Here is a 115,343-nt window from a genome sequence, read left to right as displayed (position 1 = left end):
GACCTGGTATGTTTTGAACATGAGTTTGGATTGTATGGCGGCGACTATGGCTATAACCTGCTCGCCATGTTGTCGTTACTGGATAAACCGTTTGTAGTGCGCTTTCATACCGTATTACCTTATCCGGATCTGAAATGTACCAAAGTAGTAAGTCTGATTAGCGCCCTGGCGGCAAAAGTGTTAGTGATGACCCGMTCATCCGCAGAAATACTGGAGCGCGTATACCATGTACCTACAGACAAAATTGTACACATCCCTCATGGTACCCACGCCCACATTGTAGATGACCTACCAACGCTGAAAAAGCAATACAACCTGGAAGGAAAACATGTACTCAGCACCTTTGGCCTGCTCAGTGAAAATAAAGGCATAGAAACCGCTATCAGGGCCATGAAGGAAATTGTAAAGCAATATCCGGATGTTGTATACCTGGTGCTGGGAAAAACCCATCCGGTAGTATGTGCAAGAGAAGGAGAAAAATACCGGAACTCACTGGAAGAACTGGTGGCCACACTGCAACTGCAAGATCATGTCAAATTTGTAAATAGCTATCTTTCACTCAATACGTTACTCGATTATCTGTCATTGACAGATATCTATCTCTTTACTTCCAAAGACCCGCATCAGGCGGTAAGCGGAACATTTGTTTACGCCATGAGTGCAGGTTGCGCGGTCATCTCTACCTCATTTGTACAGGCCCGCGAAATGCTGGAAGATGGTGCCGGCTGCCTCATCGACTTCAATAACGCGGAACAACTGGCGGCTAACGCGCTGACGTTATTGGCTGATCCGCTATTGCGCCAGCAAATGAGCAGTGCCGCCATCGAAAAAACGCGTAGCTCTATCTGGGAAAATGTGGCTATCGCCCATATGGGCACGATCAGCGATGTGCTGGCCGCCGATAAGATACTGCCCAATTTACCCCCTCCATACCTCGATCATATTGACCGTATGACCGACGAATTCGGCATGCTGCAATTCTCCAAACATGATGTACCCGATCCGGAATTCGGTTACACATTGGACGATAACGTCCGCGCCCTCATTGCCATGTGTATGTATAGCAATGAGCTCAAGCCGAGTAGCTTTGTTCACAACTTATGTCGCAAATACATCAGTTTTATTGGGTATTGCCAAAAGCCTTCCGGCAAATTTCTTAACTACGTGGATATCGACGGCGAGTTTTCTGCCATGAACGAGGAGGTCAACCTGGAAGATGCCAATGGTCGCACCATTTGGGCGCTGGGCTACGCGCTCTATTCCCATAGGAGTTTGCCTTTTGATGCCGTACAGGATTGCCTGTCGCTGTTCAGACAAAGCTTCCACTGGATGGAATCACTTTCCTCGCCCAGAGCCATCGCCTTTACCATAAAAGGGCTGTATTATTTCCTGCAATACAAGCAGGGAGAAAGAGCTGCAGAAATTTTACAAATTCTGGCGGCAAAATTGTATAGCCATTACAAAGACGAGGCAGACGAAAACTGGCATTGGTACGAGGCCTATCTCACCTACGGAAATGCCGTGTTACCAGAATCAATGATGATCGCATACCAGGTAACCGGAGAAGAAGTGTACCGGAAAGTAGCAGAAGAGAGCCTGGCATTCCTTTGTAGCAAAACGTTTACCGACAGCCATATGAAGGTGATTAGTAATAAAACCTGGTATCACCGGGATGCCACGGCGCCACTGGAAGATGGAGGAGAGCAATCTATCGAAGTGGCCTATACCATGCTGGCAATGAATATGTTTTATAATATCACAAAAAATAAATCATACCTGGAAAAGATGCGTTTGGCATTTAGCTGGTACCTGGGTAATAATCACCTGAAACAGTTGGTATATAATCCGCTAACCTTTGGTTGCTACGACGGCCTGGAGAAAAATAATATTAACCAGAACCAGGGTGCCGAATCTACTGTGTGTTATCTGATAGCCAGACTTTTGATGGAACAATGGAACAAACATAAGTATGTTACAACGAAACAAAATAGTCTGGAGCCAATCCGGCTCGGCATCAACTGATAGTAAAATGAAATATCCCAGCATTCTAATCATCGATGATGAGCCGGATATTTGCAGACTGCTGCAATTAACGCTCGTTCGTCATGGATATACTGTGAAGTATGTACATGAACTGGGAGAAGGTATGCAGGCGATCTTCAAACATCAACCCGACCTCCTTTTCCTGGATATCCATCTGCCAGACGGTTCTGGATTGGATGCCTTACCAGTAATAAAGGAAAAATGCCCAACTTTACCCGTCGTCACAATCAGTGCATACGACACCGCAATGGAAAAACAAACCGCTTTGAAAGCAGGTGCCGCGTTTTTCCTCGCTAAACCTTTTAGTGTCAAACATGTTGATGAACTGATCGGGGCGATTAAAAGCTAGGCCGCTCTTATTTATAATTAGTAATTTTAACTAGCATTGTTGTTGCCAATTACCACATATTAAAGAAGTATGAAAAATATTCTGATAATAGACGATGAAATTAATATCTGTACGCTACTGAGTAAATTTCTCGGGAAACATGGTTTCGAGGTAGATTCCACCATGACAGGTGGTGCTGCGCTGAAAATGATGAAAGAGAAAACCTATGACCTGGTGCTTTGTGATTACCGGTTGAAAGATACAGATGGCGCAAAGTTGCTGCAGGATATCCATCAAATTAATCCCGGTACTATCGTGATCATCATCACCGGTTATACAGACGTGAGAGTAGCCGTGGAAATGGTGAAAAATGGTGCATATGACTATCTCTCCAAACCACTGTATCCCGACGAAATACTTAGCCTGGTACATAAAGCTTTCGCACATAAGGAATCCGAACAGGAAAGAAAAGCAGTAAGACCCATAGAATCCGGTACTGAACCGGAAGTCAGGGAAACTTTGCTATCGCGCAGCCAGAACGATAAAAGCGATAAATATGTATACGGTGAAAGTGAAGGCGCCCGGGAATTGATCCGCCAGATTAAACTGGTAGCCCCCACCGATTACAGTGTAATCATTTTTGGCGAAACCGGTACCGGTAAGGAATCGGTGGCACATTTAATACACCATCACAGCAAAAGAAACCACCAACCCTTTGTGGCACTCGATTGCGGTAGCCTCTCAAAAGAACTGGCTGCCAGCGAATTATTTGGTCATGAAAAAGGTTCCTTTACAGGCGCTATTAACACTAAAATAGGTGCCTTTGAACAAGCGCAGGGTGGTACCCTGTTCCTGGATGAAATTTCTAATTTATCGTACGATATACAGGTAGCCTTGTTAAGGGTGCTACAGGAAAAAGTAATCCGTAAAGTAGGTGGCTTAAAAGAAGTACCCATTGATGTACGTATCATAGTAGCTTCCAATGAAAAGCTCTCTGAGTCCGTACAACGGGGCAAATTTAGAGAAGATCTCTTTCATCGTCTGAATGAATTTACGATCTACATTCCGCCATTGAGAGAACGCCGCGATGATTTGCCTTTGTTTACTACCGCCTTCGTGAACCAGGTAGAAAAGGAACTGGATAAATCCTGTGGAAAAATCTCCATTGAAGTATGGGATTGTTTTAAACAGTACAATTGGCCCGGCAATATCCGTGAACTGAAAAATGTAATCCGGAGGGCATGCCTACTCACACCGGAAAAGGAAGATATTACTATGATCGCCCTGCCACTCGAAATGAAAGAGTCATTTACACAGGCGTCGGAAGAAGTATTTGTATCCGGAGAATTGGCCATGTTGTCGAACGACAATGATCTGAAAACAGTAGCTTTACAGGCAGAGTATAATAAAATTATTAATGTGCTGAAAGAAGTGAAATATAATAAAACAAAAGCAGCACAGGTCTTGAACATTGACCGTAAAACATTGTATAATAAGCTGCGGCTGCTGAATATTAATTACTAAGCAGCTAGCCATTAGCTTTTAGCTATTAGCAAAATGCAGCGGAGATCATATGGTCTTCGCTGCATTTTGTTTATAGCTAATGGCTAACTGTTAGTTCCGGTAGTGCAATAGTGAAGATGCTGCCCTTGCCAGGCTCACTGTCCACGTGTATACTTCCTTTATGATTCAATAGAATGTTTTGCGTGCTGGTTAACCCAAGCCCTGTACCTTTTGATTTGCTGGTAAAAAAAGGATCAAATAGCCTTGACAGCTTATCTTCAGGAATACCTATGCCGTTATCTGCAATCATTAGCTTCGCTTTATCATGACTACGCGTAGTGGTAATTGTTAGTATGCCCTTGCCTGGTGCCATGGCTTCAATTGCATTGATAATAATATTAAGAAATGCAATCACTACTTTTTCTTCATCGGCGCTTATCAGAATATCCGGCGATACCAGGTGACGTTCTACTTGTATTTCATGGAGCTGTATCCTGTCCTGGGCCAGCACTAATGCTTTTTCAATTAGGGTATTGATGCCGCAGTTGTCCACATGTAACTCTATCATACGCGTGCTATGCAACAGTTCCGTGATCAACTGGTTGATACGGGTACAGTTACGCTCTATGATATCTGTGTAAAGCTGTGAATCTTCACCTATAATTACTTCGTCTGTGTCTTTAAACTGACTTACCGCCAGTAAAATATTGGTCAGCGGATTTCTTACTTCATGGGCAATCACCCTGGCAATACGACCGGTGATAACAAATTTCTCCTGGTGTTGCTTCTCCTGTTCTTCTCTTTTTTTATCGGTAATATCCTGTATCACATACAGAAATATTTGGGCGGCTTCGTCCAGTGTAACCGTATTGATAAGTACAATAAGTTTTTTATTGCCTGCTGTCTTAAATTCATATTCCTGGCTTCCCGATAGGGTACTGTTTAAAAATTTGTCGTGTTGTTCATCCGAAAAGAAAAGGTCACGGAGGTATAATTGCAGTATTTGTTCCCGGTTGTAATTCAGGGTACGAAGAGCGGCGGGATTGGCATCTACAATGTGATGTTCTTTATCGGCCAGTATAATGAGGTCGTGTGCTTTTTCGAAGATGCCGTAGTATTTTTTTTCACTTTCTTCAATAGACCGGCGGTGGCTATATTCGTCTACTGCATACCGGATGGATCTTTCTAACAGATCAGCGGCCATTTCTCCCTTTACCAGGTAATCGTAGGCCCCTGCGAGCATGGCTTCCCTGTCAATATTATAATCGCCTTTCCCGGTGAGCATTATTACCGGAGGCTGATGGGGCATCAGCTGAATGCGATGCAGAATATCTATACCGGTATTTGGCCCCAGGCGATAATCTACCAGGAATACATCGTATGTATTGTTTTCAATGGCAGCAATGCCTTTCTGGTAAGTAGATGCCCATTCCAGTACATATTGCCCGGGTGATATATCTTCCAGTAGTGACGTTACAAGGAAAAAATCATCTTCATCATCATCGATCATCAAAATGTGAATAGCACGCTCGCTCATTGCTTCAATTGGTTTGGCCATAAAAAATAGGACTCATCTACCACAATAACGATGCTAGCTTAACCAGCCTCATGATCCTCTTCTCTATGCGATTGTTTCAAGGGTAGTATAATTACGAAGGAGGCGCCTTTGCCGGGCTCTCCATATGCCTGTATATAGCCGTTATGGCTATCCACAATTTTTTTGCAGATCGCCAGCCCTATACCCGTACCGGTATATTCGCTGATGCCATGTAGTCGTTGGAAAATCAGGAAGATGCGTTCCGCATAAGCTTGTTCAAATCCAATTCCATTGTCATCGACACTAATGCGGCAGAAAATTTCCCTGGCGCGGCTTTCCTTCGGTACCCCTAATTCAATTCCAGACAGGATTTGATGATGGATATCTATTTGCAGCGGCCTGTCGGGGCTGGCAAATTTGATAGAGTTGGCCAGCAGGTTTTGAAAGAGTTGGTGGAAAGAGGTATCGCTTCCTTCAATCACGGGTAGCTGGTCGTATTTAATTTGTACATTCTTCTCTTCCAGTGTTACTTCCAGGTCGCTGAGTACTTCCTGTAAGAGTTTATTCATGTCTACCGGCGTAATAATTTCCGGCGTAATGCGGCCCGCTCTGGAGAAAATCAACAGGTCGTTGATAAGCACCCGCATGCGGGAAACGGCAGATACCATGCGATCTATCAGTTGCGAGGCATCGGGCGGTAATTGCTCTTTATACTTGATTTGTAGCCGGTCGCTGAACGTAGAAATTTTCCGCAAAGGCTCCTGCAAATCATGCGAGGCCACGTAAGCAAATTGCTCCAGCTCCTGATTGGTTTTATTTAACAGCGAAATATTTTGTTGGAGATCACGTTGGTACGACTTCATCCGGCTTTCAATATGTAGTTGTAATTTAAATTCCCGGGTAAGCGTTACATAGGAATAGATACCTATCAAAATAGCCACCAGAGAAGATATGAAGATCATAGGCACCCACATTACAGCAAAGAAATGGAACAGTTCTGATTTTTCCTGCACCAGGTTTTCTTCAATCCGGATCATATCACGCACCTTATTATCGATGAGATCCATCGCTTTTTCGCCTTCTTTTACAGACGATTGCTGCTTTAGTTGGGTGGAATTTTCACTCCCTACTTTCAGCTGTTGATATTTGATGGCAAGTAATTGTCGTAATGTATCCAGATGTTTTTGTTGTACGGGATTGTCTGCTGTGATTTTGCGCAGCAACAAATATTCTTCTTCAATCCGGTTGGTCCGTTCCTGCATACTGGGGTCCAGAAAGGAGCTGTCCTGGGTAAGCGTATAGCCTCTGATAGCGGCCTCTGCTTCCTTCAGCTGACGGGTAATTACCTCTAGCCGTTTGGATACCTCTATGGCATGATTAAGCCTGCCGGCATTGTCTAACAGGTTTTTAGCTACGAGAAAGGAAAGCACGGACGCAGCCACAATTACCGTAAAGGCAATGAAGAATCCGAGTCGTATTTTCTTGTGTATTGAAAAATGCATCTGATTGTATGGGATGTAAGTAAGCATTTCAATTTACTATTTCTGTATGAGATATGTGGTTAAAAAGTATTGTTTTCTTACTACTGCCTCACTGAGCAACATATTCTACAGAATGCTAATTAATTCTACGTGGATGACGGCCTGTATGGGATGAATCCGTATAAACCGTTGCGGCAGAGCTAAATATCTGCTGTGACCTTTGTCTGTATTGGTTTTTAGGGAGATGCGCTATGCGTTGAAGTGATCAGATCACCGTGCTTGGAATGAACTTTGGATCACTAACGATAGTCTTCACCCATAAAAAAATGAGTCATGAATAACCCGGATAAAAATAAAGAACCCACTCCTGATCCTTCTACTCCTGATAAACAACAGCCCGGAAAAGAGAGTCCTACACCGGTGCAGCCGCCGCCAACACAACCGCCGGTGATGCCGGAAAATGAGCCTATTCCGGAAGAATTGCCAGAAAGGGAAACGCCCAGAAAGCCCGCAGACCCGCAAGCAGAAGAGGAGAGAGAGGAAGCATTCAAAAGGAAATCACCGGATCATCGTTGAAAATGAATTGTTGGTTATGCAAGATTCTATAATTGTTAAATGGAAAAACTACAAGGGTCTCCTGCGAAACGCAGGGGGCCTTTTTAAATCCTTTTCATCTGCAAAAATAAGATCCTGAATGGTTAACATAGATCAGATCACCGACCCCATTGCCGTAGCGAAGTCCGTGAAGTTACGTTATGTGAAAGCTAATACGCCAGGCTTTACCCGTCAGCGTAAAGGAAAATCGTTTGTTTATCTGGATGCCGGTGGCGTTGTCATCAAAGATGAAGTGGTGCTGGCCCGTATCCGTGGCCTTGTATTACCGCCTGCATGGGAAAAGGTATGGATCTGCACCTGGCCCAATGGCCATCTGCAGGCCACCGGTATGGATGCAATGGGCCGCAGGCAATACCGCTATCACAGTACCTGGGCCAAAGCCAGAAACGAAACAAAATACTATCGCCTCCTGCAATTTGCCGCAAATTTGCCGCATATACGTAAACGTATAAACGAAGATCTGAAAAGATCAACCCTCGATAAAGAAAAAGTAATTGCTATTGCCTTATCGGTAATGGAGGAAACATTGATAAGGGTAGGGAATGCGTCTTATGAAAAATTATACGGCTCCCACGGCCTCACTACCTTGCAGGACAAACACGTGAAAATAAACGGCAGCGAGGCATTCTTTCAATTTAAAGGCAAAAAAGGTGTACAACATAAAATAATGCTCCGCAATGCAACACTGGCTAAATTGTTGAAAAATGTTAGGGATATCCCCGGACAGGTATTGTTCCAGTACTATGATGCAAACGGCGACCATAAAGGACTTGACTCCGGAGAAGTAAATGATTATATCAAAACCTGCTGCAAGGAAAATGAGTTTACCTGCAAAGACTTTCGTACCTGGGCCGGAACGGTAAACGCCCTGAATTTACTGTCAGATCTTACCCCGTTTACCACAGTAACAGAATGCCGCAGTAACATTGTAGCAATAATCGACGGTGTGGCGGGCAAGTTGGGGAATACCCGCGCCGTATGCAGGAAATATTATATCCATCCACAACTATTGGAAAGCTACGAAAAAGGAACATTGGAACCCTGGCTGCAGCAACTACGCACTAAACGCAACAACCCGTCCGGCAATGGGCGGGACGGGTTGCGTGCAGACGAAAAAGTGCTCTTACAATTTCTTCAAAATGCCTGACTATGCTGCTGCTATTGAAATAATAGCTGTTCTTCTCTGTCTTCTACCTTAATTTTCTGGATGAATTCATCAAATCCTGCCCCCTCATGGGAGCTGTATGCGCCGTAAGCGTCCAGTACATAGCCTTTTTGACCGTCCTGGTCTTCCAGCACATACAAAACAGCCGAGTCCGAAGGGTCGGACTCACCTTCAAAACGATAGGTTTTAATGATAGTCAGGTCTTCCGGATGATAAATTTTTTGTGCATCCTTATTCTGCAATCTGCCATGATCACTCATCGTTAATTCATGATCGAAGCCTCTCTCATGCAGTCTTTCCAGTACTCTTGATAATGTGGTCATTTCACCTGGCTTTTCCATAAAAAATGGTTTTTGTGTAAAGATGAAAAACCAAAAGTTATGCCGCGATGTTTTATCATAATGGTACTATTTATGTTAACTTTTTACTAAACCAAAACCCATTTCATCATGCGTGCAATATGGTCAGGGTCTATTGGATTTGGACTCGTAAATATTCCAGTGAAATTATTTAGCGCCACTCAGGACAGCCGGCTGGACCTGGATATGCTCGATAGCAAGGATCTGGCGCATATTAAATTCAAAAGGGTCAATGAAAACTCCGGAAAGGAAGTGCCCTGGGAGCAGATCGTGAAAGGATACCTGTATAAAGATGAATATATAGTATTGGAGGACGAAGATTTTGAAGCTGCCAGTCCGAAAAAAAGTAAGATCATTGAAATAGAATCCTTTGTAGAAGAAACTGATATAGATGATATCTATTTTGAATCTGCTTACTTCGTGGAACCGGCAAAAGGTGGCGAAAAAGCCTATGCACTATTGTTACAAGCCCTTCAGAAAAGCGGAAAAGCAGGATTAAGCCGTTTTGTACTGCGCTCTCAGGAGCACCTGTCGGTTATACGCCCCCGCGAAAATTACCTGTTATTACAACAACTCCGTTTTGAAGAAGAAGTGAGGTCATCCGCAGAACTGACCATACCCAGTGATATAAAATTTGCGAAAAGAGAGCTGGATATGGCCATGGAGCTGGTAAAGCAGTATACCACCGAATTTGATATTACACAGTATAAAGATGAATACAAAGCTGAGCTACTTAAAATCATCAAAGCAAAAGCCAGTGGCAAGAAAACCGTGGTGAAGAAAATGCGCGTGGTACATACCAAAAGTGATGAACTTTTTGATCAGCTGAAAGCCAGTCTTGGTAATAGTAAGCCTGCTTCTAAAAAGCGTGCGTCATGAGCCTGTCGTTGTACAAACAAAAAAGAAACTTCACTAAAACTACCGAACCCGCTGCTGGTAAGGCAGTGGCAGGGAAGCATATTTTTGTGATTCAACGCCACCATGCTACCCGCTTGCACTACGACTTTCGCCTGGAAATAGCCGGTGTATTGAAAAGCTGGGCAGTACCTAAAGGTCCTTCCATGAATCCGGCGGATAAGCGGCTGGCTATGCAGGTAGAAGATCACCCTTATAATTACAAAGACTTTGAAGGCACTATCCCCGCCGGAAACTACGGTGCTGGTACCGTTTACATCTGGGATAAAGGCACCTTTGAGCTGATGAATCCCAATGGTAGCAGCTTTGATAAAGAAGCCCTCAAGGAACTGAAATCCGGCGATCTGAAAATAGTGATGAAAGGGAAGAAGCTGAAGGGAGAATTTGCACTGGTGAAAATGAAAGCAGCCGAAGGCAATGCCTGGTTGCTCATTAAGCATAAAGACAAGTACGCCGTCAACGAATATAACAGTGAAGACTATACGCCAAAAAGTATAAAAGAAAAAGGAATAAAGGAGAAAGCCGACGCAAAGAAAGACACAAAGAAAAAATCAGTAGCCTCCCGGGAAACAGCTCCGTCTCCCCCAAAAAAAACAAAAAAGGACACCATTAAAAAAGTCTACAAACCCATGCTGGCAACACTTGTAGATAATGCCTTTGATGGGGACGAGTGGCTCTTCGAAACCAAATGGGATGGCTATCGTGCTATTGCTACGGTAAAGAATCATGACGTAGCTCTCTATTCCCGGAACGAACTATCCTTCCTGGACGCTTATCCTCCCGTAGTAGCGGCCCTGGAGAAAATAGATCACGATGTTGTATTGGACGGAGAAATTGTAGTACTCGATACAAAAGGTATATCGAACTTTCAGGCGTTGCAACAATATCGAAACACGGGCAAGGGACGACTGATATATGCCTTATTTGACCTGCTCTATCTGGATGGCCATGATATTCAACACCTGACACTATTGGAGCGAAAAATCCTGCTAAAGACGCTGCTGGCAGGTGTGAAAGATAAGACACTTCGCTTTTCCACACACGTATTAAAAAACGGGAAGCGCTTTTTTGAAAACGCGGAGGAAAAGCAATGGGAGGGTATCATTGCTAAGAAAACTGACAGCGTGTACCAGGAAGGAAAGAGGGGAATGGACTGGCTTAAAATCAAAAACATCAACGAGCAGGAAGCGGTTATCTGCGGCTATACTGCCCCTCGCGGCAGCAGGAAAAAAATAGGCGCACTGGTATTGGGGATCTATGAAGGGAAACAGCTGCACTACATCGGGCATTGTGGCGGCGGCCTCAATGAGACCACCATCGGTGAACTGTATAACAAGTTGCAGCCTTTGATCACGGATGTAAATCCCTTTGGGGTAAAGATAGCCACCAATATGCCGGTAACCTGGGTCAGGCCTCAGCTGGTATGCCAGGTGAAATTCCAGGAATGGACCGGCGATGGACATCTCAGGCAGCCCATTTTCCTGGGATTACGGGAAGATAAACAAGCGAAAAAGGTATTCCGCGAAACCGCAAAATAAGCTACTATGGCAACCGCAGACACCACACGTATACTCACGTTAAACAGCAAAAAAGTAACCCTGACTAACCAGTCAAAGCTGTACTGGCCAAAGGAAACGATTACCAAAGGGCAGTTGATCGATTATTACCTGTCTGTATCCGCGTTTATTTTGCCACACCTGAAAGACCGGCCATTGTCTTTACATCGTTTTCCCAATGGCATTGACGGCCCCTCCTTTTATCAKAAAGATCTGGACCTCACGCAAACGCCGGGCTGGATTAAAAGTGTGCCACTGGTGGCGGATTCCACCGGGAAAAATGTGGACTACCTGGTATGTAACAACGAAGCCACCCTGGCCTATATGGTGAACCTGGGCTGTATTGAAATAAACCCCTGGCTGTCGAGGCTAAAAACGCTGGATACGCCAGACTTTATAGTGTTGGACCTGGACCCGGAGAACATCGATTTTAAATATGTGGTGGAAACGGCGCAGCATATCAAAGCACAGTTGGATCATTTCAATATTACCTCCTTTTGTAAAACCTCCGGGTCTACAGGGCTGCATATTTACATTCCAACGGGTACGGCTAAAATCAGTTACGACAGCAGCCGTTTGTTTGCCGGGTACATTGCACAGCAGGTAAATGAAGCACTTCCCGGCACTACCAGTGTGATCAGGGCTAAAGCGGCCAGGAATAAGAAAGTATATATCGATTTCCTGCAAAACAGTCGCGGGCAAACGGTGGCTGCTCCTTATTCCGTTCGGCCTAAACCCGGCGCCACCGTGTCTATGCCGTTATTGTGGAAAGAAGTAACTCCCAAATTGCGCATCAGCGACTTTGACATCTCTAATTCACTGAAACGCCTAAACGAAAGAGGTGATTTATGGGAGGATATTAAAAGTGTGAAAAATGACCTGCGGAAAGCGGTGCGTGAAATAGAGCAACTTGTAAAAGCATAGTCTTTTTATTTCCCTTAACGAGCCATTGGAACTACTATCTTTGCAGGGCTATGTCTAAAGGCCATATTTTAATTATCGATGATGAAGACCAGCTCCGCAAGCTTCTAAGCCGCCTGCTGGCCCTGGAAGGATATACCCTTTATGAAGCTGCCAATTTCAGGGCAGCCATGAGGATACTGGAAAAGGAAGAAATACATATTGTACTATCGGATGTAAAACTTCCGGATGGTAACGGGGTGGAATTGGTGCGCGATATACGCGTCAAATACCCCGAAATTGAAACCATTGTGCTCACGGCATATGGTAACATCGCCGATGGTGTACAAGCCATTAAAAACGGCGCGTTCGACTATATTACCAAAGGGGATGACAACAATCGCATTCTGCCGCTGGTAAGCAAGGCCATGGACAAAGCCCACCTGCAATTCCGTATCCGCGAACTGGAACAGAAAATAGGGGGTAAGTATAACTTTGGTAATATTTTGGGAGAATCCCCTGAAATACGTGCTGCTATCGCTTTGGCCGAAAAAGTGGCGCCTTCAGATATGACCGTATTGCTATTGGGTGAAACCGGCGCAGGCAAAGAAGTATTTGCACAAGCCATTCACCAGGGCAGTCAGCGCAGGCAACAGCCCTTTGTAGCGGTGAACTGTAGTGCTTTTGGCAAGGAGATTCTGGAAAGTGAACTATTCGGGCATGTGGCCGGCGCCTTTACCGGTGCGGTAAAAGATAAAAAAGGCTTCTTCGAAGAAGCCCGTGGAGGCACCATTTTCCTGGATGAAATAGGGGAGATGGCGATCGAATTACAGGCTAAAATGCTGCGGGTACTGGAAACACAGGAGTTCTACAAAGTAGGAGAGTCCAAACCCACTAAAACGGACGTACGAATTATTGCCGCTACCAACCGGCTCCTGGAGCAGGAAATCGCCGCAGGACATTTCCGGGCCGACCTATACTACCGCCTCTCTGCCTTCCAGATATCATTGCCTTCCCTGAATGAACGCCGCAAAGACATTCCTTTACTGGCGGCCTGGTTCCTGCAACAGATAGCGCCTAAAATGAATAAACGCATCAGCGGCATGACACCCGCTTTCCTTCAGGCTTTACAACAGCATAGTTGGAAAGGAAATATCCGTGAGCTGCGCAATGTAATTGAAAGAGCCGTCATTTTAACGGACACGGATATATTGGATACGCCTGTGTTACCGTTGGATTTTCAACAGGGAAACAGCGAGGAAGACAATTCATTGCGCCTGGCCGACATGGAAAAGAAGCATATCATACGGGTACTGGCTCATGCCAAAGGCAATAAAACAAAGGCGGCAGAACTAATGGGAATAGGTCTTACCACCCTTTATAATAAAATCAAGGAATATAATATCGTTACGTTATAACAGCCAGCCTAATAACAGGCACGCCAGTACGATAAAGGGAGAAGGCACCCTCGTAAGGGATAGCAATGCCAGGGTACCAGCCATGATCAGCAGGTTATACCAGGTAGGCGAGATCACAAAAAAGAGGATCAGGGTAGCTGCCCACATAATCCCTACCACCACGGCATTGATGCCTTCCAATGCCCGGTAGATCACCACATACTTCTTCAGATTGCTCCAGATGGGAAAGAAAAACAGCACCAGTAATAAGCTGGGCAGGAAAATGGCGATCGGTGCCAGCATACAGCCCAGGAACTGATAACCCATACCCAGGTTGCGCATGGCCATGCCACCTACGTACGCAGATATGGAGAAAGTGGGCCCCGGTAGCGCCCGCATGATACCTGCACCGGTCAGCAGCTCTTCTGCTGTCATATACTGCGATTTGCTGCGGGTAACATACTGTTCCAGCATCATGGCTATCAGGATATCTCCTCCACCAAATACGAGGCTTCCGAAACGGTAAAAGTTCTCAAATAAGTTAAAGGGACGTCTGGTAATCCACTCGTGGGTACGAGCCAGCTCGGAGAGGATACCCGCCAGGATAAACAGCGAAGCAAACAACCAGATGTTCCCCCACTGTATCTTCCGTGGCTTTTCCGCCACATCAGGGATGCGCTTGTTACTAAAATTGGACACTATGCCCCCGAGAATAATCAACGCCGGAAAAGTCCAGGGTGATTTCAGGTAGAAGGCGGTAAACATAGACACCACCATGATGGCAAACGTGGCTATGTTATTAATGCTGATACGGAATGCCCGGATACCACCATAGGCTAAAAAGCCCACTGCCATTGGTTGTACGTATTTGAAAATATCTGTATTCAGTGCATTCCTGCCAAAATATTGTAGCAAAAAACTCAACGACCCCATAATCAGGCAGGCCGGTGTTATCCATATTAACAGGGTGATAATGGCCAGTACAACGCCTCCACGCTTATAGCCAATCAGGGTAAGGGTTTGGGAAGAAGACGCTCCCGGTAGCAACTGACAAAACGCATTGTATTCCATCAGTTCCTGCTCGGTAACATCCTTACGTTGCTGTACAAACGTTTTCATCATCATTGCCAGATGACCTTGCGGTCCTCCGTAGGCGGTGATGCTATGTAATAGCACAGCTTTTAAGAAAGGAATATGACGTAGAAGCACAGTGAATTTTAGTGAATGCCGATTGGACGAATTTATAAGGTACTCAAATATCCGGACAAAATACAACCATGTTGCTAATATTGGTAATCCTTCCAGTCAATAAAGGCACAATACTTGTAATATCGGATCGCATTATAACGAATATGGCCTTTTGTCCGTTGTGATCAGTTAGTTTTACTTGATAGGTTAATTACCCACCAACATCGAAGAATGTTCGGATCTAAAGAATAACCATATTGAGGGAACCATTAAAGATGACTTGCTTATACGCAGGATATTTACAAAGTCCCGGTAACGAAAGTTGCCGGGACTTTGCTATGTCTAACCTTATTTCTTTAACCCTATTTCACGTAAACGCTCATCCAGGTATTCACCAGCTGTAATAGGCTCGTAGGCCAGTGGGTTAGCAGCGGTAATGCAGCTTTCCAGGCTGTCCAATTTCATATTGGATTTTGGATGCAGGAAGAAAGGAATGGAATAACGGGAGGTATTCCACTTTTCGCGGGGAGGATTTACCACGCGGTGGGTGGTTGACTTCAGGCGATTATTAGTTAGGCGTTGCAACATATCCCCAACATTCACCACAATTTGTTCCGGCAAAGAAGTCACCGGTACCCAGTTGTCTTGCTTGTCCAGAATCTGTAAACCGTCTGCAGAAGCGCCTACCAGTAAGGTAATTAAGTTAATATCTTCATGCTGTTCCGCCCTGATAGCTGATTTGGGCTCCTGTGTAATGGGAGGGTAGTGGATGGCTCTCAGGATGGAATTGCCGTTATGTATTTTGTCGTCGAAATAATGTTCGTCCATACCCAGGAACAGGGCGATGGCCTGCAACAAGTATCTTCCGGACTGTTCAAATCCACGATAGGCTTTGAAAAAAGTAGGCGTAAAGGCCGGTACTTCGGCTACCTGTACATTGTCCGGATACTCAACACTAATCGGATCATTGTCTTCCACGGTTTGTCCAAACTGGAAAAACTCTTTCAGATCCGGTGCTTCATAACCTTTCGCATGTTCTTTACCAAAAGAGGTATACCCACGCTGGCCGGCTAGTTCCGGGATTTCATATAAATGTTTGGTATCAAAAGGTAGCTGGAAGAATTGTTGTACATAATTGTAGAGGTCCGCAATCAGCTCATCAGGAATCCCATGATTCTTTACCGCTACAAAACCAACTTCTTCGTAAGCCTTACCTAACTGCTGCACAAAGGCAGCTTTTCGTCCTGCATCTCCCGATGTGAAGTCTGCGAGATCCACAGAGGGGATAGAGTGGGTGGTTGCCATATCTTGAATTATTGTTTTGGAGCGATAAAGGTAGGGAAAAAACAGCGTTTAGCGGTTTAGCTATTAGCCGTTAGCAAATATGTTCCTGGCTACATTTGCTAACTGCTAATAGCTAAAAGCTAACTGCTTACCGGAAGTACTGCTCCTCTGCTGGCGTGATGTCTACCACAGCATATCGGTCTACCTGGTTAATCAGCATTTCATCCATAATGTCCACCACATTTTTATAGTTCGAACGACTGTCTGCTTTGATGAGCACCATCAACTCATTTTTTTGAAAAGCTTGCTGTACCGTATTCTTTTTATCAATAATCACGTCACGTATACCTGCATGGTTGGCGTAGCTGGTATAATGTATCTGTGGCGGGGTAGCCGGATCATTACCGATACCTTCATACCAGGCAATTTTGTTATCAGGTCCCAATACTACGGTGAGCGATTTTTTTTCAGGCAACGGCATAGGAGGGCCGTCTTTAGGCATCACCAGGTCCATGGTTTTAGGCTGTGCCATGGTAGTGGTGAGCATAAAAAATGTGATCAATAAAAAGCCCAGATCCACCATAGGTGTCATATCTACACGGGTCGATTTCTTACTGCTGCGGGTGCCGCGGCCACCGCCACCGCCTTTTTCAGAGGTATTTATTTCAGCCATCATTAACGGTTTTGGATAAACGAAAAATGGTTGAAAGCGCTTTCATGTATTAGATGCAGCGACGAATAGATTCCATACGCGATTTTTTGTCTGCTGCAGGATTATACTGATTATACTGATTTTTATTTTTTGATTTTGTGAGATAGATACCTACGGGAGGTAGCCATTGATAAGCTCCTGTCAGACAGGGTTTCACAAAAAAAGGAAGATCAAAAACATCCGTTTTCGATCTTCCTTTTATCTTATTAAATCAAAAAATAAAAATCAGTATAACCCTGATCAAGACAAACTCCGCTTAGAACTCTGCACTCTTCGGTGTTCTTGGGAAAGCAATCACATCGCGGATGTTGGTCATGCCTGTAACAAACAGCATCAGGCGCTCAAAGCCAAGACCGAAGCCGGCGTGCGGTGCAGTACCAAAGCGGCGGGTATCGAGGTACCAGCTCAGTTCTTCTACTGGCACGTGCATTTCGTTCATACGGTTTACCAGCTTGTCGTAGTTCTCTTCACGTTGTGAGCCACCTACCATTTCGCCAATACCGGGGAACAGGATATCCATTGCCCGTACGGTTTTGCCGTCGTCATTAAGCTTCATGTAGAACGACTTGATTTCTTTAGGATAATCGGTCAGGATCACCGGTTTCTTAAAGTGTTTTTCTACGAGGTAGCGTTCGTGCTCACTCTGCAGATCAGCGCCCCAGTCTTCAATCAGGTATTGGAACTTTTTGTTTTTGTTATGCTTGCTGTTCTTCAGAATGTCGATGGCTTCGGTATAAGTGATGCGTACAAACTCGTTGTGCAGCACAAATTCCAGCTTTTCGATCAGGCCCATTTCAGCGCGTTCCTGTTGCGGCTTTTGCTTGTCTTCTTCTACCAGGCGGCTGGCCAGGAAGTCGAGGTCATCACGGTTGTTATCGAGTATGTATTGGATAACAGATTTGATAAATGCTTCTGCCAGATCCATATTGTCTTCCAGCTCATAGAACGCCATTTCTGGTTCAATCATCCAGAACTCAGCAAGGTGGCGGGCGGTGTTGGAATTTTCTGCACGGAAAGTTGGTCCAAACGTGTAGATATCTCCAAATGCCATTGCACCCAGTTCTCCTTCCAGTTGCCCGGAAACCGTGAGGTTAGTGGATTTGCCGAAGAAGTCTTCTTTGTAATCAATCTCACCGTTTTCAGTACGTGGCGGATTCTTCATGTCCAGTGTGGTAACACGGAACATTTCGCCGGCGCCTTCTGCGTCAGAAGCGGTGATAATAGGCGTATGCAGGTATACAAATCCACGTTCGTTAAAGAAGCGGTGTACGGCAAATGCGAGGGCATGACGCACGCGGAAAATAGCACCAAACGTGTTGGTACGGAACCGCAGATGCGCTATTTCACGCAGATATTCCAGACTAGGCTTGTTTTTCAGCTGCAGCGGATACTTCTCCGGATCGCAGTCGCCCAGTATTTCCAGGGTAGCAGCCTTCAGTTCAACCTTCTGACCTTTACCCAGGGATGGAATAATTTCACCGGTGGCACTGATAGCAGCGCCGGTGGTAATGCGTTTTACCAGCGCCGGATCTATATTTTCGCTATTGATTACTACTTGTAAATTATTATTGGTAGAGCCATCGTTCAAAGCTATAAACTGATTGTTGCGGAATGAACGCACCCAACCCTTAACTGTTACTTCGTAATGCGCCTTGTCGTCGGACAAGATTTGCTTGACTTTTACCCTTTGGCTCATAATATATTGTATTTTAGGAGTGCAAAAATAAGTGGAAAACTTCATAGTATATAGTCCGGATCTTCGCCTTTTCCTGCCGGCCAGTGCCAATAAAATGTTAAAAATGGCCGGAAATTTGTGGTAGAAGCCTGTAGAAATGGGGTTTTGAGGGTCCCACTACCACTCCCTTACAGCCCGGGAAAGGATTGTTTTACAGGCCACTTAGGGGCAATTCAGGGGTAAATATTTTTGGATAATAGTAAAACTTGTTTTAATCTTGCGGTATATTCTGCCTGATTAAGTTCAAATTTCCATCTTCATCGGCAGTTCCTGAACTCAATCATTCCCTATCAAATTTAATAAGCTAATTAAATTTATTGACTCAAAAACAATTATTTGTAATTGGTGTATGTTGGTATGCAGTGGTACCCGCCTCACAACACTTCTAAAATTTGACAACACAGATGATGTACGACATCTTACAATTGAACGACATGCTCGTTCCTGAGCTGCTTGATATTGCAGAGAAACTGGACGTTCCCAACGCGAAAAAACTGAACAAACAGGACCTTATCTACAAAATTCTTGATAAACAAGCAGTATTAGCCTCAGAAGATAACCAAGCCAACGGAGACGAAAAGAAAGCACGTAAACGCAAACCTGTAAAGAAAGAAGACGGTAACCACGGTGCTGAAGAACCTGCTCACGCTGAAGAAAAACCAGCTGCTAAAAAAGCAGTTGCTAAAAAAACAACCGGTACAAAGACGAAAGAAAATGAAGCAGACAGCACACCGGTAAATTCCGCCAAACCTAAGATTAAAGACTTTGAAATAGATCTCGATAGCATTCCTTCTCTTACCTTCGATGATGATGATGATATCATTATCCCTTCCTTCACAGAAGATGAAGAAGCAGAAGAAGAGGAAGAAGAAGTAGTGGCTATTCCTGCTGCAGAAGAAGAGGAAGAAGAAGAGGATGATGATGACTTTGTGGTACCTGGAGAAATTCCAGTTGCACCCGCTGCACAGAAGAACCGCTTCCCTAATAAGAAAGAACCAGTTTTCAATATAGAATTCGATGGCGTAATAGTAAGTGAAGGTGTACTGGAAATGATGCCCGATGGCTACGGTTTCCTCCGCTCCTCCGACTATAACTACCTCAGCTCACCGGATGATATTTATGTATCTCCTTCGCAGATAAAACTCTTTGGTCTTAAAACCGGTGATACCGTGAAAGGCTCTGTACGCCCACCAAAAGAAGGGGAGAAGTACTTTGCTTTACTGAAGGTAGAAACCATCAATAACAAGTCGCCGGAAGAAGTACGCGACCGTGTACCTTTCGACTACCTGACACCGCTGTTTCCTTTCGAGAAACTGAGATTAACTACTACTTCCAATAACTACTCTACGCGTATCATGGATATGTTTACGCCTATCGGTAAAGGCCAGCGCGGACTGATTGTTGCGCAACCTAAGGTAGGTAAAACCATGTTGCTGAAAGAAGTAGCCAACGCTATTGCGACTAACCATCCGGAAATTTATCTGATGGTAGTACTGATCGATGAGCGTCCGGAAGAGGTAACAGATATGGAACGTAGCGTAAAAGCAGAAGTCATTGCTTCTACTTTCGACGAACCTGCTGAAAAACACGTAAAAGTATCTGCTATTGCATTGCAGAAAGCAAAACGCCTGGTAGAGTGCGGCCACGATGTAGTAATCCTGCTGGATTCCATCACCCGTTTGGCAAGAGCACACAATACCGTAGCTCCGGCTTCTGGTAAAGTATTGAGCGGTGGTGTGGAAGCAAACGCAATGCAGAAACCTAAACAATTCTTTGGTGCGGCACGTAAAATAGAACATGGTGGTTCCTTAACTATCCTGGCTACTGCACTGATTGATACCGGTTCTAAAATGGATGAGGTAATCTTTGAAGAGTTCAAAGGTACCGGTAACATGGAACTGTTGCTGGATCGTAAACTGGCTAACAAACGTATCTTCCCGGCTATCGATGTTTCTGCATCGTCTACCCGTCGTGATGATCTGTTGCTGGATAAAGATTCACTGAAACGTATCCACATCCTGCGCAATCACCTCGCTGATATGAACACGGATGAGTCTATGCACTTCATGCTGCAACATATGCGCGGAACTAAAAACAACGAAGAGTTCCTGATCTCTATGAACAGCTAGGATCAGTTTACCTTATAAAACAAAAACCCGTTACGATATCGTAACGGGTTTTTTTATGTTAATAGTTATTGTTCTTTTTCTGCTGGCCAGGGGCAAATGGTTTGGCCGATTTGGTACCATATATTTTTTTCTGCTGACCGGGTGGTAAATCGTTTGGATTGCCAACTGGCTGTGTGGTAACACAGCTGGTATAAATGATCATCAGAGAAAGCGATAACAGTAACAGTGCTGGTTTTTTCATGACAGGTATTTTTTAGTGCTGATAGATAATAAAAGCAAAAATCCCGCCACAGTACCTACTGAGGCGGGATTATCCAATCTATCTAACCTTATAACTATCTTACATAAAACATCATCAGATGCTTAGAATATCCAGTTAACTCCCAGAGAGAATTCTTTAGGGAAGTTAAAATCAAATTTGCTGCTGTTCAATTTAGCACCACCCGCTTCCAGTTTGGTTTGGTCGTAGCCATAGCTTACACCACCGAATGCACCTTCTAACATGAAGTGTTTGGTTACGAAGTAAGTGATACCAGGCAGTACGTTCACTTTGAAACCATTTACGGTAGCGAATTTGTCGTCATCGTGCTTAACGTTAGCTAAGTGGTAGCCGGCATTAGCTTCTGCGAAGAATGCGAATTTGCTCTGACCAATCATGTGGTAGTTACGAACAAATACACCTGGAGTGATTTCGAAGGTTTTTACTTTAGCAGCCTTGTCTTCTTTTGCAGAACCAAATTTTGTATCTGCGAAAACACCAATTACCCAGTTAGGATTCAGTGCCACACCTACTTTAGGGTTGATACCGAATTTGTTGTCTGTTGTTTTTGCATCAGAACCTTTAACTTTATCGGTAGAGGTAGATACTGTCAGATTACCGCCTAAAATTACATCGCCTTTCGAAAACTGTGCCTTTGCTACTTGTGTGCCGAACAGTGCTACTGCGGCCAATACAATCAACTTTTTCATCTGTCGTTAAATTTAAATATTCATTAAAACTATTCCTGTGTTCTTGATTCTTCTACATACTTGCTAGCAATCCTTGTTGATGTCTGGTCGATATCTTAATCCATTAAAGAAAATGGTCAATACGTGTTTTTCACGTGCCATAAAGCATTTCAGCGCTTCACGGTCGTGAGGATCAAAACCTGCTGCCTGCCATTTGCACCATATTACCCATAAGCCGAATAATACATTTACTAATAACTGGGCGGTGAGTTCCGTATCCGTGTCTTTGTTAAGTTCTCCACTCGCTATCCCTTTATGGATAGTAGTAGAAAGGAATGAAATTTCTACCTGCTGCAATAACTCAATCGTTTGCCGCATCAGGCTGGAGGGAACATCTTTTATCCATTCGTTTACACCAAACAGAAAATGGTATTCCAACAACATTTTTTCTTTCAATTCCAGGTAACGATCCATGATAGCCGTGGTAGATGGCGCCGTTTCCACATATGCCGACATGTCTATAAAACATTCCGCAATCATACCCTCCACTACTGCTACATAGATGGATTCTTTATCCGAAAAATAATAATACAAAGAGCCTTTTGAAATCTCCAGATCCCTGGCTATTTCCTCCATGGTAGTTTTAGACAAGCCAAACCGCTTGAAGCGCTTCAAAGCCGCTTCCAGAATGATAGTTCGTTTCTGGTCCTGTTCTGCCATAGCGTATAAGTGAAAACAAAACCTGACTGTTTGACTATTTTGTTTTGCGAGTCAAATGTACGACCAAAAGTTATTCCGCCAAATTTTTTTGTTAAGAAATTGTTACGTACTCTCCGCGCAGAAGATCAAAAAGCAGGAAATGATACCGAAGTAGACATCTTACTAAAAAACAAAGGGCAAACATTAAATAAATCAGCAACAGTATCCCGGAAAAATTTGAAAACGTATAATTACCGAAAAGGATATACGAAGTTCAGGGTTTTATTTATGCGTCATTTTAAGCACTAAATCGCGTTGCCTTCTTTCGGTAATATCCAGTACCACACCGCTTTTCAGCACTACTTTTCCACCTGCATTATCCAGGTGGCCGATATTAGACAGCTGGATCATCTGGCTATTATTGATCTGGTAGAAGCGAAGGGTACTGAAAAGATCTACATAGTAACGGAACGATTGTACGCCCGTGATCAATGCACCAGTACTCAGGCGGAACAAGCAATTTTCTCCCAATGCCTCTATATATTCAATGGAAGGGATGTTAATAGTATATTCTTCCCCGTTAGTAGCAGGTATGAGTAATTTCCAGGAAGCAGGCTTACTATGATTGAAATTCTCCAACAACACGCGGTAGCGCTCCTTGTTATTACCGGCATCAATACGCGAAGTTATTAAGGCTACAGCCTGTAGCAGGCTTTCTTTATCGATCGGTTTCAGTATTAACTCTACATCGCTGAAACGAATCACATGCAGGAATTTCTTTTCAAAAGCAGTCACAAATACCGCTTCAAAAGGAAGGTCTGGCATCGTACCGGCTAGTACGTCAAACCCAGTTCCATCGGGCATTTCCAAGTCCAGGAATACCAGTTGTGGCTGATGCGTTTTTATCTTTTCAATGCCATCGGAACAATCAGAAGCAGTAGCCGCAATGGTGATTTGCGGGCAGTATTTTTCCAGCATCAACGCAATAATATCCCGGCTGTTTCGCTCATCATCTATAATAATAGCCTTTATCATAAAGTAACATTAACGGATATACTAATTATAACTGGGGGATCAGTATTTTCACCACGGTTCCGCTATCCGACTCATCTTCTGACGACCTGTCTATAATTTCTATATGAATTTCTGTGTTGTACATTTTGTTCAGCAACTCTGCACGGTTCTGGCTAATTTCCATACCGGACGACTGGTGATGCTTGGGCAACATCCGCAAAGATTTGGAGCGCGCAATGCCGATGCCATTATCMGCAATCACACATTCCAGCATGTCGGCCGCCACCTGATTAAAGTAGATGGAAAGCAGTCCTGTTGGCTGTTTGGGGTTCGTCATGCCATGTTTTACTGCATTCTCCACATAGGGCTGTAATAACATGGCCGGAATTTCCAGTTCCGCAGTAGCAATCACCGGATCTACCACTATTTCATACTCCATCCTGTTCTCAAAACGCATTTTTTCCAATCCCAGGTAGGTATTCAGGTAAGTGATTTCATCTGCCAGCGATATAAAATTACGTCGGGAAAAATCCAGGGTTTTACGGATCAGGTAGGAGAAGTCAGATAAATACTTCTGTGCATACTCGTAATCCCGCTGCATTACAAATAACTGAATAGAATTAAGACAGTTGAAAATGAAGTGGGGATTGATTTGCGCACGTATAGCCTTCAATTCAATTTCCGTTAATTTCTTATCGTATTCTGTTTCCAGCTGTATTTTTCGCTGTTCTTCCAATTMCTGTTTTTTACGCAGGATTTCGGTAGTCTGCTCTTTTACAAGTTCTTCCAGTTGCTCGTTCAGCTTGCGTTGCAGCTCTTTATTTTTGTTCAGTTGTTTGATCAGCAACTCCTGCGTACGGGTTCTTTCCAGGTGCACCAGTTTGTTACGGTAGCTTAATCCGGCCAGGAAAAACATGGCCTGCAGTAATACGCCGCCAATCAGCAACATAGTAGGGGCAGCCAGTTCGCCTAATGCACTGAGTAAGCCCAGCGGTCGTACATGCATTAAAAAGGAGCCGAAACAGGCCAGGTATAAACATACAGACCCGTACAGGAAAAACCTGACCAGCGGATGATGCCTGGAACGCCTTGCCAGCGCCACAAATACCGCTAGTAAAGGTATCAGTGTAATAAAATATACATAGCTGTATATAATGGTAGGCAAATGATATTGTTCTTCTGCAATACAATACATGCACAGGATGATCAGTCCGCCCACTACAGCAGATACCCAGGTAAACACCCTTTCCATAAAGGGATAGCGCTCCGTGAGATTGAGGAAGGTATTCCCAAATAACAGGTACATCAGGTAGAAGCAAAACAGCAGCCCCGGAATATCCCAATAGTATTTCAACATGGGCCACCGGTGAAAAAACGATAACTGATAGGGTTTGCTTTCCAGTCTTAATGCAAAGAAGAGGATGAGCCCCAGTACATAGGCCGCAAAGTAGATATAAGACCTGTCGGGTAATTGAATATAGTTGATGATGGAGATACTGAAAAACACCATGAGCATACCCAGTAATACCTGTATAATCACGGCTTCCTTGCGATAGGTATCCAGTTGGCCATCGCGGAAGGCGGCGTAGGTGGCAGTATTGAACAGCGCTGGCATCAGCGCATTTTCGTTGTATGATTTATTGATGATATGAAGGTAAAAGGTACGGAGTTCACCGGCGGGCACGTTTACGTTGAAGGTGTAATGATTCCATCGTTCCACACCGCCGGTGTCCAGCATCAGCCCTGTTTGCATAAGGAGTTGAGGCGTATCACCGGGGGCTTGTGCGTACCAGTACATATAGTCGTGCCAGCCGGAAAAGAGCTGGCATACCAGTGGTTTATTGAACTGATTTTTAATGGTCAAACGTAGCCAGCAATCGTTTACCTGTCCATTATTTTTAGGGTTGCTATGAAATATATTGGCCTGGTGTACAAAGGGTTGTTCGCTCACCTGGGCTGCCGTGAAATATTGATGGTGGCTGGTTAACGTGCTGATATAGGGGCGTAGGTCCATATTCGCTGGTGCGAATGAACTATCTGTTATCAGTGTATCTACTGGGGGACGATCCGTATTGGCAAAGGATTCTGCAGTGTAACAGTACAACAGCAGCATTAAAATAATGCGCTTCACAAAGTGCTTTATAAGTTTGGTTATAACAATTTGTCAATAGCTTTGGCCATTGCCTCATCCTTCGCGGTCACAATATTTCCGGCATCGTGTGTACTGAGAAATATTTCTACTTTGTTGTACACATTGGTCCAGTAAGGGTGATGATCCATTTTTTCCGCAACAAGGGCTACCTTGGTCATAAAGGCGAAGGCATCCCGAAAGTCCTTAAACTCAAAAGCCCGGTAAAGCTGTTTGTTTTTTTCTTCCCACATAAAACAGGGATTTTAAAAATGTGAAATAGGGGTCTTGTCACGGAATACGGTCAAAAATATTAAGTGTTGGAGCGTTGTGCCTGCCTTAGAAAATAAGGTTCATCTTATTTTTAATTTCTCTGATGTCCAGTAAAGATACTAATTGTACCAGCGGAACGACGCGTAACTCCTCTAATAATTTTTTTACATCATTAGGTTGGTAGTAATCACCTTTGATCATCCACAGGAAATCGATCTGTTTCAGCTCTGGCAGCAGGAATTCGGCCTGGCAGTGATTGTTGTATATATAATGTGCTACTGAATTGGTAGGTTCATGGAACTCAAATATGGGGAAATGAAAAGACCTGGTTCTTTTCGCGATCGTGATTTCGAGGTAATTATTCACCCGGAAATTGGTGTGGAGCTGACGGTTAATATGCCAGCACAACTGGTAATCACGCGAAGTGGAAGCGATGCCAATCAGGTGGGTGTTCTCAAAGAAATCCTCTACTAATTGGTCCTGGTCCAGCTTTAACTTGAGTATTGTCATATAGAAAGTAACGCTACACCGCTGAAAAAATAATTATCCTTTCTTTTTACTGCCCTTTTTGGGAGAAGGTTGTCCCGGGTCCCAAAATACGGCTTTAAAATTTGCTATTTTATCTTCTTTTACTACCACGCCTTCCTGTTCCAGTAATTCCTGCATCAGGGTGGGAGTAGCAAAATGATGGCGGCCACTTAGTTCGCCTTTGCTATTTACCACACGATGAGCGGGTACAGCGGGTTTGGCGTTTCCGGCAGCATTCATGGCCCAGCCTACCATACGACCCGTTAGTTTCAGGCCGGAGGCATCTGCAATGGCGCCATAGGAGGTAACCCGGCCGCGAGGTACGGTACGTGCTATTTTAAAAACCGTTTCGAAAAAGGAAACCTTTTCACTGGTTTCCTTTTTCGTTGTCCCTGCGCTGGGCAAGGAGGGTAGTTCTTTTGGGTTCAGGTACTTTTTCATAATCAAAAGGACAGTGTCTGCAGCCATTTCCGCAACAGAAGCCCCGGTCGAGGTGAAATTTTTCGGTAAATACCATATAGCCCTGGGCGTTATAGTAGAAATCAATCTTCTCCACCAACGGTTGCTTCATCTGAAGGCAGTTTTATGCTTTGCCAGTTCAGGGGAGCGGCAGGCAATTGAAATTTGAGATAACGAATGGTTCTGCCATCGGCCAGGTGCATACCTTCATAGTAGGTCTGGATTTTTAATAATGGCGGAACTTCCGGTAACGCATATACGTCTGGAATATCTTCTATCAGGGTACATCCTGCAGCGCTGATCACTTCCTGTGTGAAAGCGTAGAGCTGTGGGGAGTCTGTTTTCAGGTTGATGGTGGCACCCGGTGCTAGCAATGGTTGAAATAATTGGAGGAATTTCGGGTGGGTCAGCCTTTTCTTTGACTTGGAGGCACGCAGGAAGGGGTCTGGAAAGGTAATCCAGATGTCCTTTATTTCTCCGGGAGCAAAGTAGTTGTTGAGTTTGTCTATCTGAGTGCGTAAAAAACCGGCATTGGGCAGTGGCTCTTCCAGGGCGGTTTTAGCACCTCTCCAGATGCGGTTGCCTTTCAGATCTACACCTAAGAAGTTTTGGTCGGGGAATAGCCTGGCCATGCCCAGGGTATAATCTCCTTTACCACAAGCCAGCTCTAATGTAACAGGGTGGCTGTTTTTAAAGAATTCATTCCATTTTCCCTGCATACCTTCCGGGTATATTAATACGTTGGGGAAGGTTTCGATTTCAGCAAATCGTTCTAATTTTTTTTGTCCCATTTGGGGCAAAAATACTGGGAATTTTTGAATGAGCGAGGGGTATAGGGAGATGGGGTAGGCGATGAGGAAGCGAGTTCGCCGGTTGCCGGCTCGTTGGGCGGAGCTAAAAAGCAAGTGCCGCCGGGATAGCGGCGGCACTTGCTTTTGTATTGTCAGAGAATTAATAAGCGCCTTGCAGCATCACATATCCATCCGGATTAGGATCAATGATTCTTTTAGCGTTTTTGCCATCTGTGTCGCAGGTATATATACCACCATCTCCCCAGTTGTTAGGTGCAGCTACCGTGTTTTGTACCGCGCTAAATACAATTTTTTTACCGTCTGGTGTCAGGGAGGCTTCATCACTAACCCGGATATTATCCGGTAATGTTACTTTTATTTCATGATTGTCTGTGCCATCCAGTTTGGACATCCAGATTTCATTTTTTTTGGTGCTGCCATGGAAGGATTTGGTGTAGATAACCAGATCCAGCTGTTTCAAAGCAGTAGTGCCAGGAGCAGGTGTATCTGCTTTCGCGTCTTTGTTACAGCTCATCTGGGTCATGATAACGGCAGCATTAAATGCCAGCAAAACAAGGGTTCCTAGTAATAATTTCTTCATGATAATAATATAGGTTTAATAATTCAAATGTATAACATATTGAATTAAAATAAAGAAGCATTAGGAGCAAGATAATTTATAGGATGGCGATGGGCTGAAAGATGCGCTAAAACAGCAGGGAAGCGGGCATAAAAAAAGCCCGTAAGCATGATAACTTACGAGCTCTTTAAACCAATTAAGCTGTAGGAGGAGGAGTCGAACCTCCACGGGGCAGTTAGCCATAGCACAGTAAGATTAGTGGTCAACCCAATTATACTACGTTTATCCTGTGATCCCCACCCTCGAGACAAGAGGGCATGTCTGCCAATTTCATCATCCCACAATATGTGAAAACCGTTACCTGTTATTGCTTTTCGTTAACCTGTTTGGTAATGATTATAATGCAAATCTAAAGAGATGGGTGGTTTCTTGCAAATTTTTTAAGGAAAATTTTGGAATTTTCGATATTTTTTAAATATTTGCATGTAACTTTAAAACATTCAAAAACAAATTGTAAAAATGAGCCACAATTTGAATATTGACAAACTCGATTTACAGATTATCAGTGAAATGATGTCTAATGCGGAGATCTCTTACGCCGACCTGGGGAAGAAATTGTTCGTTTCCGGGGGGACTATCCACGTGAGAATGAAGAAATTGCAAGAACTGGGTGTAGTTAAAGGTACTAAATTACATGTAGATTTAAAAATGATTGGCTATGATGTAATTGCTTTTATTGGTATTTATCTGGAAAAAAGCTCCATGTATGATACGGTAGCTAAAGAATTAAGAAAGATACCGGAAATGGTACGCCTTAATTATACAACAGGTAGCTACAGCATGTTCGCGGAAATTATCTGTAAAGATATTACCCAGCTTCGCCGTATCCTGCATGATGAGCTACAGAAAATTAAAGGTATTGAAAGGACCGAAACCCTGATCTCTCTCGAAGAAAGTTTCTACAGAACCATCAATGTAGTGGAATAACTGATTTTTAAGGAGGAGCAAGCAGCCCCGGTTGCTTTATCGTTCTTAATGATTAAATTCCACTATGGTTACACCAGAAATTGCCGAAAAAATTCAGCGGCTGGAAGAAAAGTACGCCGCCATGGGCCAGAACTTGTCGTCCTACCTGGATGGCCTTCTGTACGCAGACTATCTTACATACTGGGACTATATTCAGTTGGATGTGTTGCTGAACCTGCAACACCCGCGCACGCCGATTCCCGATGAAAGAATTTTCATCGTTTATCATCAGATCACGGAACTGTACCTTAAATTATCGTTGCAGGCTATTGAGCAAATCAGCTTTGCACCCGTACTGTCAGCTGAAGTTTTTATTACCCAGCTAAAGAGAATTAACAACTATTTCCACAGTCTCATTAATTCATTTGAAATAATGGTAGATGGGATGGATAAGGAGCAGTTCCTGCAATTCCGCATGGCGCTACTCCCTGCCAGCGGCTTCCAGAGCGGGCAGTTCCGTATGGTGGAAATTTGCTCTACCCGGTTAAATAACCTGGTATATGAACCCATGCGTCCGGATGTAGCTCATCTGGACTTAAAAGGTGTGCTCAATAATATCTACTGGAGAAGTGGTGCCACCGAATTGGCTACTGGTAAGAAAACACTGACCCTGCGCCAGTTTGAGCTCAAATACATGGACACCTTCCTGGCATTGGCTACCCGTTATGAACATTGTAACATACAGGCCTGCTACCAGCGCCTGTTGCCGGAAGATAAGGCCATAGTGGCGCCGTTATTAAAGGAATACGACTTAAACATCAATGTGCGTTGGCCATTGATGCATTATAAATCTGCTGTAAGATACCTGCATAAAAGGCCGGAAGACATTGCCGCAACCGGAGGAACCAATTGGCAGCAGTTTCTGCCTCCAAAGAATAAACGGATCGTCTTTTTCCCGGAACTGTGGACAGATGAAGAGCTGGCAAACTGGGGCAAACTGGCTATGGGCGAGTAATACGTTAAATCTGTTGTGTAGTAAATCTTTTAATGTAATAAGCCAGTAATGGTACATCTGCTTTTTCCAGCGGATGTGCGGTATCCGGCATCACTGTCAGTTGCGCCAGGGGCAACGCTTTGTACACCTCAATGGTTTCCTGGAAAGATACCATGTTGTCGTGGTCGCCCATCATTAGCATACAGGGACTGGCCACCTGAGCATAGTCCGGATGTTTCAGCAGCGACTGATGCCCCAGTTCTTCAATGAGCTGGGCGGTGCGGGTCACCACTATTTTCCAGTCGTTGGCCGTATGCCGGGCTTCCAGCACCCGTGCAAATGCCGGTACCTTTTCTTCTATCAGGATTGGATTTAATTGTCGTACTTCCTTGCCGGCCGTAGCCTCATTCCAGTTGTATTTGGTGGCGAGGGTAATCACCCGGCCGATTTTTTCCGGGTAGTGCCGGGCCAGGTACATAGCTACATAGCCACCCATGCTGTACCCGAAAATATGTACAAAGTCCAGCTGCCGGCTTTCTAAATAGGATAACACTTCGGCTGCAAATACCTGTACGCTGAATCCCTGCTCTGAAAAAGGAACATCGCCATGGCCGCTGAAATTAAGTATATGCACGTCATAATGTTCGGCTAATGCGGCCGCCAGTGGCTGAAATTGAGAGGCTGCGCCTAAAGCGCCATGTAATAAAAGTATGGGGAGTTTATTCGTTTGCATTGACTAAAACTAGCACAAAAAAAAGCAGAAAGCAAAAAGGAGAAAGCAAAAAGCCATTGACGCGAATGGCTAAAGCGGATCTTTCAGAAAGATAAAATCCTGGTTAATCATCCGCGTCGATGGCTTTTTGCTTTCTGGCTTCTGCTTTCGGCTCCATATCAAATTGTGTTCACATTTTTTTATTATGTTTGCATAGATGTTGCCGATTAATTCTCTTCACTAAGATGTCCCATCATCAAATAATGTTTTTTTAAATACTAATAATGGAATACAATACCACGCGTAATTACCTGATAATGAAGGAATATGGCAGGAATATCCAGAAAATGGTGGAGTTCCTGGTAACCATAGAAGACGACGAGGAGCGTCAGCGTAATGCCATGGCTGTAATAGAGCTGATGGGTACGCTGAACCCGCATTTACGTAATGTGGAAGACTTCAGGCATAAATTATGGGACCATATTTTTAACATCTCCGGCTTTGCCCTGAAAGTGGAATCACCTTATCCGATTCCAACCATCGAAAAACTGAGAGCAAAACCCGACAGACTTTCTTACCCTAAGAAATATCCCAGGAACCGTCACTTCGGTAAAAACCTGGAAATGATCATAGATAAAGCGGTACATGAAGAAAATCCGGAGAAAAAAGAAGGATTTACCCAGTGTATCGGTAACTATATGAAACTGGCTTATACCAACTGGCATAAGGAAAGTGTACATGATGACGCTATCAAAGCGGAATTACTGGCTATTTCCAACAACCAGCTGGAATTCCATCCTGGCCACACTTCTCACGTTGCGCCCAGCAATCCAACCAACTTTAATACGGGTGGAGGTAATGTAGCTGGTGGAGGAGAACAATTCCGTTCTACCAACAAACGTAAAAGCTTCCAGCAAAATAAATTCAAAAGCGGTAACAACAGCGGCGGCGGCGGCAAAAACAATAACAATAACAACAAGCACAATAACAAATACAACAAAAACAGGAACAAGTGAGTAGTGCTTTTGAAGTAAGAGGCGGCAACCGCTTAAAAGGGGAAATTATACCCCAGGGTGCCAAAAACGAAGCTTTACAGATCATCAGTGCAGTGATGCTGACCCCTGAAAAGGTAACCATCACCAATATTCCGGATATCGTAGATGTGAATCTGCTGATAGAGTTGTTAGGAGATGCAGGTGTAAAAATAAATCGTATAAGTCGCGATACATGCGAATTTCAGGCAGATGCAGTAGATCTGAAATACCTGGAAAGTCCCGAGTTCAAAAAGAAATCAGGCCGTCTTCGTGGATCAGTGATGATTGCAGGTCCGCTGTTAGCCAGATTTGGCCGGGCATTCATTCCAAAACCAGGTGGCGATAAAATAGGCAGACGCAGACTGGATACCCATATCATCGGTTTCGAGAAACTGGGTGCCCGCTTTGTTTATGATGCGGATGATAACTATTTCCGTCTGGAAACAGTTGGGGGCCTCAAAGGTACTTACATGCTGCTGGATGAACCCAGCGTAACCGGTACCGCTAACATTGTAATGGCGGCAGTACTGGCAGAAGGTACCACTACTATTTACAACGCGGCCTGCGAACCTTATCTGCAGCAGCTTTGTAAAATGCTGAACCGCATGGGCGCCCGTATCAATGGGGTAGGGTCCAATTTACTCACCATTGAAGGCGTAAAAGAATTGGGTGGCTGCGAACACGCCATGTTGCCGGATATGATTGAAATCGGCTCTTTCATTGGCCTCGCGGCAATGACCCAAAGCGAAATCACTATTAAAAATGCAGGCGTTGAAAACCTCGGTATTATCCCCGAGAAGTTCCGCCAGTTAGGTATACAGATGGAAATTCAAGGGAATGATATTTATATTCCTTCCCAGGATTCCTACGAAATACAAACATTCCTCGATGGTTCTATCCTGACTATTTCAGACCATCCATGGCCTGGCTTTACACCTGACCTGTTGAGCATTGTGCTGGTAGTAGCCACACAGGCGAAGGGTAGTGTGATGATTCACCAGAAAATGTTTGAAAGTCGTCTGTTCTTCGTGGACAAACTGATAGATATGGGCGCTCAGATCGTTTTATGCGATCCACACCGTGCAGTGGTGATCGGTTTAGGCCGTCAACATGCATTACGTGGCATCACCATGTCATCGCCGGATATCCGTGCCGGTGTATCCCTCCTGATTGCCGCCCTCAGCGCAGAAGGAAAGAGCACTATTCAGAATATAGACCAGATAGACCGGGGCTACCAGTACATCGACGAGAGGTTGAGAAAACTGGGTGCAGATATCAAGAGAGTATAAGAGCACCACAAAAAATAAGCGCATCGTATTCCCTGAAATATGGTGAGTGTAAGGCTAAAAGCCACTACAACCCAAAAACCGGTAAAACATTTTGCCCGTTTTTGGGTTGTGCATTTGAAGTCACCCGCAACATTGATTGTATTATTATAATGGAAAAAAAGATCATCATTGTTACCGCACCTTCCGGAGCTGGTAAAACCACTATCGTAAAAAAACTGCTGGCAAATATGCCGGTACTGGCTTTTTCTATCTCTGCCAGCACCCGTACACCGCGGCCTACAGAGGTACACGGAAAAGATTACTACTTCCTGTCTGCCGACGAATTTCATCAGCAAATAGAAGAGAATGYCTTTGCGGAATATGAAATGGTATATGCCGGTAAATATTATGGTACGCTGAAGAGTGAACTGGAACGTATCTGGAATAACGAACAGATCCCTATGGTGGACATTGATGTAAAAGGAGCTTTATCTATCAAAGAAAAATATCACCAGAACGCGCTCACTATTTTCATACAGCCTCCATCGTTAGATGCTTTACGGGTACGACTCAGCGAGAGAGGAACAGAAACCCAGGCTTCGCTGGACGAACGTCTGGCAAAAGCCCGCTACGAGCTGTCTTTCGCCCATGAATTTGATCAGATTGTAGTGAATGACCAACTGGAAAAAGCGTATGAAGAAGTAAAAAAGCTGGTAACAGATTTTTTAAATATAAAGTAGCGGCGTGATCGTTGGTTTTCCTAATTCGTTATTTTTGTTAGGATGGACGGATACACAATCATTATTCTGATTTTCCTGGTATTGCTGGCTGGCTTCTTCGCTGGTATTGAAGCCGCTTTTGCCAATGTTAATAAACTCAGCATTGAGCTCAAAAAGAAGCAAGGCCGGGCTACTGGCAAAATTTTAGCCGGTTTAAATGAAAACCCCAGTCGTTTCCTGGCCACCAGTCTGGTAGGATTCACTATTACGGTTGTTATTTACGGTATCATGGTGGCTGGTGTATTCCAGCCTGCATGGGACGCTTTCATGGGGCAATCGGCCGCTGCTGGTATGCAGCCCTTTGTTATTTTCGTGGAAGTAATACTGGCTTCTTTCATAATGCTCTTCCTGGGCTTTTTTGTACCGAGAGCTATTTTCAGATCCAGGCCTGAAGCATTGCTGGGCTTTTTTGCATTACCTATCTCATTACTCGCCAAACCGCTGTATGTGATCGGTAATGTACTCGTATCAATATCCGAGTGGATGTTGAAATATCTCTTCAATGTACGGTTGGTGGAAAACGGTGAATCCTTTACCCGCGTGGATGTAGAGCACTTTGTTCGCCAGTCGCAACAGCACCTCGGAGAAAATAATCAGGAACTGAATACCGAATTATTCGAAAACGCATTATCGCTGGCGCATGTAAAAATCCGTGGCTGCCTTATTCCGCGTAAAGAGATAGAGTCGCTGGAAATGCAACGCCCTATTGAAGATGCGAGGAGAAAATTTATGGATACCAAGCTCTCAAAAATTGTGATCTACGAAGGTACCATCGATAATATTCTGGGTTATATCCATCAGTTGGATATGTTCAAGAACCCGAAGGACATTAACAGCATTATTCATCCTATTCTGGCGGTTCCTGAAACCATGAGTGCTATTGATCTGCTCAGCAAGTTCAATAAAGAACGTAAAAGCATTGCCTGGGTAGTGGATGAATTTGGTGGAACGGCCGGTATTGTTACGATTGAAGATGTTTTGGAAGAAATTTTCGGAGAAATAAAAGATGAACACGACGAGGAAGAGTTTGTAGAAAAGCAAATCGCCGAAAAAGAATATATTTTTTCAGGAAGATTAGAACTTGATTACTTGAATGAAAGGTATGGATTAGATTTCCCGGAAGATGAAAGTGAAACATTATCAGGATACATAATCAATCATCATGAGACCATTCCGAAGATCAAGGAACGTATTATAATTGATGATTATGAGTTTGATATTCTGAATGTTACGGATACCAGGATCGAAATGGTGAAGATGAAGATGTTGGTATAGACGTATCCGTTAAAATGGTTGACTTATCGGATATTAATATGATATGAATTTTTTTATAATGTTCCGATTAACGAGACAATAACAAATTTGCTAAAACGTTTTTAAAAAAAGTAGTAGGAATTTAACACGGATTGTATACATTTGCTTCAGATGATGTAACACAATGATTTGATTTTTGTTAAAAGGTTGTAAAAAAAGTGTTCCAACATTGATAATAAAATAATTCTTGTTATTTTTGTATTACAATATAAAACGCAACCAGGGATTCTTACTTATTCTGAACGCTTGCCATCAATTAGGTAAGTAGTTTAACTGGAAGCTAAAGACATTCTCGAATTCAACTTTTTTGGGGTTAACAAACAATGGATGAAAGGCCGGCTCTTGATTCTTCTCGGGCTGGCTCTTTTTTTTACCCTACTTGATCCATCTTCTCCTCTTTTACGTACACTTCACCATAGTATCTTTCAACAACTACTTAAAGCAACATTAAAATAGGCTACTTTATAAGTATGCTACTGTAATTTGTAGTATGCAACAGCTATATTTGTGATCCTTAAGCAGAAACTGTATTCAACATCGTTCGATCGTATAAAGTATGTTAAAGAAATTTTTTTCGAATAATGACGACAAGGCAGAAATGTCTTTCTTCGACCATCTGGAAGACCTCCGGTGGCACCTCGTCAGATCAGCATTGGCAATAGTTGCATTTAGTATTTTTGGATTCGTATACACACAGGAAATTCTTGACTACGTCATCTTCGGACCCACTAACGCCACCTTTCCTTCTTATATAGCCCTTTGTAAAATTGGTCACTGGGTGGGATTGGGCGATCAGCTCTGTATTACGCCTGTAAAGGTTCAATTTTTGAATTATAAGATGGTGGGGCAGATCATGCTGCAATTTAAGCTGGCCTTCATGATTGGCTTCGTTTGTGCCTTTCCTTACATTTTCTGGGAGTTCTGGCGCTTCGTTAAGCCAGCCTTGAAAGAAAAGGAGCTCAAAGGTGCCAGAGGCGTTATTTTCTGGGTATCCTTTCAATTCTTCCTCGGAATCGGTTTCGCTTACTTCCTGATGGCCCCTTTTACCATCAATTTCCTCGCATCCTATACGGTTACTACCAAAGCGGTAAACCAGTTTTTTATAGATGATTATTTTGACCTGATGACCCAGATTGTACTGGGTATGGGTTTGTTGTTTGAATTGCCTATCCTGGTATTTTTCCTCACCAAACTGGGGATTCTTACACCGGATTTCCTGCGCGCATACAGACGTCACGCTATTGTGGTGATCCTGATCCTGGCTGCCGTTATTACGCCGCCAGATATCATCGATCAGCTGATCGTATTCGTACCTTTATACTGTCTGTATGAAATCAGTATCTTTATATCGAAGAAAGCGCTGAAAGACCGCGAAGACAAGATGACCAAAACAGAAGTAGAAGAGTGGTCTTAATTATCTCTAACTGAAAACAAGTAACTGAAATGGAAAATACAATATTCAATCTTACGCTGCCTGTAGCAATTGGTTCAGATCACGCAGGGTTTGAGTATAAAGAAGAAGTGATCTCTTTCCTGGAATCAAAAGGCTTGCAGGTAAAGGATTACGGCACACATTCAAAAGATTCTGTAGACTATCCGGATTACGCACATCCGGTGTCTACCGCGGTGGAAAGAGAACAGGCGGCCTTTGGTATCCTGATTTGCGGCAGCGCTAATGGGGTGGCTATTACCGCCAACAAACACCAGGGCATCCGCGCCGCTATTTGCTGGGGCGCCGAGCTGTCGAGACTGGCACGTTCTCATAATAACGCCAATGTGCTGTGTATCCCGGCCCGCTTTGTTGATATTCCGGTGGCTACTGAAATGGTGGAAACATTTATCAGCACTCCTTTTGAAGGAGGCCGTCACCAGGACAGAGTACGTAAAATGGTCTGCCTGTAAAGGTTTACAGCCACATATCACTTTTTACGCTAACGAATACACGAAAATGTAGTAATATTAAAGAGCCGGCTTTCAACCGGCTCTTTTTATTTATATCACCTGTCATTAAAAAACACTCCATGAGAGTCGCGCTGGTTGTCATCTGTATGTTCTTTATTTCTGCTGCACAAGCACAGCTCAATACCGCTGTGGATAACAGCGCAGCAGCTGCCAGGTATGGCGAAACCATTACAGCCGACGGCCTGAGCAAGCAATTGCATGTGATTGCAGGACCTGCCATGGAGGGAAGAGAAACCGCTACACCCGGCCAGGCAAAAGCCGCCGCATACATCATCAGCCAGTTCGAAGCTGCCGGCCTGAAACCAGGCGCCAATGGCAAATGGGAACAATTCTATCCGTTATATTCTGATAGCCTCCGCCAAAGCACCATTACCGTGCAAAACAAAACCTTTTTGTATGGCCACGATTTTCTGGCCGACCTGCGCTCCGGACAATCGCAGCACATCAACGTTTCACAGGTCATCTATGCCGACCGCGGCATCGTTAGCGGCGAATACGACGACTACGGTACACAGGATGTAAAGGGCCAGGTAGTGATGATCAGAGATGTGATAAAGAAAGGACTATCCCACGATAAAGGCACCTTGCAAGACAAAATAAAAATAGCCGGGGAAAAAGGAGCGGTGGCCATCCTGATTATTTCGCCGTCGGCCGGGCGCTTCAGCGCATTGAATCAACAAAAACTACGTACTACCGGACTTTACTGGGAAAAAGATACAATCCAGAAACCCAATACCTACTTCATTACACCCGCGCTGGCGGCTGCTATTATGGGCATTAACAACAGCGAATCCCTGGTGGAAGACCTGGAAAAGGGAAAGAAAATACCAGCCATCATTAAAACGCCTGTTCACATTGTGTTTGATAAAATGGCCACCGTATTACATCCGTCCAATGTTTTGGCCTACCTGGAAGGCACCGATAAAAAGGACGAAGTGGTGTTTATTACCGCACATTATGACCATCTGGGAAAAGAAGGAGATAAAATCTTTTATGGCGCTGATGATGATGGCTCCGGTACCAGTGCGGTACTGGAAATTGCTGCCGCCTTTGCCCGCGCAAAAAAAGAAGGACATGGCCCCCGCAGGAGCATGGTATTTATGACCGTATCCGGAGAAGAAAAAGGATTGCTGGGATCAACTTATTATACMGATCACCCCATTTATCCATTGGCCAATACCGTGACCGACCTGAACATTGATATGATTGGCCGGATTGATCCTGCGCACGAAAAAGATACAAATTATCTATACATTATTGGCGATAATAAACTCAGCTCAGAGTTGCGTCCCATCAATGAAAAGGCAAATAATACGTATACCAAACTTAAACTGGATTATAAATACAACGACCCTAACGATCCGGAAGCCTTCTATTACCGCTCAGATCACTACATGTTTGCTCAGCACAACATTCCCATTATCTTTTATTTCAACGGCACGCATGCCGACTATCACCAACCCACAGACACGGTAGATAAAATCAGTTACACACTGCTGGCTAAGCGGGCCCGTCTCGTTTTTTACACGGCCTGGGATATTGCTAACCGTGAACACAAATTGATCGTAGATCGACACGAAAAGTAACAATTAAGCGTACTCTGTAGTAAAGCGAGCACTTAAAATGCAGTACTATCTAACGTTTTAGATAGTAAGGAAACCTATTTGTTTATTTTAACAAAATTTTTTAAATTGTGTGTATCGTCTTTGCGCTAAGAGTCAAAACAAAATTTCTTTCAGATTTATAGTAACGGTGAATGTAGGAATCATGAGAACTCCCGCCACCTTTTAAACTGAGAGTGAAGGCTATCCCACAAGGTGAGCACCCTTGTGTCCCATTAATCGATGTTGTGACGGAAGTACCTGGTATTCATACTTTTTTTAAACACCTAGTTGTAGTAGTCCTGATTGTTCAGAATGACGGAAACGCTTATTGCACGCAATGGTATACCCTGCCATGATATTGTTACGTTTTGTGAAACCTTAAATTGAGAATGCATGCTTAATTTTTATAGCGCTTATTGGTGGATCTTTTTGTTGAGAGGAATCTTTGCCCTGGCGTTGGGTGTGCTGGCCGTTGGATGGCCGGGTATTACCTTTGCCACTTTCATTGTTTTTATTGGTGCGTATCTTTTTATTGCCGGTTTTTTTGCCATCATTGGCGCCATTGCAGCACGTAAAACAACGGAAAATTGGGGCCTCTTTCTTATCTCCGGACTACTGGGCGTTATATTCGGCATCCTCACGTTTTATAATCCGTTTGCTACAGGCGCAGCGCTGATATATGTAATCGCTTTCTGGGCCATGTTAGCCGGATTGTTTGAGCTGATCATTGCTATCAGGTTAAGGAAGGTCATCACCGGAGAAGGATGGTATATAGTGGGTGGATTACTGACCATCATTTTCGGTTTGCTCCTGGTCACTAACCCGGTAGCCGCAGCCGTTACGCTTACCTGGATGTTTGGAATTTATGCAATTGTTACTGGTATTATGCTGATATCATTGTCTTTCCGACTTCGCAACAGGCATTAAAACGATAGCTGGAGTTAAGATACAATACCCTGTTTACTATTTTAAAAGCGCCCCACATGCTTGCTTATCCTTTAACTAAAACTATTCCTGATGATGACAACACCTGAATAAGGCACCTGTATTTGCTGCTTCAGGGTGTTGATAGTCCCTGTTCATTTAAAGCATTACAGGTGCCAATACAACCTCACCAGATGGAGCGCCGGCGGCTCACCATTACTATCTACGCTGTTCTCCCCGGGCCAATGAAAGGCTACCATTGAAAATTGTGAATAATTTAAAGTTAACCGTTATGTCATCCACCGAATTTAACAACTTATTGCTGGGCAATGCTGATTTCCTGCGCCCATACGCAGTTACCCTAACTAAAGATTCAGAATCAGCGAAGGATCTTTACCAGGAAACATTGTTCAGAGCATTGTCTAACCGTGATAAGTACCTGGCAGGCACCAATATACGGGCCTGGCTGTACACGATCATGCGTAACATTTTCATCAATAATTATCGCCGGGGTAACCGCCAATATCGGCTGCTCGACCATGCAGTAGGGGATTATCTGCTGAGCCACMAGCCCAGCGCTATCGGGAATTTTGCAGAATCGGACCTGCGCGTAAAAGATGTACAAATGGCGGTATATAATCTGCCGGTCATCTTCAAACAGCCGTTCCTGTTATATTTCGAAGGCTATAAGTATTATGAAATTGCTGCCATTTTAAACGAACCTTTGGGTACTGTGAAAAGCCGTATTCACTTTGCCCGTAAAATGTTGAAAACCCGTATCACCAGACACTAATGTATTGTTTGAATTATATCTTATAACCCACTCAGGCTTTTGGATACAGAAGTCTGCAAACGCTCAGCAAAATCCAAAATTAACTGCTGCTACAATACTATGAATACCCGGTAGTCAGCTTCAAATTGTTGTTAGTGAAACCTGCTGCATTATCTGTTGACCTCTGGCGGATAAACGGCGAGTCCGCTGTATGTCCGTTTGCAGACGACTGTTTATCCTGAAAAGTCCTACCAGCCTTCACCAGATGCCTCCGTTTAGCACAATTCTTTGTTAAATAACCAGTTATTATTAAAGAAATGACGTAATTACCGGTTTAAAACCGTTACTTAGCGCTGCACACTATTCAAATTTTCCGGATATTCTGCAACTGTCTGTATGCCGGATTTAACAATGCTATATGCCAAAAGTAACTTTCAACAACAAGAATGCGTTGTTTTTTCCTGCGCTGAAATCGGCCGTGGAAGAGTATTTCAAGTCAAATAATATCCGGAAAACGGGTAACTGGAAGCTGTACCTTAAAACAGCCATTCTCCTTCCCGTGGCAGTAGCCTTATACGTCTCATTACTATTTATAACGATGCCAGCGGCGCTCGCCATCACTTTATGCGCTTTGTTGGGCTTCATTCTGGCGAGTATCGGCTTCAATGTCATGCACGATGCCTGTCATGGCAGCTATTCTACCAACAGCCGGGTGAATGATACCCTTGGCCTCACGCTGAATGCGCTGGGCGGTAATGCTTTCATCTGGAAACAGAAGCACAATATCATTCACCACACCTACACCAATGTGGATGGACTGGATGATGATATCGCAAAAAGCCCGCTGATGCGTCAATGTAGTTCTCAGAAATGGGTGCCTATGCACCGTATTCAGCATATCTACGTAGTGTTGATATATGCGATCTCTTCTTTTGCCTGGGTGTTCATCATGGATTTTGTAAAATACCTCGGTCGTAAAGTGTATACTACGCCACTGCAACCCATGAAACTAACCGATCATATGGTGTTCTGGGGTAGCAAGGTGTTGTATGTAGTATTTTACATAGCGCTCCCAATTGCCCTGCTGGGCTGGAAAGCGTGGGGCATCGGTTTTGCCGTGATGCACGTGGTAATGGGCTTTACGCTGGCAATTGTATTCCAGCTGGCACACGTGGTAGAAGAAACTACCTTTGAAGCTGCCGGAGAAGATGCTAAAGTAATTGAAAACGAATGGGCTATCCATCAAATAAAAACCACCGCTAATTTTGCGCCTGGACATAAACTGATTTCCTGGTTTGTAGGCGGATTGAACTACCAGGTAGAACATCACCTGTTTCCCCGTATCAGCCATGTGCATTATCCTGCACTCAGCAAAATTGTAGCCGCTAAATGTGCCGAGCATAACCTGCCATACAACTGTATCCCTACTATGCAGGGAGCCGTGGTATCACATTTCCGGTTCATGAAAGCACTGGGCGCTAAGCCATAAGAAATTACGAAATAAGAATTACGAATTACGGGATTTGTGAGAAGATAATAGCGGATGTTCTCCGCGTTTACTATCTTCTCACAAATCCCGTAATTCGTAATTCTTAATTCGTAATTCTATTCGTACTTTTACACCCTTCTGAAATACACATCTTACTATAAATAAAATATAAACAGCAGTCGTGATGAAGGCAAATTATTTAGACGAGCTTAACGAACAACAGCGGAAAGCAGTAACACATATTAACGGCCCTTTGATGATTGTAGCAGGCGCCGGTTCGGGTAAAACCAAGGTGCTGACCACCCGTATCGCACATCTGATGCGGAATGGCGTGGATGCGTTTAATATTTTGTCACTTACGTTTACGAATAAAGCCGCCCGCGAAATGAAAGAAAGGGTGGAAAAAATACTCGGTGGCAGCGAAGCCCGTAATCTTTACATCGGTACCTTCCACTCCGTATTTGCCCGTTTGCTCCGCGCGGAAGCACATAAGCTCGGTTATCCGAACGACTTCACCATCTACGACTCTGATGACGCCAAAAGCGTGATCAAAACCATTATCAACGAGCTTAACCTCGATGATAAACACTATAAACCCACCTTTGTATACAACCGCATCTCAGCTGCCAAAAACAGCCTGATGGGCCCAGACGAATATCAGCTGGATCACCTGGTACAACAGGAAGATATGCGCGCCAACAGGCCGCTTATCGGCAAAATCTACGACATGTACGCCAAACGAACCTTTAAGAATGGCGCCATGGACTTCGATGACCTCCTGTTCAAAATGTATATTCTCCTGAAATCAATCCCGGACGTATTGCATAAATACCAGCATAAGTTCAAATATATCATGATCGATGAGTACCAGGATACCAACCCTGCACAGTACGAAATCATCAAATTACTGGGTGCTGTCAATGAAAATATTTGTGTAGTGGGAGATGATGCACAAAGTATCTACTCTTTCCGCGGCGCTACTATCGAAAATATCCTCCAGTTTGAAAAGGATTATGATGATGTGAAAGTGGTAAAACTGGAACAAAACTATCGCAGTACCAAAACGATCCTTGGCGTGGCTAACGAAGTAATTGCCCACAACAAAGGACAGATCGAAAAAAATCTCTGGACAGATAATACAGAAGGTGATACCATTAAACTGGTACGCACCATGACAGATAACGAAGAAGGAAAATTTGTAGCAGATACCATTGCAGAACAAAAGCTGCGGAATCACTACGACAACCGCGACTTCGTGATCCTGTACCGTACCAACGCGCAAAGCCGTTCCTTTGAGGAAAGCCTGCGTCGTAAAGCAATACCATACCGCATTTTCGGTGGCTTATCGTTCTATCAACGTAAAGAGATCAAGGACTTTGTGGCCTATCTCCGTATTACTATGAATACCCGCGATGAAGAAGCGCTGAAGCGTATTATCAACTACCCGGTGCGGGGTATCGGAAAAACGACCATCGAAAAAACCATTGTACTGAGCAACGAACACAACATCACCATGTGGGAAGTGCTGGAAAGAGGCCGTGAATTTGGTTTCAAAGGCGGTACCGTGGAAGCGATGGAAGCTTTTGTGATCATGATTAAGAGCTTTCAGGCACTGCTGACTACGCACAATGCATATGATGTAGCGGTATCAGTAGGTAAATCCACTAACCTGGTAAAAGAATTATTCAACGATAAAACTACGGAGGGGCTTGCCCGTTATGAGAACGTGCAGGAGTTACTGAACTCCATCAAGGAGTTTACAGAAACCCCCGATGAAGAAGGCGAGTTGCTGGATAAGAGCATGGGCTCTTACCTGCAGCAGATTACCTTGCTCACGGATGCTGATCAGGGCACTGACGAAAACAGTGATGTAGTGAAGCTGATGACCATCCACGCTGCAAAAGGACTGGAATTCCCAGTAGTATTCACCGTAGGGCTGGAGGAAACTTTATTCCCCAGCGGCATGTCTATCAATACCCGCGAGGAACTGGAAGAAGAAAGACGCTTGTTTTATGTAGCTATTACCCGTGCAAAAGCGCGCCTCTGGCTTACATATGCCAATAGCCGTTATCGCTTTGGTAACTTGGTACAAAATGAGCCGAGCCGCTTCCTGGAAGAGATGCCGGAAAAGTTCATCGACCGCAGCTATGCAGGTGGAGGTAGTGTACGCAATGCCTTTGGCAGTGGTAACACATCCGGTTGGAGCAACAGCAATAATATGTTTGACCGGATGCAAAAGAAATCTCCGGCGCAATCATCTTCGCAGCCAGCTGCTCAGAAGCCGGCTCCCAAGCCTGTTTTCACCGGTTCAACTACGCACGTGCCTTCTGAAAACTTTACCCCCGATGATCCGGCAGGTATGGAACCCGGCATGCAGGTAGAACACCAGAAATTTGGTTTTGGAACTATTGCAGGCCTGGAAGGAGCACCCAACAACAGAATTGCTACGATTATATTCCCTAAAGGCGGCGGCGAAAAGAAAATTATGCTGAACTACGCCAAGTTGAGAATTGTGAGATAGGGATTAACAACTAGCTGTTAGCATTTAGCAATTAGCTATTAGACTTTTACGCAGGTTGATAACTAAAGGGCAAACAGCAGATCTTTCACAACAGTACAAATACTAATCACTAAAAGCTAACAGCTAAATGCTAACAGCTATATTAAAGCTCCGGCAATTTTGTGCGTATCAGGAACGGAGTCACCAGGAAACCCGGTATAAGTGCCTGGAACTGGGATTGAGAGGAGAGGAAGTGGAAGAAGCCATTACAGAATTGATAGCTGAAAACTTCCTCAACGAAGAACGATTTGCCAAAGCCTATGCTGGCGGCAAATTCCGTATCAAGCAGTGGGGCCGGAAAAAGATAAAGATGGAGCTGAAGCAGAAGCAGGTGTCTGATTACTGCATCAGAAAAGGGTTGGAAGAGATTGATGAAGAAGACTATGCTGCGGTGCTGCTCAAACTCACTGAAAAGAAGTATGAATCGCTGAAGGGAGAAACCGGTATAAAGCGCAAGTATAAAACCATGCAATACCTGTTGCAAAGAGGTTTTGAATCGGAGTTGATTAGTGTTGCGCTTGAACAAATCGCAAATAAAGCCGTATAAGCAGGCAATAATTTGAAAAGTTTCTAATCCGTCAGGTTGTAATTTTGTGATCACAATAACCGACAATGTCAGATCTGAAAGTAACACTTATACAGTCGCAATTGCACTGGGAAGATAAGGAGGCTAACCTCCGCATGTTTGATGAGAAAATCAACAGCATCAAGGAAAGGACAGAAGTAGTGATTTTACCGGAAATGTTCAGCACCGGCTTCAGCATGCAGTCTTCCAAACTGGCTGAAACGATGGATGGCAGTGCGGTACAATGGATGAAGAAAAAAGCTGCGGAGAAAAACATTATTATCACCGGTAGCCTGATCATTGAAGAGAACGGCCAATACCTGAACCGCCTTATCTGGATGCTGCCTAATGGCACCTACGGTACATATGATAAACGCCACCTGTTTGGTTATGCAGGCGAGCAGGATCATTATAAACCCGGCGATAAACGCCTGATTGCACAGGTGAAGGGCTGGAAAATCAATCTCAGCATCTGTTACGACCTGCGCTTCCCGGTATGGGCACGCAATAACATACAAGCAGATACCAACGAACCGGCGTATGATGTGCTGATCAATGTAGCTAACTGGCCGCAAAGACGCAAAACCGCCTGGATGACGTTGTTGCAAGCCAGAGCTATTGAAAACCAATGTTTTGTAATTGGCGTAAACAGAGTCGGCAACGATGGCAATAACATTTATCATAGTGGAGAATCCAGCCTGATTGATGCGATGGGAGAAATCATCTACCGCAAATCTGATGACGAGGATATCTTTACGTATACCCTTCAACGTGATCCGCTCAATGAAATCAGAAAGAATATTCCTTTCCTGAAAGATGCGGACCCATTCACTATTTTACCGAAAGCATAACAGTTAAAGGCTGACTGCTATAAAATATCATCATGTTCCTGCAAGCCGTCCACCACATCGCTATTATTTGTTCTGACTACCCACGTAGTAAAGCATTTTATACCGATGTGCTGGGCTTACAGGTAATCCGTGAAGTATACCGGGAAGAAAGGGACTCCTGGAAGCTGGACCTGGCTTTAGGGGACCTGTACATCATTGAATTATTTTCTTTCCCGGACCCTCCCGCAAGAGTAAGCCGTCCAGAGGCTGCCGGATTGCGTCACCTGGCTTTTTCTGTTACTGATATTGAAAGTGCAGTAGCGCAGCTACAGCAAAAAGGCGTTTCCACCGAGCCTATACGCACAGATCCTCATACTAATCAACGATTTACATTTTTTGCAGATCCCGATGGGCTGCCTTTAGAGTTATACGAAGTTCACTAACGTCTATAAAATTTTATGGTATGTCTGTAACCTACATCAACGCCAACATATTTACCGGTGAGGAAATATTGGAAGACCACGTTGTGAGTACTCATCAGGGTAAAATTACCAGTGTGATGCCCACTTCCAAAGTAACGCTGACGGGTAATGAAACCGATCTGAAAGGTGCTTTGCTGGCCCCGGCGTTTATTGATTTACAGATTTACGGCGGAAATGGACAGGTATTCTCGTTATACCCATCGGTAACGTCGTTGGCGGCTACGGTGGCCTATAGTAAAGCTGGTGGCGCTGCCTGGATCATGCCTACCCTCGCTACTATTGGCCCTGAAGTTATGCTGGAAGCCATGAAGGCGGTCAGGGATTATTGGGAGCAAGGCGGACAGGGAGTGCTGGGGTTGCACCTGGAAGGGCCGTTTATGAATCCGGCAAAGAAAGGCGCGCACCTCGACAAGTATATTCGTATTCCAACACAGGAAGATATTAACTGGATACTGGAAAATGGCCGGGATGTGGTAAAAATTATGACGCTTGCGCCGGAACGCTGTGATCCGGAGCTGGTACGACAATTAGCCGCTGCCGGTATTACCATCTTTGCCGGTCATAGTAACGCTACTTACGCCCAGGCCTATACGTCGTTTGACAATGGTATCCATCATGCCACGCATCTGTTTAATGCCATGTCGCCGCTGGAAAGCCGTGCCCCGGGCATTGTAGGCGCTATTTACGATCATCCCCGGGTAAGCGCCAGCATTGTTGCGGATGGCATACATGTGGATTTCGCCACTATCCGTATCAGCAAAAAAATGATGAAGGAGCGGTTGTTCTTAATCACAGATGCCGTAGAAGAGAATAAAGAAGGAGATTATATCTACCTGCGGGAAAAGGACCGTTATGTAAGCGCCAGCGGTGTATTATCCGGATCTTCTTTAACGATGACCAAAGCCGTTCGTAATTGTGTGGAAGAAGCGGGTATTCCGCTGGAAGAGGCATTGCGCATGGCTTCCCTATATCCGGCGCGCGCTATGGGCCGTGAGCAGGCACTGGGCCGTATTGCCGTAGGCTATGATGCCGCATTGGTGGCAATCGACTCCAACTGGAATTCTACAGTATACTGTTAATAGCGCTATCTTCGCAGGATTAATCATACTGTATATCCACATGAGTGCATTAACTCGCTTCTTAAAAAAAGACCGATATAGAAATTTGTTCCTCCTAAGCTGGCTGGTGCTGGGCCTGTTGCAGGCCTGCTTCTCCGAGCTGTGGGATGACGAGGCCTATTATTGGGTGTATTCACGTCACCTCGATTGGGGGTACTTTGATCATCCACCAATGATAGCCCTGTTCATCAAAATAGGATATGGTATTTTTCATAACGAGTTGGGAGTGAGGTTGCTGATTGTATTGGTCAATACGCTTACGTTATGGGTAACAGCCCGCCTTATTGCTTCCAAAGATAATATGCTGTTCTATCTGATAGTAGGCGCCATGGGTGCTATGCAGATAGGTGGAATGCTGGCCGTGCCGGATGTACCACTGATATTTTTTGCGGCTATCTATTTTTGGGTATATCGCAATTTCCTCAACGAACAAACCTGGAAAAACACCATTTTACTCGGTATTTCCATGGTGTTGATGTTCTATAGTAAGTATCATGGTGTGCTATTGGTTTTCTTCACTTTATTATCCAACGTCAACCTGCTGAAGGTATTCAAGTTTTATGTGGCTTGTATCATTACCACGTTGTTGTTTTTACCACATATCTACTGGCAGTATACCCATGGTTTCCCTTCTCTGCAATATCACCTGGTAGATAGAAATGCTTCTTCCTATGATATCAGTTACTCGCTGGATTACCTGGGAGGACAGCTGTTGTTATTCGGGCCTTTATTAGGCTGGTTGATATTGTACTATGCCTTCCGTTCTCCTATTCAGAACTCCTTTGAGCGGGCACTTAAATTTTGTGTAATCGGGGTGTTGGCATTTTTCCTGTTGAGTACCTTCAAAGGCAGGGTAGAGGCTAACTGGACAGTAATGCTGTTTACTCCGGTGGTAATCCTGGCGCATCAGACGATTGTCCGGAAAGGCTGGTCGAGGAAATGGCTGTTGTATACTTTGCCGGTAACGCTTTTGCTGGTGCTGGTGGTGAGAGTGTACATGGTTTGGGACTTTATGCCCGGCGTGGAAATAAGACCGGAAATACATAACAACCGGGTGTGGACATCGCAGGTGGCTGCACGTGCACAGGGTAAGCCGGTCGTATTTTTGAATAGTTATCAGCGTCCCTCAAAGTATATGTTTTATACCGGGCAGTTGTCTTATAGCCTTAATAGCCGCTATGCCCGCAGAAGTCAGTATAATTTCTGGAATACAGAAACGGAGTTATGGGGGAAAGAAGTGATGGTAGTATTTGATCCAGGTGCAGGGATTCCTGTTACCGACAGCCTGAAAACAGTGCTGGGTACCTGGGACTATAACATCCAACATGATTATTATTCTTACTCACTCATACAGTTAAAGCCTGCGCTAAAATCCATTAAGGCCAAACGCGGAGAGCATGTAAATGTAATTCTGCAGCCAGATAATGATTATCACCAGCCGATCCGCCTGGATAGAACCAATGAACCGGTATTGGGATATGCGTTTACCCTGACAGGCGAATGGCTGCCACCGGTGAAATCTACCATGACATTGGAACGAGCCATGCTGCGACGCTTAATAAACCTGGAAGTGGTAATGCCAGAGAAGCCAGGTAAGTATCAATTGAAGTTTTCAGTATTTGCCGGAGATATGCCACCGACGCATAATAGTCCGGTGATACCAGTAGAGGTAGTGAAGTAGCTTTTAGCAGTTAGCCATTAGCTTTTAGCAAAAATGCAGCGGAGATAAACACATTATGATGTTCTCCGCTGCATTTTTGCTAAAAGCTAATGGCTAACTGCTAAAAGCTATTGCTGGAACGCATTCCATCCCTGGGCAACCAATTTAAACTTGTTGCCTCCTTTGGTATGAATATGTGCGCCTTCGCTGATATCGGCCATGTAACCGATAACGCTGATTTGTTCGTTGAGCACTATTTTATCGTAGTCCTGTTGCTTCATGGTAAACAGCAGTTCGTAGTCTTCTCCGCCGCTTAAAGCGCAGGCAGTAGGGTCCAGGCCGAACTTCATCGCTATTTCTTTGCTTTCCTGTGCAATAGGAATTTTGTCTTCATACAGCACTACGCCGAGGTTGCTTTGTTTGGCGATGTGGAGTATTTCGGAGCTGAGTCCGTCGCTTACGTCCATCATGGCAGTAGGCAGAATCTCTTCCTGTTGAAGGAACTCGATAATATCTTTACGGGCTTCTGGTTTCAGCTGGCGGCCAATGATATAGGTCTGGTCTTCCAGGTCAGGCTTTACCGTCGGGCTTTCGAGATAGATTTTTTTCTCTCTTTCCAGCAGGGTAAGGCCGAGGTAAGCAGCGCCTAAGTCGCCGGTAACGCAGAGCAGATCGCCTTTTTGGGCGGTAGATCTTTTAACAAAAGTATCTGGTGTTACTTCACCGATGGCGGTAACACTGATAACGAGTCCTTTTTGTGAGTTGCTGGTATCGCCGCCCACCAGGTCTACGCCGTATTTTTCGCAGGCGGCATATACGCCTTCGTAAAATTCGTTGAGTGCTTCCAGGGAGAAACGGTTGGAGAAGGCAATGCTCATGGTGATCTGGGTAGGGATGGCATTCATCGCGTAGATGTCTGACAGATTTACCACTACCGACTTATACCCCAGGTGTTTCAGTGGGGTATACATGAGGTCAAAGTGGATGCCTTCCACCAGCATATCGGTGCTGATCACGGTTTGTTTGCCGAAGTGATCGATCACGGCGGCATCATCGCCTACGCCTAAAACGGTGCTGGCATTTTGTATTTCAATGTTCCTGGTCAGGTATTCGATTAATCCGAATTCGCCCAGGTCCTGTATTTCTGTTCTTTCCTCTTCCATCTTTATTTACCGTTAACAAGGTCTTGTAATGCACTATGGATATGGCCATTGGTAGCCAATATTTCTTTTTGATAAGGAGAATACCGGTTTCCGGAGAAGTCGGTCACTTTGCCCCCAGCTTCTTCTACGATGAGATAACCGGCGGCAGAATCCCATGCCTGGAGGGAATGTTCATAAAACCCATCGAATCGTCCGCAGGCCACCCAGCAAAGGTCTATGGCAGCAGATCCCAGCCGGCGTACGGGAATACCTTGTTTAATGAGATGTTCCAGCACTTGTAGCGGATTGTTGGGCATATCCTGCMATTTATAGGCAAATCCTGTAACAAGGCAGGAGGTGGCTACATCGGCTTTAGTGGATACGTGGATAGGTTTACCGTTCAAGGTAGCTCCCTGGCCTTTTTCGGCCACAAAAAGCTCATTMATGAAAGGATTGTATACCGCGCCCAATATCATTTCTCCATCTTTTTCCACACCTATAGATACGCAACAGATAGGGATTCCGTTTGCATAATTGACGGTGCCGTCGATAGGATCAATGATCCATTTTACGGAGGAGTTAGTTTTTATCTCCCCCACCTCCTCACTCAAGATAAAATGGTCTGGATAAGTTTCTCTGATAATGTCGATGATAGCGGTTTCAGATCTTTTATCTACTTCTGTTACCAGGTCGTTAATGGAACTTTTACTGCTCACCTCGAAAGGGCCATTGAAATATTGTTGCAGTATTTTTCCGCTGGCTTCAGTAGCTTTGAGTAAAGTAGTTTTTAACATGCCGCAAAGGTAATTATGAATTACGAATTATGAATTGCGAATTATAGCCTACATCTTTGAATATTTTGTATGTATAGAAGACTTATAGATAACTCATAACCTGTAATTCCGAATTATCAGTCAACTTATATTCAATATTCCACTTATTTTTGTAGTTCAATTAAAGAGAGGGAAAGTTAATGGCCATTATAGGTAATCTTATTTCCAGGTCACTACGCATCAGGAAGAAGTTCACGTTTAAATTAGGAACGCCTCGCCAATACCAGCTGCAGGTGCTGCATCGTTTGCTGGAGAAGGCCAAGGAGACAGAGTTTGGTCGGCACTATCAATTCCAGGACATTTTGGATAGTCCCAACTTCATTGGGCAATACCGTGAGAAAATACCCGTGCATAACTATACAAAAATGCACAAGGAATGGTGGTATCGCTGCCTGGAAGGGGAAGCGAACGTGAGCTGGCCGGAAAAGATAAAATATTTTGCACTGAGCTCAGGTACATCGGAATCTGCCAGTAAGCACATCCCGGTTACCAAAGCAATGCTCAAAACAGTGAAGAAAGTAGGGGTGAAGCAGCTGTATTCTATGGCTAACTTCAACATACCTCCCCGTTCCTTTGAAAAAGGAATTCTGATGCTGGGGGGTACTACTTCGTTATATGAGAAAGGGGATTACTATGAGGGAGATATGAGCGGCATTCAGGCCAAAAATATCCCGAAATGGTTTCGCCGTTTCTATAAGCCCGGTGGTAAAATATCGCGGAAACCCAATTGGGAACAGCGTATCAAGCTGATCGTACGCAAAGCCAGGGAATGGGACGTAGGTACCGTTTGTGGCGTACCAGCCTGGGTACAGATTGTGTTCGAAGAAATTATCAAGTATCATGGCGTGAAGAATATTCACGAAATATGGCCTAACCTGGCCGTATATATTCACGGGGGGGTATCCTTCGAGCCGTACCGCGATAGCTTCCAGAAGCTGCTCGGAAAGCCGATTGCGTTCATTGAAACGTATATGGCTTCTGAAGGTTCTTTTGGATTCCAGGCGCGTCCGGGTACCAAGGGTATTAAGCTGGTACTGAATGCAGGCATCTTCTTCGAATTTATTCCATTCAATGAAGAGAACTTTGACGCAGAAGGAGAGGTAAAGCCGAATCCTAAATCTTACATGATCAATGAGGTGGTGGAAGATGTGGAATATGCCGTGATGCTGTCTACCTGCGCGGGCGCATGGCGTTACCTGATTGGTGATGTGGTGAAGTTTACGTCTGTAAAGGAACATGAAATAGTGATTGTAGGTCGTACCAAACAGTTCCTCAGCCTTTGCGGAGAGCATATGAGTATCGACAACATGAACAAGGCGATAGATAATGTGCAGAAGAAACTGGGTATCACCGTAAGGGAGTTTACCGTAGCTGGTTTCCCTTATCAGAACCTGTTTGCACACCGTTGGTATGTGGGTACAGATACACCTGGAGTAGATGCAGAGAAAGTCCGTGAAATCATTGACCAAACGCTCAGCGATGTAAACGATGATTACGCCGTAGAACGCTCTGCAGCATTGAAAGAAGTATTTGTAGAAATATTGCCGAACGATGCGTTTATTGACTATCTCCGTTGCAAAGGCAAGGAAGGCGCCATGAACAAGTTTCCACGTGTAATGAAAGGTGAGAAACTGAAGGACTGGGAGAAATTTCTTGTTGGAAAAACAGTTAAGAACTAACTAGCACCTGTGACACGGAAATTATAAGCATGATAGCAGCAATTGTAGCGGGATTAGGACTGGGGTTAGTTCTATCATTATCGGTAGGCCCGGTTATATTCGCAATTATAAAGTACAGTGTTAATAATGGCTTTAAGGCAGGCATTAGTTTCGCATTAGGCGTGTCTTTCAGCGATATCATGTTTGTATTGATTGGAAATATCTCCACCGCTTTTATCAGTGGCCTGGAAGGATATAACCACACCATCGGAATAGTAGGCGGTATATTACTCATTTGTATGGGTATTTACGGGCTGCTTTTTAAGAAGGTAAAAATCAGTACAGGTGAGGAAAAGCCTGAAATGTTCGGGACGCATGATTACCTCAAAATATGGCTGGCCGGTTTTTTAATGAATACCCTGAATCCGGGTGTTGTGATCTTCTGGCTGCCGGTTTGTATAGGATATAGTGCTACTCCGATCAGCCACCGCGTGGTAACATATGGGGTGTGTTTAAGTATGGTATTATCTGCCGATATCCTTAAAGTATTTGTGGCTGATAAAATCCGTCATAAGCTCACGCTGACCAATGTAGAATGGCTGAACCGTATTTCGGGCGTGAGTTTGATCATTTTTGGGGTAGTGTTACTGTACAAAGTATTGTTCGACGTAGGAACATTAGGACATTAATAAATAGAGCTGAAAGCATAAAGCCGAAAGCAAAAAGCTATAAAAGCGAATGACCAGAGCGTATGAGTAACTTAAATACTCGCTCTGGTCATTCGCTTTTATAGCTTTTTGCTTTCGGCTTTGTGCCTTACGCTATCACCCATGTTTCATTGCCAGCCAGCAATTTATCCAGGTCGCCGGGGCCTTTCTTCTCAAGGGCTTCGGTCAGCTGGTATTGCATGATGTCTTCATAAGTAGGGCGGTTAGCCTGATAGAAAACACCAAAAGGACGAGGCAGATGGCCTTCAATACGCACATCATCAAACATGCGGGTCAATATCTGTGCTTTATAGAAATCGCTTTCATCGTGTATCCAGAGGTCACTTTCTGAGTATTCGCCACCCAGTTCTACTGCTACTGGCTTTAAGCCATCAAGACGGATACCTTTGTTTTTAGTAGGACCAAACACCAGCGGTTTACCCTGTTCTACGAAAACTGTTTCGTCGGCTTTGCTGCCTTTTTCTGTAAACGCTTCAAAAGCGCCATCATTGAAGATGTTACAGTTCTGGTATATTTCCAGGAAAGACGCGCCTTTGTGGGCGTGGCTGCGTTTCAGCATTTCCTGCAGGTGCTTCGGATCACGGTCCATACTGCGGGCAATAAAAGTGGCATCTGCTCCCAGGGCCAGGGCCATTGGGTTAAACGGATGGTCAATACTACCCATTGGAGTAGACTTGGTCACTTTATTTTCTTCTGAAGTAGGAGAGTACTGGCCTTTTGTTAAACCATAAATCTGGTTGTTGAACAGCATGATGTTCACATCAAAGTTACGGCGCAGCAGGTGAATGGTATGGTTACCACCAATGGAAAGACCATCACCGTCGCCGGTAACGATCCATACGCTCAGCTCAGGCCGGGTAGCTTTCAGGCCGGAAGCGATGGCGGTAGCACGACCGTGAATCGAGTGCATACCATAAGTGTTCATGTAGTATGGAAAACGCGAAGAACAACCGATACCGGAAACAATCACAATATTTTCGCGGGGAATCCCCAGGCCAGGCATAATTGTTTGTACCTGTTTTAGTATAGAGTAGTCGCCGCAGCCAGGGCACCAGCGTACTTCCTGGTCCGTTGCAAAGTCTTTTGCCGTGAGGGCTGCCTGCGGAGCTATAGTTGCTGTTGACATTAGTATGAGTTAAAATATAATTTTAGAGTCTGTAAAGTTACGATAGATACCTGTAAATTAAGATCACTGCGCCTGTAATTCTTCCCAATATTCTGCGGCCCGGCGGGTATGCGGAATCACAATAGTGCCACCCACAATATTAGCCACTGCGAAAATTTCATACATCTCATCGGTGGTGACACCTTCGTCAAATGCCTTCCCCAGGTGATATTTGATACAATCGTCGCAACGCAGTACCATAGAAGCTACCAATCCCAGCATTTCCTTGGTTTTGGTACTCAATGCCCCTTCTGCATAGGTGTTGGTATCCAGGTTAAAAAGACGGTTGATGACTTTGTTCTGTTTGCCCAGTATAACTTCGTTCATTTTAGCACGGTAGTCGTTAAACTCCTGTATCGCATTCGCCATATAACTGCTGTTTATGATGTTAACCTAATCGTTTCACACATTAAAGCTATGAAAGGATTTACAAATATAGAATAATCTACTGGTTAAGTAGACTGTTTCCCCTATAACCTGTATTTATGGATCATAACCAAAAGTTATTACGCGAAACCGTTCGAATAAATTAGTCTATTGGTATAGTGGACTATTTGTATATTAGATTACTAAACCCTCTTTAACAACAAGATCAGCTTATGACATCAACCAACTGTTTCCGCCTGCTGGCCCTCTTGCTATGCGCAGGCAGCACCACCCAGGCGCAGGAAAAGAAACTCCTCGGATATACCGATAGCGCCGCCAGCCAACAACTACAACTGGAACGTGAATTTGATAAACAACTGAGCAGTAGTCACATAGGAGAAACCATCCAGGCATTATCATCTCACCCCCATCCCCTCGGTTCTGCCAGAGGCAAAGCAGTAGCGGAAGACATCCGGCAGCGCTTTAAAAGCTATGGCTGGGATGCTGAAATAGTTACCTACCAGGTATTGTTTCCCACGCCCAAAGAGCGGGTACTGGAATTAACCGCCCCCTCCAGCTATAAAGCTGTGCTGAAGGAACCCGCCCTGAAAGAAGATGCCACCTCCGGCCAGGAAGACCAATTACCTACCTACAACGCCTGGAGCGCAGACGGCGACGTATCTGGGTCGCTGGTATTCGTTAACTACGGCCTGCCGGAAGATTATGAATACCTGGACCGCCTCGGCATCAACGTAAAGGGAAAAATTGTGATTGCCAAATACGGCCACTCCTGGCGGGGCAGCAAGCCCAAAGTAGCACAGGAACATGGTGCCGCCGGCTGCATTATCTACTCCGACCCTAAAGATGATGGCTACTATAACGGTGACGTATATCCCAAAGGAGCTTTCAAAAATGAATTCGGCGTACAACGCGGCTCCGTCATGGACATCGTGATACATCCTGGTGACCCACTCACACCTAACATAGGCGCCACTGCCAATGCACAGCGGCTGGAACGCTCACAAGCGGCCAACCTGCTTAAAATACCAGTATTGCCTATCAGCTACCACGACGCTACTCCATTGCTGAAAGCCCTGGAAGGCCCGGTAGCGCCGGAAGAGTGGCGCGGCGCGCTACCATTCACCTATCATATTGGTGGTGGCGCCGCCAAAGTACATCTGAAACTGGCGTTCGACTGGCAAGTGCGTCCCTGCCATGATGTAGTGGCCAAACTGAAAGGTAGTGAACAGCCCGACCAATGGGTGATTCGCGGCAACCACCACGACGCCTGGGTAAACGGCGCCGCCGATCCGATCAGCGGATTAGCCGCCCTGCTGGAAGAAGCCAAGGCCATCGGAGCACTGCACAAACAAGGCTACCAGCCACGCCGCACCCTGGTGTATTGCGCCTGGGATGGGGAAGAACCCGGCCTGCTGGGATCTACAGAATGGGTGGAAGACCATGCTGCCGAACTGAAAGAGAAAGCAGTGGTTTACATCAACTCTGATGGCAACGGTCGTGGTTTCCTTGGCGCCAGCGGCTCCCATGCCCTGGAAACGCTTGTCAACGAGGTAGCCCGCGATATCACAGACCCTCAAACACAAGTAAGCATCCTGGCGCGCAAACAGGCTGCCGATGTACTAAAAGCCGGCACCGCCAAAGCCAAGAAGGAGAAGCTGGCTAAACAAGGCATCGCTATTGGCGCTATGGGATCAGGTTCCGATTATTCGTCTTTCCTGCAGCACCTGGGCATTCCTTCATTGGATCTTGGTTTTGGGGGAGAAGATGCAGGTGGAGAATACCACTCCATCTACGATTCTTACGATGACTACCGACGCTTTAAAGATCCCGGCTTTCACTATGGCGTAGTACTTTCTCAAACAGCCGGCCATACCGCTTTGCGTTTAGCCGATGCCGTTAACCTGCCTTTTGACTTCCGTAAACTCTATGAAACCGTCAACTGCTATGTCAACGAGTTAACAGAGCTGACCAGCAATATGAGAGAAGCTACCGCCATCAATAATCAACTGATCCTGGAACATAAATATGAGCTGGCCACAGATTCAGCCGCGCATTTATCGCCACCAGCAACAAAATCCGATGTGCCTTATCTGGATTTCTCTCCACTGCAAAACGCCTTGATTGGGCTGGATTCCACTACTACCATACTGGCTAAAAATCATCCTGCCGGAGCGGCGGTGAATAAAGCTTTGTATCAGGCAGAACAGCAGCTACTTAATGATAAGGGATTGCCTGCACGCACCTGGTACAAGCATACATTGTATGCGCCTGGTTTCTATACCGGATACGGTGTTAAAACTATTCCTGGTGTAAGGGAGGCTATAGAACAACGCAGATGGACAGAGGCACAGGAACAAATTGGCGTAGCGGCAGATGCGATTAAAAGGCTGTCGGCTTATCTGGGTAAGGTATCCCGCGATTTTTAGTCTTGTTTAGGATTATACTGATTTTTATTTTTTGATTAAAAGAGATGAGGGAAGATAGATGCAGTTATCCGCATTTATCTTCCCTCATTTTTTATCTTATAAAATCAAAAAATAAAAATCAGTATAATCCTAAACAGACAATAGTCGCGTTATCGCGTTGCTGCTGCCTGTTGGAGGTAATCTTTCACCCCAGCCACGATCTTCTCCACCATGARCTGCTGAAAAGCTGGCTGTAATACCTTTTCCTCATCTCCGGGATTGCTGAGAAACAGGGTTTCTATCAGTGCATCCGGAAACTCCGTAGGGTTATTCAGGATAAAGTTGAAGTCTGGATTATTTCCGAAATCACGCAGGCCGGTTTGTAGCAGTCGTTCGTGAATAGCAGCGTTAAGCGGCTCACAGAAAGGATGTTTGTAGTAGGTGGCGGTACCATTTACATCTACCGGATTTACCGATGAATTCAGGTGAATGCTGAGCAATAAATCGGGGTTGGCACGGCGGAAGAAAGACAGGCGATCTTCGTTAGGAACAAACTTCTCCGTAGTACGCGACATAATCACCGTGCCGCCTTCTCTTTCCAGCAAGGTTTTCAGCTGTAATGCCAGCGTCAGCGTCAGGTTTTTTTCCACGGCGCCGGTTAGGCCGGTAGCACCCGGATTACTGCCACCATGGCCCGGATCAATGCCGATCACTATGTTTTTGAGCGATAGGTTAGCCGGTACACGTTTAACCTTCACCGTTATACGGTTGTTTTCATAGTATACCTGGTAACCCCAGGGTGCATGTTGCAAGGAAATCACCATTCGACAAACGTCTGGTGTAGGTTGGCCCCACGCGATAGATGTAATTTCTCTGGTGTTTTGCAGCACGGTGTTGAGCCCTTTTTCTGCATAGGCGCCGTGTATATCTACAATGATTTTTTTAGAAGAAACGAGCTGGGTGGAAGTATAGGGCAGCTTATCCGACAAGGCTACGGAAACATAGTCGTAGCGGTCATCTCCCCATATTTTAGCATCGTCTGCAATGCTTATGGGTAGCTGCTCCTGTGGTATTTCTGTGTCTACCAGCGGTTCTGGAATAAAGGCGGTGGTTTTGGAAGATAATCTTACTTTATAGTAGTCATTCTGTCTCCCTATAATATGTAACAACACCTCTTTATCCAGATATCCAATCTTTTCCGGACCCAGGCGATCGCCGCTGGGGCTGGAGGTAAGATAGGTCATGTTATCAATAGTGCGACCAGTGAAAGGTATCTCATTGTGCATCACGCTATAGCGATAAGGACTACCCAGTACGGCCGTTTCTCCATCGCGATTACGCAGGCGCACCATGATTTTTCCATTCAGTAGCGAGTCGGACGGTTGAATGATATAGCTACCACTGTAATAACCCCGTACCCCTCCGGTTTGGGAGGTAGGCAGTTCCCGTAATGGTACGTTATTGAACCAGCTGGCTTCCTGACCGGGATAACCTTTCATTTTGATGCGAAGGGTATCTCCTTCGGAGAGTTGCACATTACCGCTGGGTGATATCTCTATATAGTCTATACGAAAAATGCTGGTAGCAGTGGGCGCTGGCGGCGGGTTATAGTAAAAAGTAAGATTTCTCGTGTAGGTTTCTCCGTTAGGCGCATCTACCCGAACGGCAAAACTGCTTCTGCCGGTGGGCAGTTCATATTTTGCAGCAAATGTACCGGTGGAATACACATGTACCGTGTCGTCATTAATACGAACCAAACAACCCACACACGTGCGGCCTGCAATAAATTGTTTGGAATTACTCACATTGATCTGATCCCGGGAAGGCTGGCTAAGGCGGAGAGTTGCCTGGCTATGCGCTATAAAGGGGATACAAAGTACAACAACAACAATCTGTAGGAAATGCTTCACTGATACCATAATAACCTGTCATCAATATCTTGAAAGGGTGTAAAGATAAGCAGGTGAGGGGAATAGGAGAAGAAAGCTTTTATCCATTAGCTTGGCTTTTAGAAAAATGCAGCGAAGATTAATAACATTATCTCCGCTGCATTTACTAATAGCTAACAGCTAAATGCTAGAAGCTGTATTTATTATCTGCAATCAGTTTATCTGCAATTCTTCTGCGGGCTTCTTTTGCATTAAAGGAAGCTGCTTTGGTAAAGCGTTTGAGGCCTAACAGCATCATACGTTGTTCATCGCCTTCGGCAAAAGCGTTGATAGCATCTTTACCGGATTTATTGATACGGTCGGCCGCATCGTAGATAAAGGTGCGTACAATATCAGCCTGGAAGGAAGCGGCGCTTTCTCCTTTGGCTTTGGTCAGCTTGATCAAACGCAGGAGGGCACTTTCTGCCACAAAAGTTTCAATGGCCATATCGGCAATGTCCATCAGGATTTCCTGTTCACTTTCCAGCTTCATCATCAGCTTCTGTGCAGCAGCACCGGCAGCCATGAGGATAGCTTTTTTGAAGTTGACGATCAGCTTTTTCTCTTCAGCGAACGGTGTTTCATCATCGTTGCCAAAGTCTGGAATACTCATCAGTTCCTTCATCACGTTCATGGCCGGTGTCATCAGGTCCAGCTTACCCTTCATGGCACGTTTCAATGTCATGTCGAGTGTCAGCAAACGGTTAATTTCGTTGGTACCTTCAAAGATGCGGTTGATACGGGAATCGCGATAAGCTTTAGAGATGATGTATTCATCACTGAAACCGTTACCACCATGAATTTGTACGCCTTCATCCACTACAAAGTCCAGCACTTCAGAGCCGTTTACTTTCAGGATGGCGCATTCTACGGCATATTCTTCCGCAGCACCCAACAGGGCTTCGTTGAAAGGTTTGCCGGCGGCGAGTAATTCTCTTTCTTTATCGTCTATCAGCTGAGCGGTGCGGAACAGCGCTGATTCGGCGGTCCAGGTACGGATCGCCATTTCCGCCAGTTTATGTTTGATGGCGCCGAAGTTGGCGATCGGTTGTTTAAACTGCGTACGGGTGTTAGCGTATTGTACGGAAGTGTTGATACATTTCTTGGAAGCGCCCAGTGCAGCGGCACAAAGTTTCAAGCGGCCGATGTTCAGGATGTTGAAGGCTATCAGGTGGCCTTTACCAATTACGCCCAATACATTTTCCGCTGGAATTTTAGCATCCTGGAAATAGATCTGGCGGGTGGAGGAGCCTTTGATACCCATTTTATGTTCTTCGGCGCCCAGGGTAAATCCGGGAGTACCTTTCTCTACAATGAATGCAGTGAATTTATCGCCGTCAATTTTGGCAAACACGGTGAATACATCCGCGAAGCCGGAGTTGGTAATCCAGCTTTTCTGACCATTCAGGACGTAGTATTTACCGTCGTCCGTGAGTTTGGCGGTGGTTTTGGCACCTAGTGCGTCAGAGCCGGAATCGGGCTCTGTGAGGGCATATGCCCCTTTCATTTCACCGGTAGCCAGTTTAGGAATGTATTTTTGTTTTTGTTCGTCTGTACCAAAGTAGAGAATGGGCAGGGAGCCAATACCGGTATGTGCGGCCATGGCTACAGAGAAAGAGTGGCCAGCACCCAGTCCTTCGTTGATAATAGTAGCTGTTACAAAGTCTTTGCCCAGCCCTCCGTACTCTTCCGGAAACGATGCACCCAACAGTCCCTGTTCACCCGCTTTCTCCAAAAGCGCCTGCATCAGTCCCTCTTCTTGTTTGTCAAGTCTTTCTACAATCGGTGTTACTTCTTTACTGATGAATTGATCTGCCATGTCTTTGATCATCAGCTGCTCTTCCGAAAAGTCTTCGGGGGTAAACACTTCCTCAGGAGCACTTTCCTTTACCAGGAATTCTGCGCCTTTCAGCGCAGTCTTATTTTCAACTGTTGCGTCCATGTTACTGAATTTTTGGTAGTTCTGTAATTTACTGAAAAAAGCAGATACGCGAATTTTGTCTTTCCCCGGATTATACTGATTTTGATGATTTTGGCATTTTTTTAAGATTTAGGGAAATGATTTAAAAGAGGTTAAAAAAACATTGCGGATATATCGCAGGTATCTTCCGGCATCTTTTAAATTATCTCCCAAAAATTCATCAAAAACTATCCTCATCAAAATCAGTATAATCCGGGGAAAGACAAAAACTCGGACCTTTGCGCATTATTTATTATCATTGTCCCCCTTTATGCCCGATTTCTATCTGTCATATTTGAAAAGCCGTTTTCACGGCACCTGTGAAGGTGCAGGGAGTAAACTATTGATATGTTTGCACGGCTTTGGGGAAAGCGCAGCGCATTTCCATCCGCTGGCCGCTACCCTGGGAGATATGTTTACCATTGTAGCATTGGATATGCCCCTGCACGGCAGTACCCAATGGGAAGAAAACCGGGTGTTTGAAAAAGAAGACCTGGTAGCCCTGATACAGCAGATATTGCAGCAGCAGGGTAAAGAGCGGTTTTCTTTAATGGGTTATAGCATGGGCGGCCGTTTGTCGCTATGCGTGGTAGAGAAGATGGGAGATCGCATAGATCACCTCATCCTGGCGGCAGCCGATGGCCTGAAGAATAACCCCTGGCATATGTTTGTAACACAAACCACCGTAGGGAACAAAATCTTTAAATACAATACCCATCATCCGCAGCTGTTTTTTGCCCTGTTACATACCTGGCGCAAAGTAGGGTTGCTGAATCAGAGCATTTACAAATTTGCCCTGCATAGAATGGATGAACCGGAGAAGCGGGCCATGGTCTATAACATATGGACCAACCTGCGGCATATGATGCCGGATAAAAAACGTTGCAAACAATTATTAGCCCGTTATAACGTTTTAACCCTCCTGATCTTCGGGAAATATGATCGGGTGATTCCCCCGGTGTTGGGGACCCGTTTTGTGGATGGATCTTTTCCCTGCAAAACAGTGATACTGGAAAAAGGGCATCAGCTGATATCGCCGCAGCTGGGGCTTATCATCAAAACAAACCTTTAAATCTGGATGTACATTTTTGTAATCATAGTAATTGGATTAGCCCTTGGGTATGGAATACTGATGCTTTGGTATAGCCTGGGCTGGAAACGATTGAGAAAATTCAGCCCGGACGTGCATGCTACAGGGCGCACTAAGGTAACGGTGATTATCCCGGCCAGAAATGAAGCCACTAATCTTCCTCCGTTGCTGGAAGCATTGCACCGGCAAACCTACGATCCCCGTTTACTGGAGGTAATTATCATCGATGATTTTTCTACAGATGATACCGCCGCCGTGATCCGGGATTATCCGGCAGAAAATATTCACTTGCTGGAATTAAGCCAGCATCTTGATAAAACCGAACGACTCAATTCCTACAAGAAAAAAGCGATTGAGATAGCCATCTCAAAAGCCAGCGGAGACCTGATTGTAACCACAGATGCGGATTGCGTGATGGGACCGCGCTGGATCGAAATCATGGTGCAATACTATGAGCAACATCAACCGAAATTTATAGCCGCTCCGGTCAGCTTCTACAAAGAGCATAACTTCTTTAAAAGATTGCAGTCGCTCGACTTTATGACCATGCAGGGCATTACCGGCGCCGCGGCAGCACTGGCTTCCGGCACCATGTGTAATGGCGCTAATCTCGCCTATGAAAAAAAGGCCTTTTATGAGGTGGGTGGCTTTAATGGTATCGATAATATCGCGTCGGGAGATGACATGCTGCTGATGTATAAAATTTACAATGCTTACCCGGAAGGGGTGATGTACTTAAAATGTGAGGAAGTCATTGTACGCACCCTGGCGGTAGATACGCTGAAAGACTTCATGAACCAGCGTATCCGCTGGTCTTCCAAGGCGGATAAGTACGAAGATAAGCGGCTTACCTGGGTATTGCTGCTGGTGTATCTTTTCAATGCCGGCTTGTTGGGCATGGCGGTGATGGCACTTTTCCTGCCAGTATGGTGGCCCTGGTTCCTGATCATTATGTTGTTTAAGGTCACACTGGAACTCTACTTCCTGTTGCCGGTGGCGCGTTTTTTTAATAAAACAGAACTGTTGCTGTGGTTTATTCCGGGGCAGATATTTCATATTCCTTATATTGTAATTGCAGGCTGGCTGGGTAAGTTTGGTAGTTATCAGTGGAAGGGCCGCCAGGTAAATTAAATACGCTTCCTTTGTCAGATATGCAATCTTCCTGGAAACGATTACGCCGTAACAAGGGCGCAGTGGCTGGTTTGCTGGTCATTGTGCTGTCGGTATTTATCAGTGCCACGGCTTATTTGATTGCGCCGGACAATACCCCGGATGCCAACAGAATGGTATTGGAAATAGAAGGACAACATCCCGGGTTTAATATCACGATGCTGGCTATACGAAAGGAGCTGACCGTAAATCGGGCGCCTGTTTATGAACGGATGTTATCCGGGCAAAAGCCGGTTCAAACGTGGATACCTATACGTTCCTGGCAGTTCAGGGATAGTGTGCTGGTGGTACAACGTTATGTAGACGAATCTACCAGCCGGGAAGAAACTTATCTGCTTACAGACATCTGGTATGGGAAAGGGTTGACGCCATCGGCGCATATGTCCGATCAGCAATTACAGGCGCTTATTCAGCAGGAACGGTTGTTACATCGAACTTACTGGTTGGGTACTGATAAGTTTGGCCGGGATATTTTAAGTCGTTTGATCATTGGAACGCGGGTGAGTTTAGGGGTGGGCTGTATTGCGGTAGTTATTTCCCTGAGTATTGGCGTATTGCTGGGCGCGGTGGCTGGCTATTTCAAGGGCCGCACGGATGATGTGGTGATGTGGCTGGTGAATGTAGTATGGTCTATGCCTACATTGTTGCTGGTGTTTGCGCTGACATTGGCGCTGGGCAAGGGATTCTGGCAGGTATTCATTGCGGTGGGGTTAACGATGTGGGTAGGTGTGGCGCGTATTATCCGGGGGCAGGTATTGGCTATCCGGGAGCTGGAATTTGTAGAAGCGGCGCGGGCATTGGGATACACGCATCTGCGGATTATCACGAAACATATTTTACCCAACATTATGGGACCGGTGATGGTGGTGGCTGCCGGTAATTTCGCCACCGCAATTGTTGTAGAGGCGGGACTGAGCTTCCTGGGGGTAGGGGTACAACCGCCGCAACCTTCGTGGGGACTGATGATTAAAGAAAACTATAATTTCATTATCACGCATAATCCGTTGCTGGCGCTGGCGCCGGGAATCGCTATCATGTTGTTGGTGTTGGCTTTCAATTTATTAGGTAATGGTCTCCGGGATGCGCTGGATGTAAGAAGTAAAATTTGATTTGTATATAATAAAAAGCTAATTTCATATCCCATATATACTTGAAAAATGTTATTGAAAACCGTTCTCCCTGTATTTTTTGCTATTGCATTGATTAGTTTTTCATCTTGTAAGAAGAAGGATAAAGGCGGCGATCCTGCACCCAATACGCAGGAAGAAGCGTTGACATTTGAACTGCCTGAGATCCTGGTAGGTAAGTATAACATGGCGCAGGACAGCACTTATGCGTTGAAGGTGAATATTACCTCTAAAATGCCGGAAAAGGGTCTGAAGGTGACTTTGAATGTGGTCACAGAAACGGGCAATATTCCGCTGAATCAGGATGCGGTGGCGGATGTAACCACCTCGCCATTTACCATTACCCTGAAGCACCTGAAACCGCTGAAAACATATGCAGTAACAGTTACACTGGGCTCCCTGGGTAATACGGCCAATGTGGCTACCCCCAAAGTGTTTTACATCACTAACAAGTCGGCCGAATAAAAATCCCTCCCGTTCCCGAATCTAAAATTGTGTAGGTTTGCAAGCTCGCAGACAAAGGAATCGTTTATGCAAATTGCTGTTAATGCCGCTTGTTTACGACAGGATATGCCTGCCGATACCGGGAGAGTGGCTACGGAGATAATATTGGCGATGTGCCGGCAACAGCCTGGTCATCAGTTTACATTATTTTTTGATGGAGAGATACCCCCTGGATTGAGCTTTCCGGCTAATGTGACCAAGGTAGTGTTGCCGCTGAAAGGCAATAGGCCCTGGCATCTGTATTGGTGGCTGGAATGGCGGCTGGTACGGGCAATGAAGCCTTTCCGTCCGGATCTGTTCCTGGGGCTGGATGGGGCATTGCCGTTGCGGAGTAAAATCCCCGCTGGCCTGCTGGTTAGGGACCTGTCGTTTTTAAAAGATGCCGGATTGCAGTCCGGTGTACAGCAACGTGCGCTGAAAAAGAATACGGCTAAATATCTCACTATCGCCAGAAGGATAGCGGTATTATCTGATACCACTAAGGAAGAAGTACTACGCTATGCACCTGCCGTGAAAGAGAAACTGGCCAGGTTGGACACAGGGGTAAGTCTCTTGTACAAGGCGTTGGACTGGGAGCAGCGGGAAGCGGTGAAGAAAGCATTTACCGGAGGTGCAGAATATTTCCTGGTAACGGGTAGTTTGCATCCCCGCAACAATATTATTCCGGTGCTGAAAGCGTTTTCGGCGCTGAAGAAGCGGCAGCGCAGCAACATCAAGCTGGTGTTGGCCGGCAGTATCACGCCTGCGGGTGCTGATATTGCAGCTGCTTTGCAAAGTTATAAGTTCCGGCAGGACGTGGTAACGGTGGAAGCCGCGGATGAAGACACGTTGGCGCGGTTAACAGGCGCAGCTTATGCCCTCGTGTATCCGTCGAGGTTTGAAGGGTTGCCGCTGCCTATTTATGCTGCGCATCGCTGTGAGGTGCCGGTGATTGCACTGGACAGCGTCGCTGCCCGGGAGGCTGGTGGCGATACGGTGTTATATGTGGACCCGGCCAGCCTGGATGATCTGTCGGAGAAAATGAGCCTTTTATATAAAGATGAACAACTACGCGCCAGGCTGTTGGCAAAAGCTCCTCCCAGTGAGCCTTTTACCAGCTGGGAGCGTGCTGCAGAGCAGTTGTGGCAGCATTTAACCGCATAATTCCGGCTGAGCGTCTGAAAATCAGTAAATGATGGCTAAATTTGCGCTTTAATCGATAAACATGAGTACTACATCTACTATAAAGATCCAGGTAGGGCTGGACGATCAGAAGGTGCCCGAATCAATAGAATGGAGCGCTACCGATAATAAAGAAGGAAAAATGATCAAAGCTAAAGGGATGATCGTATCTTTCTGGGACCCGGCTGAAAGGGCGGCTCTTCGTATTGACCTGTGGACAAAGGAAATGATGGTGGATGAAATGGCAGATTTCTTCTTTCAGACTATGATGACCATGGCAGATACCTATTCCAGGGCGACTCCTTACAAAGATCAGGCAGACGATATGCGTGCTTTTGCGAAAGACTTCTTCAAGAAGTTCCAGGATAAGCAGGCTGCTGAAGGACAATAATCCATTAAACCTTACCATATGTCATTAGAATTAAATATCAACGCAGAAATTAAGGCTGCGATGCTGGGCAAAAAAGAAGCGGATCTGCGTGCATTGCGTGCTATCAAGGCTGCTATATTGGTGGCTAAAACAGCGGAAGGAGCTAGTGGAGAACTGACAGCTGCTGACGAAGCAAAACTTTTGCAGAAGCTGGCCAAGCAAAGAAAGGATTCCCTCGAAATTTTCCGTACCCAGAACCGTGAAGACCTTGCCGTAAAAGAAGAAGAGGAGCTGGTGGTAATTGAGCGCTTCCTGCCTAAACAGATGAGTGAAGCTGAATTACGTACAGCCATTACAGATATTATTGCTTCCACTGGCGCCAGCTCTGCCGCCGATATGGGGAAAGTAATGGGCGTTGCCTCCAAACAACTGGCTGGTAAAGCTGATGGAAAGGCTATTTCCGCGCTCGTAAAAGAACTGCTTAGTAAGTAATCTGACAGGAGTCAGGCCGTTTTTTGAGGAAAAGGAATGCCTCAAAAAATGGCGGCTCCTATAGTTCTATCATGCCTATAGACATTATTTTCGCTATCATCATGGTATTTGCCCTTTACAGGGGGTATACCCGTGGATTGATAGTTGCCTTGTTTTCGTTGGTAGCAGCGATACTGGGGCTGGCAGCTGCCCTGAAATTATCGGCAGTTACCGCTTTATATGTACAGCAGCATTGGGATATGCATTCCCGTTGGGTACCAGTACTTTGCTTTATTTGCCTGTTTCTGGGAGTAATTCTGCTGGTCAGGCTGGGAGCAGGGATGTTACAGAAGCTGGTGGAAGCCGTGATGTTGGGTTGGCTGAATAAATTGGGGGGAATACTGTTGTATAGCGTTATATTTATAATAATTTATAGTGTAATGTTGTGGATGGCCAACCAGGTATACTGGCTGAGTCCTGAAACGAAGGCCCAATCTGTTGTGTATCCGTATATAGAGAATATTGGCCCGTGGGCATTGGATCATATGGGAACAGTGATACCGGTTTTTAAGAATGTGTTTGCCCAACTGGAATCTTTTTTCGAGACAACGGCCCGGCATATTCAACCTGGATAACTCGTTTCAAAGATTATTTAGATTAATAAAAAGAATTATTTTAGCGTAAAATTGACTTTCAAGATTTGGCAATGGATTACGAAATCAAAACACAGGGTAAGTTTAATTTTATAGAAGAAGGAGAAGGAGAACCACTGGTATTATTGCATGGACTTTTTGGTGCTTTGAGCAATTTCGCGCACATGATCGAATACTTCAGGCAATATAACAAAGTGATAATCCCGATGTTACCCCTGTACGATTTAAACATCCTGGAAACATCGGTAGGGGGATTAGCCAAATATGTGCATAAGTTTATTGAAGCCAGAGGATACAAAGATGTAAACCTGCTGGGCAATTCACTCGGAGGACATGTGGCATTGGTTTACCTGCTGAAACACCCTGAAGCGCCTATCAAATCGCTGACCCTGACCGGCAGTTCCGGATTGTTCGAAAATGGAATGGGCGAAACCTATCCTAAACGCGGTGACTATGAGTACATCCGCAAAAAAGCAGAACTTACTTTTTACGATCCAAAAATCGCTACCAAAGAACTGGTAGACGAGATGTTTGAAATAGTGAACAATCGCCTGAAAGTGATTAAAATTATCACACTGGCTAAATCTGCTATCCGCCACAACCTGGGCGATGAGCTGAAAGATATCAAACAACCAACTTTACTGATCTGGGGTATGAATGATACCGTAACACCACCCATGGTCGGAGAAGAATTTAAAAAGCTGATACCTAATTCTGAACTGCAGTTCATTGACAAATGCGGCCACGCTCCTATGATGGAAGTACCCGATGAGTTCAACAAAATTCTGCATGCTTTCCTGGAAAAGCTGAAGCATCAATCTGCCAGCTAAACCAGCCTTTACCCGGTTGTTGGATGACTGTACCAACAGGTGCAGTGATTTCGCGTACATGTAATTTCTTTTTCTGTTGGCATATTCTTTCGTATTCTTGTGTAAGAATACGCGACACATGATTGCCAGAGAACTCATATCATCAGTACCTGTCCTGCATCCTTCGGATACAGGAGCAAAGGCGCTGCGTTTGATGAATGAATATCATCTGACGCAACTACCAATGGTAGTGGATAGCAAATACCTGGCCCTGGTGGAAGAAGAAGAGATCATGGATCTCGAAGACCCTGATGTACCGCTGGAATCTACAGCGTACGGAAGTTCCCGCCCGGCTGTCATGGAATATGCTCACCTGTTTGAAGCGCTGAAACTTTTTTACGATTTCAAATTATCTGCCCTGCCGGTAGTTACCAAAGAAAATGAATACCTCGGTATCATTACCAAAGACAATCTCCTGGCAGCACTGGCAAGATATAACGGCGTAAAAGAGACCGGTGGTATCATCGCATTTGAAGTAGATCCGCGCGATTACGCCCTCAGCGAAATAGCCCGCATCGCAGAATCAAATGATGTAATCCTGCTGAGCGTCAATACCATCACCAACCCCGTTACCGGAAAACTGGAAGTGGTACTGAAAACAAACAGACAGGAAATTCAGGGCCTGCTGGCCACCTTCGAAAGGTTTAACTACGTCATTAAATACGTGTTCGCAGAAGAACCCGAAGAAGAATTACTCAAAAAGAACTACGACCTGCTCATGAATTATATCAGCATGTAGTTCTCCCACACTGATTTTATTTTGTTAGATTTATAATGATTAGCGAAGATAGATGCAGATATAATTGCATTCGTCTTCGCTATTTTTATAGAATCCTTGAAACCACAGCATCATCCCGGGTAACACAATTTCGCTTATATCATTCGCTGCAATAGCTTTTTGCTTTTCGCTTTCTGCTTTCACCTTTTTATTATATTTGAATATTGTCAACACGTTTTTAAATTTTACAGAACCTACATGCTGAGACGCTGTTACCTCCTGCTGGCGATGTTCTGCCTGTTGGGAATAGTGTTACCGGAAAATGCCGAAGGACAGACTGCGCCTGCAACAAATGGGGGTTATCTCATTGTACGTAATATCGTCGTTACCGGTAATAAACAAACCCGCACCTCCGTCATCCTGCGGGAAATCAGTACAGTGCCCGGTGATACCATTTATCTCCGCGATCTATCCGCTACCCTGGAAGAAAGGAGAAAACAACTGCTCAATACCTCTCTGTTTCTGAATGTTACGGCTAATATTAAAAACTGGGATGGCGACAATGCCGACCTCGTATTTGAAGTGTGGGAACGCTGGTACACCTTTGCCTTTCCCATCTTTAAACTGGCCGATAGAAACTTTAACCAATGGTGGGTGGAGAAAAAACACAGCCTCGACCGTGTTAATATAGGCGTTAGCGGTGCCCAGGAAAACCTCACCGGACGTAATGATGCCCTCAGCGCCTCCTTACAGTTTGGTTATACCCAACGATTTGCTTTGCAATACAACCTCCCTTATATCGATAAACATTTTCGTCATGGTATCGGTATCCTCGCCTCCTATAAGCGTAACCGTGAGGTGAATGATAGCACCAACTTTAATAAGCAACATTTTTTCCGGAAAGATGAGTTCCTGCGCCAGGTGTATGTGGTAGGCCTCAACTATAGTTATCGCAAAGCCATTAATACCAGGCACCAGGTATTTGTAAATTACAATTACGAAAAAGTAGCGGATTCCGTGGCCATCCTGAATCCCAACTATCTGGGGAAAGGACGTACCCATGTCAGTTTTCTGGATATCACCTATCGTTTAACCTATATCAAAGCCGATAGCTGGGTATATCCCCTTAAAGGATTTAACCTGGTGGCAGAAGTGGGCAAAAAAGGACTGGGCCCCTGGAATGATGTTAACGACGTACATTTCCGGCTGAACATGGCCAAATATTGGGAGCTACGCCCCAAAACGTTTGCGGCGCTTGGTATACGCAGCCAGGCAAGGCTCTCCAACGATCAACCGTATATCAATCAGCAGGCACTGGGTTATGGCGATGATTACCTCCGTGGCCTCGAATACTATGTGGTAGACGGTACCAGCTTCGCTGTGCTGAAATCCACGCTCCGCCAGGAACTGGTATCCTTCAAAATTAAATTGCCCATTGTACCCAAAAAGTTCAATACCGTTCCGGTGCGCATCTTTGCCAAAGCCTTTGGTGATGCGGGGTACGCTTATAGTAAATTTCCTGGTAACGGTGCGCTTAACAACCGGCTTTTATACACCAGTGGCATAGGGATAGATATCGTTTCTTTCTACGACACCTGCCTCCGGATTGAGTACAGCTTTAACCAGTTAGGGCAAAAAGGCCTATTTTTACACACAAGCGTAGATATGTAGCGGAAAAGCAGTTAGCCATTAGCTTTTAGAAAAAGTGGTAGCTAATAACTAAATGCCAGATGCTAAAAGCTAAAAGCCAGAAGAATTATGCATGTAGCACTATATAGCAGGGGATTTATTACAGAAGATATTGCAAACATCCGCTTATTGCTGGAGGAATTGCAGCGGGCGGAAATTGAAGCCATTATTTACGAACCTTTTTATCGTACCCTTCAGCAGCATATCCCTTTTACGAGTGAACCGCCCTTGTTTAGTTCTGCTGAAGACTTACCAGGAAAAATTGACTTCCTGATGAGTTTAGGGGGAGATGGCACCTTGCTGGACACGGTTTGCTACGTACGTGATACCAACATTCCGGTGATCGGGATTAATTTCGGCCGGCTTGGATTCCTGGCCAGTATTGGTAAAGAGGAAATTCATGCACTGGTGCAGGCGTTACTGAACCGTACCTATGTGGTAGATCAGCGATCGCTGTTGCACCTGGATGCCAATATTCCTTTGTTTGGGGATGTACCTTATGCCCTGAACGAGTTTACCATCCACAAAAAAGATACTTCCGCCATGGTAAAGATTCATACTTACCTGAACGGCGAATTTCTGAATACTTATTGGGCAGATGGGTTAATTGTGGCTACACCTACCGGTTCTACCGGTTACTCTTTGAGTTGTGGGGGCCCCATTGTATTCCCGGATGCCGGTAATTTTGTGATTACCCCGGTAGCGCCGCATAATCTCAACGTACGGCCTATTATTGTCCCCAATAACAATATCATTTCTTTTGAAGTAGAGGGCCGTAGTGATCAGTTCCTCTGTACACTGGACAGCCGCATGGAAACCATTGGTAATACTGTGCAGCTGGCCGTTAAAAAGGAGGAATTTAAACTGAGCTTACTGCGCCTGGACGACAGTAACTTCCTGCACACCCTGCGTAACAAATTGTTGTGGGGTATTGATGCGCGGAACACGATTAAAATATAGAAATGTAAAATATATTGTTACATTTACAAATATATTTTCTGCTGATTGTAACATCAATTATGCCTGTGGATGGCGAGAGGGCTACGGAGGAAGCATAATCATCGGCTATACATTAAATAAATCCGGCATTTTAGCGTTTAAGTAGGACTGATTTTATGCTGAAACCTTTTCTWTATCTAAAATACATCACCCTATTATTGCTGGCAACAGGCTGTCTGTTTGCCAATCGGGTGATGGCGCAGAATGAATTGTCGTATGTAGGGGAGTTGGGTTTATCTGTGGGCGCGGCGCAATATTTTGGGGATCTAAACACCCGGGGGGCGCTGAATACGCTGAAACCTGCTGTGGGCATATACTACAGGAAGTACTTGAATGATTATGTGGGAGCAAGGGTACATGGCCGTTATATGCAGTTGGGCTATTCTGACACCTACAGTAAAAATGAATTTCAGCGGAGGCGTAACCTTAGTTTCAATACTAATTTGTTTGAGTTATCGCTGCAGGGCGACTTTAACTTCTTCCGGTTTGAACCAGGGAGTTTATATGAACGTTTTTCTCCATATTTGACAGGGGGCGCCAGTATTTTTTATTTTAATCCTTACACCTACCTGGACGGCCACAAATATTTTTTACAGCCCATACGTACGGAAGGGCAGGGAACGGCCCTGTATCCGAACCGTAAGCCCTATAGCCTGGTATCGTATGCCTGGTTAATAGGAGGGGGCTTCAAGTATAATATCTCCAAAAAAGTGAATGTGGGGCTGGAAGCACTATATCGTTTTACCCAAACAGACTATTTGGATGATGTAAGCAGCACTTATGCAGGGCCGGCGGCATTTCCGGTACTGGCAAATGGTCAGCCATCCGTGGCCATGCAATTGCAGGACCGGTCAGGAGCGTATGGCACACCAATAGGCGTAGCGGGCCGCCAGCGTGGTAATAGCCGGGATAAGGATCAGTACCTAACTATCGAGCTCACGATCAGCATTCTTTTTACTTCTTACAACTGTAAATTTTGATTTAGGAAGAAAATACTTTCTGCCGGCAGGCTTTCCATGCCTGCGAACCGCCCGGATACTTCTCCGAAATTGCTAAAATCCCCACTGGTATTGATTTCGCTGTTAAAACTACGTTAAAACAACTTATTGGGCTTTGCCAAAAAAGTCATTACTCTATTTTTGTATCTTTGCACCCTTTTAGGAAATAATCTGTTATAATACGCCTGACACAAATGAGCTTGAAGGATAAATTGGACTTACAACGGTTACCGCGCCATATAGCCATTATTATGGACGGGAATGGCCGTTGGGCAAAAGAGCGGGGTCAAGACAGGCTGTATGGGCACCACGAGGGGGTAGAAAGTGTGCGAAATATAGTGGAGACCTGTGCAGAACTTGGGATAGGTTATCTGACCTTATACGCCTTTTCTACCGAAAACTGGGATCGCCCAGTATATGAAGTAAATGGCATTATGGAGTTGCTCGTAAACACTATCCGCATGGAAGTGAATACGTTATCAAAAAATAATATCCGTTTGAGTGTGATTGGCGACATGGATATGTTACCACCGCAAGCTCAGCGGGAAATGGAAGAAGCGATTGCGCTTACCAGCCAAAATACCGGTCTTAACCTCATTATGGCACTTAGCTATAGTGCCAGGTGGGAAATCGTAAATGCTGCCAGGAAAATAGCCCTGGACGTGAAAAATGGAGCCCTGGACCCCGCAGCGGTAACACCTGAAGTATGGGAGAAATATCTCTGTACTGCCGGTTTACCAGACCCTGAGTTAATGATTCGTACCAGTGGAGAATGCAGGATCAGTAATTTTCTACTATATCAGCTGGCCTACGCGGAACTGTATTTTACAGATACTCGTTGGCCGGATTTCCGCAATGAACATCTTTACCAAGCCATCTTAAATTACCAAACCAGAGAACGGCGCTTTGGCAAAACAAGCGAACAAATTCAGCAGAATGAAGAAATTATTTCCTAAGGGCCTTCTGGCTATAGCATTATGTTGCAGTGCAGGCATTCGTGTATCCGCTCAGCAAAAAGATACCGTGCCCCCCACGCAGCCTCCTGCTAATCCGCCGGCCGTTTCTCCTATTAGCATGGGTAATCCGCAACAGTACGAAATTGCCGATATTACCGTGGCCGGGACCCAATACCTGGATAAATCATTGCTGCTGTCCCTCTCCGGCCTCAGCGTAGGGGATAAGGTAACTTACCCCGGAGGTGACCAGTTTACCAAAGCCATTCAAAGCCTTTGGTCACAAAGATTGTTCGCGGATGTCACCATCTACGTGACAAAAATTGAAGACAATAAGATCTGGCTGGAAATCGGATTAACCGAAATGCCCCGTATGTCCACTTTCTCCTTCAAAGGAATCAAGAAGGCAGAAGGCGACGATATTGCCACCAAAGCCACCCTGCGTAAAGGAAGTGTAATTACCCAGGCCATGAAACAAAACGTGATTGGCGTGGTGCATAAATTCTATGCAGATAAAGGCTTCGGTAACGCTACTGTGAAAATAGAAGAAAGAGCAGATAGCGGCCAGGTTAACTCTAAACACGTTATCTTCTACGTTACCAAAGGAAATAAAGTACGCATCAACGATATCAATATCGTAGGCAACAACAATATTGCGGATTCCAGGATCAAGAAAAGAATGAAGGGCACTAAAGAGCGTTCCCGCTTTACCCTGCATCCGGATGATGAACACGTATATGTAGACTCCCTGGCGGCACCAGATGATTTCTGGCAAACCTATGGTTTCCTGCAACCTACCCGCGCACTTGAAAAGCTGGACCCTTATTTCCGCTTTAAACTTTTTAGTTCTGCCAAGTTTAATGAAACCAAATACCTGGAAGATAAAGCTAAAGTAGTAAGCCTCTATAACTCCAAAGGTTATCGCGATGCCGTTCTTGTACGTGATACTACCTACAAATCCCGGGATAAGAATCTGAATATCGATATGCAGATCTCTGAAGGGAAAAAATATTATTTCGGTGATATCACCTGGAAAGGTAATACCCGTTACAGCGACTCCGTATTGACACGTATCCTCGGTATCAAGAAAGGAGATATCTATAACCTGGAACTGCTGGAAAAAAGAATCGGTAAACAAATGTCACAGGAAGGTGGCGATATCAGTGGCTACTACATGGACTACGGTTACCTGTTCTTCCAGATTGACCCGGTAGAAATTGGTATCCGTGGCGATACCATCGACTACGAAATCCGTTTACGTGAAGGTCCGCAGGCTACCATCAAGGAAGTACGCATTGCCGGTAACGAAAAAACAAACGAACACGTTATCCGTCGTGAGCTGCGCACCATCCCAGGTGAAAAATTCAGCCGCCAGGATCTGATCCGTTCTAACCGTGAAATTGCCAACCTTGGCTTCTTCAACCCGGAAAAGATTGGTATGAACCCGGTGCCTAATATTCAGGATGGTACCGTGGATATTGATTATACAGTAGAAGAAAAAGCCAATGACCAGCTGGAACTGTCAGCCGGTTGGGGTGGTTATATCGGTTTAACCGGTACCCTTGGTGTTACATTCAATAACTTCTCTTTACGTAATATCTTCAAAAAGGAAACCTGGGACCCATTACCAAGTGGCGATGGACAGAAACTTTCTGTTCGTGTGTCTTCCAATGGTAAAGCTTACCGTTCTTATAACTTCTCCTTCACTGAGCCATGGCTGGGTGGTAAGAAGAGAAATCAGTTTTCTGTGAGCTTCTATAGCAGCTACCAGAATCCTTACGCTTACAACGATTACTACAAACTGCCAGGTGATACCAGCAGATCTACGGATGGTCACTTTAAAGTATTGGGTGCTTCCGTATCATTGGGTAAACAGCTGAAATGGCCAGATGACTACTTCACCCTGATTTACTCTGTGAACTACCAACAGTATAAACTGAAGAACTATAACTACTTTGGTATCCAGGGTTTTGAAAATGGTACTTCCAATAACGTGAACGTAAAACTGACGCTGGCAAGATCTTCTGTGGATCAGCAAATCTTCCCGCGTAGTGGTTCCAACTTCATGTTATCTGCACAGTATACGCCGCCATACTCATTGTTCAATCCTGACAAGGACTACAAGAATGAACCGGCTTCCAAGCAGTTTAACTTTATTGAGTACCAGAAGTATCGCTTTAACGCAGAATGGTATGTGCCTTTGAGCAAACCAATGGGTAGCGATAACAAAACCTTTGTGTTGAAAGTAGCGGCTAAATTTGGTTATATTGGTCGTTATAACAACCGCACTACCCTGTCGCCTTTCGGCCGGTTTGAAATGGGAGGTGATGGTTTGAGTAACTTTGCTATTTATGATCGTGATATCATCTCTCAGAGAGGTTATCCGGTGTATTATACATCCGATCCAAGTATCAATCCTGAAAATGGCCAACCAGCCAACTACTCTGGATTCACCGTATTTAATAAGTTTGTGATGGAACTGCGGTATCCGTTCAGTCTGAATCCAAGTTCCACCATCTTTGGTCTGGCATTCCTGGAAGCAGCGAATGGTTACAAGGATCTGAACGAGTACAATCCGTTCCGTTTACGTCGTTCTGCTGGTATCGGTATGCGTTTCTACCTGCCTATGTTCGGATTGCTTGGATTTGACTATGGTATTGGGTTTGATCGTCTTACACCAGGTGGTGGTCTGAAGGATGCGGCTAAGTTTACCTTTATGCTCGGCTTTGAACCAGAATAATGTGAAAATAAATTATATATTGCAAGTTTAACCGTTGTCTTGGTTTTGCAAAAAATCTATTGTAGCATGAGAAAAATATTTATTACAGCCGCTATCGTATTGGTTATGGGCGGTGCAGCAAGTGCACAGCGCTATTGTGTGATAGATACAAAATATATACTGGAAAGTATTCCGGAGTACAAGGACTCGCAGAAGAAACTGGATGCCGTTGCTGAACAGTGGCAGAAAGAAATTGACGCGAAATTCCAGGAAGTAGATAAGATGTATAAGTCTTATCAGGCCGAGCAGGTCATGTTAACAGAAGAATTAAAGCGGAAGAGAGAGGATGAGATTGTAGCTAGAGAAAAAGAGGCAAAGGATTTGCAGAAGAAGCGTTTTGGTTATGAAGGCGACCTTTTCAAGAAAAGAGAAGAGCTGGTAAAACCAATCCAGGACAGGATCTACAATGCAGTGCAGAAGTTATCTGCGAGCAGGATGTTTGACTTTGTGCTGGACAAGGCCGCTGGTGCCACCGTTATTTTCTCCGATCCCAAGCTGGATAAGAGTGAAGAGATTCTGAAATCCCTGGGGGTGAAGAAATAATCGTGTACCTATTTTTTAACTATAAGTATTTAAATTTTTTTAAACACAGACAACATCATGAAGAAGTACGTAATTATTGCTTTTGTGGCGGTTACCGGTTTGTTCAGCGTGAATGCAATGGCACAATCCAAAGTCGCACATATCAATGCGCAGGCACTGGTAGCCAGCATGCCGGAAGCTAAAAAAGCAGAAACTGATCTGCAGACTTTTGCTCAAAGCCTGGAAGGTGAGGGTAAAACTATGGTGGATGAGTACACAAAGAAAATGAAGGAATTCGACGACAAGGCAGCTACTATGACCGATAATATGAAAGAAATTAAAGGTCGTGAAATCCAGGACGCACAGAAGCGTATCCAGGACTACCGCGAAGCTGCTGAACAAAAAGTACAGGCTAAACAACAGGAACTGTTGAAACCAATCTACGATAAAGCTCGCAAAGCTATCGAAGATGTAGCAAAAGAGAAAGGTTACGGTTATGTAATCGATAGCTCTGCTGGTATGCTGCTGGTTTCTCCTGCTGCTGACGATATCCTCGCCGCTGTTAAGACTAAACTGGGCGTTAAATAATTGACTTTTTTAATATAAAGGTGGAATGCGGCTAGTACTGCATTCCACCTTTACATTTAAGAATTTGAGATTTTAATTTTACTTTCTAAATATTTTCTGCTACCTTTGCCTTCCGTTTTAAAAAACAGTATACTTTAATTCGGGAGTTTTAGTATAGTACAGGTAAAAACAAAAAAAGAAATGAAACGTACTTTTCAACCGCATAACAGACGCAGAAAGAGCGTTCACGGCTTCAGAAAGAGAATGGAAACTGCTAATGGCCGTAAGGTATTGGCTTCCCGTAGAGCAAAAGGTCGTAAGAAGCTGACTGTTTCTGACGAGCGTAAGCTGAAATAATTATAGTAGCTAAATACTATTTGCCATAAAAACTTATTCTTTTAAAAAGGAAGAAAGGTTAAAAAGCAGAAAACTTATTGAAACGCTTTTTCGAGAAGGAAAAGCGTTTTCTGTTTTTCCATACCGCGTGGTTTACATGCCTCTCCCCGAGCCATGTAAATATCCCGTGCAGGTAGGTTTTAGCGCCGCTACCCGCCGCTTCCCACATGCCGTGGACCGTAACCGCATCAAACGCCTGGGACGCGAAGCCTGGCGCCTCCAAAAACAGGAATTATACGACCATCTCCAGTCGGAATCCCGGCAGCTCGCCGTTTTCCTCATCTACACAGACAAAAAAATAGCCCCCTTTTCTGTCCTGCAAGATAAAATTTCGGTAATTTTAAGGAAACTGCAGAAGGCAGAAAGCTAAAAGCATAAAGCATAAAGCTATTGTAGCGAGTGCTTTTTGCGAATACTCATACGCTATGTGCAGTCGCTACAATAGCTTTGTGCTTTCAGCTTTTGGCTATTTAAAATATTCGATCTATGTCCCGTGTTGTGCGCTGGTTAGCTTATCCATTTATCTTTCTGATAAAAATCTATCAATGGTTTATATCTCCCTTATTGGGAAGCAAATGCCGGTATACGCCCACCTGCTCACAATATGGCCTCGAAGCATTTAAAAAATATGGCCCTTTCAAAGGCGGCTATCTCACCATAAAGCGTATATTGTCCTGTCATCCCTGGGGAGGACATGGATACGATCCGGTTCCCTGAACAGTGCTACCGGTTGCCAACTATTATCATTCATCTTATACATTCTTGCATGCGTGCGTTTTTTAATAAAAGAAAGAAACTGACAGCACTGCTGTTGTTGCTCGTTACAGCAGCCGGCATCTTTGCTTTCAATGAAAACGACAGATACTTTCAGATTGCCAAAAACCTGGACATATTCGCCGCTTTCTACCGGGAACTGAACACGTACTACGTAGATGATCTGCCACCCGAAAAAGTAATGCGTAAAGGCATTGAAGCCATGCTCGAGGAAACAGATCCATTTACTGACTTCGTTTCCGAAGAAAACCTCGATGATCTCAAATTCATGGCCACCGGTAAATACGGTGGTGTAGGCGCTTCCATCAACACCAACGGCGAATGGACTTCCATTACTGATGTGTATGAAGGCAGTCCAATGGACAAAGCTGGCGTAAAACCAGKGGATATCATTGTGAGCATGGATGGCAAATCCTCCAAAAATGTAGCGCAGGAAGAAGTGAGCAAACTGCTGAAAGGCGCCGCAGGCACCCCGCTGAATATGGTATTCAGGAATCCTGTTACAGGAGTGGAAACACCGAAGAAAATTGTTCGGGAAGAAATTAATGTAAAGGCCGTAAGCTATTCCGGTATCGTGAAGAATGATATCGGGTACATAAAAATGACCCAGTTTACCGAAAACAGTGGTGCTCTGGTACGTCGTGCAGTGGAGCAACTGAGGCAGTCCAACCCGGCACTGAAAGGTATGATCCTTGACCTGCGCGGTAACCCCGGTGGTTTGCTGGATGAGGCCGTTGTGGTGGCTAATATTTTTGTTGACAAGAACAGGTTGATTGTCAGTACACGCGGAAAGGTGAAAAACTGGGACCGCAGCTATGAAACCTCTGAGCAACCGGTAGATATCCGTCTTCCTTTGGCGGTGCTTACCAACCACTCTTCCGCATCCGCGTCAGAAATCGTTGCAGGCAGCATCCAGGACCTGGATCGTGGCCTCGTAATAGGTCAGCGCTCCTATGGAAAGGGGCTGGTACAAACTACCCGCCAGCTGCCTTATAATACCAAATTGAAAGTAACCACCGCAAAATACTATACGCCAAGTGGCCGCTGTATACAAGCGATCGATTACTCACACCGGAATGACGATGGCAGCGTAGACTATGTGCCGGATTCTCTCCGTAAATCATTTACCACCATTGGCGGCAGAGCCGTAAAAGATGGAGGCGGCATAGAACCAGACGCCAAAGTAGATCCTACCTATATCAGCCAGGTAGCCGTTACGCTTATCCGCAAGCAGTTTATTTTCGACTATGCGACTAACTATTATTACAGTCACCCGAAAATAGCCGCTGCCGGTAGCTTCAAACTTACCGCTGCGGAATTTGAAGATTTTGAACGCTATCTCGACAATAAAGATTACAGCTACAAAACGCGTAGTGAAGATGCGTTAGACGCTTTCAAAACTACKGCTAAGAAAGAAAAGTATTACGATGCTATTGCACAGGAGCTGGAAACGCTGGAAACTAAAATGAAACATGATAAAAAGCAGGACCTGCTGAAGAATAAAGAAGAGATCAAACGCTTGCTGGAAGAAGAAATCGTGAACCGCTATTATTTGCAGAAAGGCCGCATTATCAAATCACTGGAGTGGGACAATGAGGTGAATACCGCCATCGATCTCCTGCATAACCAGGTGAAGTATAAGCAGCTGTTAACCGTTGCCAAACAATAACGAATCACTTTTTTCTATCAAAAGTTTTAGTGGCTTGAAGCATTTAACAGATCCTGAATTGCTGGGTTTATTAAGAGAGAATGATGAGTGGGCTTTCAGGGAAATTTATGAACGCTACTGGAAGATGCTGTATCAGCAGGCGCTTAAAAAGCTGCCTACCACAGAAGAAGTAAGGGATATGATACAGGAGATATTCTTCTCGTTATGGAAGTCAAGACACGCACTTGTACTACGGGAATCCCTGCCACAATACCTGTTTTCCGCGCTTCGTTATAAAATTATCGACTATTACCGGCTACGCAGTGTGCGGGGCCGGTATTATGATACCCTGCTACAGGAAGAAGAAATGTTATCACCCGAAGCCAGTGAACAAATACACTACCGCCAGCTGAATACCCTGGTAGAAGAAGAAATAAGACAGATGCCCGCCAAAATGCAGGAGGTATTTGTACTCAGCCGCGATCATAACCTGAATGCGGTGGAAATTGCACAAAAGCTATCATTATCCCACCAGACTGTGCGCAACCAAATCAGCACTGCACTAAAAAGAATCCGCAAAAGACTGGATAATACCCTGTAACGGCATCCGTGAAATCCCATGCCCACAGCGGATTAAAAAAAAGTTAACATTTATCTGGTACACTCACGTTACTTCATCGACAATTATCAGGACGCTATGAAAAATGATATGACGGGCAATATGCCGGAATCCATCCGGGCGCTGCTGCTAAAGCAAAATAGTACCGCTTTATCAGCTGCAGAAAGCCAACAGCTCAATGAATGGTACGAAGCACTGGACCTGGGGCCGGAGGAAAACCCGTTGGCAGAAAGTAACAGCGCCGAAGCAGAACAGGAGTTGATTTGGGAGGGATTGCAACAGCGTATGGAGGAAGCCGCGCCTTCCCGTGTATACCGCCTGAAACCCTGGATGTGGAAAGCGGCGGCAGTAGCCTTATTGGCAGGATTAGCTGCCGGCTGGTTATGGTATCAGCAACGCCCGTATCCGATGGAAGTGGCTACCAACATAGGCAGAATAAAGCACATTACCTTGCCGGATGGCTCACAGGTATGGCTAAACGCCAAAAGCAAGCTGCAGTATGCTAACTGGGGCCCTGATAAACCCCGGGAAGTGATATTGACCGGGGAAGCCTTTTTTGATGTTGCCCAGCAAGCAAAGCAACCCTTTATCATACATACCCAAACAGTAGATATCCGTGTATTGGGTACCTCTTTTAATGTGAAGGCATACGGGGAAGATGGGAATACAGAAACCACGCTGGTCACCGGAAAAGTACAGGTGGTCATGAAGCAGGAGGAAGGTAAAATCGTAGAACTGAAGCCCAGCGAAAAGCTGGTAGTGTCAAACAGCCGGGATATCAAACAAATTGAAACAATCAAAACGCATAATAAACAAACGCCGGACAGTGTTGCTTATCACATTTCACCTGTTAGCATAACACCAGGTGATAATATGCCGGCAGAAATATCCTGGAAGGAAAGGAAACTGACCTTCTTTGATGCGCCATTATCAGAAGTGGCGATGCAGCTGCAACGCTGGTATGGTGTGACTGTAGTTTTTAAAGAAGAAACAATGAAAAATACCCGGTTTACAGGCACTTTCCGGGATGAATCGTTACCAAGGGTAATGCAGGTACTGCAGATGTCCGCACCATTTAGTTATCATATTAACAATGACACGTTATCGATTAGTAAATAAAAAAAATCAACTAAGACTTATGTACAGATAATTTCAGTGAACAAATGAAAAAAGGGAAATGCTGAAACATTTCCCTCTGCGATCAACTGGCTTAAGCGGCACCCTCTCTTGGAAGGATCAGGGATGCTGCAGCCATTTTATTGACCTCTAACTACCTAAAAGTATGAAAAAAAACAGACTTTCCGGGATGGTGTATGCCCCACCCGGGATGCCGTTCACTTATGTTCTAAGAACCATGAAGCTGACAGCTATTTTAATGTTGGCCGCTTGTTTGCAGGTTTCTGCCTCCGCGTTTTCACAAAATAAGATCACGTTGAATGCCAAGCGGATGCACCTTTCCAAAGTTCTGCAGGCAATTGAAGCACAGGGAAATGTACGTTTCGTGTACAACAACGATGTGTTGCCCAACAACGAATTTATTTCCATTGATGTAAAAGATCAGCCACTGGATGTGGTATTAAGCAAGGTATTGCAAAATACGGCCCTCACTTTTAAAGCCCTGGATAAGGAGTTAATTGTGATAGCACCGGGTAATGCGGTCATCAAAAATATCACTGTAAAAGGTAAAGTAACGGATGCCAAAGGCACGCCCATTCCGGGCGCCAATGTGCAAATTGCTGGTACCAGCCGTGGTACCGTTACCTCGCCTGAAGGGATATACCAGATAGAAACCTCTGATGACGCTACCTTGCTGTTTTCTTTTGTAGGATATCTACAGGAGAAGATAGCTGTGAATAATCGTACTACCATCGATGTTGTCCTGAAGGAAGATACCAAAGGATTGAACGAAGTAGTGGTAGTAGGTTATGGTGCACAGAAGAAGGTAAACCTCACCGGTGCCGTATCTTCTATCAGCGCACAGAACCTGGTTTCCCGTCCTGTTACTTCTGTACAAAATGCCCTGCAAGGGCTGGTACCAGGATTAACGGTACTCAGCACTCCCGGAGACGTAGGCAAAAACAATGGTACCATTACCATCCGTGGACGGAGTAACCTGACCAATGCTACTTCTGCGCCACTGTATATCATTGATGGTATTCCTTCTACGGCTGCCGACCTGGCTGCTGTGAACCCCAACGATATTGAAAATATGTCGGTGTTAAAAGATGCGGCATCCGCTTCTATTTATGGTTCCCGCGCGGCTAATGGCGTTATCCTCATTACTACCAAGCGTGGTAAAGAAGGTAAGATGTCTATCGATGTAAATACCAGCTACGGTATTTCTTCACCTACCCGCTTACCTCATTACCTGGGATCAGTGGACTATGCAACGCTGTACAATGAAGGCATGGTGAATGCTGGTAAAAATCCACTGTTCACCGATGAGCAGATACAGAAATTCAGAGATGGCAGTGATCCGGACCATTTCCCGAACACCAACTGGTACAAAGAAGCGTTACGTAAAAATCCCTCCTATAAAGATGTTCAGGTAGGTGTAAACGGTAGTTCCCGGAATACTACTTACTATTTGAGTCTGGCTTATATGAACCAGGAATCACTGGTACCTACTACTGCGCAGAATCGTTATACCATGCGTCTGAATACTACCACGCAGGTATTACCCATCTTCAACATAGGTACTAACATCGCTATGGTGAAAAACGACCTGAAAAACAATGGTGGTGATCTGGGCTTCGTAGAACTGAACCGTGCTGTACCAACATTGGTGGGCCGTCAGAGCGATGGCACCTGGGGCACCATTAACGGTGGTAAGGTAGATGCTACCCTGAGCAAGAATAACGTAATGCGCAATAACCTCGAAGGAGGTAGAAGCTGGGACAGAACCAATACATTTACTGGTGGCGTGAATGGTACGTTAACGCCGCTCAAAGGGCTTGCTGTAAAAGGTCTGGCTTCCTTAAAGCTGGACAATCGCACCGCCAACCGCTTTGTGAATACGATGCCGGCATTGATAGATTTCGATTCAAAAAATGAGCTGAACTCCACTGCCAGATTGTTGAATGAAATGCAGGAGAAATGGGGCCAGCGTCAGGCATTGTTGTTACAGGCATATGCAGAATATGAAAAAACATTTAACCGTCATAGTGCTAAAATTATGATGGGGGCTTCAGAAGAAAGCAATGTTTACCGCGATATATATGTGGGCCGTAAAAATTTTGCGACCAATACTTTGGGTACCGTAGAAGGTGGTAGCCAGAGTCCGGATGATATCAGCACCGGTGATGATCTGGCGGCATTAACACCTGATGGAAAAAGCAAACAGGCAGCAAATGGTTCTTATTCTGAAGCATGGGCGATCCGTTCTTATTTCGGTCGTTTGAACTATTCATTTGCAGATAGATACCTGATTGAAGCCAATATGCGCTTTGACTTGTCTTCCCGTTTCCATCCGGATTACCGTCTGGCTAAATTCCCATCCGTATCAGCAGCGTGGAGAATATCTGAAGAGAATTTCATGAAGTCTGTGAAATGGGTGAGCAATCTGAAATTAAGAGGTTCCTGGGGTATTTTAGGAAATGAAAATGCGGTGCCTATTGGCAACTACGCCAACTACCTGGAAAGTGCCATTACTTATACATTCGAGGGTAATCCGGTAAACGGTGTTTATCAGGACAGGGCTTCCAACAGATTAACTACGTGGGAAAAAGTATACATGAGTAATGTGGGTATAGATGGTACTTTTCTGAATGGTAAACTGGATGTTACAGCAGATTATTTTATCAAGAAAACAGAAGGTATTCTGCTTGAAAAAACACTGGAAGAAGTTATTGGTCTGAAGCCGCCTAGCAGTAATGCAGGCTCTACCCGTAATAAAGGGATAGAGTTGATGTTGTCTTACAACGATAAGATTGGTAAAGACTTTGGCTACAATGTGTCAGTAAACATGTCGATGATTAAGAATACTATTCTTAGCCTGGGTGGTGATAAAGACCGCATGCATGATACCTACTACATTGATCGTGTAGGCGAATCCGTTGGTTCCTTCTTTGGTTATGAAATAGATGGGTTATTGACAGCAGATGATATTAAGAACAAATATCCCTTATTGTATCCTAATTCACAACCAGGTGATATCAAGTACAAAGATGCTGATGGTAATGGTAAAATTGATGGAAATGACCGTCGTGTACTGGGAAGCGAAGTTCCTTGGTTTAACTATGGTTTAAATCTGGGTGCGCACTACAAAGGCTTCGACCTGGGAGTACTCACCTATGGTGTAGTTAATGCCAAAGTATATCTGGCAAATGAGGCATCTTATGCATTCTTTAACGGTGCTGGTGTAAAGGATTATCACCTGGATCGCTGGACGAAAGACAATCCAAATCCTAATGCGCCTTATCCAAGAATGCTGGTAGGTGGAGATGCCACACAAAATAATGATCCGGTATCTGCATTCTGGGTTTTCAATAGCTCTTACCTGCGTATTCGCTCGCTCACCCTGGGATATACCGTACCGGCTACCTGGATAAAAAGAGCCGCGATGTCATCTGCCCGTATCTACCTGGCAGCTAATAATCCTTTCACCATCATGGCAGATAAGCGTTTGAGAGATTATGATCCGGAAATGGCTTCTGGTCGTGGTACATATCCAGGTGTAAAAACATGGGTAATTGGTCTTAACGTGAAATTTTAAAAGGCAGCAAAAAGAACATTATGAAGAAACTGACTATAATAACTGCAGCGCTGGGCCTGTCTATGACCTGGGTTGGGTGCAGTAAAGATTTTCTTAATAGAACACCCGAAGGAAAGGTATCTGAAAATAATTTCTGGAATTCACAAACAGATGTAACCAACGCGTTGAACGCCATTTATGGTTTTATGGGTTCTGGCGATGCCCGGTTGCTGGACGGACAAAACGCCATCTATGAAGACGGTGCGTCTGACAATGCATTGGCACAATACCCATGGGAGAGTAATGCTACCAATATTGCCAAAGGCAACATTACGCCTGCTGTTAATGAAGGATGGGAGTTCAAAGGCATCCGCCGGGCTAATTACTTCCTGGAGAATGTAGACCGCGTGAAAATGGATAATGATCTGAAAGAGAGAACCAAAGCTGAAACCCGTTTTCTGCGTGCATTCTTTTATTCAGGTCTTGTATTAAAATTCGGGGATGTGCCTTTGGTTACCGCTACACTGGCGCCGGATGGCCCTACTGGCGGACGTACCCCTAAAGAACAGGTGTGGAAGTTTATTTTTGATGAGCTGGATGCGGTATCCAAAATATTGCCTGAAGCCTATTCTGGTGGTTATCCATCAGAAAAAGGAAGGGTCACTAAAGGAGCTGCGCTGGCACTGGCTGCACGTTTGCATCTGTATCGTTCTGAATGGAAAGATGCAGTAGATTATGCGAAAGCAGTAATGGCTATTCCTGGTTACCAATTGTTTAAAGTCGTGAGTGAAGATGGTGATGAGCAAATGGATAACTACGCTGGCTGGGTAAACTTTTCTTCTACAGCAGATGAGAAGAATTTCCGCCTCGGACTGAGAAGCTATGAAAAGCTTTTCTGGGCTACTAATAAAGGCAATGCAGAAGTTATTTTCGACAGACAGCATATGTTACAGAAAGATGTGCAGAGTGAAAACACTTACCTGCCGCCTGCTATCCTCGGTGGCTGGAGCTCTGTAACACCAACGCAAGACCTCGTAGATGCCTATGAAAGCTATACCACTGGTGAACCGCGTGTAGTGTTGGACAATGCTACCAGGGCTGCCCGTTTCAAAACCAGGGATCAGGATAAATTATTCTTCGATGAATATAAAAACCTTGATCCACGGTTCTATGCGACTATTATGTTCGATAGCTGCACCTGGAACGGATTGGAAAAAGACTTCCTGTTCAGATGGAAGCGAGGCTCCAATAACTCTACTACCGGCTATAACTTCCGTAAACTGGTAGACCCGGCTGCTTACAAGCAACAGGTGGATAACTATTCTAACCATATCATTATCCGTTACGCAGAAATCCTGTTGACCTATGCAGAAGCGCAGAATGAGCTGGCCGGTCCGGATGCCAGCATTTACAATGCGGTAGACCAGATACGTGAAAGAGTAGGTATGCCTAAGCTCAATCGTGTGAAGTACAGCTCTCAGGCTACATTGCGTGATGCGATCCGTCGCGAGCGCCGTATTGAACTGGCGCTGGAAGGCAACCGTTTTATAGATATCCGTCGCTGGAAAATAGCGCCACAGGTAATGACTACTACCCTGTACGCTATAGACGGAGGTAAGGCGGATAGCCGCACCTGGTATGATAAGTTATACCTAATGCCGGTACCGCAAACCCAAACAGATCTCAATCCCAAGCTGTTACCTAACAACGACGGATACTAATATCAGTGGAAGTCCTCCCGGTTTATGGGAGGACTTTCTTTTACCCCCACATGTGCCCCCTGCTATCCGACCCGGTGAATAATTGTTTGTAGAGAAATGATAACTCAGATTCATTTTAACCCCAAAAACAGCTACAATGAAAACAATGATGCTGGCGTGGCTGCGTTTTTACATAAATTATGAATTCCGGTGAATTGTTTTTATTTTGAGAAAATCTCAGTGAATAAGAAACAGTTATCATTTACAACCTAAAAAAGGGTTAAATCATGCCAGTAAATTCCAATGAAGACTCTCGCCGGGCCTTTCTAAGTAAGTTTGCCAAAGGTGTAGTAGGCGCATCGCTGCTACCCAGTATTCTGACGGCTGCAGATAGACAAAGAAATATTGAGTCGCTTTCCCGGTTGAAGGAAAAGTACAGTGCAAACGATCAGATTCAGATCGCGCTGATAGGTGCAGGTAATATGGGTACCGCAGATGCTAATACTGCGATCACCGTGCCTGGTGTAAAACTGGTCGCCGCCTGTGATTTGTATGATGGCCGGTTGGCAGACGCTAAGAAGAAATGGGGTAACGATATATATACTACCCGTAGTTACCAGGACATCCTGGATCGTAAAGATATTGACGCCGTTATCATTGCTGTACCAGATTTCTGGCACAAGGAAATTTCGGTAGCTGCCATGAATAAGGGCAAATCTGTGTATTGTGAAAAGCCGATGGTACATGATATCACGGAGGGACCAGCAGTAGTGGAAGCACAGGCACGCAACGGAAAAGTAGTATACCAGGTAGGTAGCCAGGGGATGAGTTCTCTGGGAAATGAAAAAGCAAGACAGCTCCTGAAAGATGGCGCTATTGGTAAACTGAACTATGCAGAAGGATTCTGGGCGCGTATGTCGCCTACCGGTGCATGGCAATACCCTATTCCGACCGATGCGTCCACTAAAACAGTAGATTGGGATACTTACCTCAAAAACGCACCCAAACGCGCTTTTGACCCATTACGTTTCTTCCGCTGGCGTAATTACAAAGATTATGGTACTGGTGTTTCCGGCGACTTATTCGTTCACTTGTTTTCCAGCTTGCACCTGGTAACTGGTTCCCTCGGTCCTAATAAGATCATGGCTACTGGTGGTTTACGTTACTGGAAAGATGGCAGGGAAGTACCGGATGTAATGCTGGGTATGTTTGATTATCCGGAAACGGCTATACATCCTGCCTTTAACCTGTCGCTCCGTGTGAACTTCGTAGATGGTACCGGTGGTACCAATTACCTCCGTATGGTGGGTAGCGAAGGCTCCATGACGGTAGAGTGGGATAGAGTAACCGTATATCGCAACAGCGAGCATGTGGATGAGAATGATCCGTTAGCTGCAGCGAATGCGGCCGCCAATAATGCGGGTGGTAAAACGTATGTGTACAACCGTGCAGAAATTCTGCCACAGGATAAAATGGTGTACGAAGCAGWGAAAGGCTATAAAGGTGCTCACTTTGATCACTTCTATAACCTGTTTAACGCGATGCGCACTGGTGGTAAAGTAGCAGAGAACCCAACCTTTGGTTTCCGTGCTGCGGCGCCTGCGTTGCTGTGTAATGAAAGTTATTTTGAAAATAAGATCATTCACTGGGACCCGGAAACACTGAAAGTGAAAGCCTAAGTCCTGGTAAGCTGAAAGCATAAAGCTAAAAGCAAAAAGCCATTGTGTACGAGATATAAGCGGATGTACGCTTTACTCTACTACACAATGGCTTTTTGCTTTTAGCTTTATGCTTTCCGCTTATTTAGCGGTTGCTTCAAAGCGTTTGCTGATAGCGTTCCAGTCAACAACGTTCCAGAATGCTTTCAGGTATTCCGGACGACGGTTCTGGTACTTCAGGTAGTAAGCATGTTCCCATACGTCTACACCGAGGATAGGAGTACCTTTTACTTCGGCCACATCCATCAGGGGGTTATCCTGGTTAGGAGTGGAAGAAACTTCCAGTTTGCCGTCTTTAATCAGCAACCATGCCCAGCCAGAACCGAAGCGGGTAGCGCCGGCAGTGCTGAATTTTTCCTGGAATGCTTCAAAAGAACCAAATGCGCTGTTGATAGCATCTGCCAGTTTACCGGTTGGAGCGCCACCTGCGTTAGGAGCAAGGCTGGTCCAGAAGAAACTGTGATTCCAGTGGCCACCGCCATTGTTTCTTACTGCAGGGCTGATTTTGCCGGCATTAGCTACCAGCTCTTCCAGTGATTTGTTCTCGTTTTCGGTACCTGCAACTGCTTTGTTCAGATTATCTACATAAGCCTGGTGGTGCTTACCGTGGTGAATTTCCATAGTCAGTTTATCGAAATTCGGTTCTAACGCGTCAGTTGCGTATGGTAAGCTCGGAAGTGTAAATGCCATAACTCAATTTTTTATGGGTTTTAAAATATGATTTCTTGATAGTCGCCAAATTTACTGCCAATCCGTTAAAATTTAGCCATTTAATTATTTAGTTATTTAGATATTTAGTTTGCCTAATGCATTTAAACCGGCAAAACCCAATAAGCAAACTATAAAATCAGGAAATCAGCCATTACCAGGACTTGATCATATGGAAAATTATTTTATATTTACGGATACTCGGTTTAACAGGACGTAACATATAGGCATATTTCGTGTGTGCTTGGTTGTTGTTTACCTATTGTTTGTTTAAAACTTATAGTATGCAGACAGGCTCAGACTCAGGGCAAAATTTTTCCCTCAATGCCTTACAAAAGGAAAATGAGTTGCTAAGAAATCGTATTCATTGGCTGGAAAGCGTTATCCATCATGTTCCCGCAATGATTTACAGCTATGATAATAACAATAAATCTGTTACCTGGTGTAATGACCGCCTGGCAGCAACTGTAGGTTTTTCTTCCGAAGAAATGGCGGGAATGGGCATGGAGTTTTTCCAGCACATCATGCATCCGGACGATTTTAAACTGGCGGCAGTGGCCCAGCAATCATTCATTAATAATAAGGCGCAATTTGGAGGCCTTGCACGTATACGCAAGAAAGGAGAAATAGACTACAGCTGGCTGATTGGCTTAGAAGTGCCCTTCACGCATGATAAGAATGGGAGAGTAGTAGAAATCCTCTGTGCCTTCCTCGATCTCACCGATGCCATTGATACCAATGTACAACTGTCGGAAGCACTCAGCGCTATTCTGCGCCGGCAGAATGAAAATCTGTTCAATAAACTTACACCCAGGGAAAAAGACGTACTGGCTATGGCCGTGAAAGGCCTTAATAACAAGGAAATTGCAAATTCGTTGAACCTTAGCCGTTATACCGTAGAAACACACCGTAAAAATATCCGCCTGAAACTGAAAGTACGCAACACTTCGGAGCTGGTCACCATTGCACGAAAGATAGGATTTCAATAAAAAGATAGGAGAAGATAGTATCAGTAATTGACCTTGTTCCCGACCAGAACGCTTCACTTGACTTCGTTTAACTACGACGATTGGCTGCCGTAATTCCAAAAGGAGGTTTCCTGTAAACCAGCGACTAGCTTAAAGATTTGTTAAAAAGAATTTTGCTAAATTTTGCTAAATTTTTTAAAAATACCCAAGCTTGGGTATTTGCCCGTCTTTTAAAGTCCACTAATTTTGTGAATTAAATATTGAGAAATAAATATTGAGAAATAAATTTTACGAGGGTTTTTGAAACATCCCGTATGAATAACTAGCCGAAATACCCCCTATGACTATGATAACCGAGGAAAGAGCATTTAATATTTTGCAACTGGCGGAAACCGCTACTGCTGAAGAAATTGTAGCTCGTTATGAAATCCTGAAGGACCAGTACAGGAAAATAAAAGATGAAACAGAAGACCTTAGAACAAGGCTCGCCTATCAGTTAAAACAAATAGAACTGGATGATGTATTTATTTACTTCAGAAGAAAACAAAGAATATAAAGGATCACTGACTAAGCTTTTTTAATATTCATTCGTTGTGTTTTTAAGCTCAGCTTTCATCCATTGTTCTCTTTCTGCCTCCTGGTCTTACCTTCCCACTTTAGCTCCATTTTATTTTCAGTATATTTAGCACAAATTCTATTTAAACAGATATGCTATGAACGTGTACTTGCTTATTGTTTTGCTACTGCTATTTGCAGTCGTCATGTCGTGCTTTGTTACTGTACAACAGGGAAACATCGCTGTAACCACCATCTTCGGAAAATATAACCGGATATTATTCCCAGGTCTTAACTTTAAAATTCCTGTGATTGAAAAGGTATTCAAAAGAGTATCTATCCAGAACAGATCCGTAGAACTGGAGTTTCAGGCTATTACCATTGATCAGGCCAATGTTTATTTCAAAGCAATGTTATTGTATGCTGTATGGAATCAACAGGAAGAAACAATTAAAAATGTGGCCTTCAAATTTATGGATGAAAGAAGCTTCATGCAGGCGCTGGTACGCACTATTGAAGGATCTATCCGTGGATTTGTAGCTACCAAAAGACAAGCAGAAGTACTGGGCCTGCGTAAAGATATTACCGAACACGTAAAGGAACAGATCGATAAAACCCTGGAAGAATGGGGTTTCCACCTGCTGGATCTGCAAATGAACGATATTACATTTGATGAAGTAATCATGAAATCGATGGCGCAGGTGGTGGCGTCTAATAACCTGAAGGCTGCTGCTGAAAACGAAGGACAGGCATTGCTGATCACCAAAACCAAAGCGGCAGAAGCAGATGGTAACGCCATCAAAATTGCGGCAGAAGCAGAGCGCCAGGCCGCGCAGCTGCGTGGTATGGGTGTGGCGTTGTTCCGGGAAGAAGTGGCCAAAGGTATGAGCATGGCTGCTAAAGAAATGCAGCAAGCCAATCTCGATACCTCTGTGATCCTCTTTTCCATGTGGACGGAAGCTATCAAGCACTTCGCTGAAAACTCAAAAGGAAACGTCATCTTCCTGGATGGCTCTTCTGAAGGAATGGATCATACCATGAAACAAATGATGGGTATGAACAAAATCATGGATGCCAATAAGAAATAATTATCTTCTTTGTTCAAAGAAAGTTTTCATTAACTGTAAACTTTCTTCGCTGCACGGACCGGCTTCCAGTTTCGTTTTAGGATGAAACGGGGACCGGTCACCGGTAGCTCTCCGATAGCTGTTCTTATCGTCTGCTGCGGCATATACAATTCTCCCAATCTTGCTCCAGTAAAGGGCGCCCGCACACATCAGACAAGGTTCTACCGTTACATACAACGTTGCCTCCATCAAATATTTACTTCCCAGCGTGTTGAATGCCGCTGTGAGGGCAATCATCTCCGCATGGGCAGTGCAGTCGTTTAGTCTTTCTACGTGATTATATCCACGGCCAATGATGCGGTTGTTCAATACTACCACTGCACCAATAGGTACTTCTCCGTCTTCAAAGGCTTTGCGTGCTTCCTGCAACGCCTGCCGCATAAAATGTTCATCGGTCATATATAGCGCTTAGCTTTTAGCCATTAGCTTTTAGCTGATGGCTAAAAGCTAATGGAAATAGTGGTATTTAGTTAGATGCTGATATTCAGCAGTTGGATAAATTCTTCTTCTGTCAATACTTTGATGGTATTGATTTTTTTGGCTTTTTCGAGTTTGCTGCCGGCCTCTTCTCCTACTACCAGGTAGTTGAGTTTGCTGCTTACACCGCTGACTATTTTACCGCCTTCTTTTTCCACCAACTCCTCAGCGTCACTACGTTTCAGCTTGTGTAGCGTACCGGTAAACAAGAAGGTTTGACCGCTGAGATTACCGGATTCAGTAGATGACTTTTTGGTATTCTCCATGCTAATACCTAATGTAGCCAGTTTCTTTAACATCTCGATGTTATCAGCGTCGGCAAAGTATGACCGGATAGAGCCTGCTACTTTGGGACCTATGTCTTCCAATGCAAGGATTTGCTCTTCTGTCCAGTTTTGCAAATCCATGATATGTGTAACGGCGTTCGCCAGCGTTTTGGCGGTGGTTTCACCTACATAGCGGATGCCTAATCCGAAAATCAAACGATGCAGCGGTTGCGTCTTAGACTGTTCAATAGCGGTTTCCAGATTGGTCAGTGATTTTTTGCCAAACCCTTCCAGTTCCCCGATTTTTTCGTAGTTGAGTTCATAGATGCCAGGAATATCTTTTAGTAATCCTAACGAAAAGAACTTACGCACATTGCTTTCGCCAAAGCTTTTAATATCCATGGCGTCTTTTTTTACAAAGTGGATGATTCTTTCTACTACCTGTGCTTCACAATATTTATTGGTGCAGCGCCAAACACTTTCCTCTGCAGGTTTTGAGAGCGGGTGATGGCATACAGGACAATCGGTGGGAAATATGATATCCTGTTCGCTGCCGTCTCTTAAATCGGGAATAGGTCCTGAAATATAGGGGATCACATCTCCCGCTCTTTCTACCAACACGGTATCTCCCAGTTTCAGGTCTTTCTCTTTAATGACGTCTTGATTGAAAAGAGAAATAGAACCTACGGTAACACCACCGATGTGTACCGGATCAATTTTGGCGACAGGTGTAATAGAGCCGGTGCGGCCAACCTGATACTCAACAGCACGCAGCTTACTGGTAGCCTGTCTGGCTTTGAATTTATAGGCAATGGCCCAGCGCGGGTGGTGGGTGGTCATGCCCAGTTTATCCTGCAGCTGGTAGTCATTAACTTTTACTACCATGCCATCTATTTCATAAGGGAGGTTGTCACGTTCATTTTCAAACCAAAGGCAGTGATCAATGACGGCCTGTATCCCTTTTACTACTTTCTTTTCTTTGGCGGGGCTTCTGAAGCCGAGTGTAGACAATAGTTCCAGGGTGCCGCTATGGGTAATCAGTTCAGCAGGTTCTGTTTGTCCCGGATTCATATTGTGGAAGCTCATGTGATATAAAAAGGCTTCCAGCCCACGTTTCGCTACTTCTTTGGGATCTTTCATCCGGAGGGAACCTGAGGCGGCATTGCGTGGATTAGCCAGTGGTGGCAGGTTTTCTGCAATACGTTTCTCGTTGAAGGCTGCGAAAGTATTTTTATTGATCAGCACTTCTCCACGGATTTCTATTTGATGAATGCCGTATTTAGAGAATTGGGCCGACCGGGGAACGGTACGGATTTGCTGAATGTTGGGAGTGATGTCTTCTCCGGCAACACCATCGCCGCGGGTAGCGCCGCGGGTGAGCTGGTCGTTTTCGTAGATGAGTGAAATGCTGGCGCCATCGAATTTGGGTTCAATGCAGTACTCTATTTCGGTGAGGCCGGAAGCTTCGCGGGCTTTGCGGTCCCAGTCCAGCAGGTCGTCTGCATTGTAGGAGTTTTCCAGGCTGAGCATCGGTACCAGGTGAGGTACGGTCACAAATTCTTCGTTGAGCCCTTTGGCTACGCGTTGGGTGGGAGAGTCGGAAGTGATCAGGTCCGGGTGCTCTTGCTCCAGCTTTTTAAGCCAGGCGAACAGCTGATCATATTCGTAATCGCTGATTACGGGTTCGCTTTGTACGTAATAGCGCCAGTCGTTATAACTAATTACCCGGCGAAGTGCGTCCAGGGTTTCATCAATGGATTGCAACAGCTGTTGCTGTTGTAAGCGGCTGAGCAAATCTTTGGCCAGCTGCGCCAGGGTTATTTCTATCTCCTTTGTGTACATAATATGTGAAACTGAACCGTAAATTTAAACTTATCTTTCAGGTTAGGAATGTGTCTCCAAAAAATTCAGTGGTTTTTGTTTTAAATGTGGTAATTTTTTCTTTCATTTGATGATAATTCTACGTGAACACAATTAACTGCGTTTTACTGTAATTCCACGTTCCTTATGATGTCTATGTACACCAAGAACATCAATACACATCTTGTAGAGATACAGGATTACTTCAAAGTAGCCATATCTGTAGACTGCGTCATCTTCGGCTTTAACAATGATGAGCTGAAAGTATTATTGATTGAGTCGGATCTCAAAGAGTTCAAAGGTAAATGGTCGCTGCTGGGTGATATTGTGCGGCCGGAAGAAGAGCTGGACGAAGCCGCGTATCGCGTATTGAAGGCCCGTACGGGTTTAGACGACGTGTATATGGAGCAGGTGCAAACCTTTGGTGCTATTCAACGGCATCCTGCGGGGCGCGTAATAACGGTGGCTTACTACTCCCTCGTGAATATTGAGCATGTAGAGCTGAAGCTGCATAACAACGAACTGCATTGGCATAGCGTGAAAGACCTGCAGGACATGGCTTTTGACCACAAACAGATACTGGATACCTGCCATGAGCGGCTGAAACAGCAGGTGCTGGTACAGCCTATTGGCTTTAACCTCTTACCCCGCAAGTTTTCCCTGCGCGAATTACAAAACCTTTACGAAGCCATTTTGGATATGGAACTGGATCGGCGGAACTTCCGGAAGAAGTTTTTATCCATGGATTTGCTGATGGATTTGAATGAAGAAGAGGAAGATGTACCGCATCGTCCTGCCAAGCTCTACAAATTTAATTTCGACAAATACGAACAGCGTAAGAAGCGTTACCTGGGTATTGGCTTCTGATAGCACGCGGGTGGTACTTTTTTAGCCTATATATTCTCTTTTTCCTTTATTTCTGCCAATTCGATTGAGAAAGAAATCCTTTGTCAATAAGGGTTTGCCTTTCTGTGCCCTGCTATAAAATTGCAAGGTTAATTTTCTACCGAAAAGCAAAAAAAAGTTTGTTTTTAACAAAATTTTAATTAAGATTGTGTAAGATATACACATCCTAGAAAACAACTTATTTTCAGGATAGAAAACCAAAATTTAAGACGAGTCGCACGAAGATTTTTTCACAGTATTTTATTGTATGTAGAAATTCCACTAATGAGATTTACCGACTACAAAATCATTAATCAATAGTTTGATTTTATAGTTCCACGTTATGAATCATAAGACTGCTAAGCATTACTGCCTTGTGTCTTACTTTACGCTTTCCCTTGTACAGGTATTGTACAGGGGAAAGTTGTTTTAGGGAAATACTAAGCGATTTCGGGATCGGTTAAAAAATTTGCAACAAAAAAAGGAACTCGTTTAATCAATTCTATTTCTGGGGAAACCCGCGCTATGCCGGCAGTTCAGCTGGTTTTTCCGTAACTTGCGTTTTCACGCAAATCAGCAAAAGTGCGCAGTGCCTGAAGGAGGGAAAAGGTGCTTCTGCTGTGGGGTGTGAATTAAACCGGTTATTTATATGTCTTATACACCGCAACATAAGGTTCGTATTGTAACGGCAGCAGCTTTATTCGATGGGCACGATGCGGCCATCAATATCATGCGCCGCATTATGCAGGCCAAGGGCGCCGAGGTGATTCACCTGGGCCATAACCGCTCCGCTGCTGAAATTGTGGACTGTGCTATACAGGAAGATGCACAAGGCATCGCGGTTACTTCCTATCAGGGAGGACACGTAGAATTCTTCAAGTATATGTATGATTTGCTGCAGCAGAAAGGTTGCGGTCATATTAAAATCTTCGGCGGCGGCGGTGGTACCATTCTGCCGGTAGAAATTGAAGAACTGCATGCCTACGGCATTGCCCGTCTTTATTCCCCGGACGATGGCCGCCAAATGGGTCTGGAAGGGATGATCGAAGACCTGATCAGTCAATGCGATATTGCGGTAACACCACTCACCGCCGGCGGAAATGTAGAGGATATCCCGCAACTGAAAAAAGACAAGAACCCGAAAGTCATTGCCCGATCTATCAGCCTCGCTGAAAACGATTTGCCGGTAGCCCTGCTCAAAGGACAAAAAGCCAGAACAGCCGTTACCGTGAATGAAGGCGAAGCACATATCACCCATACCTCAGATAATCCGGAAAAGTCGCCCGTACTGGGTATTACCGGCACCGGCGGCGCTGGTAAAAGTAGCGTTACGGATGAATTGGTACGCCGTTATCTGAATCATACTAAGGATAAAACCGTAGCGGTGATTTCGGTAGACCCTTCCAAAAAGAAGACCGGCGGCGCTTTGCTGGGCGATCGTATCCGCATGAACTCCATTCATCACCCACGTGCCTACATGCGCTCCCTGGCTACCCGCGAAAGCGATAAAGCCATCAGCGAACATATACAGGAAGCGATCGACATCTGCAAACTGGCAGCATTCGATTTCATCATCCTGGAAACATCCGGTATTGGTCAAAGCGATACCGCTATCACCGACTATTGCGATGTATCGCTCTATGTGATGACACCGGAGTATGGCGCCGCTTCCCAGCTGGAAAAGATCAACATGCTGGACTACGCTGATGTGATTGCCATCAACAAATTCGACAAAGCCGGCGCACTCGATGCCCTGCACGACGTGCGCAAACAATATAAACGTAACCACGGCCTCTGGGATGCTAAAGAAGATTCCCTGCCAGTGGTAGGTTCCATTGCTTCACAGTTCAATGACCCAGGTATTAACCTGTTGTTTGAAAGAGTAATGGAAAAAGTAGAAGAGAAGACGGGCGCCAGTTTTGGCCCGATGGCACATGAAAGCGTGAAATCTACTTCTACCAAATCACAGATCATTCCGCCTGCACGGGTACGCTACCTCGCCGAAATAGCGGAAGCCATTGGCGACTACAGCAAATTCACAGACGAGCAATGTAAACTTGCCAGTCAGCTGTATCAGATTGCCGGCGTGATTGCGTTACAACCGCAGCTGACAAACTCACTCGCAGATGTGAAGGCGCACCTGGAAAAATCTTTGCACCCGGAATGCAAAAAGCTGGTGGAAGAATGGCCTGCCTTGCAGCAAAAATATACCACTGATTTTTATGAATTTCAGGTGAGAGACAAGATAATTAAATTGCCACTCTTCTCTGAAAGCCTCAGCCATAGCAGAATTCCAAAAGTAAGTTTGCCGAAGTATAAAGATTGGGGGGACATCCTGCGCTGGCAGCTCACCGAAAACCTACCCGGCGAATTCCCTTATGCCGCCGGTGTATTCCCGCTGAAAAGGGAAGGAGAAGATCCTACCCGTATGTTCGCGGGAGAAGGTGGCCCGGAAAGAACCAACAAACGTTTCCACTACGTATCATTGGATCAGCCGGCAAAGCGCTTGTCTACTGCATTCGACAGTGTTACCCTCTACGGGGAAGATCCTGCAGTGCGACCAGACATTTACGGTAAAGTAGGTAACTCCGGCGTGAGCATCGCTACCGTTGATGATGCGAAGAAATTATACAGCGGCTTTGATCTCTGCGACGCTAAAACGTCGGTGTCCATGACGATCAACGGCCCCGCGCCCATATTGCTGGCATTTTTTATGAATGCTGCCATCGATCAGCAGTGCGAAAAATATATCAAAGAAAATGGCCTCACCGAAAAGGTGCAGGCGCTGATAAAAACAAAGTTCAAAGATCATCCGCTGCCACATTACAGCGGCGACCTGCCAGCAGGTAATGACGGCCTGGGACTCGATCTGCTGGGCATCTCCGGCGAAGAAGTATTGGATCGTGCCGTATACGAAAAGATAAAAGCCCATGCACTGAGCACCGTGCGTGGTACCGTACAAGCGGATATCCTGAAAGAAGACCAGGCACAGAATACCTGCATTTTCTCTACTGAATTTGCCCTGAAGTTAATGGGTGATGTACAGGAATATTTCATCACGGAAAAGGTGCGCAACTTTTATTCCGTGAGTATTTCCGGCTACCACATTGCGGAAGCAGGGGCGAATCCAATTACACAGCTTGCGTTTACACTGGCAAATGGATTTACTTACGTAGAGTACTACCTGAGCCGTGGCATGAACATCGATGATTTTGCGCCTAACCTGTCGTTCTTCTTCAGCAACGGTATGGACCCTGAATATGCGGTAATAGGCCGCGTTGCCCGTCGTATCTGGGCCAAGGCCATCAAGTATAAGTACAAAGGAAACGACCGCTCGCAGAAACTGAAATATCATATCCAGACATCCGGCCGCAGTTTGCACGCACAGGAGATTGATTTCAACGATATCCGTACTACGCTGCAGGCGCTGTATGCCATCTATGATAACTGTAATTCCCTGCACACCAACGCCTACGATGAAGCCATTACCACGCCTACAGAAGAAAGTGTAAGACGTGCCATGGCCATTCAGCTGATCATCAACCGCGAACTGGGTACTGCTAAAAACGAAAACCCGGTACAAGGCGCCTTCTTCATTGAAGAACTGACAGACCTGGTAGAAGAAGCCGTACTCAGCGAATTTAACCGCATCACCGAACGCGGCGGCGTATTGGGTGCTATGGAAAGAATGTATCAGCGTAATAAAATACAGGAAGAAAGCCTGTACTATGAATCATTGAAACATACCGGCGAATTCCCGATTGTAGGCGTGAATACCTTCCTGAATAAAAATGGTTCTCCTACCATTATTCCAGCCGAAGTAATCCGTTCTACTACCGAAGAAAAAGAATTCCAGATACATACCCTGGAAGCCTTCCAGCACAGACATCAGCAGAAAAACGCTGCAGCACTGCAGCAGTTACAACAGGTAGCAGTTACCAACGGTAACCTGTTTGCAGAACTGATGGAAACGGTGAAACACTGTTCTCTCGGACAAATCACACATGCGCTTTACGAAGTAGGCGGACAATACCGCAGAAATATGTAGTAGAGCTGAAGGCATAAAGCAGAAAGCAAAAAGCTATTATAGCGAATGATTAAAGCGAAGGATGAAATATCTATCCGCTCAGGTCATTCGCTATAATAGCTTTTTGCTTTATGCTTTATGCCTTCAGCCGTTTAAGTTATATTAGTATTACCTTTTAGCGTCTCTCTGTTTTACGCGCTATGAGCTTCCTATTTTACAGCTTCACTTATCGTAATCGCTATGAAAAGAATTCTTTTTGCTTTGATGGTGTTGGCGGGTTGGCAGGCAAATGCGCAAGTAAAAGATACAGTGGCCAAACGTATTACATTGCCTAATGGATGGGCATTAACGCCGGTGGGGCGTTCATTGCCATTAGGTGATTTGCCGTTGAATATGATACTATCGCCTTCCGGTAAATACCTGGCGGTGACCAACAATGGGCAAAGCCGTCAAACTATTCAGCTGATTGATGTAGCAAAAGAGCAACTGCTGGATGAAATAAACATTCCTAAATCATGGCTGGGATTGGCTTTTAGCAAAGATGAAAAGAAACTGTATGCTTCCGGCGGTAATGATAATGTGATCTGGCAATACGGTATCGGCAATAATAAATTGCAGGTAACCGACTCCATTTGGTTAGGATCTGGTTGGCCAAAGGAAAAAATTTGCCCTACTGGCATCACCATAGATCCATCACGTAACCGGCTATACGTAGTTACAAAGGAGAACAACAGTTTATATGTGATTGATCTGCAGCAAAACAAAGTCATCTCGCATGTTCCTTTGGCGGCGGAAGCCTATACCGTGTTGCTATCTAAAGAAAAAGACCGCCTCTATATTTCCCTCTGGGGAGGCGATGCGGTGGCAGTATATGATATTGCTACGGGGAAAATAAGCGGTGCGATCCCAGTAGGTAGTCACCCGAATGAAATGATTTTATCTGCCAACGGTAAGTACCTGTACGTGGCTAATGCCAATGATAATTCTGTATCGATTATCAATACTGCCAATCAGCAGGTAATTGAGTTGCTGCAAACGGCATTGTATCCGGATGCCTTGACAGGCTCTACTACCAACGGATTGGCATTGTCTGCCAACAATAAACAACTGTATATTGCCAACGCAGACAACAACTGTTTGGCGGTGTTTGATGTTACCACACCGGGTAAAAGTAAATCCAAAGGATTTATACCGGTAGGTTGGTATCCTACCTGTGTAAGAGTAGCTGGGAAAAAGATATTGGTGGCTAATGGTAAAGGATTTACTTCGCTGGCGAATCCTGACGGTCCTAATCCCATCAATAAAAAAGAAGAGAGTGGATCGCATCAGGCTAATATACGGAAAGACAGACCTGTACAGTATATCGGCGGTTTATTTAAAGGTACCTTGTCGGTATTTAACGCACCAGATGATGCATTGTTGAATAGTTGGTCAAGGTTGGTATATGAAAACACACCGTATACAAAAGCAAAAGAGAATACTGCTGCCGGTGAAGCGGGGAATCCCATTCCTCGTGGTGTCGGACAAACATCTCCCATCAAATATATCTTTTACATTATTAAGGAAAACCGCACATACGACCAGGTACTGGGAGACATGTCCGGCGGCAATGGCGACAGTAGCTTATGTATTTTCCCAGAACGAATTACTCCTAATCAACATCGTATAGCCCGTGATTTTGTGTTGTTGGATAATTTTTATGTAGATGCGGAAGTCAGCGCGGATGGCCATAATTGGAGTACGGCGGCCTATGCTACTGACTATGTGGAAAAGACCTGGCCTACCAGTTATGGTGGCCGTGGCGGTACATATGACTATGAAGGAAGCCGTAAAATAGCCTATCCAAAGAAAGGCTTTATATGGGATTATTGCCAGCGTGCGGGTGTGAGCTATCGTACCTATGGCGAATTTGCCGGTAAGGGCAAGGCGGCGCTGGCATCTCTCGAAAAAAACTTCTGTACGGAATATCCTTCTTTTGATCTCAGTATCCAGGATGTATTCCGGCAGCAGCTGTGGCAGCATGATTTTGATTCGTTGCTGGCTATTGATGCGGTGCCCCGTTTCAATAGTATTCGTCTTGGTAACGACCATACCAGCGGTATGAGGAAAGGCGCTTATTCACCTTATGCTGCCGTGGCAGATAACGATCTGGCGGTAGGGCGTGTGGTGGATTACATCTCCCATAGCAAGATATGGAAGGAAAGCGCCATTTTTATTCTGGAAGATGATGCCCAGAACGGTCCTGATCACGTGGATGCACACCGCTCTCCAGCTTATGTTATAAGCCCCTACATTAAGAAAAACAGCGTTAACCATAACATGTACTCCACATCAGGACTGCTGCGTACCATGGAACTGATATTAGGCTTACCGCCTATGAGCCAGTATGACGCCGCTGCCACGCCGATGTGGGAATTATTCAGCGCTACGCCTGATGTAACGCCTTACTCCTTGCAACCAGCGCAAGTAGATATCAACGAAAGAAATGTGGCGTGGAACGAAAGCGCACGGCGTTCTGCTAATTTTGATCTGGCGCATGAAGACCGGGTTCCTGACCTGGAATTAAATGAAGTGGTGTGGAAGGCCATTCATGGCGAACATGCGGTGATGCCTGCTCCCCGCAGAAGTGCTTTCGTAAAGCTGCAGGCAGCTGAGGAAGACGATGATTAATAAAGCATAAGGCAACAAATTTATCGAGGCGGATGAGCATTGCGGATAATATCCGCAATGCTCATCCGCCTCAATGGCTTTTGACTCCTTACTTTCGGCTTTTGGGCCTTTTTGATAAATCGATTAAGCAAATACCAGAAACTTTTCTATTTTAGGGGTTCCTAAATTCAAAAAACGTTATGGTTGCAAGGAGAGATTTTCTAAAAAGTGGCGCCATGGTAGCAGGCGCTGTCGGGCTGGGACTGCCCAAAACAGTATTTGGCTGGAGCGGATACACCTCCCAGCGCCCACCACTGGCCAAGCGGAAATTTACCAGCGAGGCGGTGGAGAAGACCATTGTGAAAGTGAAAGCGCAGATTGCAGATACCAAATTGGGCTGGCTGTTTGAAAACTGTTTCCCTAATACACTTGATACCACCGTTAGTTTCAAGACTGAAAACGGTAAACCAGATACTTTCGTGATCACCGGCGATATCAACGCGATGTGGCTGCGCGACTCTTCCGCCCAGGTATGGCCTTACCTGCCACTGGTAAAAGAGGATGCCAAACTGAAAGACATGGTAGTGGGCGTGATTAACCGCCAAACAAAGTGTATCCTCATCGACCCATATGCCAATGCCTTTAACGAAGGCCCTACCGGCAGTGAGTGGGAGAAGGACCTCACGCAAATGAAGCCGGAACTGCATGAGCGCAAATGGGAAATCGACTCCCTGTGCTATCCTGTACGGTTGTCTTATAACTACTGGAAAATCAGCGGCGACAATACGCCCTTTGATGCAAAATATAAACAGGCCGCACAGCTGATCGTGAAAACGTTCAAAGAACAACAACGTAAAGACGGTCCTGGTCCTTACAAATTCCAGCGTGTTTCTGCTGTACAATCAGATACTGTTGCCAATGGTGGTTGGGGTAATCCCATATCACCGGTAGGCCTGATTGTGTCTACTTTCCGTCCTTCTGACGATGCTACCGTATTTCCTTTCCTGATTCCTTCCAATATGTTTGCCGTAGTATCCCTGCGTCAATTGGCGGAAATCAGCGAAACCATTTATAAAGACATGGCTTTTGCCAAGGAATGTATTGCGCTGGCAGATGAAGTGGATCGTGCTATTAAAGCCTATGCTATTGTAGATCATCCTAAGCTGGGCATGATGTATGGCTTCGAAGTAGATGGCTTTGGTAACCGTTTATTCCTGGACGATACCAACGTACCTAGCCTGCTGTCTATCCCTTACCTGGGATACACGGGCATCGATGATCCGTTGTATCAGGCTTCCCGTCACTTTGTGTGGAGCAATTTCCAACCGTGGTTCTACAGAGGCAAATATGGTGATGGAGTAGGTAGCCCGCATACCGGCAACGACTACATCTGGCCGATGAGTATTATCATTAGAGCATTAACCAGTCATGATAAGGAAGAAATAGCCGGCTGTATTAAAACCTTGCGCAACACCGATGGTGGCACAGGCTTTATTCATGAATCTTATCATAAAGATGATCCTACCAAATACACCCGTGCATGGTTTGCGTGGGTGAATACCTTATTTGGTGAGTTGATCCTGAAAGTAAGTGAGGAATATCCTGATTTGCTGAAAAGACAATACGCATAATTTATCCGGATAAGTTTAATCAGGGATTTTGTGAGGTATGTTCAATAAATTGTGAACATAAATCATGAAATCCCTGATTTTTTTTCAATAAACCTAAGTAGTAATGATCGCAGCAAGTATTTACCAGCAAAGGATAGCACAGTTTGATGAAGCGATGAAGAAGGAAAAGAATTTAACCTCCCTGTTATCCTGGGCGCGGTTAATCAGCTTTTTGGTGATTGCCACCAGTATAGTGCAGCTAATCCGTAACGGATGGGCGGCTATCTGGCTGGTGCTGGCTATCGCCGGCGCCATCGCTTTTGCCCGGCTGTTGATCCTTTACATCAAAGCACTGCAACGGTTACAATTATTTGAAACCCTGCTGGCCTTGAACCAGAAGGAGTTACAACTGGTTACTACGTGGCAGTCGGGCTTCGAAGACGGAAACGAATTTGCAGACGATAAACATGATTTCACCAGTGATCTGGATGTATTCGGACCTGCATCTATATTTCAGCATATCAACAGAACAGGTACGTTATCTGGTAAACGGATGCTGGCGGCGGCTTTGCGTAATCCATTGAAAGATATTGCTATCATGTTGGATACACAGGAAGCCCTGAAAGTATTGGCGCCTGAATTGGAATTCCGGCAGCAGCTTACCGCCAATGCGGTACTGGCCAAAGAAGAAGAAAGCGATCGCAGAGAGATTGTCGCCTGGTTGGAAATGCCTTTTCGGTTTATCAATAATAAGCTGGTGAAGATCGCTGTTTGGGCAAGCCCGGCGCTGATAGTGGCCGCATTGGTATATGGCATTTCAAGTGGGCAATACTACTTCGTCTCCATCATGATTGCATTTAACTGGATACTGTTGGGCATAAGTCAGAAAGAGATCATGGCGCAGTATGGACTTATGTCTCGCAAGGAACGTATACTGGATAAGTTTTCTATTCTGCTGCATCTCATCAAAAGTGGTGATTTCAAGCAAGCCCGTTTGTTACGTGAACAACAGGAGATTGCGAAGGAGGCAGATATGGCATTAAAAGGATTAGCGAAAGTGAGTGGCGCGTTTGATCAGCGTTTGAATCTGCTGGTGGGGATCGCGCTCAATTCGTTGATGCTGTATGATTTACACTGTATACTCCGCCTGGAGCGCTGGAAGCAGCAGCATACAGGGCATATCACCAACTGGTTTGATGTAATTACCCGGTTTGAAGTGTGGAATAGCCTGGCTACTTATGCATATAATCATCCGCAGTTTACCTGGCCGGAGCCGCAGGACGCACGGGTGCTGGAAGCAACAGCGCTGGGGCATCCGCTGATACCTGCCGATGAATGTGTGAAGAATGATGGCAGTGCCGGTAGTAAAGACAGCTTCCTGATCATTACCGGATCTAATATGTCTGGCAAAAGTACCTTCCTCCGCAGTGTAGGAGCGAACCTGTTGCTGGCCATGTGTGGGGCGCCGGTATGTGCAGACCGTTTGGTGTTCAGTCCTATGCATATCATGACCTCTATGCGTATCAAGGATTCTATCGCCAGCCATACATCTTATTTCCAGGCGGAGTTGTTGCGCCTGCAGCATATTATCCGTCAGCTGAAAACAGGGGAGCGGGTATTTATTTTGTTAGATGAAATTCTCAAAGGCACCAACTCGGAAGATAAGTTGTCCGGCTCCCGTAGTCTGATTGAACATTTCCTGCAATATAACTGCCTGGGCATGATTGCCACGCACGACCTGGAGCTGGGGCAGCTGGAAGCAGCCTATCCCAACGAGATCCGCAACTACTGCTTCGAAAGCACCATACAGGAAGATCATCTCTTCTTTGACTATCGCATCCGGGAAGGGGTAGCCCGTAACAAAAACGCCACCTTCCTGATGAAGCAGATGGAGATCATCTAGTAGCGGGGTAAAACAAAATTTACGTCATAACTAAATATTTTAGTAGATTTACTAAAATATTTAGTTATGACGTTGCCGTTCCAGGAAGGAGAACCAGCGCCTCAATATTACAAAGGCCGTGGGGCGCAGATCAATCCGAAAAATAAATATCTGACGGACGAATATGCACAGGAACATGCGGAGGGTATTGATGAATGGTGGCAGGCTGATGTTCCCACCCAGATATTCGAGGAACATGCCAAAACCCTTGTCAACAAAGTCGATAGCCCGGATGTAGGGATGTGGTTTTCCATGAATCCCTATCAGGGCTGCGAGCATGGCTGTATTTACTGTTATGCCCGTAACACCCACCAGTTCTGGGGCTTGAGCGCCGGCCTTGATTTTGAACGCAAAATCATCGTGAAGCATAATGCACCCGCCCTGCTCCGCAAGTTCCTGGACAACAAGAACTGGGTACCCAAGCCCATTTCCCTGTCCGGCAATACCGACTGCTATCAGCCTATAGAGCGCAAAATGTGGCTGACCCGTCAGCTGCTGGAAGTGGCGGTGGAGTATAAGCAGCCGGTAGGTATCATCACTAAAAACTCATTGGTATTGCGGGATCGCTATCTGTTGCAGCAGCTGGCCCAGGACAACTTGCTATGCGTATACATTTCCATTACCACATTACAGGAAGACCTCCGGCAAAAAATGGAGCCCCGTACCGCTACGGCCGCCCAACGACTTAAAGTAGTGAAAGAGCTGAGTGATCTTGGTATACCCGTTGGCGTTATGACAGCCCCCATCATCCCCGGGCTGAACGATCAGGAAATTCCCCGCTTACTGGAAGCCGCAGCCGCCAATGGCGCTAAGTATGCCGGCTATACAGTAGTACGCCTCAACGATGYCGTGAAGATCATCTTTAACGACTGGCTGTATAAAAACTTCCCGGACCGGGCAGATAAAGTATGGCACATGATTGAAGGCCTGCACGGCGGACAGGTGAATGACAGCGAGTTTGGACGGAGAATGAGGGGAGATGGAAATGTGGCTGACATCATCCGGCAGCAATTTAAATTACATGTTAAAAAGAACGGCATGAATCAGGATCGCTTCGAATTCAATACAGACGCGTTCCGCAGGCCAAATGCACAATTAACTTTGTTCTGATTTTTCCCGATAAATTAGTTGCACTTTAAACTAATTGTTAAGTCTATGAAAAAAGTAGGGTGTTTTTTTGTGTAATAAAAAAAATAAAAATTACCTTTGCTCCAAGAACAAAAAGAACTGTGCAACTTATATCAACATACGAGATTTCAGCGATGGCCTGCAAGCAAAAGCAGGTCAAGGCCAGATTGCGGGCGTGTTGCACCGATTGTTAACGATAGAAAAAGTTATCAAACGATATAAACAAAAGTCCCGCACTAGAACAAGTGTGGGACTTTTGCTTTTGAAGCAGTACTGAAATGACGACATTGACAGAATTTCAAAAGATAACTGTAATGCAAAAAAATGCACCTCTTGGTGCAAACGGGATGGCTTTGCCTTTAATAAAGCCATACGGACATGGTATGCGGTAGTGTGAGATAAACCTCCACATTATTTAGTCCCGGTCCGTAAATACGGCCGGGTTTTTTTGTAGCAAAAATTCTGGCATAAAGATGGCAAACAATGTATTTTTTAAATGAAGTTATGCGCTAACCCATTTCATTAGTAAACAGTAAAGTGCATAATCCCAAAAACGTTAGATGATGAGAAACGTTATTCAAGTTGTAAGAGAGGCCTTACTCACCAATTTCAGGGAGTTGGATCAATGGTTTGAAAAAGACCAGGCATTACTGCACTTCAAACCAGACCGCGATCAGTGGAATATCAGAGAAATATTGGAGCATATTACGCTCACCAATTATTTCCTGCTCCTGATCATTAACAAAAGTACCCGCCGCGCGCTGGAACGTAAAAAGACCGGCCATACCGTTATCATTCCGGCGGACTATCAGGAGAAGTTTGACCAGATAGACGTTATCGGCAGCAAATCCTTTKGATGGGTAAGACCCGAACATATGGAACCTACCGGTTTTAAAAATATACAAGAGGTAAAAGCCCTCCTGAAACAGCAATATGCACAATGCATGTACAACCTGTCTCTCCTGAAAAACGGAGAAGGAGTACTCGTATTCACCAATATGTCTGTTAACCAGCTGGGAAAACTCGATATATACCAATACATCTACTTCCTCACCAAACACATCGAACGGCATATTCGTCAGATGCAACGACTGGAAAGAGAACACGAAGAGAGTGCGGTATTGATTTAATTTTTAAGGTCGACCATCATCATCTGTAGTTGTTAGTCCCGATTGGTATTTAAGCCGGAAGTATGCACACTTCCGGCTTTTTGCTGCCCATTTGTTAAAAATATTATAATTTTATATACTACTGCTAATCAGTATCCCTTTATGACCCAATATCCCCGATACCTATGTCTGCTTCTGGTATGCCTATGCCTGAACTACGGTACTGTTGCCTTTGCACAGGAAGACAAGAACATCACCATCACTTCGCAAAAGGATCAATATGAATTCGTTACCGGCGATAAAGAAAACCCGGTGCACATCAACCAGTATTCCGAAGTGACTTACCACTGTAATCAATTCCGCACCAGCATTCAGTATGTGGAGTTTTACGATGATAAAAGCACCATCGATGAAGTACGGGCTTTTGTGAATGACGCCCGCGCCAAATGGATCAAACCCGTTTACCAGAACTATAGCGTAGATGACATCTTCTATTCAGATGCCAAAGTATGCCGGTTTGAATTGCCTTTGGGAAAGGCCGATAGTAAAAGCAGGGTAGAACTGGACAAAACCACTCTCGACCCCCGCTACTTCTCTGCGATCTATTTTTCCGACAACTATCTCATTAAATCCAGAGAGGTAAAGATTACCATACCCCGTTGGATGAAAGCCGAGATCCGGGAAATGAATTTCGATGGCTATCACATCAAAAAAACAGTGGAGTACGACAGCAAGCGTGATCAGGATGTGTATACTTACACCACTGGAAATCTTCCGGCAAGGGTGGGTGAAAAGAACGCGCCTGGCCCATCTTACATATATCCTCACCTGCTCCTGCTATCGAAATATGCCGAACTTAAAAACGGCCGCGTGAACTACTTCAATACAACCGATGATCTCTATGCCTGGTATCGCAGCCTGGTAAAGGAAATAGGTGACGATGAAGCTATCCTGAAAACTAAAGCACAGGATATCACCAAAGGTATTGCTACTGATACCGGGAAAATAAATGCGGTGTACCACTGGGTGCAGGATAATATCCGCTACATCGCCTTCGAAGATGGGATTGCCGGCTTCAAACCGGAAAAAGCACAGAGTGTACTGCAGCATAAATACGGCGACTGTAAAGGCATGGCCAATCTTACCCGGGGCCTCCTGAAGTCGTTGGGCTTTGATGCCCGTCTTTGCTGGATCGGAACCGATCATATCGCCTATGATTATTCCATTCCCTCACTGGCCGTAGATAACCATATGATCTGCGCCCTGAACTATAAAGGCAAACGCTATTTCCTGGATGCTACAGAAACCTATATTGGGCTGGATCAGTATGCTCAACGCATACAAGGCCGTCAGGTGATGATCGAAGACGGCGACAAGTATATACTCGACCGCGTACCGAAACGAGACTGGCAGCAAAATACAGCTGTGGAAAAACGGGTGTTGCACATAGATGGCGTCGCTATTACCGGTAAGGTGCATCAACAGTGGGACGGCGAAAGCAAAGAATACCTGCTTACCCAGGTACACGGGATCAAAAAGGAGAAATTGCAGGATGCCCTAGTACAGTATCTCACAGATAATAACAGCAAATACAAGATCAGCCAACTGCAAACCTCCGATATCAATAACTGGGACAAACAGGTAGATATTCATTACGACCTGCAATACCAGGATGCCGTTACCGGTTTTGGTGATGACCTGTATACTGAAATGGATTTCAGAAAAGAATTATCCGGCTATGTAATAGATACCAGCAAACGTGAACATGATATGTTGTTCGAGTATAAACATCATGTGTTGAATGAAACCATTCTGGATGTACCAGCAGGCTATAAAGTAGGCCCACTGCCGGAAGATCTGAGCATCGACCGGGATGGCTATTCTTTTCATGTGAGCTACAAACTGAACAGCGGTAAAATAGCCTATCGCAAAGAACTGATTATTAAAAACCCCTGGCTGCCCAAATCAGGCTTCCAGCAATGGAATGCGGATATACAGGCATTAGATAAAGTATATCTCCAGCAAATCACATTGAGTAAAAAGTAATACCTATACCATGAGTACCAGATTTTTAGGATTTGTAATCATAGCCATGCTATGCCTGCCATCTGCCTACGCCCAGAAGGCAAAGGATGTCAGGGAATATAAAGAAAGGGCCGATGCAGTGAGACAGGAAGTATGGAACTGGGACATTCCTGCATTTAAAAAAGTACCCGCGCTACCAGCAAATGATAAATCATCGGCCGTTGTTATCGCCCGCCATGTGGACCTGAAAGCCTCGAGCGAAAGGAAGTTAAAATACATTGGTATCGGATTTAAAGTCAAGAAAGATATCTTTTACAGCAACACGGTTCGTGAAATGGTGAAGCTGAATGATAAAGCGGCGCTGGATGAATACTCCCAGTTTAGCTTTAAAAAGTTTCGCAACCTGAATTCCTTCTATCACTCTGGTTTGGCAACTACCGTGGTGGGTGTACGTATCATTAAGCCGGATGGTACCATGAAAGAAGTGAACGTAGATGAAGAAATAGTGAATGAAGAAGAAGGGAGTCAACAAAAAAGTAAGCTCGCCATTCCTGATTTACAGGTAGGGGATGTGATCGATTACTTTGTGAGAGTAGAAGAACAGAAAGATATTAACAGCCCGGTGGATGCGCAAATATTTGTGCTGGGCGACGATAAGCCTATCCTGCAGTACTCTGTACACTGTGAAATCAGTGATAAATATTTTGTAAGATACCGCTCATCCAATGGTGCGCCGGATATGAAAATGAAGAAAGATGATGATGGTGCTGTATTTGATCTGCTGGTAAGAAATATTCCCAGTTTACCTGTAGGCCTGTGGATGTCGCCCTATCGCCAGATTCCAATGATCAGAATGGATATCCTTTTCGGTACCCGTTTGGAAGAAGGACAGGTAGCCGGAGAAGTGAGACGCAATCCTTCGGCGGCGGAAATGAAAGATGCTGCGGCTAGTAATGTGTTTGGGGAAGGCATGGCCTATTCATCTACCAAATACCTTTTACAGGAAGCGGTAAGAGACTTATCAAAGCAGTACAAGAAAGAGTATGGAAAGGAAGTGCCGAAGGATAGTCTGGTGTATTATGTATACTATGCATTCCGTTATCTGGCCTTTTATCGGGTAGATGCTGGTGATAAGATTGTAGTAGGGCGTGAACGAAACTACGGATCACCTAACAGTACGAAGTATTTGCAGCTGCTGTATGATGTAATGAAAGGACTAAATGTGCCTACAGATTTTGTGGTGGTGACTTCCCGATATGGTCCTGCGCCGGAAGAGTTGCTGAACTCCAGTGATTATGAGTATATGTTGAGAACGCGGGGAACTGACCCGCTATTTATGAGCGCGGAAGGTCTGTTCTCTAACTTTGGTGATATAGCGTCAGAATATGAAGGACAGGTAGGTACGTTGGTGGATTTGAATAAGTACAATAAACGTAAGAGGACAATGGAGTCTTACGCCCCCGTTGGCATTCCTACCACTACCGCAGATGATAATACCAGCATAGAGCAAATGAAAATTGCGTTGAGTGATGATATGCAGTTGCTAAAGATAGATCGTAATACCACCATGAAAGGCAATCTGCGCCAGGATGAACAGAAACGGCTATTGCTGTTTGAAGATTATTATGAGCAGGAAAGATTGGCGCTTGGCGTGAGAAAATCTATTRCGGAACAGTTCTCCGTTGGTCGTTCTACTTTACCGGAAGAGTATAAAGCAGCCTTTGCCGCAGCGCGTAAAACACAAAAGGATCAATTTACAGAGGAGATAAAAGCACAATTTGATATTACACCGAAAGAAGTGACTTCCTATGGTATTGATAAGATGGKATTAAGGCACAATGATCCTGACTTTGTTTATCACACCAGTTTCACACTGGATGGCCTGTTGAAACGTGCAGGCAACAACTATATCCTGGAAGCAGGTAAACTAATAGGTGGTCAATTGGAGATAAAGCCGGAGCAACGTGATCGCAAGGTAGATATCTATATGCCCTATGCACGTAGCTTTGAGAATATCATTGAAGTGACTATCCCTAAGGGTTATACGCTGGAAGGAGTTGATAAGTTGAATCGTTCTGTAGATAATGACTGCGGTTCATTTATTGTAAAAGCTACAGTAGAAGCAGATAAACTGAAGCTGCATATCAGGAAAGTGTACAAGAATAGTTTCGAACAAGTGTCGAAGTGGGGAAACCTGCTACAGGTAATAGATGCAGCGGCAGATTTTACAACGCAAAAAGTATTGTTTAAGAAAGCATAGAAAAAATATTTGAAAATATTTTGTTAAAAATTTGCAATATCAAAATATATGCTGTTATCTTTGCATCGTTAAAATTGATAATAAAACAAAAAGTAAACTGATAAAAAATGAAACGCTCAAGCTTATATATGGACAACGCACTTCCTTGCGGCACGCAAGGGGATAGCGGGTTCCGGGCGTTTTATGTTTACAGGTAGCTAATAAATATTTGTAAAAATAACAGAAGCCCGGGTCCATGGACTCGGGCTTTTTTGTTATCGTTTTATTGTGATAATGAATTTGCCAGCAAATACAAAACGGGTTCAGATCCGCCACAGTAAATGGTTTCAGGATAGCATTCCAGCAAAGGATACTACATGGCCGAGGTATGCTTTAACGTGAGAGATACGTTAACGATAGTAGCCCGGTCCGTGTAAAACAGACCGGGTTTTTTTATTGGCAATAAAGAGATTATTTGAGGAGGTACATATAAAAACAGGCAGGCGGAGTAATCCTGCTCCGCTTTCATCTCCCTTTAAAATATTTTTTTTCGTCTCTGTTTGCAATTAACCCCCAAACAATCAGGTTGTCAAAAGGATAACTTGTAATTTACCCCCATGATAAGAAAGGTTTACCCGGGGCCACAGTGCCCTGGTAAATCTTTATCAAATGGGAGTATTCATCATCAAGAGAAAACGTAACATGAAATATACTGTTAACAATAATATCGATATTACAGACGGAGAGCAGTTTGATCCGAGAGGTGTATACACCATGTATTTTAACGCTATCCCGGATATCAATAATATCTATGAAGTAGATACCGAAAAAGCAGCGGCAGCTTTCGCCAAAAAGTACGAAAGCATGATTACGCATACACACCGGTATACGGATTATGATAACAAGAAAAAGAAGTACAAACATAATCAAACACTGTTGGTGCTAAATAACAACTGCATCGTAGTGTTCTGGCTTTCCTGGTGTGAAATATTGCACGACGGGAAAATACCAGCATTTGTAACGGAGATAACGGAAATGGCTACACGTTACAAAGAAAAACAGCGCAGGGAGCCACATGAAATAAATCTTATTACCAGTGGCCGCAAAGGACTGGAGCTGAAAAGCCTGGAAATAAAGCGCACCCGCCTGGATATAGGTATGTTTTATGAAGATGATTTTAAAGAGATAGATAAGGTAATACAGCAGCGATTAAAGAAAGATAAAGACAAGGGGATTGTATTACTTCATGGCTTACCGGGAACAGGTAAAACCACTTATCTGCGTTACCTGATTGGTAGAATCAAGAAGCGGGTATTATTTGTTTCGCCGGATCTGGCTACGAATATCATGAATCCTGAATTCATGGAATTGCTGATTGATAATCCTAATTGTGTAGTCGTGATAGAAGATGCAGAGAATGTGATTATGGATCGTAAATTTTCCGGCAATTCATCGGTATCTAACTTGCTCAACCTGTCTGACGGCCTGCTGGCGGATTGTTTGAATATACAATTAGTATGTTCTTTCAACAGTGATTTATCTGCGATAGACAGTGCACTGTTGCGCAAAGGCCGCTTAATTGCCAAGTACGAATTTAAGCGGTTGCCGATAGAGAAAGCGCAGGTGTTATCCAAGCACATGGGATTTGATACCATTATCAACAAGCCTATGACCGTTGCTGAAATAGCGAATCAACACGAGCCTTCATTTGAAAGAAAGCAACACGTGATTGGATTTAGAAGAGACGTTTTAGAAGAAACAGCATAATTTGAAATATGACTGACAAGAGAACCTATTTATCCATCTACATCTGCATGTTAAGGGAGCTCCGATCGCGTACCTAAACATGTATTATGAAGAAAAAAAAATCAGCAGTATCCGACATACTGTTAATGTCACGCATAAGAACTGCGCGGCAAAGGAAGCGTGTTGCCATAAAGGAACAGGATAAAGCATTGCGGCGCTTATCCCGCGAGGAAGACACTTTATTTGAAGCTTATTTGAAACGTGGTTTTGTGGCACTGGAACCTCCCATTATGAAAGGCTATAATCGCTTCTTTGTGTTAAGAGATGA

The 115,343-nt window shown here is 44.8% G+C and carries 99 protein-coding genes (2 of these 99 running past the window's edge); 71 read left to right on the top strand and 28 right to left on the bottom strand.

Features of this window, described 5'->3' with window-relative positions:
- The 3 genes from AC1DFM_RS13955 to AC1DFM_RS13945 form a co-directional block, all read left to right on the top strand.
- Nucleotides 1–2,022, top strand: partial view of a glycosyltransferase gene (locus AC1DFM_RS13955; RefSeq protein ID WP_477077347.1) — the 3' portion only. The gene continues 252 nt to the left of window position 1, outside the view; the window shows 2,022 of its 2,274 coding nt (coding positions 253–2,274); its start codon lies beyond the left edge, outside the window; its stop codon occupies nt 2,020–2,022.
- A gap of 7 nt (nt 2,023–2,029) precedes the next feature.
- Complete coding sequence (locus tag AC1DFM_RS13950) at nt 2,030–2,392, top strand: response regulator (protein ID WP_477077346.1); 363 nt, start codon at nt 2,030–2,032, stop codon at nt 2,390–2,392.
- A 69-nt stretch (nt 2,393–2,461) separates the two neighbouring features.
- Nucleotides 2,462–3,895 (top strand): sigma-54-dependent transcriptional regulator, encoded by a 1,434-nt coding sequence (locus tag AC1DFM_RS13945; RefSeq protein WP_477077345.1) that lies wholly within the window; start codon nt 2,462–2,464, stop codon nt 3,893–3,895.
- A 76-nt stretch (nt 3,896–3,971) separates the two neighbouring features.
- Here the strand turns inward: AC1DFM_RS13945 and AC1DFM_RS13940 are convergent, their stop codons facing one another.
- Both AC1DFM_RS13940 and AC1DFM_RS13935 read right to left on the bottom strand, forming a co-directional pair.
- A complete protein-coding gene (locus AC1DFM_RS13940; protein ID WP_477077344.1) occupies nt 3,972–5,411 on the bottom strand; it encodes a two-component system sensor histidine kinase NtrB in 1,440 nt (479 codons plus the stop codon).
- A 59-nt stretch (nt 5,412–5,470) separates the two neighbouring features.
- Nucleotides 5,471–6,913: a sensor histidine kinase gene (locus tag AC1DFM_RS13935; RefSeq protein WP_477077343.1), complete on the bottom strand. Its 1,443-nt coding sequence runs from the start codon at nt 6,911–6,913 to the stop codon at nt 5,471–5,473.
- A 312-nt stretch (nt 6,914–7,225) separates the two neighbouring features.
- On the opposite strand from AC1DFM_RS13935, the gene AC1DFM_RS13930 reads away from it, so the two are divergent.
- Nucleotides 7,226–7,468 carry a hypothetical protein gene (locus AC1DFM_RS13930; RefSeq protein WP_477077342.1) on the top strand — a complete coding sequence of 81 codons (243 nt, stop codon included), beginning with the start codon at nt 7,226–7,228 and terminating at the stop codon, nt 7,466–7,468.
- Between the two features lie 118 nt (nt 7,469–7,586).
- Entirely contained in the window at nt 7,587–8,654 is a 1,068-nt protein-coding gene (locus AC1DFM_RS13925; protein ID WP_477077341.1) for a DNA topoisomerase IB, read from the top strand.
- Between the two features lie 11 nt (nt 8,655–8,665).
- On the opposite strand, the gene AC1DFM_RS13920 is transcribed toward AC1DFM_RS13925, so the two are convergent.
- Nucleotides 8,666–9,013 (bottom strand): hypothetical protein, encoded by a 348-nt coding sequence (locus tag AC1DFM_RS13920; RefSeq protein ID WP_477077340.1) that lies wholly within the window; start codon nt 9,011–9,013, stop codon nt 8,666–8,668.
- 108 nt (nt 9,014–9,121) lie between these two features.
- Between AC1DFM_RS13920 and ku the strand changes: the two genes are divergently transcribed.
- From ku to AC1DFM_RS13900, 4 genes are read left to right on the top strand one after another with little or no spacing between them, the layout of a single operon-like run.
- On the top strand, nt 9,122–9,910 hold the full coding sequence (ku, locus tag AC1DFM_RS13915; RefSeq protein WP_477077339.1) for a non-homologous end joining protein Ku: 789 nt from the start codon (nt 9,122–9,124) through the stop codon (nt 9,908–9,910).
- A complete protein-coding gene (gene ligD, locus AC1DFM_RS13910; protein ID WP_477077338.1) occupies nt 9,907–11,484 on the top strand; it encodes a non-homologous end-joining DNA ligase in 1,578 nt (525 codons plus the stop codon). The genes ku and ligD (AC1DFM_RS13910) overlap by 4 nt, the downstream gene beginning before the upstream one ends.
- Nucleotides 11,485–11,490: 6 nt before the next feature.
- Nucleotides 11,491–12,426 (top strand): non-homologous end-joining DNA ligase, encoded by a 936-nt coding sequence (gene ligD, locus AC1DFM_RS13905; protein ID WP_477077337.1) that lies wholly within the window; start codon nt 11,491–11,493, stop codon nt 12,424–12,426.
- A 50-nt stretch (nt 12,427–12,476) separates the two neighbouring features.
- A complete protein-coding gene (locus tag AC1DFM_RS13900) occupies nt 12,477–13,820 on the top strand; it encodes a sigma-54-dependent transcriptional regulator (RefSeq protein WP_477077336.1) in 1,344 nt (447 codons plus the stop codon).
- On the opposite strand, the gene chrA is transcribed toward AC1DFM_RS13900, so the two are convergent.
- From chrA to asnS, 4 genes are all read right to left on the bottom strand, one after another.
- On the bottom strand, nt 13,815–14,975 hold the full coding sequence (chrA, locus tag AC1DFM_RS13895) for a chromate efflux transporter (protein WP_477077335.1): 1,161 nt from the start codon (nt 14,973–14,975) through the stop codon (nt 13,815–13,817). The two genes, AC1DFM_RS13900 and chrA, sit on opposite strands and share 6 nt — an antisense overlap.
- Before the next feature lie 360 nt (nt 14,976–15,335).
- Nucleotides 15,336–16,292, bottom strand: coding sequence for an isopenicillin N synthase family dioxygenase (locus AC1DFM_RS13890; protein ID WP_477077334.1), 957 nt, complete (start codon nt 16,290–16,292; stop codon nt 15,336–15,338).
- Between the two features lie 127 nt (nt 16,293–16,419).
- Complete coding sequence (locus AC1DFM_RS13885; RefSeq protein ID WP_477077333.1) at nt 16,420–16,944, bottom strand: ExbD/TolR family protein; 525 nt, start codon at nt 16,942–16,944, stop codon at nt 16,420–16,422.
- A 295-nt stretch (nt 16,945–17,239) separates the two neighbouring features.
- Complete coding sequence (gene asnS, locus AC1DFM_RS13880) at nt 17,240–18,679, bottom strand: asparagine--tRNA ligase (protein WP_477077332.1); 1,440 nt, start codon at nt 18,677–18,679, stop codon at nt 17,240–17,242.
- Nucleotides 18,680–19,125: 446 nt separating this feature from the next.
- Between asnS and rho the strand changes: the two genes are divergently transcribed.
- Nucleotides 19,126–20,847 carry a transcription termination factor Rho gene (gene rho / locus AC1DFM_RS13875; RefSeq protein WP_477077451.1) on the top strand — a complete coding sequence of 574 codons (1,722 nt, stop codon included), beginning with the start codon at nt 19,126–19,128 and terminating at the stop codon, nt 20,845–20,847.
- 58 nt (nt 20,848–20,905) lie between these two features.
- Here rho and AC1DFM_RS13870 read toward each other — a convergent pair whose 3' ends face one another.
- The 11 genes from AC1DFM_RS13870 to AC1DFM_RS13820 form a co-directional block, all read right to left on the bottom strand.
- The gene (locus AC1DFM_RS13870; protein WP_477077331.1) at nt 20,906–21,088 is read right to left on the bottom strand and encodes a hypothetical protein; all 183 of its coding nucleotides are present in this window, start codon (nt 21,086–21,088) and stop codon (nt 20,906–20,908) included.
- A 122-nt stretch (nt 21,089–21,210) separates the two neighbouring features.
- Nucleotides 21,211–21,816 (bottom strand): outer membrane beta-barrel protein, encoded by a 606-nt coding sequence (locus tag AC1DFM_RS13865; RefSeq protein WP_477077330.1) that lies wholly within the window; start codon nt 21,814–21,816, stop codon nt 21,211–21,213.
- A 63-nt stretch (nt 21,817–21,879) separates the two neighbouring features.
- Nucleotides 21,880–22,515 carry a TetR/AcrR family transcriptional regulator gene (locus AC1DFM_RS13860; protein WP_477077329.1) on the bottom strand — a complete coding sequence of 212 codons (636 nt, stop codon included), beginning with the start codon at nt 22,513–22,515 and terminating at the stop codon, nt 21,880–21,882.
- A 261-nt stretch (nt 22,516–22,776) separates the two neighbouring features.
- Nucleotides 22,777–23,529 (bottom strand): LytR/AlgR family response regulator transcription factor, encoded by a 753-nt coding sequence (locus AC1DFM_RS13855; RefSeq protein ID WP_477077328.1) that lies wholly within the window; start codon nt 23,527–23,529, stop codon nt 22,777–22,779.
- Between the two features lie 25 nt (nt 23,530–23,554).
- Nucleotides 23,555–25,639: a histidine kinase gene (locus AC1DFM_RS13850; RefSeq protein ID WP_477077327.1), complete on the bottom strand. Its 2,085-nt coding sequence runs from the start codon at nt 25,637–25,639 to the stop codon at nt 23,555–23,557.
- Nucleotides 25,640–25,659: 20 nt separating this feature from the next.
- Nucleotides 25,660–25,890 carry a 4a-hydroxytetrahydrobiopterin dehydratase gene (locus tag AC1DFM_RS13845; protein WP_133807589.1) on the bottom strand — a complete coding sequence of 77 codons (231 nt, stop codon included), beginning with the start codon at nt 25,888–25,890 and terminating at the stop codon, nt 25,660–25,662.
- An 85-nt stretch (nt 25,891–25,975) separates the two neighbouring features.
- Nucleotides 25,976–26,419 (bottom strand): IPExxxVDY family protein, encoded by a 444-nt coding sequence (locus tag AC1DFM_RS13840; protein ID WP_477077326.1) that lies wholly within the window; start codon nt 26,417–26,419, stop codon nt 25,976–25,978.
- Nucleotides 26,420–26,452: 33 nt separating this feature from the next.
- Nucleotides 26,453–26,842: an MGMT family protein gene (locus tag AC1DFM_RS13835; protein WP_477077325.1), complete on the bottom strand. Its 390-nt coding sequence runs from the start codon at nt 26,840–26,842 to the stop codon at nt 26,453–26,455.
- Entirely contained in the window at nt 26,805–27,008 is a 204-nt protein-coding gene (locus AC1DFM_RS13830; protein WP_477077324.1) for a DUF5522 domain-containing protein, read from the bottom strand. The genes AC1DFM_RS13835 and AC1DFM_RS13830 overlap by 38 nt, the downstream gene beginning before the upstream one ends.
- Nucleotides 26,980–27,687: a tRNA (guanosine(46)-N7)-methyltransferase TrmB gene (trmB, locus tag AC1DFM_RS13825; RefSeq protein WP_477077323.1), complete on the bottom strand. Its 708-nt coding sequence runs from the start codon at nt 27,685–27,687 to the stop codon at nt 26,980–26,982. Before trmB ends, AC1DFM_RS13830 begins: the two co-directional genes overlap by 29 nt.
- A gap of 160 nt (nt 27,688–27,847) precedes the next feature.
- A complete protein-coding gene (locus AC1DFM_RS13820; RefSeq protein WP_477077322.1) occupies nt 27,848–28,288 on the bottom strand; it encodes a TolB family protein in 441 nt (146 codons plus the stop codon).
- Nucleotides 28,289–28,786: 498 nt separating this feature from the next.
- Between AC1DFM_RS13820 and AC1DFM_RS13815 the strand changes: the two genes are divergently transcribed.
- Nucleotides 28,787–29,254, top strand: coding sequence for an Lrp/AsnC ligand binding domain-containing protein (locus tag AC1DFM_RS13815; RefSeq protein WP_079471223.1), 468 nt, complete (start codon nt 28,787–28,789; stop codon nt 29,252–29,254).
- A 64-nt stretch (nt 29,255–29,318) separates the two neighbouring features.
- Nucleotides 29,319–30,248 (top strand): tryptophan 2,3-dioxygenase family protein, encoded by a 930-nt coding sequence (locus AC1DFM_RS13810; protein ID WP_477077321.1) that lies wholly within the window; start codon nt 29,319–29,321, stop codon nt 30,246–30,248.
- A 4-nt stretch (nt 30,249–30,252) separates the two neighbouring features.
- Here AC1DFM_RS13810 and AC1DFM_RS13805 read toward each other — a convergent pair whose 3' ends face one another.
- On the bottom strand, nt 30,253–30,960 hold the full coding sequence (locus tag AC1DFM_RS13805) for an alpha/beta fold hydrolase (protein WP_477077320.1): 708 nt from the start codon (nt 30,958–30,960) through the stop codon (nt 30,253–30,255).
- Between the two features lie 263 nt (nt 30,961–31,223).
- Between AC1DFM_RS13805 and AC1DFM_RS13800 the strand changes: the two genes are divergently transcribed.
- The 16 genes from AC1DFM_RS13800 to AC1DFM_RS13725 all read left to right on the top strand — a co-directional run bounded on the left by AC1DFM_RS13800 (nt 31,224) and on the right by AC1DFM_RS13725 (nt 49,321).
- On the top strand, nt 31,224–31,955 hold the full coding sequence (locus tag AC1DFM_RS13800) for a DUF4290 domain-containing protein (RefSeq protein ID WP_477077319.1): 732 nt from the start codon (nt 31,224–31,226) through the stop codon (nt 31,953–31,955).
- Nucleotides 31,952–33,262 (top strand): UDP-N-acetylglucosamine 1-carboxyvinyltransferase, encoded by a 1,311-nt coding sequence (gene murA, locus AC1DFM_RS13795; protein ID WP_477077318.1) that lies wholly within the window; start codon nt 31,952–31,954, stop codon nt 33,260–33,262. The genes AC1DFM_RS13800 and murA overlap by 4 nt, the downstream gene beginning before the upstream one ends.
- Before the next feature lie 149 nt (nt 33,263–33,411).
- Entirely contained in the window at nt 33,412–33,981 is a 570-nt protein-coding gene (gene gmk / locus AC1DFM_RS13790; RefSeq protein WP_477077317.1) for a guanylate kinase, read from the top strand.
- Between the two features lie 42 nt (nt 33,982–34,023).
- The gene (locus AC1DFM_RS13785; RefSeq protein ID WP_477077316.1) at nt 34,024–35,295 is read left to right on the top strand and encodes a hemolysin family protein; all 1,272 of its coding nucleotides are present in this window, start codon (nt 34,024–34,026) and stop codon (nt 35,293–35,295) included.
- Between the two features lie 595 nt (nt 35,296–35,890).
- A complete protein-coding gene (gene tatC / locus AC1DFM_RS13780) occupies nt 35,891–36,748 on the top strand; it encodes a twin-arginine translocase subunit TatC (RefSeq protein ID WP_477077315.1) in 858 nt (285 codons plus the stop codon).
- A 29-nt stretch (nt 36,749–36,777) separates the two neighbouring features.
- The gene (gene rpiB / locus AC1DFM_RS13775) at nt 36,778–37,236 is read left to right on the top strand and encodes a ribose 5-phosphate isomerase B (protein ID WP_291925326.1); all 459 of its coding nucleotides are present in this window, start codon (nt 36,778–36,780) and stop codon (nt 37,234–37,236) included.
- A gap of 119 nt (nt 37,237–37,355) precedes the next feature.
- Entirely contained in the window at nt 37,356–38,882 is a 1,527-nt protein-coding gene (locus tag AC1DFM_RS13770) for a M28 family peptidase (RefSeq protein WP_477077314.1), read from the top strand.
- 411 nt (nt 38,883–39,293) lie between these two features.
- The gene (locus AC1DFM_RS13765; RefSeq protein ID WP_477077313.1) at nt 39,294–39,827 is read left to right on the top strand and encodes an HdeD family acid-resistance protein; all 534 of its coding nucleotides are present in this window, start codon (nt 39,294–39,296) and stop codon (nt 39,825–39,827) included.
- A 289-nt stretch (nt 39,828–40,116) separates the two neighbouring features.
- Nucleotides 40,117–40,617, top strand: a complete 501-nt coding sequence (locus AC1DFM_RS13760; RefSeq protein WP_477077312.1) for an RNA polymerase sigma factor — start codon at nt 40,117–40,119, stop codon at nt 40,615–40,617.
- A 397-nt stretch (nt 40,618–41,014) separates the two neighbouring features.
- Nucleotides 41,015–42,085, top strand: coding sequence for a fatty acid desaturase family protein (locus AC1DFM_RS13755; RefSeq protein WP_477077311.1), 1,071 nt, complete (start codon nt 41,015–41,017; stop codon nt 42,083–42,085).
- Nucleotides 42,086–42,269: 184 nt separating this feature from the next.
- Complete coding sequence (locus AC1DFM_RS13750; RefSeq protein ID WP_477077310.1) at nt 42,270–44,606, top strand: ATP-dependent helicase; 2,337 nt, start codon at nt 42,270–42,272, stop codon at nt 44,604–44,606.
- Between the two features lie 127 nt (nt 44,607–44,733).
- Nucleotides 44,734–45,192: a regulatory protein RecX gene (locus AC1DFM_RS13745; RefSeq protein WP_477077309.1), complete on the top strand. Its 459-nt coding sequence runs from the start codon at nt 44,734–44,736 to the stop codon at nt 45,190–45,192.
- Between the two features lie 65 nt (nt 45,193–45,257).
- Nucleotides 45,258–46,061 carry an amidohydrolase gene (locus AC1DFM_RS13740; protein WP_477077308.1) on the top strand — a complete coding sequence of 268 codons (804 nt, stop codon included), beginning with the start codon at nt 45,258–45,260 and terminating at the stop codon, nt 46,059–46,061.
- 32 nt (nt 46,062–46,093) lie between these two features.
- Nucleotides 46,094–46,483: an SMU1112c/YaeR family gloxylase I-like metalloprotein gene (gene gloA2 / locus AC1DFM_RS13735; RefSeq protein WP_477077307.1), complete on the top strand. Its 390-nt coding sequence runs from the start codon at nt 46,094–46,096 to the stop codon at nt 46,481–46,483.
- A gap of 20 nt (nt 46,484–46,503) precedes the next feature.
- Nucleotides 46,504–47,601, top strand: coding sequence for an N-acetylglucosamine-6-phosphate deacetylase (gene nagA, locus AC1DFM_RS13730; protein ID WP_477077306.1), 1,098 nt, complete (start codon nt 46,504–46,506; stop codon nt 47,599–47,601).
- Nucleotides 47,602–47,641: 40 nt separating this feature from the next.
- The gene (locus tag AC1DFM_RS13725; RefSeq protein ID WP_477077305.1) at nt 47,642–49,321 is read left to right on the top strand and encodes an ArnT family glycosyltransferase; all 1,680 of its coding nucleotides are present in this window, start codon (nt 47,642–47,644) and stop codon (nt 49,319–49,321) included.
- A gap of 107 nt (nt 49,322–49,428) precedes the next feature.
- On the opposite strand, the gene thiL is transcribed toward AC1DFM_RS13725, so the two are convergent.
- Nucleotides 49,429–50,463 carry a thiamine-phosphate kinase gene (gene thiL / locus AC1DFM_RS13720; protein WP_477077304.1) on the bottom strand — a complete coding sequence of 345 codons (1,035 nt, stop codon included), beginning with the start codon at nt 50,461–50,463 and terminating at the stop codon, nt 49,429–49,431.
- 2 nt (nt 50,464–50,465) lie between these two features.
- Nucleotides 50,466–51,236: an inositol monophosphatase family protein gene (locus AC1DFM_RS13715; protein WP_477077303.1), complete on the bottom strand. Its 771-nt coding sequence runs from the start codon at nt 51,234–51,236 to the stop codon at nt 50,466–50,468.
- Between the two features lie 179 nt (nt 51,237–51,415).
- Here AC1DFM_RS13715 and AC1DFM_RS13710 point away from each other — a divergent pair, with 179 nt between their 5' ends.
- Both AC1DFM_RS13710 and AC1DFM_RS13705 read left to right on the top strand, forming a co-directional pair.
- The gene (locus AC1DFM_RS13710) at nt 51,416–52,954 is read left to right on the top strand and encodes a GH3 family acyl-acid amido synthetase (protein ID WP_477077302.1); all 1,539 of its coding nucleotides are present in this window, start codon (nt 51,416–51,418) and stop codon (nt 52,952–52,954) included.
- A 29-nt stretch (nt 52,955–52,983) separates the two neighbouring features.
- Nucleotides 52,984–53,622, top strand: coding sequence for a LysE family translocator (locus AC1DFM_RS13705; protein WP_291925286.1), 639 nt, complete (start codon nt 52,984–52,986; stop codon nt 53,620–53,622).
- A 127-nt stretch (nt 53,623–53,749) separates the two neighbouring features.
- Here AC1DFM_RS13705 and AC1DFM_RS13700 read toward each other — a convergent pair whose 3' ends face one another.
- Together AC1DFM_RS13700 and AC1DFM_RS13695 are read right to left on the bottom strand one after the other, a co-directional pair.
- On the bottom strand, nt 53,750–54,787 hold the full coding sequence (locus AC1DFM_RS13700; RefSeq protein ID WP_477077301.1) for a 2-oxoacid:ferredoxin oxidoreductase subunit beta: 1,038 nt from the start codon (nt 54,785–54,787) through the stop codon (nt 53,750–53,752).
- A gap of 63 nt (nt 54,788–54,850) precedes the next feature.
- A complete protein-coding gene (locus tag AC1DFM_RS13695) occupies nt 54,851–55,195 on the bottom strand; it encodes a carboxymuconolactone decarboxylase family protein (RefSeq protein ID WP_477077300.1) in 345 nt (114 codons plus the stop codon).
- Nucleotides 55,196–55,425: 230 nt separating this feature from the next.
- Here AC1DFM_RS13695 and AC1DFM_RS13690 point away from each other — a divergent pair, with 230 nt between their 5' ends.
- The gene (locus AC1DFM_RS13690) at nt 55,426–57,639 is read left to right on the top strand and encodes a transferrin receptor-like dimerization domain-containing protein (protein WP_477077299.1); all 2,214 of its coding nucleotides are present in this window, start codon (nt 55,426–55,428) and stop codon (nt 57,637–57,639) included.
- Nucleotides 57,640–57,788: 149 nt separating this feature from the next.
- Here AC1DFM_RS13690 and AC1DFM_RS13685 read toward each other — a convergent pair whose 3' ends face one another.
- Together AC1DFM_RS13685 and AC1DFM_RS13680 are read right to left on the bottom strand one after the other, a co-directional pair.
- Nucleotides 57,789–59,528: an N-acetylmuramoyl-L-alanine amidase gene (locus tag AC1DFM_RS13685; RefSeq protein ID WP_477077298.1), complete on the bottom strand. Its 1,740-nt coding sequence runs from the start codon at nt 59,526–59,528 to the stop codon at nt 57,789–57,791.
- A gap of 166 nt (nt 59,529–59,694) precedes the next feature.
- Nucleotides 59,695–61,488: an acyl-CoA dehydrogenase family protein gene (locus AC1DFM_RS13680; RefSeq protein ID WP_477077297.1), complete on the bottom strand. Its 1,794-nt coding sequence runs from the start codon at nt 61,486–61,488 to the stop codon at nt 59,695–59,697.
- A gap of 289 nt (nt 61,489–61,777) precedes the next feature.
- On the opposite strand from AC1DFM_RS13680, the gene AC1DFM_RS13675 reads away from it, so the two are divergent.
- From AC1DFM_RS13675 to AC1DFM_RS13550, 26 genes are all read left to right on the top strand, one after another.
- Complete coding sequence (locus AC1DFM_RS13675) at nt 61,778–62,578, top strand: alpha/beta fold hydrolase (protein ID WP_477077296.1); 801 nt, start codon at nt 61,778–61,780, stop codon at nt 62,576–62,578.
- A gap of 6 nt (nt 62,579–62,584) precedes the next feature.
- A complete protein-coding gene (locus AC1DFM_RS13670) occupies nt 62,585–63,727 on the top strand; it encodes a glycosyltransferase (protein ID WP_477077295.1) in 1,143 nt (380 codons plus the stop codon).
- 20 nt (nt 63,728–63,747) lie between these two features.
- Nucleotides 63,748–64,875, top strand: coding sequence for an ABC transporter permease (locus AC1DFM_RS13665; RefSeq protein ID WP_477077450.1), 1,128 nt, complete (start codon nt 63,748–63,750; stop codon nt 64,873–64,875).
- A gap of 48 nt (nt 64,876–64,923) precedes the next feature.
- A complete protein-coding gene (locus AC1DFM_RS13660; RefSeq protein ID WP_477077294.1) occupies nt 64,924–65,358 on the top strand; it encodes a hypothetical protein in 435 nt (144 codons plus the stop codon).
- A gap of 66 nt (nt 65,359–65,424) precedes the next feature.
- Nucleotides 65,425–66,540, top strand: coding sequence for a glycosyltransferase (locus tag AC1DFM_RS13655; protein ID WP_477077293.1), 1,116 nt, complete (start codon nt 65,425–65,427; stop codon nt 66,538–66,540).
- 61 nt (nt 66,541–66,601) lie between these two features.
- Complete coding sequence (gene gldC / locus AC1DFM_RS13650; protein ID WP_477077292.1) at nt 66,602–66,949, top strand: gliding motility protein GldC; 348 nt, start codon at nt 66,602–66,604, stop codon at nt 66,947–66,949.
- Nucleotides 66,950–66,967: 18 nt separating this feature from the next.
- Nucleotides 66,968–67,420, top strand: a complete 453-nt coding sequence (locus AC1DFM_RS13645; protein WP_477077291.1) for a GatB/YqeY domain-containing protein — start codon at nt 66,968–66,970, stop codon at nt 67,418–67,420.
- Between the two features lie 71 nt (nt 67,421–67,491).
- Nucleotides 67,492–68,034 (top strand): CvpA family protein, encoded by a 543-nt coding sequence (locus AC1DFM_RS13640; RefSeq protein ID WP_477077290.1) that lies wholly within the window; start codon nt 67,492–67,494, stop codon nt 68,032–68,034.
- A gap of 71 nt (nt 68,035–68,105) precedes the next feature.
- Nucleotides 68,106–68,882, top strand: a complete 777-nt coding sequence (locus AC1DFM_RS13635) for an alpha/beta fold hydrolase (protein WP_477077289.1) — start codon at nt 68,106–68,108, stop codon at nt 68,880–68,882.
- A 118-nt stretch (nt 68,883–69,000) separates the two neighbouring features.
- A complete protein-coding gene (locus tag AC1DFM_RS13630; RefSeq protein WP_477077288.1) occupies nt 69,001–69,660 on the top strand; it encodes a CBS domain-containing protein in 660 nt (219 codons plus the stop codon).
- Nucleotides 69,661–69,897: 237 nt separating this feature from the next.
- Nucleotides 69,898–71,310, top strand: coding sequence for a POTRA domain-containing protein (locus AC1DFM_RS13625; RefSeq protein ID WP_477077287.1), 1,413 nt, complete (start codon nt 69,898–69,900; stop codon nt 71,308–71,310).
- A gap of 87 nt (nt 71,311–71,397) precedes the next feature.
- On the top strand, nt 71,398–72,288 hold the full coding sequence (locus AC1DFM_RS13620; RefSeq protein ID WP_477077286.1) for an NAD kinase: 891 nt from the start codon (nt 71,398–71,400) through the stop codon (nt 72,286–72,288).
- A 155-nt stretch (nt 72,289–72,443) separates the two neighbouring features.
- Nucleotides 72,444–73,307, top strand: coding sequence for a type IX secretion system protein PorG (gene porG / locus AC1DFM_RS13615; protein ID WP_477077285.1), 864 nt, complete (start codon nt 72,444–72,446; stop codon nt 73,305–73,307).
- 212 nt (nt 73,308–73,519) lie between these two features.
- On the top strand, nt 73,520–74,281 hold the full coding sequence (locus AC1DFM_RS13610; protein ID WP_477077284.1) for an isoprenyl transferase: 762 nt from the start codon (nt 73,520–73,522) through the stop codon (nt 74,279–74,281).
- Entirely contained in the window at nt 74,262–77,018 is a 2,757-nt protein-coding gene (locus AC1DFM_RS13605) for a BamA/OMP85 family outer membrane protein (protein ID WP_477077283.1), read from the top strand. Before AC1DFM_RS13610 ends, AC1DFM_RS13605 begins: the two co-directional genes overlap by 20 nt.
- Before the next feature lie 66 nt (nt 77,019–77,084).
- Nucleotides 77,085–77,600 carry an OmpH/Skp family outer membrane protein gene (locus AC1DFM_RS13600; protein WP_477077282.1) on the top strand — a complete coding sequence of 172 codons (516 nt, stop codon included), beginning with the start codon at nt 77,085–77,087 and terminating at the stop codon, nt 77,598–77,600.
- A 57-nt stretch (nt 77,601–77,657) separates the two neighbouring features.
- The gene (locus AC1DFM_RS13595) at nt 77,658–78,167 is read left to right on the top strand and encodes an OmpH/Skp family outer membrane protein (protein ID WP_291925251.1); all 510 of its coding nucleotides are present in this window, start codon (nt 77,658–77,660) and stop codon (nt 78,165–78,167) included.
- A gap of 180 nt (nt 78,168–78,347) precedes the next feature.
- On the top strand, nt 78,348–78,503 hold the full coding sequence (gene rpmH, locus AC1DFM_RS13590; protein ID WP_012788729.1) for a 50S ribosomal protein L34: 156 nt from the start codon (nt 78,348–78,350) through the stop codon (nt 78,501–78,503).
- Between the two features lie 13 nt (nt 78,504–78,516).
- Nucleotides 78,517–78,912: a ribonuclease P protein component gene (locus AC1DFM_RS13585; protein ID WP_477077449.1), complete on the top strand. Its 396-nt coding sequence runs from the start codon at nt 78,517–78,519 to the stop codon at nt 78,910–78,912.
- A 116-nt stretch (nt 78,913–79,028) separates the two neighbouring features.
- Nucleotides 79,029–79,259, top strand: coding sequence for a membrane protein insertion efficiency factor YidD (yidD, locus tag AC1DFM_RS13580; RefSeq protein WP_477077281.1), 231 nt, complete (start codon nt 79,029–79,031; stop codon nt 79,257–79,259).
- A gap of 49 nt (nt 79,260–79,308) precedes the next feature.
- The gene (locus tag AC1DFM_RS13575) at nt 79,309–80,985 is read left to right on the top strand and encodes a S41 family peptidase (protein WP_477077280.1); all 1,677 of its coding nucleotides are present in this window, start codon (nt 79,309–79,311) and stop codon (nt 80,983–80,985) included.
- 34 nt (nt 80,986–81,019) lie between these two features.
- Nucleotides 81,020–81,565, top strand: coding sequence for an RNA polymerase sigma factor (locus tag AC1DFM_RS13570; RefSeq protein ID WP_477077279.1), 546 nt, complete (start codon nt 81,020–81,022; stop codon nt 81,563–81,565).
- 96 nt (nt 81,566–81,661) lie between these two features.
- Nucleotides 81,662–82,702: a FecR family protein gene (locus tag AC1DFM_RS13565; RefSeq protein ID WP_477077278.1), complete on the top strand. Its 1,041-nt coding sequence runs from the start codon at nt 81,662–81,664 to the stop codon at nt 82,700–82,702.
- A gap of 163 nt (nt 82,703–82,865) precedes the next feature.
- Entirely contained in the window at nt 82,866–86,297 is a 3,432-nt protein-coding gene (locus tag AC1DFM_RS13560) for a TonB-dependent receptor (RefSeq protein WP_477077277.1), read from the top strand.
- A 20-nt stretch (nt 86,298–86,317) separates the two neighbouring features.
- On the top strand, nt 86,318–87,997 hold the full coding sequence (locus tag AC1DFM_RS13555; protein WP_477077276.1) for a RagB/SusD family nutrient uptake outer membrane protein: 1,680 nt from the start codon (nt 86,318–86,320) through the stop codon (nt 87,995–87,997).
- A 266-nt stretch (nt 87,998–88,263) separates the two neighbouring features.
- A complete protein-coding gene (locus AC1DFM_RS13550; protein WP_477077275.1) occupies nt 88,264–89,655 on the top strand; it encodes a Gfo/Idh/MocA family protein in 1,392 nt (463 codons plus the stop codon).
- A gap of 120 nt (nt 89,656–89,775) precedes the next feature.
- On the opposite strand, the gene AC1DFM_RS13545 is transcribed toward AC1DFM_RS13550, so the two are convergent.
- A complete protein-coding gene (locus AC1DFM_RS13545) occupies nt 89,776–90,384 on the bottom strand; it encodes a superoxide dismutase (protein ID WP_477077274.1) in 609 nt (202 codons plus the stop codon).
- A 302-nt stretch (nt 90,385–90,686) separates the two neighbouring features.
- On the opposite strand from AC1DFM_RS13545, the gene AC1DFM_RS13540 reads away from it, so the two are divergent.
- From AC1DFM_RS13540 to AC1DFM_RS13530, 3 genes are all read left to right on the top strand, one after another.
- A complete protein-coding gene (locus AC1DFM_RS13540; RefSeq protein WP_477077273.1) occupies nt 90,687–91,391 on the top strand; it encodes a LuxR C-terminal-related transcriptional regulator in 705 nt (234 codons plus the stop codon).
- Between the two features lie 319 nt (nt 91,392–91,710).
- Nucleotides 91,711–91,926, top strand: a complete 216-nt coding sequence (locus AC1DFM_RS13535) for a hypothetical protein (RefSeq protein WP_477077272.1) — start codon at nt 91,711–91,713, stop codon at nt 91,924–91,926.
- Nucleotides 91,927–92,083: 157 nt separating this feature from the next.
- Nucleotides 92,084–93,013, top strand: a complete 930-nt coding sequence (locus tag AC1DFM_RS13530; RefSeq protein ID WP_477077271.1) for an SPFH domain-containing protein — start codon at nt 92,084–92,086, stop codon at nt 93,011–93,013.
- Here the strand turns inward: AC1DFM_RS13530 and AC1DFM_RS13525 are convergent, their stop codons facing one another.
- Nucleotides 93,014–93,451, bottom strand: a complete 438-nt coding sequence (locus AC1DFM_RS13525; RefSeq protein WP_291925234.1) for a nucleoside deaminase — start codon at nt 93,449–93,451, stop codon at nt 93,014–93,016.
- A 71-nt stretch (nt 93,452–93,522) separates the two neighbouring features.
- A complete protein-coding gene (ligA, locus tag AC1DFM_RS13520; RefSeq protein ID WP_477077270.1) occupies nt 93,523–95,637 on the bottom strand; it encodes an NAD-dependent DNA ligase LigA in 2,115 nt (704 codons plus the stop codon).
- A 165-nt stretch (nt 95,638–95,802) separates the two neighbouring features.
- Between ligA and AC1DFM_RS13515 the strand changes: the two genes are divergently transcribed.
- The 11 genes from AC1DFM_RS13515 to AC1DFM_RS13465 all read left to right on the top strand — a co-directional run.
- Nucleotides 95,803–96,522 (top strand): NUDIX hydrolase, encoded by a 720-nt coding sequence (locus AC1DFM_RS13515; protein ID WP_477077269.1) that lies wholly within the window; start codon nt 95,803–95,805, stop codon nt 96,520–96,522.
- A gap of 667 nt (nt 96,523–97,189) precedes the next feature.
- Nucleotides 97,190–100,588, top strand: a complete 3,399-nt coding sequence (locus AC1DFM_RS13510; protein WP_477077268.1) for a methylmalonyl-CoA mutase family protein — start codon at nt 97,190–97,192, stop codon at nt 100,586–100,588.
- A gap of 219 nt (nt 100,589–100,807) precedes the next feature.
- Nucleotides 100,808–103,237 carry a bifunctional YncE family protein/alkaline phosphatase family protein gene (locus AC1DFM_RS13505; RefSeq protein WP_477077267.1) on the top strand — a complete coding sequence of 810 codons (2,430 nt, stop codon included), beginning with the start codon at nt 100,808–100,810 and terminating at the stop codon, nt 103,235–103,237.
- Between the two features lie 179 nt (nt 103,238–103,416).
- The gene (locus tag AC1DFM_RS13500) at nt 103,417–104,847 is read left to right on the top strand and encodes a glycoside hydrolase family 125 protein (protein ID WP_477077266.1); all 1,431 of its coding nucleotides are present in this window, start codon (nt 103,417–103,419) and stop codon (nt 104,845–104,847) included.
- A gap of 103 nt (nt 104,848–104,950) precedes the next feature.
- Nucleotides 104,951–106,729 (top strand): MutS-related protein, encoded by a 1,779-nt coding sequence (locus tag AC1DFM_RS13495; RefSeq protein ID WP_477077265.1) that lies wholly within the window; start codon nt 104,951–104,953, stop codon nt 106,727–106,729.
- Nucleotides 106,730–106,795: 66 nt separating this feature from the next.
- The gene (locus AC1DFM_RS13490) at nt 106,796–107,878 is read left to right on the top strand and encodes a PA0069 family radical SAM protein (RefSeq protein ID WP_477077264.1); all 1,083 of its coding nucleotides are present in this window, start codon (nt 106,796–106,798) and stop codon (nt 107,876–107,878) included.
- A gap of 581 nt (nt 107,879–108,459) precedes the next feature.
- Entirely contained in the window at nt 108,460–109,026 is a 567-nt protein-coding gene (locus AC1DFM_RS13485) for a DinB family protein (protein ID WP_477077263.1), read from the top strand.
- Nucleotides 109,027–109,167: 141 nt separating this feature from the next.
- Nucleotides 109,168–111,051 (top strand): transglutaminase-like domain-containing protein, encoded by a 1,884-nt coding sequence (locus AC1DFM_RS13480; protein ID WP_477077262.1) that lies wholly within the window; start codon nt 109,168–109,170, stop codon nt 111,049–111,051.
- A 10-nt stretch (nt 111,052–111,061) separates the two neighbouring features.
- A complete protein-coding gene (locus AC1DFM_RS13475) occupies nt 111,062–113,290 on the top strand; it encodes a DUF3857 domain-containing protein (protein WP_477077261.1) in 2,229 nt (742 codons plus the stop codon).
- A gap of 648 nt (nt 113,291–113,938) precedes the next feature.
- Nucleotides 113,939–115,036, top strand: coding sequence for an AAA family ATPase (locus AC1DFM_RS13470; RefSeq protein WP_477077260.1), 1,098 nt, complete (start codon nt 113,939–113,941; stop codon nt 115,034–115,036).
- Between the two features lie 86 nt (nt 115,037–115,122).
- A protein-coding gene (locus tag AC1DFM_RS13465; RefSeq protein ID WP_477077259.1) for a hypothetical protein crosses the window boundary here: on the top strand, nt 115,123–115,343 show its beginning. Its footprint extends 559 nt past the window's final position; only the first 221 of its 780 coding nucleotides appear in the window; its start codon is at nt 115,123–115,125; its stop codon lies beyond the right edge, outside the window.

Source organism: Chitinophaga sp. 05T412 (assembly GCF_056396465.1).
This window is presented reverse-complemented; position numbering and strand designations above follow the sequence as displayed.

Coding starts and splice junctions, on each gene's coding strand:
- AC1DFM_RS13950 (WP_477077346.1), top strand. CDS start 2,030: ATGAAATATCCCAGCATTCTAATCATCGATGATGAGCCGGATATTTGC.
- AC1DFM_RS13945 (WP_477077345.1), top strand. CDS start 2,462: ATGAAAAATATTCTGATAATAGACGATGAAATTAATATCTGTACGCTA.
- AC1DFM_RS13940 (WP_477077344.1), bottom strand. CDS start 5,411: ATGAGCGAGCGTGCTATTCACATTTTGATGATCGATGATGATGAAGAT.
- AC1DFM_RS13935 (WP_477077343.1), bottom strand. CDS start 6,913: ATGCATTTTTCAATACACAAGAAAATACGACTCGGATTCTTCATTGCC.
- AC1DFM_RS13930 (WP_477077342.1), top strand. CDS start 7,226: ATGAATAACCCGGATAAAAATAAAGAACCCACTCCTGATCCTTCTACT.
- AC1DFM_RS13925 (WP_477077341.1), top strand. CDS start 7,587: ATGGTTAACATAGATCAGATCACCGACCCCATTGCCGTAGCGAAGTCC.
- AC1DFM_RS13920 (WP_477077340.1), bottom strand. CDS start 9,013: ATGGAAAAGCCAGGTGAAATGACCACATTATCAAGAGTACTGGAAAGA.
- ku (WP_477077339.1), top strand. CDS start 9,122: ATGCGTGCAATATGGTCAGGGTCTATTGGATTTGGACTCGTAAATATT.
- ligD (WP_477077338.1), top strand. CDS start 9,907: ATGAGCCTGTCGTTGTACAAACAAAAAAGAAACTTCACTAAAACTACC.
- AC1DFM_RS13900 (WP_477077336.1), top strand. CDS start 12,477: ATGTCTAAAGGCCATATTTTAATTATCGATGATGAAGACCAGCTCCGC.
- AC1DFM_RS13890 (WP_477077334.1), bottom strand. CDS start 16,292: ATGGCAACCACCCACTCTATCCCCTCTGTGGATCTCGCAGACTTCACA.
- AC1DFM_RS13885 (WP_477077333.1), bottom strand. CDS start 16,944: ATGGCTGAAATAAATACCTCTGAAAAAGGCGGTGGCGGTGGCCGCGGC.
- asnS (WP_477077332.1), bottom strand. CDS start 18,679: ATGAGCCAAAGGGTAAAAGTCAAGCAAATCTTGTCCGACGACAAGGCG.
- rho (WP_477077451.1), top strand. CDS start 19,126: ATGTACGACATCTTACAATTGAACGACATGCTCGTTCCTGAGCTGCTT.
- AC1DFM_RS13870 (WP_477077331.1), bottom strand. CDS start 21,088: ATGAAAAAACCAGCACTGTTACTGTTATCGCTTTCTCTGATGATCATT.
- AC1DFM_RS13865 (WP_477077330.1), bottom strand. CDS start 21,816: ATGAAAAAGTTGATTGTATTGGCCGCAGTAGCACTGTTCGGCACACAA.
- AC1DFM_RS13860 (WP_477077329.1), bottom strand. CDS start 22,515: ATGGCAGAACAGGACCAGAAACGAACTATCATTCTGGAAGCGGCTTTG.
- AC1DFM_RS13855 (WP_477077328.1), bottom strand. CDS start 23,529: ATGATAAAGGCTATTATTATAGATGATGAGCGAAACAGCCGGGATATT.
- AC1DFM_RS13845 (WP_133807589.1), bottom strand. CDS start 25,890: ATGTGGGAAGAAAAAAACAAACAGCTTTACCGGGCTTTTGAGTTTAAG.
- AC1DFM_RS13840 (WP_477077326.1), bottom strand. CDS start 26,419: ATGACAATACTCAAGTTAAAGCTGGACCAGGACCAATTAGTAGAGGAT.
- AC1DFM_RS13830 (WP_477077324.1), bottom strand. CDS start 27,008: ATGAAGCAACCGTTGGTGGAGAAGATTGATTTCTACTATAACGCCCAG.
- trmB (WP_477077323.1), bottom strand. CDS start 27,687: ATGGGACAAAAAAAATTAGAACGATTTGCTGAAATCGAAACCTTCCCC.
- AC1DFM_RS13820 (WP_477077322.1), bottom strand. CDS start 28,288: ATGAAGAAATTATTACTAGGAACCCTTGTTTTGCTGGCATTTAATGCT.
- AC1DFM_RS13815 (WP_079471223.1), top strand. CDS start 28,787: ATGAGCCACAATTTGAATATTGACAAACTCGATTTACAGATTATCAGT.
- AC1DFM_RS13810 (WP_477077321.1), top strand. CDS start 29,319: ATGGTTACACCAGAAATTGCCGAAAAAATTCAGCGGCTGGAAGAAAAG.
- AC1DFM_RS13805 (WP_477077320.1), bottom strand. CDS start 30,960: ATGCAAACGAATAAACTCCCCATACTTTTATTACATGGCGCTTTAGGC.
- AC1DFM_RS13800 (WP_477077319.1), top strand. CDS start 31,224: ATGGAATACAATACCACGCGTAATTACCTGATAATGAAGGAATATGGC.
- AC1DFM_RS13785 (WP_477077316.1), top strand. CDS start 34,024: ATGGACGGATACACAATCATTATTCTGATTTTCCTGGTATTGCTGGCT.
- tatC (WP_477077315.1), top strand. CDS start 35,891: ATGTTAAAGAAATTTTTTTCGAATAATGACGACAAGGCAGAAATGTCT.
- rpiB (WP_291925326.1), top strand. CDS start 36,778: ATGGAAAATACAATATTCAATCTTACGCTGCCTGTAGCAATTGGTTCA.
- AC1DFM_RS13765 (WP_477077313.1), top strand. CDS start 39,294: ATGCTTAATTTTTATAGCGCTTATTGGTGGATCTTTTTGTTGAGAGGA.
- AC1DFM_RS13755 (WP_477077311.1), top strand. CDS start 41,015: ATGCCAAAAGTAACTTTCAACAACAAGAATGCGTTGTTTTTTCCTGCG.
- AC1DFM_RS13750 (WP_477077310.1), top strand. CDS start 42,270: ATGAAGGCAAATTATTTAGACGAGCTTAACGAACAACAGCGGAAAGCA.
- AC1DFM_RS13745 (WP_477077309.1), top strand. CDS start 44,734: ATGCTAACAGCTATATTAAAGCTCCGGCAATTTTGTGCGTATCAGGAA.
- AC1DFM_RS13740 (WP_477077308.1), top strand. CDS start 45,258: ATGTCAGATCTGAAAGTAACACTTATACAGTCGCAATTGCACTGGGAA.
- gloA2 (WP_477077307.1), top strand. CDS start 46,094: ATGTTCCTGCAAGCCGTCCACCACATCGCTATTATTTGTTCTGACTAC.
- nagA (WP_477077306.1), top strand. CDS start 46,504: ATGTCTGTAACCTACATCAACGCCAACATATTTACCGGTGAGGAAATA.
- AC1DFM_RS13725 (WP_477077305.1), top strand. CDS start 47,642: ATGAGTGCATTAACTCGCTTCTTAAAAAAAGACCGATATAGAAATTTG.
- thiL (WP_477077304.1), bottom strand. CDS start 50,463: ATGGAAGAGGAAAGAACAGAAATACAGGACCTGGGCGAATTCGGATTA.
- AC1DFM_RS13710 (WP_477077302.1), top strand. CDS start 51,416: ATGGCCATTATAGGTAATCTTATTTCCAGGTCACTACGCATCAGGAAG.
- AC1DFM_RS13705 (WP_291925286.1), top strand. CDS start 52,984: ATGATAGCAGCAATTGTAGCGGGATTAGGACTGGGGTTAGTTCTATCA.
- AC1DFM_RS13700 (WP_477077301.1), bottom strand. CDS start 54,787: ATGTCAACAGCAACTATAGCTCCGCAGGCAGCCCTCACGGCAAAAGAC.
- AC1DFM_RS13695 (WP_477077300.1), bottom strand. CDS start 55,195: ATGGCGAATGCGATACAGGAGTTTAACGACTACCGTGCTAAAATGAAC.
- AC1DFM_RS13690 (WP_477077299.1), top strand. CDS start 55,426: ATGACATCAACCAACTGTTTCCGCCTGCTGGCCCTCTTGCTATGCGCA.
- AC1DFM_RS13680 (WP_477077297.1), bottom strand. CDS start 61,488: ATGGACGCAACAGTTGAAAATAAGACTGCGCTGAAAGGCGCAGAATTC.
- AC1DFM_RS13675 (WP_477077296.1), top strand. CDS start 61,778: ATGCCCGATTTCTATCTGTCATATTTGAAAAGCCGTTTTCACGGCACC.
- AC1DFM_RS13670 (WP_477077295.1), top strand. CDS start 62,585: ATGTACATTTTTGTAATCATAGTAATTGGATTAGCCCTTGGGTATGGA.
- AC1DFM_RS13665 (WP_477077450.1), top strand. CDS start 63,748: ATGCAATCTTCCTGGAAACGATTACGCCGTAACAAGGGCGCAGTGGCT.
- AC1DFM_RS13660 (WP_477077294.1), top strand. CDS start 64,924: ATGTTATTGAAAACCGTTCTCCCTGTATTTTTTGCTATTGCATTGATT.
- AC1DFM_RS13655 (WP_477077293.1), top strand. CDS start 65,425: ATGCAAATTGCTGTTAATGCCGCTTGTTTACGACAGGATATGCCTGCC.
- gldC (WP_477077292.1), top strand. CDS start 66,602: ATGAGTACTACATCTACTATAAAGATCCAGGTAGGGCTGGACGATCAG.
- AC1DFM_RS13645 (WP_477077291.1), top strand. CDS start 66,968: ATGTCATTAGAATTAAATATCAACGCAGAAATTAAGGCTGCGATGCTG.
- AC1DFM_RS13640 (WP_477077290.1), top strand. CDS start 67,492: ATGCCTATAGACATTATTTTCGCTATCATCATGGTATTTGCCCTTTAC.
- AC1DFM_RS13635 (WP_477077289.1), top strand. CDS start 68,106: ATGGATTACGAAATCAAAACACAGGGTAAGTTTAATTTTATAGAAGAA.
- AC1DFM_RS13630 (WP_477077288.1), top strand. CDS start 69,001: ATGATTGCCAGAGAACTCATATCATCAGTACCTGTCCTGCATCCTTCG.
- AC1DFM_RS13625 (WP_477077287.1), top strand. CDS start 69,898: ATGCTGAGACGCTGTTACCTCCTGCTGGCGATGTTCTGCCTGTTGGGA.
- AC1DFM_RS13620 (WP_477077286.1), top strand. CDS start 71,398: ATGCATGTAGCACTATATAGCAGGGGATTTATTACAGAAGATATTGCA.
- AC1DFM_RS13610 (WP_477077284.1), top strand. CDS start 73,520: ATGAGCTTGAAGGATAAATTGGACTTACAACGGTTACCGCGCCATATA.
- AC1DFM_RS13605 (WP_477077283.1), top strand. CDS start 74,262: ATGAAGAAATTATTTCCTAAGGGCCTTCTGGCTATAGCATTATGTTGC.
- AC1DFM_RS13600 (WP_477077282.1), top strand. CDS start 77,085: ATGAGAAAAATATTTATTACAGCCGCTATCGTATTGGTTATGGGCGGT.
- AC1DFM_RS13595 (WP_291925251.1), top strand. CDS start 77,658: ATGAAGAAGTACGTAATTATTGCTTTTGTGGCGGTTACCGGTTTGTTC.
- rpmH (WP_012788729.1), top strand. CDS start 78,348: ATGAAACGTACTTTTCAACCGCATAACAGACGCAGAAAGAGCGTTCAC.
- yidD (WP_477077281.1), top strand. CDS start 79,029: ATGTCCCGTGTTGTGCGCTGGTTAGCTTATCCATTTATCTTTCTGATA.
- AC1DFM_RS13565 (WP_477077278.1), top strand. CDS start 81,662: ATGAAAAATGATATGACGGGCAATATGCCGGAATCCATCCGGGCGCTG.
- AC1DFM_RS13560 (WP_477077277.1), top strand. CDS start 82,866: ATGAAAAAAAACAGACTTTCCGGGATGGTGTATGCCCCACCCGGGATG.
- AC1DFM_RS13555 (WP_477077276.1), top strand. CDS start 86,318: ATGAAGAAACTGACTATAATAACTGCAGCGCTGGGCCTGTCTATGACC.
- AC1DFM_RS13545 (WP_477077274.1), bottom strand. CDS start 90,384: ATGGCATTTACACTTCCGAGCTTACCATACGCAACTGACGCGTTAGAA.
- AC1DFM_RS13540 (WP_477077273.1), top strand. CDS start 90,687: ATGCAGACAGGCTCAGACTCAGGGCAAAATTTTTCCCTCAATGCCTTA.
- AC1DFM_RS13535 (WP_477077272.1), top strand. CDS start 91,711: ATGACTATGATAACCGAGGAAAGAGCATTTAATATTTTGCAACTGGCG.
- AC1DFM_RS13530 (WP_477077271.1), top strand. CDS start 92,084: ATGAACGTGTACTTGCTTATTGTTTTGCTACTGCTATTTGCAGTCGTC.
- AC1DFM_RS13525 (WP_291925234.1), bottom strand. CDS start 93,451: ATGACCGATGAACATTTTATGCGGCAGGCGTTGCAGGAAGCACGCAAA.
- ligA (WP_477077270.1), bottom strand. CDS start 95,637: ATGTACACAAAGGAGATAGAAATAACCCTGGCGCAGCTGGCCAAAGAT.
- AC1DFM_RS13515 (WP_477077269.1), top strand. CDS start 95,803: ATGATGTCTATGTACACCAAGAACATCAATACACATCTTGTAGAGATA.
- AC1DFM_RS13510 (WP_477077268.1), top strand. CDS start 97,190: ATGTCTTATACACCGCAACATAAGGTTCGTATTGTAACGGCAGCAGCT.
- AC1DFM_RS13505 (WP_477077267.1), top strand. CDS start 100,808: ATGAAAAGAATTCTTTTTGCTTTGATGGTGTTGGCGGGTTGGCAGGCA.
- AC1DFM_RS13500 (WP_477077266.1), top strand. CDS start 103,417: ATGGTTGCAAGGAGAGATTTTCTAAAAAGTGGCGCCATGGTAGCAGGC.
- AC1DFM_RS13495 (WP_477077265.1), top strand. CDS start 104,951: ATGATCGCAGCAAGTATTTACCAGCAAAGGATAGCACAGTTTGATGAA.
- AC1DFM_RS13480 (WP_477077262.1), top strand. CDS start 109,168: ATGACCCAATATCCCCGATACCTATGTCTGCTTCTGGTATGCCTATGC.
- AC1DFM_RS13470 (WP_477077260.1), top strand. CDS start 113,939: ATGGGAGTATTCATCATCAAGAGAAAACGTAACATGAAATATACTGTT.